Consider the following 113,341-nt stretch of genomic DNA (forward strand, 5'->3'; position numbering starts at 1 on the left):
GTCGCCGCGGTAGCTGGGCAGCTCGACACCATCCACCACCTCGGTCGGCGCGCTGCGCGGCTTGGCGAACTGCCCCGCCATGCGGCCGACCTTGATGACCGGCACTTTGGCGCCATAGGTCAGCACCATCGCCATCTGCAGCATTACCTTGAACGTGTCGCGGATCGCGTCGGCGCTGAACTGGTCGAAACTCTCGGCGCAGTCGCCACCCTGCAGCAGGAACGCTTCGCCGCGGCCCGCGGCCCCCAGATGCTGTTTCAGGCGCCGCGCCTCGCCGGCAAAGACCAGCGGCGGATACTTGGATAGCTGCGCCTCGACCTGGGCCAGTGCGGCCGGATCGGTATAATCGGGCATCTGAACCCGCGGCTTGCTGCGCCAGTTCGATTTTTGCCACTCGGTCATAGCTTGTATCTCCGCTGAAGTATTCAGGGGGCTTCTATACAAAAAGCTGTGGTCAGTGACCATATCCGATTTGCGCCTCTTGACGACGCAAACAAGCTCTGAGCATGTTGACTGCCATATTTGCAGACACGCCCTCTGCAGGAAACGCCGAACCAAGGACAATCCGCCATGCAAGAGCAACGCCAAGTTGTCGAAGTGGAAAACGCAACGGCGAAACCACGACGCTTCATATTTGTCCTTCTGGACAAGTTTTCGATGCTGTCCTTTGCGTCGGCTCTGGACAGTCTTCGCATCGCCAACCGAATGGCGGACAAGGAACTCTACACCTGGAAACTGGTCGGAGAGGGCGGCGAAACCGCCCAATGTTCGGCGGGAACCTCGTTCAACCTCGACGACGATCTGGGAGAGCTCTCGCGCGATGACGTCGTGCTGGTCTGCGGCGGGGTCGATGTGCAGAAGGCCGCGACCAAGAAAATGCTGAACTGGCTGCGCCGCGAGGCGCGCAAGGGCATCCGCATCGGAGGGCTGTGCACCGCCGCGCATGTTCTGGCCAAGGCCGGTCTGCTGGAGGGCAAGCGGGCAACGATCCACTGGGAGAATGCCGACAGTTTCACCGAGGAATTCGAGAACGTGGAACTGACCAAATCCGTGTTCCTGATCGACGGCAACCGGATGACCACGGCGGGCGGCACATCCTCGATCGACCTGATGCTCAAGATCGTCGCCGACGATTTCGGCGAGGAGTTGGCGAACGCGGTCGCCGACCAGATGATCTATTCCTCGATCCGCACCGATCAGGACACGCAGCGCCTCTCGACCCCGACCCGCATCGGCGTGCGCCATCCCAAGCTGAGCCAGGTCATCCAGATGATGGAGAAGAACATCGAAGAGCCGATCTCGCCCGCGATACTGGCCAAGGACGTGGGCATGTCGACCCGGCAACTCGAAAGGTTGTTCCGGCGCTACCTGAACCGCTCGCCGAAACGCTATTACATGGAGTTGCGGCTGCAAAAGGCGCGGAACCTGCTGATGCAGACGGACATGAGCGTCATCAACGTGGCCCTGGCCTGCGGTTTCGCCAGCCCGTCGCATTTCTCGAAATGCTACCGGGCGCACTACAACACCACACCGTACCGGGAACGCGGCGCTCAGGCGTCGCGGTTGTCAATCTGAGGCAACGAGGGGGCTGATGCGATACACGGCCCCCTGCCCTTCGGATACGAACCAGATCGTTCCATCGGGGGCTTCGACAACGTCACGCACCCGTTCGGTTTCCGGCCCCTCGATCCGCTCCACTTCGCGCAGCGGATTACCGGCAAGCCGTGAGATGTAGTCGAATTTCAGCGAGCCGACGAAAATGTTGCCCTTCCACTCGGGCCACAGCTTGCCCGAATAGACCATCAACCCGGACGGGGCGATGGACGGATCCCAATAATACTCGGGTTGCTCCATGCCGGGTTTCGAGGTGCCTTCGCCGATCTTCGCACCCGAATAGTGCCTGCCGTAGGCGATGACCGGCCAGCCATAGTTGGCGCCCTTGCGGATCAGGTTCACCTCGTCGCCCCCTCTGGCGCCATGTTCGGACACCCACAACCGCCCCTGCAGATCCAACGCGGCGCCTTGCGGGTTACGATGGCCGAAAGACCAGATTTCCGGGCGAACCCCGGGTTGACCGACAAAGGGGTTGTCGGATGGGACGGACCCGTCCCGGTTGATCCTGATGACAGAGCCATTGTGATTGGAGCGGTCCTGCGCCGCCGGCCTGTTTCCCCGCTCGCCAATTGTCACGAACAATGTGCCATCCCTGGCTTCGACCACGCGGCTGCCAAAGTGCCGCCCGCCAGAGCCCTCGGCCACGGATTCGAAAACGATGCGCAAGCCCGTCAGGCGCTTGCCGTCCTCGCTGAGCCTGCCGATCGCCAGGGCGGTTCCCGCGCCACCGTCCTGCCTTTTGGAAAAGGTCAGAAATACCTCGCGCGAGCGGGCAAAGTCGCGCGGGATCGCAACATCCAGCAACCCACCCTGCCCCGCCGCGTAGACCTTTGGCACTCCTTTTACCCGGTTTTTCTTGCCGTCTTTCACATGCAGGAGTCGGCCACCGCGCTCGGTCACCAGTATGGATCCATCCGGCAAATGACCGACGGCCCAGGGTGTATCCAGCCCATCCACGACTTTCGTCACCGCAACGCGCCCGGCTCTGGTTTCGAGCGTATCGGCGAAAGCGGCAGTCAGAAGACAACAGACCAGAAGAATCACAGGAACAAGTCGCATCAAGAACCGCATTGAATCACGCTCCAATCGCCGCATCTCGTGTTGAGACTGCACATAAACCCCAACAAAACAAATTGGTTGGTTAGCGCAAACGCACAATTGTGTTAGGCCTTTTCTTTTCCCAAGAGCTTGCCTAGGGTCTGAGGCGAACGTTTCGTTCCAACTAGGGAGTATCCATATGAAAAAGCTGCTTACAGCAACTGCAGCCACCGCTCTGATGGCCGGCGCGGCCATGGCCGAAGAGGTCAAGATCGGTGTGATTCTCGGCTTCACCGGCCCGATCGAATCGCTGACCCCGTCGATGGCGGATGGCGCCGAACTGGCGATGAAGGAAGTCAGCGACAGCGGCATGCTGCTGGACGGCGCGACCGTGACCCCGGTTCGCGCGGACTCGACCTGCGTTGACGCGGGTGCTGCAACCGCGGCCGCCGAACGTCTGGTGACCTCGGACAAGGTTGACGGCATCATGGGCGCCGACTGCTCGGGCGTGACCGGTGCGATCCTGTCGAACGTGGCCGTGCCGAACGGCATCGTGATGATTTCGCCCTCGGCCACCTCGCCGGGCCTGTCGACCGCAGAGGACAATGGCTTGTTCTTCCGCACCGCTCCGTCGGACGCACGTCAGGGTCAGGTCATGACCGACATCCTGATCGAAGAAGGCATCAAGAGCGTTGCTCTGACCTACACCAACAACGACTATGGCAAGGGTCTGGCCGACAGCTTCCAGCAGGCGTTCGAAGCTGCTGGTGGCGAAGTCACCATTTCGGCCGCACATGAAGACGGCAAGGCAGACTACTCGGCCGAAGTCGGCGCTTTGGCAGCGGCTGGCGGCGACCGTCTGGTTGTGGCCGGATATGTGGACCAGGGTGGCTCGGGCATCGTGCGTGCCGCGATCGACTCGGGCGCCTTCGACACGTTCCATTTCCCCGATGGCATGATCGGCACCAAGCTGGAAGAAAACTTCGGCTCGGAAATCGACGGCTCGACCGGCCAGCACCCGGGCACCGACAGCCCCGGCGTTGCCAAGTTCAACGAGCTGGTGGGCGATGCCTTTGATTCGACCTCGCCCTTCACTCCGGAATCCTATGACGCCGCAGCACTGATCATGCTGGCCATGCAGGCGGCCGGTTCCAAGAACTCGGCCGACTACAAGGAAAAGGTGATGGAAGTCGCCAACGCGCCGGGTGAAAAGATCTATCCGGGCGAACTGGGCAAGGCGCTCCAGATCCTGAAGGACGGCGGCGATATCGACTATGTCGGCGCCACCGCGGTCGAGCTGATCGGACCCGGTGAAAGTGCCGGCAACTACCGCCAGATCGTGGTCGAAGGCGGCAAGATCACCACTGCGAAATACCGTTGATCCGGTAATTCAAGCGAATCTGAACGGCCCGGGCCTTGTGTCCGGGCCGTTTCAATGACAAAAGGCCGCACCTTTTTTAAGGAAGAGGCAACAACCAACAGGACCGCGTGACCAATCAGCGGCTAGGGGAAAACATGATCGTCGTCGAGGACGTGCATAAGCACTTCGGCGGGTTCCGCGCGGTGGATGGTGCATCGCTGGAAATCGCCAAAGGCTCCATTACCGGGCTGATAGGCCCGAACGGAGCGGGAAAGACCACTCTTTTCAATGTCATCGCAGGTGTCCTGCCGCCAACCAGCGGCAAGGTCACCATGGATGGCGAAGACATCACCGGCCTGCCGCCGCATGAGCTGTTTCACAAGGGACTGTTGCGCACCTTCCAGATCGCGCACGAGTTCTCCTCCATGACCTGTCGCGAGAATCTGATGATGGTTCCGGGCGGCCAGTCAGGAGAATCGCTGTGGAACACATGGTTCGGCCGCAAGCGGATCGCGGACGAAGAACGCGCTTTGCGGGCCAAGGCGGACGAGGTCCTGGAGTTCCTGACCATCGAACACTTGGCCGATCACAAGGCGGGCCAGGTTTCGGGCGGTCAGAAAAAGCTGCTGGAACTGGGCCGCACCATGATGGTGGACGCCAAGATCGTCTTTCTCGACGAGGTCGGCGCCGGTGTGAACCGCACCCTGTTGATGACCATCGCCGACACGATCCTGCGCCTGAACAAAGAGCGCGGCTATACCTTCGTCGTGATCGAGCATGACATGGATTTCATCGGCAAGATCTGCGACCCGGTGATCTGCATGGCCGAGGGCAAGGTTCTGGCCGAGGGCACCTTGGACGAGATCAAGGCCAACGAGCAAGTGATCGAGGCCTATCTGGGCACCGGCCTGAAGAACAAGGACAAGCTGGAGGCCGGGGCATGAGCGACAATCCGTATCAGGACGATCACGGCAACAAGGATGCCACGATCACCAACACCAAAGGCATGGGAACGATGACACCCGCGCATCGCGAGAGCGGTGAGACCCATTATGTCGGCGGTGGCCCCTTCCTCATCGGCGATTCGATGACCGGCGGCTATGGCAAGGGTCCCGACATCCTGCATGACTGCACCATCGCCGTGGACAAGGGCGAAATCGCCGTCATCGTCGGCCCCAACGGCGCCGGCAAATCCACCGCGATGAAGGCCGTTTTCGGCATGCTGAACGTGCGCTCGGGATCCGTCCGGCTGGATGGCGAAGACATCACCAACCTCAGCCCGCAGGACCGGGTGATCAAGGGCATGGGCTTCGTGCCGCAGACCTCGAACATCTTCACCTCGATGACGGTTCAGGAAAATCTCGAGATGGGGGCGTTCATCCGAACCGACGATTTCTCGGACACGATGGAACAGGTTTTCGAACTCTTCCCCATTCTGCGTGAAAAGCGCAATCAGCCCGCCGGAGAACTTTCGGGCGGTCAACGTCAGCAGGTGGCCGTTGGCCGCGCGCTGATGACCAAACCCAAGGTTCTGATGCTGGACGAGCCGACCGCCGGTGTTTCGCCCATCGTGATGGATGAGCTGTTCGACCGCATCATCGAAGTGTCGCGGACCGGGCTGCCGATCCTCATGGTCGAGCAGAACGCCCGTCAGGCCCTTGAAATCGCGGACAAAGGCTATGTCCTCGTTCAGGGTCGAAACGCTTACACCGGCACCGGGAAAGAGCTTCTGGCCGATCCCGAAGTGCGCAAATCCTTCCTTGGGGGCTGAGACATGGACTTCCTCAACGCCCTCGTGGCGCTTTCGAATTTCGTTCTGGTTCCAGCGATCGCCTATGGCAGCCAGTTGGCCCTGGGTGCGCTGGGTGTGACACTGATCTACGGCATCCTGCGCTTTTCGAACTTTGCCCATGGCGACACCATGGCCTTTGGCGCGATGATCGCGGTGCTGGTCACCTGGTGGATGCAGAGCGTCGGCATCGGTCTGGGCCCCTTGCCCACCGCGCTGCTGGCCCTGCCCTTTGCCATTCTGGGCTGCATGATCCTGGTGCTGATCACCGACCGGCTGGTTTATCGCTTCTACCGCGAACAAAAGGCCAAGCCGGTCATTCTGGTGATCGTGTCCATGGGCGTCATGTTCATCATGAACGGTCTTGTCCGTTTCATCATCGGACCCGACGATCAAAGGTTCGCCGATGGCGAACGCTTCCTGATCTCGGCGCGTGAGTTCAAGCAACTGACCGGGCTCAAGGAAGGTCTGGCGATCAAGACCACGCAGGGCATCACCGTTGTCGTGGCCGTCATCGCCGTGGCGCTGCTGTTCTGGTTCCTGAACAAGACCCGCACTGGCAAATCGATGCGCGCCTATTCGGACAACGAGGATCTGGCGCTGTTGTCGGGCATCAACCCCGAGCGCGTGGTGATGTATACATGGCTGATCGTGGCCGCTCTGGCGACCACGGCCGGTGTACTCTACGGTTTGGACAAGAGCTTCAAGCCCTTCGTCTATTTCCAGTTGCTGCTGCCGATCTTTGCATCCGCAATCGTCGGCGGCCTCGGCAACCCGCTGGGCGCGATCGCGGGCGGTTTCATCATCGCCTTCTCCGAGGTGACGATCACCTATGCCTGGAAAAAGGTGCTGACCTATCTGATGCCTGAAAGCCTCGAGCCGTCCGGCCTCGTGCAGCTTCTGTCGACAGACTACAAATTCGCCGTCAGCTTCGTGATCCTGCTGATCGTTCTACTGTTCAAGCCCACCGGGCTCTTCAAGGGGAAAGCGGTATGAGCGAACCCGTGAAAAACACTCTTCTCTTCGTCCTTGTCGGTGCCCTGATCCTGCTGACCGGCTTCATGCAGAGCTGGAACTCGGCACTGATGATCCTGAACATGGGCCTGATCTCGGCGATCATGGCCATTGGCGTGAACCTCCAGTGGGGTTTTGCGGGGCTGTTCAACGTCGGTGTGATGGGCTTTGTCGCGCTTGGTGGTCTGGCCGTGGTGCTGGTTTCAACGCCCCCCACCCCCGGCGCGTGGACCGCTGGCGGGTTCGGTATCCTGCTGGCGCTTCTGCTCGGTGCGGCAACGATCTTTGCCGCAGTCATGATCGCGCAGAAGATGCCCAAGGGGCGTATGCGGACCCTCACGATGATCGTGGTGCTCGTCGCCGGGTTCTTCGTCTTTCGGGCGGTCTTTGACCCCAATGTTGCTGCGGTCGAGGCAATCAGTCCGGCAACTTCCGGTCACATTGGCGGTCTGAACCTTCCGGTTCTGCTGGCCTGGCCCGCAGGCGGCCTGTTCGCCGCCGGGGCGGCTTGGCTGATCGGCAAGACGGCTCTGGGCCTGCGGTCCGACTACCTCGCCATCGCGACGCTGGGCATTGCCGAGATCATCATCGCGGTGATGAAGAACGAGGACTGGCTGGCGCGCGGCGTGAAGAACGTGATCGGCCTGCCCCGTCCGGTGCCTTACGAGATCGACCTGCAGAACGATCCGGGCTTTATCGAGAGGGCAAGCAGCTTGGGGCTCGATCCGGTCACGGCGTCCACGCTTTACGTCAAACTCGGCTATTCGGTACTGTTCCTGATCGTCCTGCTGGTTCTGCTGTGGATGGCCCAGATGGCGCTCAAGAGCCCCTGGGGCCGCATGATGCGCGCCATTCGGGACAACGAAGTCGCGGCCGAAGCGATGGGCAAGGACGTCACCCGCCGCCACCTGCAGATCTTCGTTCTCGGTTCGGCCGTCTGCGGTATCGCCGGCGCGATGATGACCACGCTGGACGGTCAACTGACCCCAGGCACGTATCAGCCGCTGCGCTTTACCTTCCTTGTCTGGGTGATGGTGATCGTCGGCGGCTCGGGCAACAACTTTGGCGCAGTGCTGGGCGCAATGTTGATCTGGTTCCTATGGGTACAGGTCGAACCCATCGGCCTCTGGCTGATGCAGGTTCTCACCGCGGGTCTGCCCGACGGCAGCGCGTTGAAAACTCATCTGTTGGACAGCGCCGCGCATATGCGCCTGCTGACGATGGGTGTCGTTCTGTTGCTGGTTCTCCGGTTCAGCCCACGCGGTCTGATCCCCGAGAAGTAAGGAACTGGCACTCAACCTATTGAAACCGCGCCTGAATTCGGGCGCGGTTTTTTCTGACCTTGGCCAAATGCCACGAATGATCCAGGTGTCGGCCAGAGCACTTCCCCTCTGAGCGGTAGAGGCCATATGACCTTTGCGATGCCGGTCGAGGTCAACGGTCGCGCCTGTTTCCCGGTGTTTGCCAAACACGGCAGGCTGAGTTGCGCGACGTGGTGGAAGTCGGTTCTCCGCCCGAATTTCTTCAAACCATTCCACGGCTTGCTACGGCCTGTCTCGCTCCCTGCCGTCCAGATTCCGGGGCCGCATGTGGTGCACAATCACGTCAAGATGGTCGGCTTGCAGCGCGCCGACCAATAAAAGCTTGTAAACAATGACCTCCTGTCGGCTAGAATGCGACAGCGCATCGTTGGCGCCACGAGGCGAGGCCTAACGCCAGCTTGTCGGAATTTTTCGTTTCAAGAAACACTATTGGTCAGGAGGGTCAAATGAATTTCGGAATAAAAACAGCGTTTTGCCTCGGCCTCGCAATGGCAACCCCCGGCCTTGCCAATGCGCAGCAGAGCGACTGGTCCTATGAAGCCAGCATTTACCTGTTCACGCCGGAAACGAACACCACTATAGCTACGCCGAGCCGCACGTTGAATGCCACACTGTCGTTCAGTGACGCGCTCGAGAACCTCGACATTGCGTTTATGGGCGCTTTTGGCGCCTCGAACGGTCAATGGAGCTTTATCGCCGATTACATGCTGACGGATATTTCATTTGGCAACCCGACACCCGGACCTGCCTTCAGCAGCCTCGACACATCCGTGAAAACGCAGATTTTCAACGCATATGCGGCCTATCGTGTTTATGAGGCTCCGACGGTCGCCGTTGATCTTGGCGCAGGCTTGCGGTGGTACAAGACCGACACGGAAATGACCCTCCAGCCGGGCGCCCTGCCCGGCGGCACAACTGTCGCCAAGGGCGATTGGGTGGACCCCCTCATCGCGATTCGGGCACGCTTTCAATTCAATGAAAAGTGGGCGGGCACCGCTTTCGCCGACTATGGCGGGTTTGAAAGTGGCAGTGACACTTGGCAGGTTCTGTTGACGGCAGATTACGCGCTGAACGAGAGATGGCTTTTGCGCGGCGGATATCGTTACATCGAGGTCAATCACGCCATCGACGGCGCCGATTACAGCTTCGACCAGTCCGGCCCGATTTTCGGCGCAACCTATCGCTTTTGAGGGCTCGGTAAAAACGTCCTGGTGCCGGCAAAAAATGTTCTCCTCCCTCTGGACGACGGAATCCGAGGTTGCTATATGGCGCGAACCGTTCCGGCGTAGCTCAGCGGTAGAGCAGTTGACTGTTAATCAATTGGTCGTAGGTTCGATCCCTACCGCCGGAGCCATGAAAAGCCCTCAAGTCTTTGGACTTGAGGGCTTTTTTGGTTGGGTGCACGGAATTATCCGGCCGCGTAATGTGTGAACACTTCGGCCGAGCCATCCCGCCGCAGCAGAAAGACGTCATAAGCTTCGCGTTCGCTCTCTGGCCCCATTCCTGGAGAGCCGTAGGGCATTCCGGGCACTGACAGTCCGATTGCATCCGGGCGTTCGTCCAGCAGGCGCCTGATATCGGCGACGGGGACATGCCCCTCAATCAGATAGCCACCGATCTTACCCGTATGGCACGAGGTCATGTTTTCCGGCAGGCCGTTGGACAGCTTGAATCGGTTGAGCGCGTCCCACGAGGTGTTTTCAACCGTGACGTCAAATCCATCGGTGCGCAGAATTTCAATCCACGCCCCGCAGCACCCGCAGTTTGGATCCTTCAGAACGTGCATAGGAGGAACCGCTGCGGCCCAGGATGGTATTGCTGCAGCGGCTGCAACGGCCGTTGTTCCGATCAAAAACGCGCGGCGGCTTGCGGTCATCATGTCTGTTTCCCTTTGCAAAAACGGGTCGAGCCACACCGTTTACCAAAACGGGCAGCCGCGCCTTGATATTCCTCAACAACCGAACCGAACGCCAACCTACTCCATCAGCACATTCGCAAACTGGTCTCGCAGGTTGCGCTTGAGCACTTTGCCCGTTGCGTTCAGCGGCAGAGCGTCCACGAAGACAACCTTGTCGGGGATCTGCCAACTGGCGATCTTGCCTTCGAAAAACGCCAGAATCTCCTCTTCGGTCGGGTCCTGTCCTTCGGCCTTGACCGCGACCAGCAGCGGACGTTCATCCCATTTGGGGTGGCTCACGCCGACCACCGCGGCATTGGCCAGCTTCGGATGCGCCACGGCGATGTTTTCCAACTCGACCGAACTGATCCATTCACCACCCGACTTGATGATGTCCTTGGAGCGGTCACGGATCGTCATGTAGCCGTCAGGATCGAGCGTTGCCACATCGCCGGTGGCGAACCACCCATCCTTCAGCAACTCTTGATCTTCCATGCGGAAATAGTTGGTCAGCACCCAGTGCCCCCGCACCATCAGATCGCCCTGGGTGATTCCATCGTTCGGCAGGTCATTGCCGTCATCATCGACGATCTTGAGCTCCACGCCGTATGGCGGGCGCCCCTGGTTCTCGCGCAGACGGTGCTGCTCTTCGATCGGAAGGTCGCGGTGCTTGGCAAGCGGATGGTTGGCCGTGCCCAGCGGGCTCATTTCCGACATGCCCCAAGCGTGGACCGTTTCGACGTCATACTTCTCGCGGAAGGTGTCGATCATCGACGGCGGGCACGCTGCACCGCCGATCACGGTGCGTTCGAGGCTCGCCAGCTTGCTGCCGGACTTTTCGGCATGGGCCAGCAGCCCCTGCCAGATGGTCGGAACGCCCATTGCCAACGTCACCCCGTATTTGTCGATCAGGCTGACCAGCGCCTCGCCATGCAGATCCGGCCCCGGCAGCACCATCCGCGAGCCGGACATGGCGCAGCCATAGGGCGAGCCCCAGGCGTTGACGTGGAACATCGGCACCACCGGCATCACGGTGTCCATCGCCGAATACCCGATCACGTCACGCGTGTTCGAGGCAAAGCTGTGCAACACGGTAGAGCGGTGGGAATACAGAACGCCCTTGGGATTGCCCGTGGTGCCCGAGGTGTAACACAGACTCGAGGCGGTATTTTCGTCGAACTCGGGCCACTCGAAATTTTCGTCGCCCGTTTCGATCAGCTCGTCATAGAACTGAAGGCCGGGGATCTGCTCCAGCGCTGCTTCATCGCGCGGCCCCATCAGGACGAAATGGCGAACTTCGGTCAGATTGTCCTTGAGCGCCGCCACCAGCGGCACGAAGGTCGCATCAAAGAACACGACCCGGTCCTGGGCGTGGTTGATGATATAGGTCAGCTGTTCAGGGAACAGCCGCGGATTGATCGTGTGGCAGACGAAGCCGGCGCCGGAGACGCCATAGTAGATCTCCAGGTGGCGCCGGTTGTTCCAGGCGATTGTGCCGATCCGGTCTTGCGGCTCGAGGACCAGCTTGCTCAGCGCCGAGCCCAGCCGGCGGGCATTGCGCGCGGTCTCGCCCCAACTGCTCTGCGTAACCCCGCCCGAAGTTTCCACCGACCAGATCTCTGTCGCGCCATGATAACGTTCCGCGTGGTCGATTAGCGATGAAATCAGCAGCGGCTGCGTCATCATCTGTCCCAGCATTCGAAATCCTCCCCAAGATGGATCGAAAGGCCTTTCCTCCCGATCGGAAATAGTCCGCCAATTGCGTCAGCCCCCGCAGTTGCGCAAGCACATGAGACGCTCTGACGGCGACCCTGCCAAGCAAAACGCGGCTTGACAACAATCCTTGCGCGACATGCCGCAACGGCAAATCCAACACGGAAATGACGTTCAGCGCTGGTGACGCCGCACATACTCGATCAGAGCCGCCGTAGAACCGTCGCGGCTGGCCGGGTCTGCTTCGCCCTCCAGAACAGGGCCGAGCGAGGTCGCCAGTTCCTTGCCCAGTTGCACCCCCCATTGGTCGAACGAGTTTATGCCAAGGATCGTTCCCTCGACGAAAACCCTGTGCTCATAGAGGGCAACGATCTGTCCCAGCGTGAAAGGCGTCAGCTTGGGATAGATCAGTGTGGTCGAAGGGCGGTTGCCGGGAAACACCCGGTGGCGTGCCTGACGTTCCAGTTCCGCGCCGGTCATTCCTTGGCCTGCCAGCATCTGTCGCGCATCCTCGACAGACCGTCCTCGCATCAACGCCTCGGATTGCGCCAGACAGTTTGCCAGCAGCAGGCGATGGTGATGAGCCAGTTCCGGCTCGTGTCCTTCGGCGGCGACCATGAATTCGCACGGAACGACGTCGGTTCCCTGGTGGATCAGCTGGAAAAAGGCGTGTTGCCCGTTGGTTCCCGGCTCTCCCCAGACGATCGGGCCGGACGGCACCGTCAGTGTTGAACCATCCATCGCCACGGATTTGCCGTTCGATTCCATTTCCAGCTGTTGCAGATAGGCCGGCAGCCGGGCGAGACGCTGATCATAGGGCAGAACGGCGCGAGTGGCATAGCCCAGAACCTGCCGGTGCCAGATGCCGACCAAGGCCAGCATGACGGGCATGTTCCGGTTCCACGGGGCAGACCGGAAATGCAGGTCCATCGCCTGCCCACCCCGCAGGAAAGCGTCAAAGGCGTGCGAGCCGATGGCGATCAAAACTGGCAACCCGATCGGCCCCCAGACCGAAAACCGACCGCCCACCCAGTTTCCGAAACCAAAAACCCGTTCGCCGGGGATGCCGAATGCCTCGGTCCGTTCAAGCGCACAGGAAACCGCCGCGAATTGGCGGTCGGGATCGCCCCCACCTTCGATCATCCAGGCCCGGGCCGTGCGGGCGTTGGTCATGGATTCGACAGTCGTGAAGGTTTTCGAGGCCACGATGACAAGGGTCCGTGTCGGATCCAGCGGCCGCAATGTGTCAGCAATATGAGCACCGTCCACGTTCGAGACAAAGTGCACACGTGGGCCGTCGTGATAGGGCGAAAGCGCCAGCGTCGCCATGACTGGCCCGAGATCAGACCCCCCGATTCCTATGTTGACAACATCGGTTATGCTGCCGCCGCCCCCCTGCGCGGCGCCGCCCCTGATCTCTTCGGCAAAGACCTGCATCCTGCGCAGAGTGTCCAGAACCTCGGGCATGATGTCCTGCCCATCGACCTTGACCGGGCCGCCGTCGAGATTGCGCAGCGCGGTATGCAGCACCGCCCTGCCCTCGGTTTCGTTGATTTTGTGGCCGCTGAACATCGCTTCGCGACGTTCGGCTACCCCTGCCTTGTCGCACAGCGCGGTCAGCGCGTTCCGAATGTCATCGTCGATGAGCGTCTTGGAGTAGTCGAAATACAAGTTGCCCGTTTCCGCCGAAAATTGCCGGGCGCGGTCGGGATCTGCAGAGAACAGGTCGAGGATGCGACGGCCGCGCGCTGCCGCGGCCAATGCCTTTAAGTCATCGAACATGCTTTCGTGATCCTACTCGGCCCAATGTACGGTGATACCGCTCAGCACGGCAGCGATCGGCGCTTCTTCCGGCGGCAGTGACAATGCTCTTTCCAATGCGGCCCTCTTTCGTGAGCCATAGATCACCAGATGCTTGGACAAGGCCCCGTCCAGAACCGGCGCAGTAAAGGTAATGCGGGGCTCGGGCTGCACTTCGGTCCGAGCCACGGCCAATATCGGAGCGTCGCTGTCCAGTGCTTCGGCAAGCCCGGGCATACCGGGATAGAGCGAGGCCGTATGCATGTCTTCGCCCATTCCCAGAACAAGTACATGCAACGGCAGCACCGGAGCGATAAGCGCCTCGACCTCGGGAAGAGCGTCCTCGGGCCTGGCCGAAGGCACATACAGGGGAACGAACTCTGCCGAGGCGGCGCGGTTCACCAACAGACGTTCCTGGATCAGACGCGCATTTGACCGCTCGTGGTCCTGCGGCACGCAACGCTCATCCGTCGGCACGACGCGCACGCGTTCCCACTCGATGTCAGCGGCGCACAAACTGTCGAAGATCGGACCAGGGGTAGTTCCTCCGGGCACCGCGAACGCAACGGTTTCTTCGTGGAGCAAAGCCGTCTCAAGATCTCCGGCGAGCTTGTTGGCCACGTCCATGGCCAGCAGATCGCGATCGGCATATTCCTGAATATTCATGGCTTTATCCCCTGCCAGCGGCGACCGTCTCGTTTCATCAGCAGCTCGGCGTCGCCCGGTCCGGTGCTACCGCAGTCATAAGGTTTGGGCACGTCGCCGCGTGACTGCCATCCGGCGATGATCGGGTCGGTCCAGGCCCATGCGGCCTCGACCTCGTCGCCGCGCATGAAAAGCGTCTGATTGCCCCGCACAACGTCCATTATAAGCCTTTCATAAGCGTCTGGCGAAACCTGATTTTCAGGCCCCAGCGCCTCGGCAAAGCTCATGTCCAGCGGCACGTCCACCAGGCGCATGCCGCCCTGCCCCGGTTCCTTGATGGTGACCTTCAGCGTGATGCCCTCGTTCGGTTGCAGCCGGATCGACAGAACATTCGCATGTCGCCCGGCATCTTCCCCGAAGATCGAGTGCGGCGCATCCTTGAACATAACGTTGATGACCGAGGACCGCGCCACCAACCGTTTCCCGGTGCGCAGATAGAACGGCGTTCCGGCCCATCTCCAGTTGCTGATATGGGCCCGGAGGGCAACGTAGCTTTCGGTCGTCGAGCGCGGGTTGCCGACAACCTCGCGATAACCGGGCAGCCCCTCGGCGGCCACGAACTGGCCGCGCACGATGTGATGCGGCAAGACCGGGTCGAGCGCCCGGATCACCTTGAGCTTTTCGTCGCGAACCGCATCGGGGTCGAACTTGGCGGGCGGCTCCATCGCGATCAGGCACAAAAGCTGCATGAGGTGATTCTGCATCATGTCGCGCATTGCGCCGGCGCGGTCGTAGTAACTCTCGCGGCCATCCACTCCGACGGTTTCCGCGACCGTTATCTGGATGTGATCGACATATTGGCTGTTCCACAAGGGCTCGAACAGCATGTTGCCAAAGCGGACAGCCATGAGGTTCTGGACTGTTTCCTTCCCAAGATAGTGGTCGATCCGATAGATCTGGTTCTCGTCGAAATGCGCGGCCAGCGTTGCGTTCAGCGATCTTGCACTGTCCAGATCATGACCGAACGGCTTTTCGACCACGATGCGGGTCTTTTCAGTCGCCATTCCAAAGGCCTCGATCCGCTCCGCCAAGGGGCCGAACAGCCGCGGTGCGACCGAAAAGTAAAAAGCACGAACCCTGTTCTGCCCCAACAGCCCAGCCAGTTCTTCCCAACCCTGCGGTCCTTCGGCCTCGACAGGCACATAGCGCAGACGGCTCAAGAAGCCTTCGACGGCCACCCGGTCCCGGGCGTGTTTGGGGGCGTGTTCCTTCAGGGCATCTGAAACCAGCGATCGGAACCCCGTGTCATCCAGGGTTCTGCGCGCTGCACCCACGATCTGGACATCACTCGGCCATTGACCGGCGCAGAACCGGCGAAACAATGCAGGCAGGATCTTGCGCCGGGCCAGATCCCCGGTTCCGCCGAAAATGACCAGGTCGAAAGGATCAACCGGTATGACACGAGAAACCATGAGTTTTTCTTAACCCCGTCGCCTCGACATGTCCAATGTTAGCGCAATCATTTCTTGGCAATCCTGCAATCAAAACTCCGTCAGCTACCTGCTTGCGACTTTAACTTCGCAAGCGCAATAGGCTAAATCGTTCAGACAGTTTCAACATCCGGATGCAGGAATGAAAGACGACTCTCCCAGCAACGCGAACATCGGCAAGTTCCAGAACAGATTCGTGACAGCCGATGGCCAAAAACGCGCATCGGTCCGCCTGACGCACCCGGAAACGCTGTGGTTCAACACGGGAACCCTGTGCAACATTGAATGCACCCACTGCTACATAGACAGCAGCCCGACCAACGACGCGCTGGTCTATATCTCGGCAGACGAGGTGAGCTCCTATCTCGATCAGATCGAAGAACGCGGCTGGCCGATCCGTGAGATCGGCTTTACTGGCGGCGAACCGTTCATGAATCCCGAGATGATCGACATGGCCCGCGCCGCGCTGGAACGTGGGTACGAGGTGCTGATTTTGACCAATGCCATGAGGCCAATGATGCGCAAGGCCATGCGTGAAGGCCTGTTGGACCTGCAGCACAAATTCGGCGGCCGGCTGACCTTACGCATATCCGTCGATCATTACTGCGCTGATTTTCACGATGAAGAACGCGGAGAAGGCAGCTTTTCCAAAACCCTCGAAGGCATGAAATGGTTGAGTGACAACGGCTTTCGCATGGCAGCGGCAGGTCGCAGTCTGTGGGGCGGGACCGAGGAAGAGAACCGCGCGGGTTTTGCCGCATTCTATGCCGAATATAGCTTTGGCATCGACGCCTACGATCCCGGCCAGACAGTTCTGTTCCCGGAAATGGACGAATCCGAGGAAGTGCCCGAAATCACCACGGCCTGCTGGGGACTCCTCGGCAAGTCGCCGGACGAGGTCATGTGTGCCAGTTCGCGCATGGTGGTCAAACGCAAGGGCGCGGCGTCTCCGGCGGTGTTGGCCTGCACGCTTCTGCCTTATTCAGCGGAATTCGAGATGGGGCCGACCCTGCGCGATGCCGAAGCGGACGTTCACTTGAACCACCCCCATTGCGCCAAGTTCTGTGTTCTTGGCGGTGCAAGCTGTTCGGCCTGATCGTCAGTTCAACTCGGGTGATTTCCAGAAACGTGTTCCGGAGGCCCCGGCAGCGACGCGCCAGCCTTTCTTGTCGAGCACGAAAACCGAGCGGCCATCGACGAACCTGGCCGACTGCTCTGTTCTGTCGTCGCCGTACATGACGCTGGATTCGGCGCTCGCCTCGAAGCCCTGAATCACAAACACGTCGAAATCGGCCTGGGTCTCGAAGAAGATTACGAACTGGGTCTCGAACCCACCGATGCCCAAAGCCGCCCCCAAACCGCCGGACCCCATGTTCATGTAGGTTCGGCTGCCGTCTGCCGTGGAAATTGCGACTCCACGGCCATATCCACCCGAGAAGGGAAATACCGTGACTTTACGGGTGTCAAACGCTGCATATCCGGCGCTGGCCTCATATATGGCTTTAGCATCGGGGTTTTCCGTCAAGAGGCGAGCGAGAATTTCGTCAGCCATCGCATCGAGCCGGGCACGCGTCTCTTCAGGAGTTGCTTCGTTGCTGATCAACTCGGATGTGGAATCGATCGACTCTTCAACCTTGTCCACCCCCTTGCCAATCGCCTCTCCAGCCTTGTCGACCCCCCGCTCGACTGCGCCGACCGTGCTTTCCGCGCCTTCCTTGATCTTGTCGAGAAGTCCATCAGCCGAAACCGGTGCACAGATGACAAGACAAAGAAAGACTGCGGCCAGAAACCTGTTCATGAAATGCCTCCGAGACGGGGTTGGACTAGCGCAACCATAGCCTATGGAAAATATTTGCAAGAAAAAAACTGCTGGCAGCCGGTCGGAAACGGCCGGTGCCAGAACACATACTTGTCGTATGGTCAGTTGATCCGGAACTCTCCGACGACGTTTCGCCATTCGCCGGATTTCAACATCTTGCGGTGGGTAAACCGGACAGAGTGCAGCGGGCCTTCGATTTCGCGCTGCCAGAACTCAATGAAACTGAACAGTTTCGGATGGTCCGGGGCGATGTCGTAGTCCTGCCAGATGAAGGTGTTCAGCACATGGACATAGTCCGGCATTCGATAGAAGAACTCGGCCGTGGTCAGGCCATACCCTTTCAGCATCAGTTCGGTTTCGGTTTTTTTCATGCAGATCTCCGTATTTTCCTCTGTCTCACAAGGATACCACGGAAATTCGCAAATCCGTATAAAAACAATGTGTTATATTGGCGTGAACGCTGTTTTCCCACTGACGGCGTTGCTTGCTTGCACCTTATGTGCCGGGTCTGATAAGATGCACCCACAAGATATAGACCCTGCACAGAGAACGGGCAGTTTACGTGAGCGATACGCCAGAAACCCCTGAAAACGAAGACATAAACCAGCCGGAGCGCCCGACATATGACGGCCCGACCGTGTCCATTGAATCCGAGATGCGGACCTCGTATCTGGACTATGCGATGTCGGTCATCGTCAGCCGCGCGATTCCGGATCTGCGGGACGGTCTGAAGCCGGTTCACAGGCGCATCCTCTACGCGATGCACGAATCCGGCAACACGCACGACAAACCCTATCGCAAGTCGGCGCGACCGGTGGGGGATGTCATGGGTAAATACCACCCGCACGGCGACAGCGCGATCTATGATGCGCTGGTGCGGATGGCGCAGGATTTTTCCATGTCGCTGCCGTTGCTGGACGGTCAGGGCAACTTTGGCTCGATGGACGGGGACAACCCGGCGGCCATGCGCTACACCGAAGTGCGGATGGACAAGCCTGCCGCGGCCCTGCTGGCGGATATCGAAAAAGAAACGGTCGATTTTCAGGACAACTACGACGGCAAGGACAAGGAGCCCACCGTCCTGCCCGCCCGTTTCCCGAACATGCTGGTCAACGGCGCCGGCGGCATCGCCGTGGGCATGGCGACCAACATCCCGCCGCACAACCTTGGCGAGGTGGTCGACGCGACGCTGGCCCTGATCGAGGAACCGGACCTGACAAGCGAACAGCTGATCGAATACATCCCCGGCCCCGACTTTCCCACGGGCGGCGTCATGCTGGGGCGCTCGGGTGCGCGCAAGGCCTACCTGGAGGGGCGCGGCAGCGTCATCATCCGCGCCAAGACCAGTGTCGAGGAACTGCGCAAGGATCGCTACGCCATTATCGTGCACGAGATCCCCTATCAGGTGAACAAGGCCGCGATGATCGAAAAGATCGCCGAGGCGGCGCGCGAAAAGCGGATCGAAGGCATTGCCCACGTGCAGGACGAATCCGACCGCAACGGCGTTCGGGTCGTGGTCGAGTTGAAGCGTGATGCGACACCCGACGTCGTGTTGAACCAGCTCTACCGTTTCACGCCCATGCAGACCTCGTTTGGCTGCAACATGCTGGCGCTGAATGGCGGACGGCCCGAACAACTGACCCTGCGACGCTTCCTGACCTGCTTCATCGACTTCCGCGAGGAGGTCGTTGCCCGGCGCACCGCCTATGACCTGCGCAAGGCCCGCGAACGCAGCCATATCCTGTGCGGTCTGGCCGTAGCCGTTTCCAACGTGGATGAGGTGGTCGCCACCATCCGCGCCTCGGCCGACGCAGCGGAAGCGCGTGAAAAGCTGATGTCCCGCCGCTGGCCTGCTGCCGACATCGCGGACTATATCCGGTTGATCGACGACCCGACCCACACGGTGAACGAGGATGGAACCTATAATCTGTCCGAGACACAGGCCCGCGCCATCCTCGACCTGCGGCTCCAGCGCCTCACCCAGATCGGTGTCAAGGAAGTCACGGACGAGCTTGAGGAACTGGCAGGCAAGATCAAGGAATACCTTGAAATCCTCGGCTCTCGCGAACGCATCATGGGCATCATCGCCGACGAGCTGCGCGAGGTAAAAGAGAACTTCGCCGTTCCGCGCCGCACCGAGATCGTCGACTGGTCGGGCGACATGGAAGACGAGGACCTGATCGAGCGCGAGGACATGGTTGTGACCGTGACCTCGGGCGGGTACATCAAGCGCACCCCGCTGGCCGAATTCCGCGCGCAGAAGCGCGGCGGCAAAGGCCTGTCTGGCATGCAGACCAAGGAAGAGGACGTGGTCACCACCCTCTTCGTGGCCAACACGCATACCCAGCTGCTGTTCTTCACCACCGACGGCATGGTCTACAAGCTCAAGACCTGGCGCCTGCCGCGCGGTGGACGCACCTCCAAGGGCAAGGCGATCGTCAACATCCTGCCGATCCCGTCAGGCGTATCCGTTGCAGCGATCATGCCCGTCGACGTGCCGGACGACGAGTGGGAAAACCTGCAAATCGTGTTTGCCACCAGCGCCGGAGACGTGCGACGCAACGCCTTGAGCGATTTCACGAACGTCAGGAGCAACGGCAAGATCGCCATGGACCTGCCCGAGGGCGTGGAACTGGTGAATGCACGCATCTGCTCGGAAGATGACGACGTGATGCTGGTCACCAATTCCGGCCGGGCGATACGCTTCCCCACGACCGACGTGCGGGTCTTCAAGGGGCGGAAATCGACCGGCGTGCGCGGCATCCGGCTCAACGAGGGCGACCGTGTCGTTTCGATGTCGGTGATCCGCCATTTCGAGGCGACCCCGGACGAGCGCGCCGCCTATTTGAAGATGCGCCGTCTGATGGCCGGCGTGACCGACGACACCGAGGTCGAAGAGGATGAAGGCAACGCCGACAGCATCCTGCCGCAGGAGCGCTATGCCGAAATGTCGGCGGCCGAAAACCTGATCCTGACGATCACGGCCAAGGGCGCGGGCAAGCTCAGTTCGTCGCATGACTATCCGGTGCGCGGGCGTGGCGGCATGGGCGTTGCTGCGATGGACAAAGCCATGCGCGGGGGCCCGCTGGTTGCCTCGTTCCCGGTCGAGATCGACGATCAGATCATGCTGGCAACCAACAAGGGCCAGTCAATCCGCGTGCCGGTCGACGGCATCTCGTTCCGATCGCGCTCGGCCGGAGGGGTCAAGGTCTTTGACACGGCCAAGGGCGAAGAGGTCGTCAGCGTCGCCTGGATCGCGGATCAGGGCGAAGAAGACGACGAATAGGACCTTTATCGGTCGTTTCAAAACGTCAGGGCTCTGGAGTTTGACTATTCCAGAGCCTTCCGTCATTTGAAGATGCGCGTGCCACCCATGCCTCTCCCTGTCATCTTTGGCGCGCCCGCCGGTAGACTTCGAGCTCCTGTGGCATGATCGGGCGCTCTTCAATTTCAACGGACACCGAGAATGGCACTCCGTTTCTAAGTGCCTTCAGTTCAACGATTTCTCCGATCTCAATGCCCCGAACACTGTTCATTGCAATCTCCATCGATGTTATCCTGACGCCATTCACATGGGTGATGACGTCACCGCCCAGCAAGACTTCCGCACCGCCCCACATCATTGGCCAGACCCCTCCTGTCAGCCCGGCTCGATCAGCAGCGCTTCCTGGTTCAACCGTTTCGATCAGGAAACCGGATTGCTCCTCCCATGCACTTCGCGGCACGCCAAGAACCTGCAAAATCGGGAAGGCGGTCATCTGTCCGTAGAGACCATGCCAAGGCCGGGAAACATGTCCTTCCTCGACAAGAGCGGTGATTACAGGTCGCAACACCTCAGTCGGAATGGCAAAGGCAATATTTTCAGCACCAGAATTGCTGATGTTCGACGTAATCATCCCGATGACCAGTCCGCATGAATTCAACAGAGGCCCTCCGGAATTGCCCGGACTGATCGCTGCGTCTGTTTGAATATACGGAGAAAGCCAACTTGATGTTGTCTGCCTCAATACCCTCCCGACGCCGGAAACGATGCCGGACGACATGGATTTTCCGATGCCAAGCGGAAAACCGACAGCAAAGGCTTGCTGTCCAATCTCGGCTTGCGCATCATTCGAAAATTCCAGCGGGGCATCGCTGAAATACTGGCCGCCTGTCACTTTCAGAACCGCTACATCCAGAGTCGGGTCTATTCCAACCACGGCAGCTTCGATCATCGAGCCCCCGTTGAAGACGACGATGATCTTGGAATCCGCGATCACATGATAGTTCGTCGCGATATATCCCTGCTCGAGCACAAACCCTGTGCCAGTGTTCATTGCCACGCGGCCTTCGACAAGAAACAGGTCGATCGAGAGCGTGGCTACCTGCACGACAGACGGTGAAGCGCGCGCGTAGATCTCGTTTGCGGACAAGACACAATCCGGGTCTTCGGCCTGTGCACCAAGTGGCACAGTACAAAGCACAAGTACCGAACTCAGGCGGACCAATCCCCGCGTCAAGAAATTTTCAGACATTCCCCCCCCAAACAAAACAACAATGCATTGATGGGAAGAAACACTAGTGAAGATGCCACGCGTGCGCTTTGCGCAGGATCAAAAGTCGAAAAGCCTCCAACCATAGCGCTCGTGGGAGTCCCGTTGACGCCGTTCGAGCGCCAGAAAACGAGGCCATGTTTCTTGGTGTCGAGATCGCGTTGCTGTCACAAGCCGTAAAGACTTCCGAACTTCTTTTCGAGGTACCGCAACAGTGGCTCCGGTCCCGGCTCTTGTCCGCTGGCGCGCCGGATCACGTCGCGCGGGGCATAAAGCCCACCATGGCGTTGCAGATTTTCCCGCAGCCAACCGGTTGCCCGCGTGGTATCCCCGGCCTCGAGCTGCGCGTCGAGATCCGGCACAGCACCCCGCAGCGCCTCGTGGAGGCAACCCGCATAGACATTGCCAAGGCTGTAGGTCGGGAAATAGCCGAACAGGCCCACCGACCAATGCACATCCTGCAGGCACCCGTTCGAGGGCTTGTTCACGGGATATCCGAAATCGGCCTCGAAGCGATCGTTCCAGGCGGCCTCGAGGTCGGAAACCTGCAGGTCTCCGGTCATCAGGGCCCGCTCGAGGTCAAAGCGCAGCATGATGTGCAGGTTGTATTGAACCTCGTCGGCCTCGGTCCGGATGTATCCGTTGTGAACGCGGTTCACGGCGGCATAGAATTCGTCTGCATCCGCGATCCCGAAATCTCCGAAGGTCTCGGTCATTTCACCGAACAGCCAACGGGTGAAGGCGCGCGAGCGGCCAAGCTGGTTCTCGTAGATGCGGCTTTGACTTTCATGAACGCCCATCGAGACTCCGCGCCCCAGAGGGGTCAGCGCGAAGTCCGGGTGGATGCCCTGCTCGTAGGCGGCGTGCCCGACCTCGTGGATGGTCGAGTATATGCAGTTGAACGGATCGGACTCGCTGGTGCGCGTGGTGATGCGAACGTCAGCACCGCTGCCCGAGCTGAACGGATGCACGGCCTTGTCCACCCGGCCCCGGCTCAGGTCATATCCGAAGGCCACCGCAAGCTTGTGCGAAAGCTGCATCTGCTTGCGTTCGTCGAAACTGCCCTCGACCGCCTTGGGTGCAGGCCGGTCCAGCACGGCGGCGCGCAAGGCGACCAGGCGCGGCCGCATCGCGTCGAAGATTTCGGCGATCTGGGCGCCTGTCGTGTGAGGCTCGTAATCCTCGACCATCGCGTCGTAGATGTCACCGCCCTGCGCCAGCGCCGCGCCCTCCTCGCGCTTGAGCGACACGACCTCCTCCAGAACCGGAAGGAATGCTGCCACGTCCTCATCCGCTCTGGCCTGCGCCCATTTCCCCTGCGCCTCAGAGGTCACGCGCGCGATGGTCTTGGCCAGATCGGCGGGAACCTTGGTCGCCCGATCATAAGCCCTGCGGATTTCTCGCAGATGCGCCGCGCTGACCTCGCATTCGGGCTCGGCGCGTTCCAGCAATTCGGCCACGCGCGGGTCGGACCGGCGAGCGTGCAGAACGGCCTCGATCGCAGCCATCTCCTCGCCTCGTTGTTGGGCGGCGCCACGCGGCATCACGGTTTCCTGATCCCACCCAAGCCGCCCTGCGATCTGGGCCAGCGCCGAGGTTTCACGCTGAAACGCCATCAATTCTTCAAAAGCGGTCATCGATATCAGGCTCCACGAAGCGAGGTTGCGATTGGATAGAGGCTGAGGAAGCGGGCGCGCAGGATCAACACCCAGACCCCAACGGCCAGCAACTGATGCAGAATGGCGATCTGCCAAGGCGCGCCGTAGAGAACGGTGAAAACGCCCAGCACCACCTGCACCGACAGAGCTGCAAAGGCAGCGTTGAAGGCGAAACGGGTCTGGGGGTGCGCGCTGCCGCGTCCGCGCAGCCAGACGAAGACACCGAAAGCAAACAACAGGTAACCCACGCAGCGGTGGATGAACTGCACCAGCCCCGGGCTTTCAAAGAAGTTTCGCCACATCGGTTCCAGGACCGCTGCATCGGGTGGCAGCAACTGACCGCCGATCAGCGGCCAGTCGGTGTAGGACCGGCCTGCGTCAATGCCGGCGACGAGCGCACCAATGAGTATTTGCAAAAAGGCGAAATGCATCAATCCGGTGGACAACGAAGATAGCCGAGCCTCTTTCGCCCGGCGGGCCTGAATCAAGTCGCGTTCTTCGCGGCGCAGCATGAAGATGTACCAGGCCAGGAAGCCAAGGATCACAAAGGCCAGCCCCAGATGGACGGCCAGACGGTAGCTGGCGACCGAGGTCATGCCTTCGCCCTGGGTCACGCCCGAGGCGACCATCCACCATCCTACGGCCCCCTGCACCCCGCCAAGGATGCCGGGGAGCAGCAGTCGCCCGGTCCAGCCGGCCGGTATCTGCCGCGCGATGAGGAACCCGGCAAAGCCCACGGCCCAGACCAGACCGATGAAGCGGCCAAGCTGGCGGTGGCCCCATTCCCACCAGTAGATCTCCTTGAAGTCGTCCAGTTCCATCCACTGGTTCTGGATTCGCCACTGGTCGATCTGCTTGTACTTGTCGAACTCGGCCTGCCAGTCCGCCTCGCTCATTGGCGGAATGGCCCCGGTGACCGGGCGCCATTCGGTGATCGAGAGGCCGCTATCGGTCAAGCGGGTCAGGCCGCCCACGACGATCATCGCAACAACCAGTGCAAACAGCGCCATCAGCCACAGGCGAATTCCCCGCCGGGCGCCGCCACGTCCGCGGTCGATCAAGCCCGGTTGAACCGCCTCTTGCTTTTGCTCGTCCGAGACCTCTTCAAAGATGCTGCGCTTGCTGCTCATGCGATCCTCGTGTCCTTCTGTTTCCCGCAAGCTAGAGCCACCGTCCGCCGGCGTCCAGCGTCAGCCTTTTTCCTTCCAGCGAACCATCTGACGCATGATTCCATGCAGCATCTGCACGTCTGCACGGGTCATGCGCATCCGCGACCAGAGGTTGCGCAGGTTCACCTTCATGCCGTCCGCCTTTTCGGGTGGATAGAAGAACCCGGCTTGTTCGAGCCGCTCTTCGTAATGTTCGGCCAGTTTCTCGACTTCAAGCCCCGTGGCCCAGTCCCCTTTGCCCAGGTCGGTTGCCTCATGCACCACGTCCCCGGTCTGGCGCATCCACTCGTAAGCGGTCAGCAGAACGCACTGCCCGAGGTTCAAAGAGGCATATTCCGGGTTCACCGGCACCGAGATGATCGCGTTGGCCTTGGCGATATCCTCGTTTTCCAGCCCGGCGCGTTCAGGCCCGAACAAGACTGCCACCTTTTCGCCGGCCGCAACCTTTTCAGCGGCGATCTGCATGGCGCGTTCGGGGCTGTAGACCGGCTTGGTCAGACCACGTTGCCGCGCCGTGGTGGCAAAAACATAGGTCCGGTCCGCCAGCGCACCTTCCAGATCGTCGAACAGTTGCGCTTCGTCCAGCAGCCGCCCTGCCCCGCTGGACATCGCGACGGCCTTGGGATTCGGCCATCCGTCGCGCGGAGCCACGATCCGCATCCGGTCCAAACCGAAATTCCACATGGCGCGCGCGGCGGCGCCGATGTTCTCTCCCATCTGCGGGCGAACGAGCACGAAAGAAGGCTGAGGTCTGTCGCTGGGCATGGTGTTCTCCGAGAATCCTGCCTGCTCTAATCCCCATCCTTGGACAGGGCAAGGCACCCGTGTCGCTTCGGATTGCAATTCCGCCCGATGCGGGCATAAAAGTTTGCTTCATGCCCGCAATCCGCTAAACCGCGCCAAAGACAAAGCGAAGGACGCGCCGATGGACACCCCCGAGCAGCCGCAGATCTATCTGATCACGCCCCCGGCAATCACTCTGAGCACCTTTCCCGACCAGCTTGCCCGCGTTCTCGACGGTGCCGAGATCGCCTGCATCCGCCTGGCGTTGGCTGGAAAGGACGAAGACACCATCGCACGCGCGGCCGATGCCTGCCGCGAGGTGGCACACGCCCGCGACGTGGCGCTTGTCATCTCGAACCACGTTCTGCTGGCGCAGCGGCTTGGCCTGGACGGGGTGCACCTGGATGACGCAGCCCGATCGGTCCGCGCCGCCCGGAAAGAGCTGGGGCCCGATGCCATCGTGGGCAGTTTCTGCGGAACCTCACGCCATGACGGGATGACCGCCGGCGAAGCAGGTGCCGACTATGTCGCGTTCGGTCCGATCGGCCAATCCGCCCTGGGGGACGGTTCGGTTGCCGAGCAGGACCTTTTCCAGTGGTGGTCGGAGATGATCGAGGTACCCGTTGTGGCCGAAGGCGGATTGACCGAAGACCTCGTCCGCAATTTTGCGCCATACACGGATTTCTTCGGAATTGGCGAGGAAATCTGGTCGGATGAAGACCCTCTGGCGAAGCTAAACACGTTGATCGCAGCAATGGGTTAAGCAGCCGCAAAGGACTGCACCAGCCAGAATCCACCAATGAACGCGATGATCACCGAGGCCGGAATGGCTATCCGGCCCCGGTACCAGGGCTTTCTGCGGAACCAGACTCCAACGGCAGCGAAGGCGGCGGCCATCACCGTAAGCAGCGCCAGTTCCGCCCCGACATAGACCCCGCTCATCGCGGCCACGAGCTGCGCCGGAGGAAGTCCGACGCCATCCAAGTCACCGGCGAGCGCGATTCCGTGGAGCGCACCAAAGGCGAGGACCGCCAAAAGCCGCCACAGATGCAGCCGCCGAACGAAGACGTTTTCCAACGCGACAAGTGTGACGGATGCAGCGACAAGTGAGGCGAGGATGTCGGCCGGAACCGCAATCGACCCCAATAACCTTGCCGCCAGACCGCCTGCCAGAGCCAGCGAAAAGACCCCGAACTGCACGGTCAGAGGCCGCGTTCGGGGAGAAAGGAAAAACAGCCCGAGCATGAACAGGATCTGTTCCTTGCCGTCTGGGAATATCCGCCCGAACCCGACGGGAATGTGCGCCTGAAAACTGTCTTTGGGGGCCATCGAGGCTCCGCCGGCCAAAGGTATCGGCGGGCTGGTTTCGCCGCCGCGCAAGAAACCGGTGTATGGCGCCTTGACTCCTTGCTGCCGCAAAACCACTGGCCCTGCCCCTTGAGGCCAGGTCACACGAACGCTGCGGGCATTCGGCGGAAGTTCGGCTGTCATCAGCAGGACGGTGCTGCGCGGCTCTTCGGGGTTTCCGACTACCGGAATGCGCGCGCCCTCGTAGGACAACTCAAGCCGACCGCCTGCTTCGATCGCCAACGCATTCTTCCATTCCCGGAAGAAGTTCCGAACCAGCGGCTCCAGTTGAACCGACGGCATGGCGCGCAGGCTTTTGTAGCTGTCCGCGTTCGCCCTGTCCGCATTGCCGGTGACATTGCCCAATTCAATACCGCTAAGAAACGCTTCGGCATCTATCTGTAATTCCAGAAAAAACAGGCCGTTCTCTACACGGAAATCGGCCACCGTCGCGGACACCGCGTCTGCGGTTGAACGAACTGGCAAGAAGAAGATCAAACCGGTGAAACACAGTATCAGGAAGATGCCTTTCAGGTCAGCTACCGCGTGCCTTCCTCGCATGCCTGCCTCGAATCCAATTGGAAAAAACGAAAACGCGAACTTTAGGGAAGTTTTCGGTCGAACCTCAGATAGATCAAGAGAAAAACGGCAGGCGAATATGTTTGCCGTTCAGGAATTCCGAGGATCTCCGGCTACCTTGCGCCAAGCTTACATCCCTTCTCCCTTGCGCCTGACCGGGCACTGCGGCATGACGGCCCAATGACCAAGAACACGGAAATTCTCTGCATCGGCTCTGTCCTATGGGACGTGATCGGGCGTTCGGCCAGCCACATGCGGCAGGGCTCGGACGTGCCCGGCCGCATCACCCGCCTTCCCGGAGGTGTCGCGATGAACATAGCGATGACCCTCGTCCGGTTCGGGATGAAGCCGACACTGTTGACCGCCATAGGACGCGACCCCGAGGGGGACGAGCTGGTGCATTCCTGCGCCATGCTCGGCATGGTTACCGAGCATATCTATCGCTCAGACGATCTGCCGACCGACAGATACATGGCCGTCGAGGGTGCAAATGGCCTGATCGCTGCGATCGCGGATGCGCATTCACTCGAGGCGGCCGGCGCCAAGATCCTGCGACCGCTGGTCCAGGGTCCGCTGGGATCGGAAGGCGCGCCATATGATGGACCCATCGCTTTGGATGGGAACCTGACCATGGGGCTGTTGGAAGAGATTGCGCAAAGCCCAGCCTTTGCCCGTGCCGACCTGCGCGTCGCCCCGGCGTCGCCGGGCAAGGCAGAACGTCTCTTGCCTTTCCTGCAGCATGGCCGGGCCACGCTTTACGTCAATCTCGAAGAAGCGGGCCTTCTGTGTCAGCGCGAGTTCGGCGATTCCGAAAGCGCCGCGCAGGCCCTGATGGATCGCGGAGCATTGCGGGTACTGGTGACCGATGGCGGGAACTCCGCCACCGAGGCCAACGCCGAAGGCGTCCTGAACCGCATGCCACCCCCCGTCCTCGTGACGCGCGTAACCGGCGCGGGAGACACGTTCATGGCGGCGCATATCGCCGCTGAATCCAGGGGCGCCGAACGCGAAGAGGCCCTGACCCGCGCACTGCACGCCGCCGCAACCTATGTTTCCGGAGAAACTCCACTGTGATCGACATTCAGTTTTCCACCGAAGTCCGCGACGCCAAAGATGCAGGCCGCCCGATTGTCGCTCTTGAAAGCACGATCATCACGCACGGCATGCCGCATCCTCAGAATGTCGAGGTCGCAAAACAGGTCGAAAAGGATATTCGCGACGCTGGCGCAGTCCCGGCGACGATCGCCGTGATCGACGGCAGGCTGCATGTCGGCCTCGAGCCCGAGCAACTCGACGCATTGGGTCAGGCAAAGGGCGTGGCCAAGCTTTCCCGCGCCGACATGGCGGCCTGCATGGCGAGTGGCGGCACGGGCGCGACGACGGTGGCGGCCACCATGATCGCTGCCCGTTTCGCTGGCATCGAGGTCTTTGCCACCGGCGGCATCGGCGGTGTTCATCAGGGGGCAGAGACCACCTTCGACATCTCGGCCGACCTGCATGAACTGGCGCAGACGCCGGTTACCGTCGTGGCCGCCGGGGCCAAGGCCATCCTCGATATCGCGAAAACGCTCGAAGTGCTGGAAACGCTCGGCGTTCCCGTCATCGCGGTCGGGCAGAACGAGTTTCCGGCCTTCTGGTCGTCACAGACACAATTCACTGCACCGCTGCGCATGGATGACCCTGCCCAGATCGCCCGCGCCCACCGGATGCGCCGGGAATTGGGCCTGCCAGGCGGGCAGTTGGTGGCCAACCCGATACCTGAAAAGGAGCAGATCCCCGCCGAGGAACTGGCACCGATCATTGCAGGCGCCCAAGCGGACGCCGAGGCCCACCGGATCACCGGCAAGGATGTCACGCCCTACCTGCTGCAGCGGATATTCGAGCAGACCGAGGGACGATCGCTGACGGCAAATATCGCCTTGGTGCGCAACAATGCCCGGCTTGCTGCTAAAATTGCCGGCGAATTGTGCGTTTCCAATGGGTAACAGGAACGTCGGATCCGTTGGGCTATTGCGCCGGTGCGATGAACTCCTTACCTAATCCGGCAAATCAATCGGAACCGACATGAACACACCTTTCGATGAAGAACCCAACCGACGCCCTGGCCTTTTCTCAAGGCTGAGGGCGTCGTTTCTGACGGGTATCGTCGTCATCGCCCCACTCTGGCTGACGCTGTGGCTCATCCTGTCGGTCGTGAGTTGGATCGACAGCGCGGTTCTTCCTCTGATCCCGGCACGGTTCCAACCCGAACAATACATCGGCATCAACATCCACGGCGTCGGCGTCATCTTTTTTCTGATCTTCACGATCATTGTCGGATGGATCGCCAAGGGCATCATCGGACGCTCGCTGATCCATTTCGCCGAAAGCCTGGTGGCGCGGATGCCGGTGGTTCGTTCGGTCTATTCCGGCATCAAGCAGATTTCGGAAACGGTTTTTGCACAGACTGAACGTTCCTTCGAAAAAGCCTGCCTGATCCAATACCCGCGGCGGGGAATCTGGGCGATCGGTTTCGTTTCGACCACCGCCAAAGGCGAGATCAGTCAGAAAGCCGAGACAGGGGGCGAGTTGCTGAGTGTCTTCGTTCCGACCACGCCCAACCCGACTTCGGGGTTCCTGCTGTATTTCCCGGCAGAGGACGTCATCATTCTGGATATGACGGTCGAGGACGCCGCCAAACTCGTTATTTCGGCCGGGCTGGTCTATCCCAACGAAAAAGACCCGACCCGTCCGCCGGAAGAAGTGGACGAAAGCGAGTCTCGGAAAGAAAAGAAGGCGGGCTGACACTTTCGTGCCAGCCCTATCTGACGCCGAGACCGAATTCTGGTTCCCGGAACTCTTCGATCACAGAGCGGTCCACCCTCCGTCAACCGAGATCGTCGTCCCCGTGATCTGCGCGGCCGCATCCGAGCACAGGAACACGGCGGTTCCGCCGAGCTGCTCGACCGTTGCGAACTCCTTGGACGGCTGCCGCACCAGCATCACGTTCTTTATGACCTCATCGCGGCTCATCCCGTATTCCTTCATGGTGTCGGGAATCTGGGCCTCGACCAGAGGGGTCAGAACGTAGCCGGGGCAGATCGCATTGCAGGTGATCGGCTCTTGCGCGGTTTCAAGCGCCACCGTCTTGGTCATTCCGACAATCCCGTGTTTGGCCGCCACATAGGCCGCCTTGAAGGGCGAGGCCGTAAGGCCGTGTGCCGAGGCGATGTTGACGATCCGGCCCCAGCCCGCCTTGCGCATCATCGGCAAGGCTGCTGCCGTGGTGTGGAAGGCCGAATTCAGGTTGATCGCGATGATGGCCTCCCACTTGTCGACCGGAAAACTGTCGATCGGGGAAACATGTTGAATGCCTGCGTTGTTCACAAGGATATCGCAGGCACCGGCCTGTTCGATCAGCGCCCGGCACTCGCCCCCGTCTGACATGTCGGCCTTGATGTATCTCGCATTTGTTCCGGTTTCCTGCGAGATCTCGGCGGCCAGGGCGTGATCCGCGTCGCGATCCGTGAACGAGTTCAACACCACGTCGGCCCCCGCCTTGGCCAGTTCCCGCGCAATGCCGAGGCCGATGCCCGAATTCGATCCAGTGATGATTGCCGTTTTTCCCTGCAAGGACATGGTCAGCCTCCCTAATTTGTTCGGTTGCCCGGAAGATTGCCATGCTGCACCTGCAAAGGGAATGGCAAACCGGGCGGAAAACGGCTCATCGGCACCAAAGGCCAGTTGCCGGCCCTTTCCTTCGGGCGGAAATTCAGAGAGGTGCTAGACAAAAAAACGCCCGCACGAGGCGGGCGTTAAGTTATTGAGGCAGGTTTCATACAGGCAAGAAACCTATCGAGCAGTGGCACCTTTATACGCAATTCTTCGCTGTCATCCAAGCTAAAAGTTTGAAAATACGGAAATCCATCGCTACGGTGATTCCCAACAAAATAAGGCCTGAGCAGGATTGTTGCCAAAGTGCGACTGAAATTTTTTCGCCCCTTCCGCCCGTTGATCGCGGGCGTGGCCCTCTTTTTTTCCGCCCCAGACACCCACGCAGATTCGGTGCATGGCATAGCTATGTATGGTGACCCAGCCCTGCCACCGGATTTTGTGTCTCTGCCGTATGCCAACCCGGAAGCGCCCAAGGGTGGCCGTGTGGTCTTTGGCAATACCGGAGGGTTCGACAGCCTCAATCCCTTCATCCAGAAAGGCAGCGTTCCGTGGCAACTCCGGTTCTGGTCTTTCGAGGGTCTGATGGGCCGATCCTGGGACGAACCCTTCTCGCTTTACGGCCTGCTGGCCGAATCAGTCGAGACGGCCCCGGACCGTTCCTGGGTCGAATTCACCTTGCGGGACGAAGCCCGATTCTCGGATGGCACGCCGGTAACGGTCGAGGATGTGATCTGGTCATACGAAATCTTGGGCACCAAGGGGCACCTGCGATATCGTGGTCTGTGGTCCAAGATCGCCAGCATCAAGCAAACCGGGCCGCGGTCGGTCCGCATTGCTTTTTCCGAGGCCGACCGCGAACTGGCCCTGATTGCCGGCATGCGCCCGATCCTGAAAAAAGCCCAGTGGGAAGGCAGGGACTTTGCCAACTCCGCGTTGCAGGATATTCCCATCGGAACCGGCCCATATATCGTGACCGACTTCGAAGCCGGGCGCTTTGTCACCCTGCGTCGGAATCCAGACTATTGGGGCGCAGATATTCCTTTTCGCCGGGGGACGATGAATTTCGATGAATTGCGGATCGAGTTCTACGGCGACGAAACCGTCCTTTTCGAGGCGTTCAAGGCTGGCGAGCTGAGCGTCAAGCGTGAGTTCAACGCTGAGAAATGGGAAACCCAATACAACTTTCCCGCCGTGCGCCGCGGCGACATCGTCAAGACCGAAATCCCACACGGCAAGCCTTCAGGCATGACCGGTTTCGTGATGAACACCCGCAAGGCGCCCTTCGACGACTGGCGCGTTCGCGAGGCCCTGCTGCTGGCCTTCAACTTCGAATACATCAACGACACCGTCACCGGTGGCGCGCAATCACGCATAACCTCTTATTTCTCAGGCTCGGAACTGGCCATGCAACCCGGTCCGGCCAACGGCAAGGTTCGCGAACTTCTCGAACCTTACGCCGACGACCTGCTGCCCGGCGCTCTCGACGGTTACTCCCTGCCCGAGGGAGATGGCTCGGCAAGGAACCGAAGAAATCTACGGAAGGCAGCAGCGCTGCTTGAGGAGGCCGGATGGAGCGTCAAGGGCGGCGCATTGACGAATGCCGAGGGAGACCCATTCGCGTTCTCCATTCTCATCCGGCAGGGCGACACTGACATGCAGACCGTGATCGAGATCTACGCGCGAGCGCTTGAGCGTCTGGGCATCTCGGCTGTCGCGGAAAAGGTGGACAATGCCCAGTATGCGGGCCGTATCGCCGAACTGGATTTTGACATGACACCGTTCCGCCGCGCCCTGTCTCTGTCGCCGGGCAATGAACAGCGGCTCTATTGGGGCAGCCAAGGGGCCGATGTGCCGGGCACTCGAAACCTGATGGGCATGTCTTCGCCGGCCGCCGACGCGATGATCGACGCCATGCTGGCGGCTGAGACCCGCGAAGACTTCATTGCCGCCACCCGCGCCCTGGACCGGGTTTTGACTTCGGGCCGCTATGTGATCCCGATCTGGAATTTCGACGTCGGGCGCATCGCGCATGTGAAAGAGATGAAGTTCCCCGAGCACATACCGATCTATGGAGATGGCCCGCAATACATGCCCGATGTCTGGTGGTACGAGGACTGACCTGAGCGCATTTTTCGAGATTTCCAGCGACGGGAGATCAGGCTGAGCGCAGGGTTTCAGGAGCCGATTCTGCAGAACTGGCGGAGGATCCACGGCTGGAACAGCCTGATGCCACTGAAGGACAAGCTATTTGTGAACTGCTGGGCGGTTCTTCGGCGGAAATCGGCACAGGGAATACGATCACCGCATCTGGTGGCGTGCAGGCTACTTTGATCGATATTTAGAGGTCATTCGTTCATATTGGAGCCGAACAAGAACTCTACCCAGTTTATTGAAAAGACTCCGGCATCTGATTGTTTCTTTTTTGACGCAAGAACCTCGGGCTGATCAGAAATCCGCATAAAATTTCGACACATAACCAGATTGCAGTTTCGCCCAGGAAAATGGGGAAAGTCGTCTTGCACATGTCCTGCCCCGGCAAGCCCCAAGTGTGTCAGAACATCTAATGCGAGCATCGTGGCCAGTTCCACTCAGCCATCGCTACCGCGACATTTTGTCAAGTCTCGACAAAACTGACATCGAAAGTAACATTTTTTGATGGGAGGGGAGCGTTCCGAGAACAAACCGAGGAAAGCTCGCAGATGTTGAACTGGTCAGACCTTACGCAAGATTGGGCCTCGTCCTATGCCCGCGCCAAGGCGCGGTTTCCGAATCTGCGTGATCGGGACATGGCGTTCGTCAAGAAGGACCGCAAGCGGTTCGAGGCCTATTTGGCCGAACGTCACCACCTGACTGTGAACGAAGCACACGAAGAGGTTGAAGATTTCCTGTTCACCGAGTCGCTCAACCGAGAGCTGCTTCGACGCTGATCACGCCAGGGACGTCACCCAGAGGATCGTCGCGTCTTCGTCGCTGACGGAGATGACGTTGTGACCCATGCTGCCGTCGTAATAGGCGCTGTCGCCGCGGCGCATTTCGACCGGCTCGTAAAACTCGGTATACAGCCGGACCACCCCGGTCAGAACATAAAGAAACTCTTCGCCGTCATGGCGGACCCAGCCGTCGAATTCGTCCATCGATCGGGCCCGCACGCGGGCGCGATACGGCAGCATCTGTTTCTTGGTCAGCGTTTCGGCCAGCAACTCGTGCTCATAGGTGGCCGTGGCATGGGCCGCACCCGCGCCTGATTTCGTTATGGCCATCCGCCCGATCACCTGCTCGCGCTGCGGCGGTGTGAATAGTTGCGGAACCGAGATCTGCAAGCCGACCGCCAGTTTCTTGAGCGCGTCATAGGTCGGCGACATCTGGCCGTTCTCGATCTTGCTGAGCGTGGATCGCGCCAGCCCTGCCTGACTGGCCGCCTGTTCCAGCGTCCAGTTCCGCGCCTTGCGCAACTCGCGCACACGCGCGCCCAGGTCCAGCGGTTCGGCCTCGGTTTCGGTTCCGTTGTCACGGGCGATGCGGATGATGGATTTCGGATCTCGGCTGTTCATGCCTAGGTCTATAGGCCCGCCCGCCTGTGCTTGCAACGTGCGACATCTCGGGCTAGCCAACACGAATGTTGTCTGTTTTCGATCATGGCCCGCCACCGCCCTGCCCCGCGCCGTTCAATCTTGCCGCGCATGTCATGGGCCGCGCAGATGCCTTGGCGGACAAGGTGGCACTGTCTGTCCTGCGCACCGATGGAGCCGAAAGCTGGACCTATGGTCAACTGCAATCCGCCATTCGCGGCACCGCGACTGGCCTTCTGCAGGCCGGTTTGAAACCCGGCGACATCCTGTTGATGCGGCTGGGAAACACTGTCGAGTTTCCCATAACCTATCTGGGCGCGATCACGGCTGGTATCGTTCCCGTGCCGACCTCGTCGCAGCTGACCGAGCCGGAAACGGCAAGGATAATTGCCGAATTGAGCCCCGCTGCGATTTTGCGCGATCCCGACGTTGCCTGTGCCGCCCACCCCTTTCAGATCGGTCTGACCGATCTGATCTCCATGCGGGACTTGCCGCCCGCCGAATACCAGATGGGCGATCCCGAGCGCATGGCCTATGTCGTCTATACGTCGGGCACCTCGGGCAAGCCCCGCGCGGTGGCCCATGCGCATCGCGCGATCTGGGCGCGGCAGATGATGATGGACGGCTGGTATGGGCTGACAGAGAATGACCGGCTTTGCCATGCGGGTGCATTCAACTGGACCTACACCCTTGGGACCGGGTTGATGGACCCCTGGACCATGGGCGCCACGGCTCTGATCCCTGAACCCGGCACCGATATCGGGGCGCTGCCGACGCTGCTTTGTACCCATGAGGCCACGGTCTTTGCCGCGGCTCCGGGCGTTTACAGGAAGATGTTGCAGGAAAGTGAAAAGATCGAATCGCCCACGCTCAGGCATGGGCTGTGTGCGGGCGAAAAACTGTCGCGGCATCTGCATGAAAGATGGGTCAAGGCAACCGGCACCGAGCTTTACGAGGCCTATGGCATGTCGGAATGCTCGACCTTCATCTCCTCCAGCCCGGCCCACCCTGCGCGCGGCGATGCTCTTGGGCAGCCGCAACCGGGGCGCCGCGTGGCGATCCTTGGCCCGGACGGCCCCGTGCCACAGGGCGCGGAGGGAACCATCGCCGTCCATCGGTCAGATCCGGGCCTGATGCTGACCTATCTCAACGCGCCTGAAGAGGCCGAGGCGCGGATGCAGGGCGAGTGGTTTCTGACCGGAGATCAGGGCGCGATGGCGGTGGATGGCCAGATTACCTATCTGGGCCGCGACGACGACATGATGAATGCCGGCGGATACCGGGTGTCTCCGGTCGAAGTCGAAGCGGTTCTGTCCCGCTATCCCGGCATCACGCAGGTCGGGGCAGCGGCGGTCGAGGTCAAAAAGGACACATTCGTGATCGCGGCCTTCTATACCGGGCCCGAAGAACTGGACGTCGCGGCCTTGCGCACCTATGTGGAGGCCAACCTGGCGCGCTACAAGCAGCCGCGCGCTTTCATCCATCTGCCGGCCCTGCCCACCGGCGGCAACGGAAAGCTCCTGCGCCGCGCTTTGCCGGCCTATTTCAAGGCAACGACCGAATGACCCAAACCGTCAAGCTCGACATCCTGTCCGATCCAATCTGCCCGTGGTGCTATATCGGCAAGACCAATCTGGACAAGGCGCTGGCAGCGATCCCGGATCACCCGTTCATCATCGAATGGCATCCCTTTCAGCTGAACCCGGACATGCCTGACGAGGGCATGGACAGGCGCGAATATCTCGAACGCAAGTTCGGCGGCAAGGAAGGCGCGGTCAAAGCCTATGCACCGGTTGTCGAGCACGCAGAAAAGGCGGGGCTGAACATCAATTTCGAAGCGATGCAGCGCACCCCGAACACGCTTGACGCACATCGTCTGATCCATTGGGCCGGGATCGAGGGCAAGCAGACCGCTGCCGTTGACGCGCTGTTCAAGGCCTATTTCGTCGATGGCCGTGATATCGGCGACCACGAGGTTCTGGCCGATATCGCCGACAGTATCGGCATGGACGCGGCGGTGGTCCTGAAACTGCTGAAATCCGATGCCGATCGCGAGGATATCCGAAAGCGTGACGCGCATTCCCGCCAGATGGGCGTGAACTCGGTTCCGACTTTCATCGTCGCGAACCAACATGCCGTTCCCGGCGCGCAACCGGCGGAGTTGTGGGAAAAGGTGATCAACGAGATCAAGGAGCAGCTGGAAGCTGCTGAATAAAGGCGAATTTTCCTGTCAGGAAAATGGCTGGATGGCCAGCCGAACTCAGGTCGGCCCCTGGCTGAATTGAATTCAGAACGGCAGGAAACCGTCTCCGAGTTCATAGTGTTTCACGGCCAGCAAGGGCTGATCTCCGTTGTAGGAAAACACGAAGACGTGGGCCATGTCGCCGGCCAGGGTCAGCCGGCAGAACACGGCCTCGGGGTCGAATTGTGCCGGGCAGCCCTCAAGGTCCGCGTGGGCAACTGACGCTTCGAATACCTCGTAGGTGAAGACACCGTTGCCTAAAAACGCCGTTCCGCCCTTGTGGGTTTCTCCTGGCCCCGAGGCGATCGCCGTGGTCGCGAACAACAAGGCTGCGGAAGTTGTAAAAAGGTTCTTCATAAGCGGTCTCCTTTCTTGGATTTTCTTTCCCTACTATTTTTGTAGGTTTTTTTTCAAGTCTGTTTTTCGTCGAATGACAACGTATGGAAAGCCGCTCTGGACCGCAGTTGTCGGCCGTGATAGCGCCAGCCGGTAAGGAGTTTTCGATGGCCGAAAGAATGTCCAAGGCAGAGTTCATCGCGTTGATCGCGATGATGTTCGCCACGATCGCGTTTTCGATCGACTCGATGCTGCCAGCACTACCGGAAATCGGCCAGCAACTCAGCCCCGATGACGTGAACCGGGCGCAGCTGATCCTGACCTCTTTCGTTCTGGGCATGGGGATCGGAACCTTTTTCACCGGCCCGCTATCCGATGCCTTCGGGCGCAAACCGGTGATCTTTGCCGGGGCGGCGCTCTATATCCTAGCGTCGGCCGTGGCCTGGGCCAGCTCATCGTTGGAACTGGTTCTGGCCGCCCGGGTGGCTCAGGGGCTGGGCGCGGCCGGTCCGCGCGTGGTCGCCATGGCCATCATCCGCGATCTGTTCTCGGGTCGGGAAATGGCGCGGATCGTCTCGATCGCGATGATGATCTTCACCCTGGTGCCTGCCATCGCCCCCATGGCCGGTGCGGCCGTGATCGCCTACGCCGGCTGGCGCGGCGTGTTCATGTCGTTCATCCTGTTCGCGTTGGTCATCATCCTGTGGATGGGGTTCCGCCTGCCAGAATCCCTGGCGGTCGAGGACCGGCGCCCGTTTCGCCTGCCACTGATGGTCGGTGCGGTGAAAGAGATGTTCGCCCATCCCACCGTGCGCCTGTCGATCTTTGTTCAGACCCTGTGCATGGGCATGCTGTTCACCATGCTGACCATGGTACAGCCGGTCTATGACGTGATCCACGACCGCGCCGACAGTTTCCCCTTCTGGTTCGGGTTCGTGGCGCTGATGTCCGGCTCGGCCAGCCTGCTGAACGCGGCCGTCGTGGTGCGCGTGGGGATGCGCCGCATGGTCACGTGGGCGCTGGCCGGTCAGATCCTGATTACCTCGTTGGTGATCGGGCTGAACATGTCGAACCTGTCGCCGCAGGCCTCGTTTGCGCTGTTCGTGTTCTGGCAGACCATGGTCTTTTTCATGGCCGGCGTCACCATGGGCAACCTCAACGCCATCGCGATGGAGCCGATGGGCCACATCGCCGGCATGGCAGCTTCGGTCATCGGGTCGATCTCGACCGTGTTGGCGGCCGCGATCGCCGCGCCCGTAGGGCTCCTCTTTGATGGGACTCTGGCACCGCTGACCACGGGCATTCTAACCATGTGTGTTCTGGCTTTTGGCCTGATGCTGCACATGGGGCGGATCGAAGATCGCCTGCCCGCATGATTTGGGTGGACTTGATCCGCAAGCCTTTCCTTTCATTGAGAGCTTGATTCTCGACGCCCCCTCAGATTCGATGCAGTCACCAAATGCCTTGCAAATCCAAAGGGGCAAATTCGTCCATGAAACTGATGTTCACCATCCCCTTTCTTTTCGCAGCCCTTCCCGCCGTGGCAGAACGCCAATCGTTTCCCCCGGTCGACGAAGCCAGCCGCGACCCATCGCTGGTGGCGTTTCGCGACCAGCTTCTGGCTGTTGTAAAGACGCGAAACACCGAGGCCGTCCTGTCTGCGGCATGCCCGGAAATCTACCTGAGTCACGGCGGTGACGGTGGCCACGAAGAGTTTCGCCAATTCCTGACGGTTCCTCCAGAAATGCTGGGCGAAGACTATCGCGATCAGGCGGAAGAAATGCGCGAAGAGTATTGGTCGGCGCTGGAAAAAACACTTTCGTCAGCAGGTTACTTCGACGACGAGGGCGAGTTCTGGATGCCCCATCAATGGAGGATCAGGCTGCCCGCGGATATTGACCCATTTTCCACATATTTCGTGGACGGAACCCGCGTTTCGCTGCGCGCTGCTCCAGACCCGAACGCCAAGGTTCTGGACTTGATCAGCCACGAGGTCGTGTGGATCGACCAATTTGCAGAGGACACCGAATACCAGGGCGTCATCCTGACCGACGGAACGCGCGGCTACATGCATTCCGACTTCTTGTGGTCGATGGTCGGCTATCGCGCGGCCTTCGTGAAATCGGAGGCTGGCGACTGGCAGCTGTGCACCTTCGTGGCCGGGGATTAGGCCACGTCCTCAGGCGCTGGCCTTCTTCTTTTTCTCGGCGGCCACCTTCTCGGCCAGATCGCGGGCAATGGCAAAGGCGCCCTTGATCTTGTCGCTGTCCTTCTTCCAGTCGCGCCGCACCACGATCTTGTTGTCCTTGACCTTGGCCAGCCCGCGCTGGTTCTGGATGAACTCGACCAGCCCCTGCGGCGAGGCGAACTTGTCGTTGTGAAACTGGATCGTGGCCCCCTTGGGCCCGCCGTCCAGCTTGGCGATGCCCGCGCGTTTGCACATGGCCTTGATCCGCACGACCAAGAGCAGCGTGTTCACCTCTTTCGGCAGCGGGCCGAACCGGTCGATCAGCTCGGCGGCAAAGCCCTCCAGCTCGACCTTGGTCGACAGCGACGACAGGCGGCGGTAGAGGCCCAGCCGTACGTCCAGATCGGGCACATAGTCTTCGGGGATCAGCACCGGAACGCCCAGGTTGATCTGCGGCGCCCACTGGTCGTCGGCATCGCTCAGCCCTTCCATCTCGCCAGCCTTGATCTTGGCGATCGCCTCTTCCAGCATCGACTGGTAGAGTTCGTACCCCACGTCGCGCATCTGGCCCGACTGCTCCTCGCCCAGCAGGTTGCCCGCGCCGCGAATGTCCAGGTCCTGGCTGGCCAGCGTGAACCCCGCCCCCAGCGTATCGAGCGAGCCCAGTACCCGCAGCCGCTTTTCCGCCGCCGGGGTCAGGGGCGTGCGCGGCTTGGTGGTCAGATAGGCATAGGCGCGGGTCTTGGACCGCCCCACCCGGCCCCGGATCTGATAGAGCTGCGCCAGCCCGAACATGTCGGCCCGGTGCACGACCATCGTGTTCGCGGTGGGAATGTCCAGCCCGCTTTCAACGATCGTGGTGGCCAGCAGGATGTCATACTTGCCGTCATAGAAGGCGTTCATCCGGTCGTCCAACTCGCCCGCCGCCATCTGGCCGTGGGCCACCACATAGGTCAGTTCGGGCAGCTGTTCCTTTAGGAATTCCTCGATCTCGGGCAGGTCCGAGATGCGCGGCACCACATAGAAACTCTGCCCGCCGCGATAGTGCTCGCGCAGCAGCGCCTCGCGGATGGTCACGGCGTCGAACTCGCTGACATAGGTGCGGATCGCCAGGCGATCCACGGGCGGCGTGCCGATGATCGACAGGTCGCGCACCCCGGTCAGGCTGAGTTGCAGCGTGCGTGGGATCGGCGTCGCGGTCAGCGTCAGCACATGCACGTCGGAACGCAGCTGCTTGAGCCGTTCCTTGTGGGCCACGCCGAAATGCTGTTCCTCGTCGATGATCAACAGCCCGAGGTTCTGGAACCGGATGCCCTTGGCCAGCAGCGCATGGGTACCGATCACGATATCGACCGTCCCCTTTGCCAGCCCCTCGCGGGTCTGCTGTGCCTCTTTGGCCGAGACGAAGCGTGACAATTGCCGGACTTCCAGCGGGAAGCCCCGGAACCGTTCCTTGAAGCTGGCGGCGTGCTGACGCGCCAGCAACGTGGTGGGCGCGATCACCGCCACCTGCAGGCCGGACATGGCCGCAACAAAGGCCGCGCGCATGGCAACTTCGGTCTTGCCGAACCCCACGTCGCCGCAGATCAGCCGATCCATCGGCGTGCCCGAGTGCAGGTCCTCCATCAAGTCGGCGATGGCGCGCAGCTGGTCCTCGGTTTCCTGATAGGGGAAGCGGGCGCTGAACTCCTCCCACGCGTGGGGCGGCGGGTCCATGATCGGAGCCTTGCGCAGGGCGCGTTCGGCGGCGATGCGGATCAGCCGGTCGGCCATCTCGCGGATGCGTTCCTTGAGCTTAGCCTTCTTGGCCTGCCACGCACCACCGCCCAGCTTGTCGAGCAAGCCCTCCTCGTGCCCGTATTTCGACAGCAGCTCGATGTTTTCGACCGGCAGGTACAGCTTGGCGCCCTCGGCATATTCCAGCAACAGGCATTCATGCGCCGCGCCGGCGGCAGCAATGACCTCCAACCCCTTGTAGCGTCCGATCCCGTGATCGACGTGAACCACCAGGTCACCGGGGCTGAGCGACTGGGTTTCAGTCAGGAAATTCTCGGCCTTGCGGCGCTTTTTGGGCTGACGGATCAGGCGGTCTCCCAGCACGTCCTGTTCCGAGATCACCGTCATGTCGGGCGTCTCGAACCCATGCTCCAACGCCCAGACCGCCAGGTGCAGCCCGCGTTTGCCGATTCGCGAGCCGTCCGAAACGGGGATCGCCTCGGCCAGACCCTCATCCTCGATCAGGCCTGCCAGGCGTTCGCGCGCACCCTCGGAGTAGGAGGCGACCAGAACAGGACCTTTTTCAAGCCTTGCTTGAATATGCTCCGCCAACGCACCGAAAAGACTGATGCTTTCCTGTTGGCGCTCGGGTGAAAAATTGCGCCCGAGGCGCCCGCCCGCATCGATGACACCGGGACCGCTGGATTGCGGCAACGGGTGAAATTGCAGAACCCGGAAATCCCTGACGGCCGCCTCCCACGCAGCATCATCCAGATAAAGCAGGCCGGGTGGCAGCGGTTTGTAGACCGTCTCCATCCGCGAGCGGTTTTCAAGCGCAAGCCGGCGGGTCTCGTATTGATCCTGAATGCTCTCCCAGCGGGCCAACCGCGCCGGTGTCACCTGATCGTCAAGCGTGACCGTCGCTCCGGGCAGGTAGTCGAACAGTGTTTCCAGTTCTTCGTGGAAGAAGGGCAGCCAATGCTCCATGCCCTGATGCTTGCGGCCAGCGCTGACCGCCTCGTAAAGCGGGTCATCGGTTCCGGCGGCGCCGAATTCGATCCGATAGTTCTGGCGGAATCGCGTGATTGCTGCATCATCCAGTATCACCTCGGACACCGGGGCGAGTTCCACCACCTCGAGCTTTTCCGTCGTGCGCTGCGTGACTGGATCAAACCGCCGCGCACCGTCCAGCACATCCCCGAACAGATCCAGGCGCACCGGCCCGCTTTCCCCGGGGGGAAAGATATCGATGATCCCGCCCCGGATCGCATAGTCACCGGGCTCCATCACGGTGGGGCTCTGACTGAATCCCATCCGCACGAGAAAGGCGCGCAAGGCCTCTTCGTCTATCCGATGATCCACGCGGGCGGTAAAGGCGGCCTCTTTCAGGACCGCACGGGCGGGCACCCTCTGGGTTGCGGCATTCAACGTGGTCAACAGCACGAAACGTTCCGGCATCTGATGGACCAGAGCCGCGAGAGTTGCCACCCGCGCCGCAGCGATATCGGGATTGGGGGAAACCCGGTCATAAGGCAGGCAATCCCAGCCGGGAAAGGTGAACACCGGCATGTCCGGCGCGAAAAACGCCAAAGCAGCGCGCATCGCCTCCATGCGCTTGTCGTCGCGCGCCACATGCAGCACCGGCGCCCCCGAGTGGGCGATCTCGTCCAGGATCAGCCTGGCGTCATAGCCCTCGGGGGCGCCGCCGACCGTTACGTGGTTCGCAGCCTTCATTGCCTCGCCTTTCCGAATTAATCTATCCCAGAACGCCGATCGAAAGGTTCTGGTACATGCCCCACATGGACGTGACAAGGATCGAGACCATCCCGATCAGCTGGACATAGAACCTGCACCGCAGAAGCAATTTGGCCACGGTCTCGATCCTGGGTTCCAGGCTTTGGATACGGCGGGCAAAAGACAGGTTCAACAGCGCAACCAGCGACATCGGGAAGGCCATCAGGAAAACCGCCTGGGCGAATTCGATCCCGTAGTAGAAGCCCAGCATTGCCAATGCCGACAGCAGAAAGGACACGAGGGTCAGCAACCAAACCCCTGATACATCAAAGATATAAAGAGTACGGTTCACATGGATACGAACCATGTCCAGAAGATCCGCCTCGGCCTGTCCGCCGACGCGCCGGGCGCGCTGGATCATGTCGTAGGGAACTCCGATTACCCAATGGCTGGCCGAAGACCAGAGAACCGCGACCGCGATCCAGAACCACAGATTCGAAAAACTCCGCATATCTATGAGTTCGAAAATCGTGGAATACCAATCCAATCGCGCGCCCCTTACCCTCGACTATCCTTGTCCGTTTTATCGCACACACGCGGCCATTGAGACCCTTGAGGCTGAAAAGAATTCATGCCACCCAATGCGCAGATGTGCAAGGAGAGTGCGCCATGAAACCGACCATAGCCCCCTACCCCAGCGGCCGTTTTCGCCGTGCCCGCCAATCCGAAGCCATCAGGGGGCTTGTGCGCGAGAACACCCTGACGGTCAACGATCTCATCTGGCCGGTCTTCGTGCGGGATGGCGAGGGCGTCGAAGAGCCGGTGCCCTCGATGCCCGGCGTGGTGCGCCGGTCGGTGGATCTGATCGCGGAAGCCGCGGTAGAGGCACAGGCGCTGGGCATTCCGGCGATCTGCCTGTTTCCCTATACCGATCCCGGTCTCAAGACCGAGGATTGCGCCGAGGCCTGGAATCCCGACAACCTCAGCAACCGGGCCATCCGGGCGATCAAGGCAGCCGCGCCCGACATCGCGGTGATGACTGACGTGGCGCTGGACCCCTACAATATCAACGGGCATGACGGCTATGTCGTCGATGGCGAGATCGTCAACGACGCCACGATCGAGGCGCTGGTCAAGATGACGCTGGCCCAGGCCGAGGCCGGGGCCGACATCATCGGTCCGTCCGACATGATGGACGGCCGGATTGGCGCGATGCGGCAGGCGCTGGAGGCCGCAGGGCACCACAACGTGATGATCCTGAGCTATGCCGCCAAGTATGCCAGCGCCTTCTACGGTCCGTTCCGCGACGCCGTAGGCGCTTCGGGGGCCCTGACCGGCGACAAGAAAACCTATCAGATGGACCCTGCGAACTCGAACGAGGCGCTGCGCCTGATCGAGCGCGACCTGACCGAGGGCGCAGACATGGTGATGATCAAGCCGGGCATGCCCTATCTGGACATCTGCCGACGGGTCAAGGACACCTTCGGCGCGCCGACCTACGCCTATCAGGTCTCGGGCGAATACGCGATGCTTCAGGCGGCGGCGCAGAATGGATGGCTCGACGGCGAAAAGGTCATGCTCGAAAGCCTGCTGGCCTTCAAGCGCGCCGGGTGCGACGGCATCCTGACCTATTTCGCGCCCGCGGTCGCCAGGATCCTGAACGGCTAACACGCCAAAATCACGCGGGTTTTCGCCGCTTTCCGGGTTTGCCCGCCACCTTCCCCGTGACAGGCCGCGACAAACAGCGTAATCTTGCGGCCAAGACCGGGCGCACCCGGCCAATTCAGGCAACATCAACAGAGAACGAAAACAAATGAGCAGTTCCCCCACCCCTCGACTGTCACGTCGCGGCTTTGCCTTGGGCATGGCTGGGCTGACCCTGACTGCCGCTTGCGGCAACGGTGTCGGCAACTCGAACGCCGCCACCATCGATGCGCGCGTCGATGCGACGCTTAACCAGTTGTATTCCCAGTATCCGAACACGGTCGAAATCGGTCAAAAGGCAAACGGCATTCTGGTCATGCCCTTGGTGACCGAAGCCGGCTTCATGTTCGGTGCGGGCTATGGCCGCGGTGCGCTGCGCATCAATGACGTCACCGTGGACTATTATTCCGCTGTCAAGGGAAGCGCCGGCTTCCAGATAGGGGCGCAGCAATATGCCCATGTCCTGTTCTTCATGACACAGGATGCGCTGAACGATTTCCGAAGCTCCAGCGGTTGGACCGCGGGAGCGGATGTCGGATACGTCCTGAAAGATCAGGGCGACTCGATCGCCACCGACACGACTACTCTGCTTTCGCCAGTTTTGGCTGCGGTCTTTGGTCAGGCAGGACTTCAGGTTGGTGCTTCACTGGAAGGCACCAAATACACGCGCATCATTCCGTGATCGGCACCCGCGGGGCAGGGCCTTGCGCACCGGCAAATGCACGGCATGCCCGGGGGTGTGATCCCCGGGCACGGAGCGGACGAGCAGATTTTCAAAGCGGACAGGCGCGCACCTCTTTCGAACTCGGCGCGCTTCAACTAGTCTCCGTCAGAGTTTTCACCTTCATGGCCCTTGTGGGGAGCTTATGAGTCTTCTGTTTCGTTGGCTGTTGCGCATTGCCGCAGGGCTGGTGGCGATGGTCGTGGCGGCTGTGGCACTGGTGTATTTCCTTGCCAGTCAGTCGCTGCCTGACTACGACCAGACCCTCGAAGTCGACGGGCTTTCTGCGCCAGTCGAGATCGTTCGTGACAATGCCAACGTGCCGCATATCTTTGGGGCATCCGACCCGGACGTGTTCTTTGGCCTGGGCTACGCGCATGCGCAGGACCGGCTGTGGCAGATGACCATGCTGCGAAGGACGGTCCAAGGGCGGCTTTCCGAGGTCTTCGGCAAGCGCACGGTAACCGTGGACAAACTGTTGCGGCGGCTCGACCTTTATCGACTGGCCCTGCAATCGGTCGAGGCTCAGGACGACTACACCAAAGCCGCGCTCAAAGCCTATGCCGCCGGCGTCAATGCAAGGCTGGCCGAGGTCAACGAAGAAGCCCTCGGCCGGGGCGCCCCCGAGATGTTCCTCTTCAACGCCCCCGTCGCCCCCTGGCAGCCCGGAGACAGCATCGCCATCATCAAGCTGATGGGGCTGCAGCTGTCCGGCCATCTGGAAGAGGAGGTTCTGCGGGCGCGAACCTCGTTGATGTTGGAAGATCCCGCCCGGCTTTCCGACATTCTGCCGGACGATCCGGGCTCGGGGATCGCGGCCTTGCCGGAATACGCCTCCTTGTTCCCGGATCTGCCGCGCTATGCGGAAACGATCCCGATGCCGGAGGACCCTCTGTCGCCCTTCCCTCGGCGCGGTCTGGCCGGCGCGTCGAACGCCTGGACCGCGGCCCCGAGCCGTTCCGCCAGCGGCGGAACCCTGCTCGCCAATGATCCTCACATGGGGTTCTCTGCGCCGGCCGCCTGGTATCTGGCGCGGCTGGAACTGGCCAATGGCGGCGTGATCGGCGCCTCGATTCCCGGCGTTCCAACCATCCTGACCGGGCGCAGCGACCGTTTGGGCTGGGGCCTGACGTCCTCGTATCTGGACGATCAGGACCTCTTTGTCGAAAAGCTGAACCCGGACGACCCCGAGGAATACCTCACCCCTGATGGCTACAAACGGTTCCAGACCCGCCCCTCGATCATCGAGATCAAGGACGCCCCGCCGATCACACTGACTTTGCGGTGGACGGAGAACGGCCCGGTCCTGCCTGGCACCTTCTACAACCTCGGAACCATCACGCCACGCGGCCATGTCATGTCGCTGTCCTGGACTCTGCTCAGCCCGCGCGACACCTCGATGTCGGCATCCATGGCCTTGATGAATGCCTCGAACGTGCGCGAAGCGATCGCGGCCACCGAAGGGTTCATCGCCCCGTCGCAGAACCTGTCTCTTGCGGATCGCTCGACCATTGCGATGAAAACCATCGGGGCGATGCCCAAGCGCGACCCCCGCCATCACAGCAAGGGCCGTTTGCCAAGTCAGGGATGGCTGCCCGAGAACCGCTGGCAGGGCCGCCTGCCCTATTCCAGCAACCCCGAGTTCGTGTCTCCGGCGGGCGGTCTGCTTGGCAATACCAACAACAAGATCATCGACCGCGCCTTCCCTGAACATGTCTCCTTCGCGTGGGGAGACACGCAGCGGGTGCATCGATGGGAAAAGCTGATGCAGGATCGCGAGGTGCATACGCGCGACAGCTTCATCGAGGCTCAGCTGGATACCGTCAGCTTCACCGCGCGCTCGCTTCTGCCCTTGATTGGGGCCGATCTGTGGTACACTGGGGAATCCGCCCCCGAGGGCACGCCCGAACGTCAGCGCCAGATCGCGTTGGCCCTGCTGGCAGAGTGGAACGGCGAGATGAACGAATACATGCCCGAGCCCCTGATCTATGCCGCCTGGATCAGGGCCTTGCAGAAACGCCTGATCGAAGATGACCTTGGCCCGCTGGCCGATGAGTTCAAGCATGTCGAGCCGCTGTTCATCGAGCGGGTTTATCGCGACATCGACGGCGCATCGGCCTGGTGCGACGTGCGTCAGAGCGCGCCGGTGGAAACCTGCACCGACATGGCCCGGATGGCCCTGGACGATGCGCTGATCTGGATCGCCGAACGCTACGGCAGTCAGCTCGAGTCGCTGCGCTGGGGTGATGCGCATCAGGCGGCCCATGACCACCAGGTCCTGGGCGAGGTGCCGCTGCTGCGCTATTTCGTGAACATCCGGCAATCCACCAGCGGTGGCGACAACACCCTGCAACGCGGGCGCACCTCGGGCGAAGACCCCAATCCCTTCCTGAACATTCATGGCGCCGGGTATCGCGGCGTCTACGATTTCGCCGATCCGGACAGTTCGGTCTTCATCACCTCGACGGGGCAGTCCGGTCATTTCCTGTCGCGCTACTATGACGACCAGGCCCAACTCTGGCGGCGGGGAGAATACGTTCCGATGTCTCTTGACGCCGAACTGGCCCGCGCCGCGGCCGTCGGCGTGACGCATCTGATCCCGCGGTGAGCCATGGAGGTTAACGGCGTCTCACTTATCGTTTTGGGGCTTCTGTTCCTGACAGGGCTGGCGGTAGACGCGCTGGGGCACAGAACAAAGCTGCCCCGGGTGACGCTGTTGCTGCTGTGCGGCTTGTTCGTAGGCGGCGCGGGGTTGGACCTGATCCCGCGGTCCGTTCAGGATCTTTACCCAATGGTTTCCGTGGTGGCGCTGGGGATGGTGGCGTTCCTGCTGGGCGGAGAACTGTCGCTGAACACATTGCGCGAGCATGGCCGGGGAATATTGGTGATCTCGCTGTCCGTCGTCATCGTGACCATGGTGGTTGTGTCTGCGGGGTTATGGGCGATCGGAATCTCGGCCAGCGCTGCCTTGTTGATCGGAGCCCTCGCAACCGCCACGGACCCTGCGGCCATTTATGACGTGGTCCGCGAAAAAAAGGCGAAAGGGGGCTTCAGCCGCACACTCAAGGGCATCGTGGCCATTGACGATGCGTGGGGCGTGATGCTTTTCGCCCTTGTTCTTGTAGTTGCACAACGCCTGAACGGGACGCTGCCGGACGATCAGCATTTGCTCTCCGGAGTATTCGAGGTTCTCGGATCAATCCTTCTGGGAACAGTCATTGGAATACCTGCAGCGTTCCTGACCGGGCGCCTGTCCGATGGCGAACCTCTTCGCATCGAGGCTTTGGGGCTCGTATGCCTGACGACCGGCCTCGCCCTTTGGCTTGAACTGTCATACCTGATTGCGGGCATGACGGCCGGCGCGGTCATCGCAAATCTGGCGCGACACCATACCAAGGCCTTTCGCGAGATCGAGCATCTGGAATGGCCTTTCATGATCATCTTTTTCATTCTGGCCGGTGCCAGCCTTGATTCCGGCGCCTTGCTGGCCGTGGGGCCGCTGGGGCTGGCCTATGTTCTCTTGCGGATACTTTCCCGCGTGTTGGGGGGCTGGATCGGCGGGGCTGCTGCTCGATCGCCAGAAAAAGAACGCCGGTGGTATGGAGTTGCGCTGCTTCCACAGGCGGGGGTGGCAATTGGCATGGCACTGATCGCCGCAGATCTATTCCCGGAGCACGGTTCAAACATCATGGCACTGGCTGTCAGTGCTACTGTCGTGTTCGAAATCATCGGTCCGCTGAGCGCTGCGTGGGCAATCACCCGCGTGGAAAAACCCAAGACATAGACGAACTCCCCTCAACTGGCATACCCTTGCACAACAGGGTGACACGAGGAGAGAGACGTATGGCAAGCACTCAGGACATCCTTCAGAACCTCGCGCGCGACTATGCTATCGCATGGAGTTCGGGCGACCCAGAGGCTGTTGCCGACTTCTTCGCCCCCGACGGCCAGATCGTCATCAACCGAGGAGACCCCATGAAAGGCCGCGCGGCGATCGTGGAAATGGCGCGAGGATTTCACTCGGAATTTCCCGATCTCGAAGTCCGCTGCGACATGATGCGAAAGGCCGGCGACCACGCGATCTTTGTCTGGACCCTGGAAGGCCATCACGCCGAAACCGGCAATCACGTCGTTACCCGCGGTTGGGAGGAGTGGGATCTGGACGCCGACTTCAAGGTGGTGTCATCCAAAGGCTGGTTCGACGCCGAGGATTATCAGCGCCAGATCGACGGCAGCTGAACGTCAGAGCTTGGCAAATTTCGCCTGTTGCCGAGGTGTCCAGAGCACGGTGATTTCGAACCCGTCCTCGGTCTGGTTTTCGTCCTGCACAACATCCTGTTCGAACAGCCACGCACGTTTGCGGCCGTCGCCAAACCCCAAGTGCAGGGTTTCTTCGTGACGCACGCCCTGCAGCTTTTCTGCAATCGCCTCCAGCAAGGGCTGGACACCGACGCCGGTCACGGCCGATATCGCGAAGACCTTTGGATCGCGGTCCGCGCGCGCAATTGCCGCCGTGCGTTCCTCTTCCGGCAGCAGGTCGATCTTGTTCCAGACCTCAAGCCGCGCGCGGTCCTCACCGACACCGAGAGAGGCAAGTATCGTCTCGACATCCTTGGCCTGCGCCTCGGTCTCGGGGTGGCTGATGTCGCGAACATGCACGATCAGGTCAGCCCCCAGAACCTCTTCCAGCGTTGCCCTGAAGGCCGCTACAAGTTCGGTCGGCAGGTTCGACACGAAACCCACGGTGTCCGAAAGGATCACCTCGGGGCCGTCCGGCAGCTGGACCCGCCGCATGGTCGGGTCCAGTGTGGCAAACAGCATGTCCTTGGCCATCACCTCGGCCCCGGTCAGGCGGTTGAACAGGGTCGATTTCCCGGCGTTGGTATAGCCCACAAGCGCCACGATCGGATAAGGCACCTTGGCGCGGGCAGCACGGTGCAGGGTCCGCGTCTTGACCACTTTCTGCAACTGCCGCCGCAGACGAACCAGCTGTTCATCGATGGCGCGGCGGTCGGCCTCGATCTGGGTTTCCCCGGGGCCACCTACGAACCCAAGACCACCCCGCTGGCGTTCCAGGTGTGTCCATGCCCGAACCAGACGGGTGCGCTGATAACTGAGTGCCGCCATTTCCACCTGGAGGACGCCCTCTCGGGTGCGGGCGCGATCCGAAAAGATCTCGAGGATCAACCCGGTCCGGTCGAGGATCTTGACCTTCCACTCGCGCTCGAGATTGCGCTGCTGAACAGGGGTGACCGGCCCATCGATCAGAACCAGCTCGATTTCGTTTTCCTTGAAGCGCGCCCCCAGTTCCTCGATCTTGCCGCTTCCGAACAGCAAGCCGGGCTGCGCCCGCGAAAGGCGCACGATCTCTGCCCCGATCACGTCCAGATCGGGCAAAGCCGCGGCAAGAGCCACGGCTTCTTCCAGCGCCGGTTCGGGTAGCCGGCGGTCTTGGTCTGTCTTGATATCCGGATGCAGCACCCAGGCACGGGTGCGCACCCTGTCATGTTCCATCAAGAGGCGTCTTCGCCCTCGTAAAGGTTGATAGGCTGAGACGGCATGATCGTGGAAATTGCGTGTTTATATACCAACTGCGACTGTCCGTCGCGGCGCAAAAGCACGCAGAAATTGTCGAACCAGGTGATGACACCCTGCAATTTCACGCCGTTTATCAGGAAAATTGTAACCGGGACTTTCGATTTCCGTACATTGTTCAGGAATGCGTCCTGAAGATTCTGTCTGTCCGAAGCCATATTTTTATTAACTCGCCATTGTTCTTGCTACGCGCTGCGGACCAACGCGCTCCCTTCGACGGAGTATGAAGCGGAGCGATCAGATATTCCAGACGAAAAAAACAGTCGAAAGAAAATCTGCGCGACCACTCAATCAGCTACGCCACAGCGATGGCGTAAGCAAGGCGATGATCGCCAATGTATCAAGGCGGCCGATGACCATGCCGGCGCACAGCACCAGCTTGGCCCCGGCCCCGAGTTCCACGAGTCGAATGGGAATTTCCGACGCCGTTTCAATCAGGGGGCCGGTTGTCGACAGCATGGCCACGGTAACGACCATCGCCTGCTCGAACCCCAGCCCCATCGCAGCCAGGATCATGCTGTACGAAGCCAAGGTTATCGCGAACAGCATCAGGAACACCCAGGCGATAAAGGCACCGTCGCGCTGAATGCGCCGGTTTTTCGCACTGGCCCCGCTGACCGAGGACGGGTGGATCAGTCGATCGATTTCGCGCGCGCCGTTCAGATACAGCGAATAGACCCGCAACAGTTTCACCCCTCCGGCGGTGGTTGCCACACCTCCGCCGATCAGCGCGAGCCCCATGAGGATCAGGCCCGGAGTTCCCAAGCCGGACCATTGCTGAGACTCGGCCCAGAACGTGCTTTGAAACCCGGTGGTGCTGAGGAAAGACAAGACCGTGAACACCCCGCCCCAAAGCGCGCGCAGCCCCTGCAGCGCGTCCATCTCTTCCTGAACTTCGAGCGCTCCTACCCAGTGTCTGAAAAACAGCAACATACTCACGCCAAACACGATCATCAGACCGATCCTGAACTCGGGATCCTTGTCCAGCCGCGAGTATCCCCGCGTTGCGGTATCAGACGAGAAGGTAAGCCGGGACAGGGCGAAGAGCAGGAAGAGAAACATGATCGCCTCTCCCGTCACTCCTGACACAGATCCATCCAACCCGCCGACCGGCGAGATGCCCGACGTCGCCATCACCGACATTGCATGACTCACTGCGGTCAGACCATTTTCACCGGCAATCACCAGCAACAACCAAATCACGGCGGTCAGTCCCGCATAAACCGGCAACAATGCCTGCGCGACGCGCAAAAGGTGGCCTCGCGGATCAACTTTTTCACTTTGTGCAATTCCTGACACCGGGCGGCCCGGCTCGCCCATCGCGGTCACCTCAAACCCACCGAGCGACAGGGGCGCTAGAATTGCCGATGCTGCAACCCACATCAACAATCCACCCATCCAGCCGACCTGCGCGCGCCAGAGATGCAGGGGCGCCGACAATCGCGACGGGTCGGCAAAAATATCGGCCCCTGTCGTCGTGAGTGCACTCACCATGTCGAAATAGGCGTTCAGAAAACTCGTCGTTCCCAAGGCATCATGCAGCGGGATCGCGAGGAACAGAGGCAGGATCGTGAAGGTTGCGAGCAAGACGGCCAGTTGACCGAGAGTGCCGCGTTTCGGGCGACGGTTCATCATCGACAGGGCAACCATCGAGATGATCACCAGACCGATCAGGCCCGAGTAGAAGAATGACCGCGAGGTATCCTCGTCATCGAGCGCCAGCGCGTAGCCGGCCGGAACCCACATGGCCAGAGACGCGATACCCCAAATCAGCAGAAACAGCGGCAGACGCCGCAAGGTCCCGATCTGTTGTCTCGTCCGCGCCGTCATCAGAAATAGTCGATGGAGACCTGCATGAGCCGCTCGACCTCGGGAACGTCGTCGGACATCGCAAAGATGGTGACCACGTCCTTTTCCTCGATCCGCAGGCTGCCGGTCGGGCGCACGATCTCATCCCCCTTTTTGACGGCGCCCACCAGTACCCCTTCGGGGAAGTCGATGTCTCGCAGTTTCTGGCCCGCCATGGGCGATGTCGACAGCACTTCGGCTTCGATCACTTCTGCCTCGGCGTCGCCGATGGAGTAGACGTGACGCACGCGCCCGTGGCGAACGTGCCGCAGGATCGAACTGACCGTGGTAGCGCGGGGATTGATGTAGGCGTCAATTCCCAGCGGCCCCGTCAAGGCCACCATGCTGGGGTCGTTGACCAGAGCGATCGCCAGAGCGCATCCGTCCGCCTTGGCCCGGACTGCGGCAAGCATGTTGGTGCGGTCGTCATCCGTCACTGCCAGCATAGCGTCGGCGCGTTCGATCCCGGCCTCGCTCAGCAAAGCCGAATCCAGCCCGTCGCCGTTCAGAACGATCGTGCGCTCCAGCATCTCGGCGGCGCGTTCCGCGGTTTTCCGATCTCTTTCGATGACCTTCGCGCGAACCCGGCTTTTGCGCTCCTCCAGCGTCTTGGCCACTTCCAGGCCGACATTTCCGCCACCGACGATGACGACTCGGTCTTGTTGCTTCTGCTTCTTGCCAAAGACCTCCATCGTCCGGTCCACATCTTCGACCTTGGTGAAGACGTAGCACTCGTCGTCCACGAAAAGCTGGTCATCCGGTTCAGGCGCGAACAGGGTGCCCTCGCGCCTCACACCGACCACGTTGGCACTCAGGGTCGAGAACAGATCGGTGAGTTGGCGCAACGGCGTGTTCACGATCGGGCAGTCCTCCTCGACACGGATTCCCAAAAGCTGCACGCGGCCTTCCATGAACATCTCGGTGTCGAAAGCCGCCGGAGCCGACAGGCGCCGCATGGCAGCGGCGGCGACCTCGCGCTCGGGGCTGATCACCACGTCGATGGGCAGGTGATCGCGGCGATACAGATCCGAGTGGATCGCCTCTAGGTAGGATTTTGCCCGCAGCCGGGCGATCTTGCGCTGGATCGAAAACACCGAATGCGCCATCTGACAGGTGACCATGTTCACCTCGTCGGAATAGGTGGCGGCAATGATCATGTCCGCGTCCCGAGCCCCCGCGCGCTCCAGCACGTCAGGATAGCTGGCAAAGCCCGCGATCCCCTGCACGTCAAGCGTCTCCGTCGCCCGGCGCACGAGATCCGGGTTGTTGTCGACCACCGTGACGTCGTTCAGTTCGCCCGACAGGTGCCGCGCGATCTGCCACCCCACCTGGCCTGCGCCGCAAATGATGACCTTCATGCTTCTGGCCCTTCTGCCTGAAAGCCTTGAATGACAGAAGCCAACCAACCGGTCAATTCAATTGTAATTTTCTAAGCTCCAAGGCAAGGTAACTGTATGAAAACAGTACTTCGCTTTGGTTTGTTCGTATCCGTTCTGACGGGGTGCAGCAGCCCGCTTTCGCTGTATTACCGCGAAGGTGTGCCCGTATCGCGCCTGCAGGCCGAGACCACCGATTGTCAGGTCAAGGCCCTAAAGGATGCACCGGTCGCCAATCAGGTGCGCCAGACCGCCCCCATTTATTATCCGGGTCGCACCAGGTGCGACAGTGCTGGTCGCTGCTATACTACGCCGGGGTGGTGGGAACCTGGCCGGGTATACTCGGTCGACGTGAACCAGGGACTGCGCAACCAGGTAGAGGCACAATGCATGGCCGCCAAGGGCTATCGCCCCGTCAGCCTGCCGGCCTGCAAGCAGGATGTGAAGTCACAGGTTCCGCCACGGCGCACCACGACCCTCCCGCCGCTTTCGCCGAATTCGTGTTTCGTCAAATATGACGACGGCAGCTTTCAGATCGTCACGCCTTAGCGCACCGAGATCGGAAACCGGCGTTACTCCGCCGGTTCCGGTTCGTCTACGCGGGCAACCCGCGCGCCCGACTTGTTCGATGTCACGACGCCAAGGGATTTGAGCTTGCGGTGCAGCGCGCTGCGCTCCATGCCCACAAAGCTGGCCGTGCGGCTGATGTTTCCGCCAAAGCGGTTGATCTGCGTCAGCAGATATTCCCGCTCAAAGGCTTCGCGTGCTTCGCGCAGCGGCAGCGTCGCCAGAGCCCCCGAGAGAACCACCCGCCCTTCGTCCTCGGCCTTCACATCGTCATTGGGCAGTTCCCGCGCCTCGATGGGCCCGGAGCCATCACCGAGAATCAGCACCCGCTCGATCAGGTTCTTGAGCTGACGCACGTTGCCGGGCCAGACCATCGTCTGTATAAGCGCCACCGCCTCGTCAGTCAGTTCCCGGATGGGCAGCCCCTGGGTTTCGTTGCAGATCTCGATGAAGTGTTTCGCCAAAAGCGGGATATCCTCGCGGCGCTCTTCCAGAGAAGGAACCGCGATCGGGACAACGTTCAGTCGGTGATAAAGTTCTTCGCGAAAACGACCCTCCTGGATTTCGACCTCAAGATCCTTGTTGGTCGAAGAAATTACCCGCAGATCCACCCTGACCTTGTCGGTTCCCCCAACACGCTGAAACTGCTGATCCACCAGCACGCGCAGGATCTTGGACTGGGTGCCCGGAGGCATGTCGGCGACCTCGTCGAAATAGATCACGCCGCCATGCGCTTCTTCCAGAAGGCCGGATTCGACGCCGCGTTCAGAGGTTTCGCGGCCGAACAGCACTTCTTCCATCCGCTCGGGCTCGACGCCCGCGCAGTTCACCGTCACGAAAGGACCATTGGCGCGGTTCGAATGTGCATGAATATAGCGTGCGGCAATCTCCTTGCCCGACCCGGCTGGCCCGCGCAACATCACCCGGCTGTTCGACTTGGTTACCTTGTCCAACTGGCTTTGCATGGCGCGGAAAGCGGCCGATTTGCCGATCATGTCCGAGCTGCTGACCTCTCGCCGCTTGAGCGCGGCGTTCTCGCGGCGCAGGCGCGAGGTTTCCATCGCCCGCCGGATAACCACCATCAGCTGGTCGATGTTGAAAGGCTTTTCGATGAAGTCGTAGGCCCCCTGTTTGATTGCCGCTACGGCAATCTCGATATTGCCGTGCCCGGAAATGATCACCACGGGCACATCCGGATTGTCGCGCTTGACCGCCTTGAGGATGTCGATCCCGTCCATCCGGCTGTCCTTGAGCCAGATGTCGAGGATCAACAGCCCCGGTGGTTCCGAATTGATCGCGGCCATGCACTCATCCGAGTTGCCGGCCAGCCGGGTGGAATAACCTTCGTCCTCGAGAATATCGGACACCAGTTCGCGAATATCTCGCTCGTCATCTACGATCAGAATATCACTCATGATTGGCCTGCTTTCATTTTGTTCTTGATTGCCTGCGTTCGCGGCGCGCCTGACGGGCCGTTCTCGACCCTGGGAAGACGGATCACGGCCATCGCGCCAAAATGGTCCTGCCCGTCGAATATCGGGGCATCCTCGAGCACGAGGCTACCGCCATGTTCTTCGATGATTTTCTTCACGATCGGCAGCCCCAGTCCGGTTCCCTCGTCCCGGGTGGTCACATAGGGCTCGAAAAGCCGCGCCCGGTCTTCGGGCAAGCCGACCCCGTTGTCGGCAATGGTAATTACGGTGCCTTCAGAGGCCGTTGTCAAAGTCACCTTGATCCGTGGCTCGAGGTTCTCCGGCGCGCCCTTTTTCTTGAGAGTTTCAATTGCCTCTCCGGCATTCTTGATGAGATTCGTCAGCGCCTGGTTGAGCATCGTCGAATCCACGTCGGCCAGAACCGGCTCGTCCGGAAGCTCCGCCTCGATCTTCACGTCCGGCTGACCGGCCTGCTGCAGAAGAACCGCCTCACGCACCAATTCGACCAGATTTTCCTGGTGCCGCTCCGGCTCGGGCATGCGGGCGAATTTCGAGAATTCGTCGACTATGCGCCTCAGATCATTGGTCTGGCGCACGATGACATCTGTCATGCTCTCCAGGCTTTCGCGGTCTTGTTCATCCAGCTTGCGGGAAAACTTCCGCTTGATCCGCTCGGCGCTCAACTGGATCGGGGTCAGCGGGTTCTTGATCTCGTGAGCGATCCTGCGGGCGACGTCCCCCCAAGCCGCCATGCGCTGGGCGCTGACAAGATCGGTCACATCGTCAAAGGCCACCACATAGCCTTCCAGCCGGGCGTCCGCTCTCCTGCGTGTGGACATCCGAACCAGCAAATGCTCCAGCCGCCCCTTTCGGGTCACCTTGATCTCGCCCTGGACGGTTTCGACGGTGCCTTCCTTTAGACTTTCGAACAGGGGGAGGAATTCCGGCACCGCGATGCCAAGGGCAAGGTTCTGTTCACTGCCCGACCAATCCAGCAGACTTTCCGCTGAACGGTTGACGAAGGTCACCTTCCCGTCGGGATCAAGACCCACGACACCCGATGTCACGGAACTCAGCACCGAGTCGAACATCCGGCGCCGCAACTCGATTTGCCGGGTGTTTTCCAGCAAAGCATTGCGCTGGGCCTTCAATTGCCGTGTCATCTGGTTGAAGTAGCGCCCCAGCATGGCGATCTCGTCATCACCCTTGTCCTCGACGACCTGAACGCTCAGATCTCCTCCGCCGACACGCTGAGCCGCTGTTGTCAGTCGCCCGACCGGTCGGGACAGCCTTTCGGCAAACCACATGCCCAGAGAAACGGCCGCAAGGATCAGGATTACCGCAAAACCAAGGTACAGAAGGCCGAATTCGAACAGAACCCGGCCTCTTTCGCTTTCAAGCTGCTGATAAAACCGGACCGTTTCCTTGGTCTCGTCCAAAAGGTTGAAGATGTCGCCGTCCACCTCACGGCTGACGTAGAGATAGCGGTCGAGATAGGCCTTGAGGGGCACGATGGCTCGAAACTCGTTGTTGTCCCAGTCCTTGATGATCAACAGCCCCTCATCCCGGGCCTGCGCGATCTGTTCGGGTGTCGGAGGTTCGAAATTGAACAGGTATGAGCGATCGCCGCGCGAACGGATCTCGCCGGTGCCGTCGATCACATAAGCCTCTCGCAGACCGCGCTGGATCTGCCCCTGCCCCTGAGCCAGAATCTCGCGCAATTCGGCGTCGGACACGTAAAAGTTGACTGCGCGGGCGTTATCTAGGAACCGTGCCAGAACCGTCGCATCTTGCGCCAGACCTTGACGATGTTCTGCCTCATACGCTTCGGCAGCGGACAGCGACGACCCCACGACCTGACGCACCCGGTCCGAGAACCAGCCCTCGAGGCCGATGTTTACCGTCAGACCGGCAAAGATGGCCACGGTCACGGTGGGCACCAGCGCCAACAGGGTGAAGACGCCGATCAGACGCAGGTGCAGGCGGGAACCCGCCGACTTGGCGCGTCGTGCGGCGACAAGCCTGCCCAACTGACTGAGCACGAGCGCGGCCAGAACCAGCACATAGACGAGGTCTGCCAAAAGTATGAGTCGCAGGCTCGGCGCTGTTGCGCCAAGGTCAAATGGTCCAATGACGAGATAGGTCGCAAGCGCCAGAACGGGGCCAAGAACAACCAACCCCAAGGTGCCGAAATTTCGGAACTTTCGGGAATTGCGCCACCGGCTTACCGATAGGATTGGCCCGTGCTGTGCCCGGCTTGCCACCTGCTGCCCTCATTCTGATGTGCCGCTCTCGCGGCTTACCGCCATATCTCGTGGTCCTTGCCGGGATGGCACCCGAATGCCACGATTTGTGTGGCGATATTACATCAGTTTGCGGCGCCGTGTCACCTGAATATCGAGATCGGAAATTTTTTTGCGCAACGTGTTCCGGTTTATCCCGAGAAGATCGGCGCATTTCGCCTGGTTCCCGCCCGTTGCATCCAGTGCAATCTCGATCAACGGCGCCTCGACCTCGCGCAGGATGCGCTGATACAAGCCCGGCGGCGGCAGGATGTTTCCATGCAGGTCGAAATACCGCCGCAGGTGTCGCGCGACCGAGGCCGACAGCTTTTCCTTCTCGCCGCCGCCCAGAACAGGCTCGACTTCCGGTTGACTGCCCAGAACGGCCTCGACTTCGCCTCGCGTGATTTCGGGCGCGCGGCTGGTCAGGCCCAACCGGCGAACCGCGTTCTCAAGCTGTCGTACGTTGCCGGGCCAGGAATAGCGCCGGACGAGATCGAGCGCCTCGGGGCTCAGCCTGCGCCGCGTCGCGCCATCTCGTTCCTCGCGGGCAAGGAAGTGATCGACCAGCAAGGGGATGTCATCTACCCGCTCGCGCAGCGCCGGGACGTGGACCGTTGCACCGCCGAGCCGATAGTAGAGGTCTTGCCGAATTCGACCGCTGTCCATTGCCTCGGCCAGGTCGGTCTGGCTGGTGGCCATGAAACGCGGAACGTGATCTCCGGGTGCGTCCATCATCCGCACGATACGCGCCTGAATTTCCTCTTCGATATCAGCCACTTCGTCGATCAACAAAGTGCCGCCGCGCACCCGCGCCAAGACCCGCGCAGGCCCTTCCAGCTCGCGCAGATCAGCCCCCCTGACCGTGACGAAAGGCAGGGTTCGGCGGTCGGAAAAATCATGTATCGCACGCGCGATCAGCGACTTCCCCGTGCCACTTTCCCCGGAAATCAATACCGGCAGATCGGTGTTCATGACACGGGCCACCAAACGATAGAGCGCCTGCATGACCGGTGTGCGACCGACCAGCGGCAATTCCTCGGGCCGCTCTTCGCCCGCCTCCTGTGGCGCCGAAGGTGCGCGGCGTTTCTGCTCCAATGCGCGGGCGGTTCGTTTCATCAGGTCCGGCAGGTCGAAGGGTTTGGGCAAGTAATCGTAAGCCTCGGCCTCGGCGGCCTGAATGGCCGTCATGATCGTGTTTTGCGCCGAAATCACGATCACAGGCAGGCCGGGCCGATCCTGCGCGATCTTCGGCAGCATCTCGAGCCCATTGCCATCCGGCATGACCACGTCTGAAATCACCACATCCCCCTTGCCTTCGGCAACCCAGCGCATGAGCGTGGTCAATGACGATGTGGCGTGAACCTTGCACCCGGCGCGCGTCAGCGCCTGTGTCAGAACGGTGCGGATCGTGCGGTCGTCATCGGCGACCAGGACAGTGCCATCCATCAGAGGCTCTCCTCTTCCAAGGTTTCCCGCGGCGCACGCGGAAGCGACAGCCGGAACACGGTGCGACCCGGAACCGAGTCCACCGCAATCCAGCCGTCATGGTCGGAAATGATCTTGCTGACCAGGGCAAGGCCCAGGCCGGTTCCGTTTTCACGCCCCGAGACGAACGGGTCGAAAATGTCGTCCCGGATGTTCTCGGGCAATCCGGGGCCATCGTCGATGATCTCGATCTGCAAGGGCAGTGAGTGCCCCGAGCCATCGCTGCGGCGCAGGCGGAAGGAATGTTCGAAATACGTGCGCAGACGGATCGTGCCGCCCTTGCCCCCGGCCGCTTCGGCCGCGTTCCTGAGCAGGTTCAGGATCACCTGCAACAACTGATCCGGGTCGCCATAGGCCAAGGGCAGCGAGGGGTCGTAATCCTCGATGATCGTCATGTCGGCGCCAAAGCCCAGCAGGGCGGATCGTCGCGCGCGGTCCAAGACGTCGTGGATATTGACCGGCTTGAGGTCGGGGCGAGAGAGGTTTCCGAACTGCTCGACCTGCTCCAGAAGCTTCACGATCCGGCGACTTTCCTCGACGATCAAATCCGTCAATTCAAGGTCTTGCGGGCTGATGTTCATGCTCAGAAGTTGTGCCGCGCCAGTGATCCCCGCCAGAGGATTCTTGATCTCGTGCGCGAGCATTTCCGCCATGCCGATCGCCGATTGTGCGGCGGATTTGACGGTATGGCTCTGCGTCATCCGCCCCGCCAGCTCGCGCGGAGAGATCGTCATGATCATCGCCCCCGGCTGTCCGATCAAAGGCGCGATCTGCATCGCGCATTGCAGTGGCGGGCGGCTGCCCGATCCCACGTCCACATCATTGACGAACAGGGGAGTGCCCTGTTTGCGCGCCCTCTGGAACGCCTCCTCCAGCGGAGCATCCACGGCGATCTGGTCCCAGACCGGATGACCAAGAACCGACTTGCGCGAGGCGTTCAGAAATCCCTCTCCGGCCGAGTTCACATCCGCGATCCTGTCCTCGGGGTCGATGATGAAGGCGGGAACCGGCAGCGAGGCCCAGATATCCTGATCAGTGGTCACGCGGCCCTCTCCGTCTCAGACTCCAGAGCATCGCCCAAAAGCCGCAGAACCTGGTCCGGTTCCCGCGAGGTCAGCACCGCGCGGCGCAGTTCCGCCCCGGTCCCGGCCTCGTCCATGTACCAGCCCAGATGTTTTCGCGCGACGCGCAGACCCAGATCGCTTCCGTAGAAACTCAGCATCGATTGGTAATGAGTCCGCACCATCTCGACCAGCGCCGCACCTTCGGGAATGTCCGGCGCATCCGCGCCGTAAAGGTCATGGCAAACCTGCGCCAGCAGCCATGGCTTTCCCTGAGCCCCCCGCCCGATCATCACACCATCGCCACCGGATTGGGCCAGCGCCTCGCGGGCCTTGGCGCTGTCGGTGATATCGCCATTTGCGATGACTGGGATGGAAACCGCCTCTTTGACGGCGCGGATCGCCTTCCAGTCGGCGCGCCCCTTGTAGAACTGGCAGCGTGTGCGGCCATGGATCGTGACCATTCGGATGCCGGCGTCCTCAGCCCGCCGCGCGACCTGCGGCGCGTTCAGCAGGCTGTCGTCCCATCCCAGCCGGGTTTTCAATGTGACGGGCAGGTCAACCGCCGCAACCACGGCCTCGATCAGTTTCAGCGCGTGATCGGGTGTTTTCAGCAGGGCCGAGCCGGAATAGCCATTCGTCACCTTCTTGGCCGGGCAGCCCATGTTGATGTCGATCACCCGCGCACCTCTGTCGGCGACCTGTCGTGCCGCCTCGGCCATCCAATGCGCCTCGCGCCCGGCCAGTTGCACCGCCGTATTCTCGACATCTGCCGACAACTCGGCCCGTTCGCGCACGCCGGGCTTGGCCTGAACCATCTCCTGGCTGGCGACCATTTCACTGACGACCATGCCCGCGCCAAAGCTCATGACGAGATCGCGGAAGGGCCGGTCGGTGATTCCGGCCATCGGCGCCAGAAGCACGGGCGGGTTCAGTTCCTTGTCGGCGAGACGCAGGGTCAATTTGCCTAATCCTTGTGCAGTCAGGAGTTTGATAACGAAATTGCAGCATATGAACAACAAAACACGGGCATTCAAGCCCGCCAAAACGGCATTTGCCTATTTTTTATGCACAACTTCCGTTGCGATTGCCTCTGCTCGCGCCGCCCCATAAACAGGACCGAAAGCAACAGAGGCCGAAACCTTCATGACAACAGCCGCCATCATCGTCGCAGCAGGACGTGGCCAACGCGCAGGAGGCGACGTGCCAAAGCAATGGCGCCCCTTGGCGGGGCGCAGGGTGGCCGACTGGACGTTGGAACGGTTCCGGGCAGCAGGGCTTGACCACATCGTTCTGGTTCTCTCGGCAGAGGATAGCGACGCGTGGGCGGAATTTTCCGGTTCGGACCTGATTTTGGCGACCGGCGGCGCGGATCGCGCCGGATCGGTGCGCAACGGGTTGCAAGCGCTCGCCGGGCGCGGCGTCGACAAGGTTCTGATCCATGACGTGGCCCGGCCCTGCGTGTCACAGCAGGTCATTTCCGACGTTCTGGCCGCGTTGGAAGAGCACACCGCGGCGGCGCCGGGGCTCGCCGTGACCGACGCTTTGTGGACCGGCGACGGAGCAAAGGTGACCGGGACACAGGACCGGGCAGGCCTCTATGCCGCGCAGACGCCGCAAGGGTTTCACTACGACGCCATCATGGCTGCCCATGCGGCCCATCCGGGTGGCGCCGCTGATGACGTCGAGGTGGCGCGCGCGGCCGGCATCGATGTTGCCATCGTTCCCGGCGACGCGGACAACATCAAGATAACCCGACCCGAGGACTTCGCCCGGGCGGAACGGATTTTGGGAGCTTCAATGGATATCAGGCTTGGCAACGGCTATGACGTGCATCGTTTCGGACCTGGGGATCACGTGATCCTGTGCGGAGTGAAAGTTCCCCATGATCGGGGGCTGCAAGGCCATTCGGATGCAGACGTAGGGATGCACGCGGTAACGGATGCGATCTATGGAGCCTTGGCCCGGGGTGACATCGGCCAGCACTTCCCGCCATCGGACCCGCAGTGGAAGGGCGCGGCCAGCGAGATTTTCCTGCGCCACGCGGTCGAACTGGCGGCAAGCCTCGGCTATGCCATCTCGAATGTCGATTGCACGCTAGTCTGCGAGCAGCCCAAGGTCGGCCCTCATGCCGCTGAGATGCGCGCAGAGATGGCACGGATCATGGGCCTGCGACCGGATCAGGTGTCCGTCAAGGCCACGACGTCGGAACGTCTCGGCTTCACCGGGCGCGGCGAGGGCATTGCCTCGATCGCTACGGCCTGTCTGGTGCGGCAATGAAACTGGCACAGATCATAGGCACCGTCGGTGGGGTCGGCTATCTGCGCCCTGCCCCCGGCACTTGGGGATCGCTCTCGGCGCTGCCGATGGTATGGGTCTTGCACTCGCTGGGCGGTTTTCCACTTGTGGTGCTGGCAACGCTGGCGGCATTTCTGGGTGGGCTCTGGGCCACTGGTGTAATGACCGCAGGGCAAGCGGATCACGACCCCTCGGAGATCGTCATCGACGAGGTGGCTGGCCAGTTCATCGCGCTCTGGGCAATTTCATACCCGGCCTGGGCGCACGGGATCGAGATCACGAAACTCTGGCCGGGCTGGATCGCGGGCTTTGTGCTGTTCCGCCTGTTCGACATTGCCAAGCCGGGGCCCGTCGGCTGGGCCGACCGACGCGGCGGGCCGCTGGGTGTGATGCTGGACGACGTGATCGCCGGTGTCTTTGCCGCGATCGGCGTGGCGGCACTGGCGGCGCTCACACATGGGGTTCTGGGACTATGACAGTTGCCGAAATACTCGATAGGGCACGGTCGCTCGGGGTGAAATTCGCCACGGCCGAAAGTTGCACCGGCGGCATGGTGGCGGCTGCCCTGACGGACATTCCCGGCAGTTCCGACGTGGTCGAGCGGGGCTTTGTCACCTACAGCAACGAGGCCAAGCAGGAAATGCTGGGGGTGCATGCCGAAATCCTCGCCAAATATGGCGCAGTCTCCGAGAATGTAGCTCGGGAAATGGCCGATGGCGCTCTCAGGTTTTCGCATGCGCAGTTGGCCGTTTCGATCACCGGCATCGCCGGCCCCGGCGGATCCGAATTCAAGCCCGAAGGGCGAGTTTGTTTCGGCCTTGCAGGCAAAGGCCTGGAGACATTCACCGAAACCATCGACTTCGGTGCACTGGGCCGTGACCGGGTGCGCCTTGCCGCGCGCGATCATGCCCTGACCCTGTTTGAACGCGGCCTTTCCCAAATTGCTGAAAAATAGGGCGGCCGCACAGAATTACCGCGCAAAAACGCGCCAATCCCAGGAAAGACAGCAAAACGGGCAGTTCCGAACCCCCTCGCCCCTTTTTTCCTCGTCTCCACTTGGGTTCAAGGCTCTCCACACCACTCACTCGATGCCGAATTGACCAATCTGGTCAAAATTCCGGCACAAGCGTAGCGAAAGGAGAGCGGCCCATGAACGGAGCCGATACAGCCTGGATCATCGTCGCAACGGCGCTGGTCCTGTTCATGACACTGCCGGGTCTTGCCCTGTTCTATGGCGGGCTTGTCCGCGCGCGAAACGTGCTGAGCGTGTTCATGCACTGCTTTGCCATCGCCTGTCTGATGAGCATTCTCTGGCTCGTCGCCGGCTATTCCATCGCTTTTGGCAGCGGCACCACGGGGCTCTGGGGTGGATTGGACAAGGCATTCCTGATCGGGATTACGCCCGACAGCCTGTCCGGCACCCTGCCCGAGGTTCTTTTCTTCGCCTTCCAGATGACTTTTGCCATCATCACTCCGGCTCTGATCGTGGGCGCTTATGTCGAACGTGTGGGCTTTGGTTTCGTGCTGACCTTTTCCGGCCTCTGGATGCTGCTGTGCTATGCGCCGGTGGTACACTGGATCTGGGGCGGAGGCATGCTGACCGATGGCGGCGTACTGGGAGAAACCGGCGTCAAGGACTTTGCCGGCGGGATCGTGGTTCACGAAACCGCCGGTCTTGCGGCGCTGATCGTCGCCGTCTTTCTGGGCCCCCGCCGCAACCGCACGACGCCGCCACACAACCCCGGCTTCGTCATGATCGGCGCCGCGATGCTGTGGGTCGGCTGGTTCGGCTTCAACGGTGGCTCGCAACTGGCTGCGGACGGCGGTGCCGCGATGGCGCTGACGGTCACCCATATCTCGGCCGCCACCGCTTCGCTGACCTGGGCCCTGTGGGAAAAGATCAAGTATGGCACGGCATCGCTGGTCGGTCTGGTCACCGGCACCATCGCCGGCCTGGCCTCGATCACCCCGGCGTCAGGTTTCGTCGATCCGGTGCAGGCGCTCATCATCGGCGCGGTGGCCGGCATCCTGTGCCAGGAAGCGGTCAACGTGGTGCGCAACATGCTCAAGATCGACGACACACTGGACGTGTTCGCGGTGCATGGCGTGGGCGGCATTTTTGGCACCCTGATGATCGCCGTATTCGGCCTTGGCAGTTGGACCGCACAGCTTGGCGGCCTGGTAATCGTGGGTGTCTTTACGTCAGTTGTCACGATTGTGCTGGTCAAGGTGGTTGCACTTGTCACCCCGCTTCGCGTAGATGCCGAAACCGAGACAAACGGGCTCGACCTTTCGGTTCACGGAGAGCGGGCCTATGACATGAGCAGCTGAGCCCACCTCTTCTGCTCTGCGCCCGCAAGGGCAAAAAGCGGGTCTATTTCGGCCCGCTTTTTCTTTTGGAAAACGGTTCAAGCAGCCGCAAGCCGCTCGGACAGGTCGGTCGCACGCCCTCCGGTGCGCAGCAGAGACCAGACCTCACCCGCCAAATCCGCACCGACCAGCTTCGCGGCCTTCTCGCGAACACGCTCCTCGCGCTCGCTCAGGGAAAGCGGAGCTTGCAGATCATGTGTCGCCTCGCGCCGTATTCCGTCCCGTCGAAGCAATGAAAGATGCGCCTGCGTTTCCGACAGGTTTTCATCTGCCTCGACCGTGATCCGCTCCCGCAAAGACATCAGCCGCGGGTCGGCGCAGACGGCATCGGAATAGCTCTCCAGCCTTGCGGTGTCGTGACCCAGGGCCTGCATGGCGATGACAGTGCGATAGGAAAACTTGGCGCCCAGCCCCGTCGTCGGCGCGGGCTGATTGCACACGCTCATCCAACGAGGATGCGTCCTGACCTTGATTTCAGCGACCTCCGGTTCGGCAATATCCAGCTTCAACGCCGCCTCGAGCGCCGCATGCAGACCGTGGCAGCAGGCGTGGAACTTGTGGCTGACGGATTCGAACAGCCATTCCTCGCCCAGACCTTCAAGCGCCGAATCCCTGTTGTTTTCCCCGTGATGGGTCGCACCAAAGCCGAAGGGGCCTTCCAGGGCCTCAACGTTCGGTTCAAACCCGCGTTGCACCAACAACACCGCCTCGGTCCCGGTCGCCGCAGCCTGCCCGGCATTGTAGGGTTTGCCCATCGTGCCGAACTGCACCTTCAGCCCGGCCGCGCGAGTAGCGGTGAGGCCAAGCGCCCTCTGCAACTGGGGTACGCTCAGGCCAGCCAGTCGCCCCGCCGCGGCGGCCGCGCCGAAGGCCCCGGCCGTTGCCGTCTGATGGAACCCCGCCTGGTAGTGACCGCGGCCCAACCAGAGCCCGACACGAATCGAAACCTCCATCCCCACAAGCGCCGCCTCAAGCAGCTCGACCAGCATTCGGTCATTCCATTCAGCCACCGCCAGAGCCGCCGGAATGACGGCGACCGATGGGTGTCCGATATGCGCGAAATGCGTGTCGTCATAGTCCAGCGCATGCGAGATGGTACCGTTGACCAGCGCCGCCGCCCGCATCGGCGCCGCGCCCTGCCCGAACAACCGGGCCTGTGGGGTTCCGCCCTCGTCCAGAACCATGCCGCGCACGATCCGCGACACCGGCTCGTCCGCGCCCGCCCGGCCGACCGCCAGCCAGTCCAATAGCGACAGCGATGCCACCATCCGGGCCTGAGCCGTGGTCGAAACCGGCCCGACTGCAAACTCGGCCAATATTTGGGAAAGATCAGTCATGCGCGCAGTCTAGCGCCGACCGCGGGCGGGTAAAGCCTCAGCCATAGAGTTCGGCGGCCCGTTGTTCAAAAGCTCGCACGATTCGGTGCATCGCTTCGTTGAACACGACGCCGATGATCCCCTGAAGAACAGCGTTCTTGAACTCAAAATCCACGTGGAACGAGACATTGCACCCACCGTCGGGCGCGTCCTCGAAGGACCAGTCGGATTTCATGTACTTGAACGGGCCATCCAGATAGACGGTGTCGATCCGCCTGTCCTTGGGAAACAGGGTCACCCGGCTGCCGAAACGCTCGCGGAACACCTTGAAGGAAATGACGAGATCGGCCTCCATCACCTGCGCCTCGCCCTGCGCATAGGTGCGTCGGATCCGGGCCGCGGCGCACCAAGGCAGGAATTGCGGATACTTGGCCACGTCCGCGACCAGATCGTACATCTGCTGGGCAGAGTAAGGCAGGTGGCGGGTTTCCGAATGGGTAGGCATCAGGACCGGTGATTTTGCATGACAACGGCGCGTCATGTCGTATGTTGCGCGCAAAAGATCAAGGGGGCACCGATGAGCCAACGCGCATATGTGATAGATGAGATGATCTCGGCCAAGGCCATCGCGGCCCGGATCGAGGAGCTGTGCCGCGAAATCACCGATGAATTCGGCGATACCGACAAACTGGTCGTCGTAGGCCTGCTGCGCGGCAGCTTCGTGTTCATCGCCGATCTGGTGCGCGAACTCGACCTTCCGATCGAGGTGGATTTCCTCGAGGCATCCTCGTACGGAGACGCCATGGAAAGCAGCCGCGAGGTGCGCATTCTCAAGGATTTGCGCGGTGCGATCGAAGGGCGCGACGTGCTGGTCGTCGAAGACATCGTGGATACCGGACACACGTTGAACCACGTCACCCGCCTGTTGCTCAGCCGCAAGCCCAGTCGGTTGAAGTCCATCGCACTGCTCGACAAGCCCAGCCGGCGCGAGGTCGATTTCCGCTCGGACTGGATCGGGTTCGAGATCCCCGACGAATTCGTCGTCGGATACGGCATCGACTATGCGCAGCGGAACAGGAACCTGCCCTATATCGGCAAGGTGCGTTTCCCAAGCGAATAGGCTGGACGCACCGGGCATGAATATCCGTCACCTCCTGCGAATGTCGAAATGGGCCCGCAATCCGCCCTCCGAGCGGCGGGTGAAGTTCGTTTTCGGCGTGCTTCTCGCCTGCCTGCTGATCGCGGGCATCGAGTATCTTGGCTGGTGGCCGGAATGGGCGCGGGTGCAATCCCTGCGCCCCTAGGCCCGAGCATCACGTTTCCTCAAAGGCTAGACGCAGGCCCATCACGCCGATACCGTCGCGCTATTGGTATTGGAGAATTGTGAAATGTTCAGGTTCATAGTTTCGTTTCTGGCTGTGCTGTCGGTTGTCTTGGCTACGGGAGTTGCCGAGGCCAAGGACAAGGGCAACAACAAGGGCAAAGGTCCCGACAAGGTCAAAGTGGACAAGGGGCAAGGCCCTAAGGCCGTTCCACCCGGTCAGGTCAAACGATACACCCGAGGCGCCAAACTTCCGAACGATCTGAACTTCGACTACATCGATGACCTCGACGACTGGAAGCTCAAGCCACTTCCGCCGGGGCAACGTTACATCAAGATCGACAACGAGATCGTATCCATTGCGGAGGACACCAAGACCGTCATCGATGCGGTTGGCATCGTCGGAGACCTGATGAAGTAGAAGCCTAACCTGTGAGTTGGCGGGCGGCTGTCAGGAAGATATCTGCACCGACAGCAATCAGGTCATCGGGGAAGTCATAATCCGGGTTGTGAAGCTGCGGATGTTCTTCCCCTGCCCCCAGCCAGAACATGGCCGCCTTTGCGCCTTTTGCAAACTGGCCGAAATCCTCCGAAAACTTCTGCGGCTTTTCCGACAGGCGCAACGGCACGCCCTGAACTCTACACGCCGCCGCCAGAATCTCGACCGCGTCGGGATCATTGGTGCAGGCGTCAAACACGTCATCATACGTGATTTCGACGCCCAGGCCATCCGCTTCGGCATGCTGCCGAACCAAAGCCTCGGCATCGGCCACAAGGCGCGCCATCCTGCCGTCGGAAACCGTTCGAAGCGTCACCCAAAGCTCTCCAAAACCCGGCGCCACGCCAAAAGTGCGTTCCCCCAATTCGGCATGTGTCAGAGTTGTCAGCGCGTATTCCGAATCCAGCTCTCCGCCCGGCCCCAATCCCGCCAAGGCCGGCATCAGCCGCGCCATGGCCTTTGCCGGCGAAAGCCCGTCCTGCGGCGCGGCCGCGTGGGACGTCTTTCCCTTTAGAACAACCCGCATCCCGCGCGAAGCGCAGTTTGCCGGCCCGGTGCAAAGCTCAACTCCTCCAAGAGCCAACCCTGGCAGATTGTGCAAGGAAAACACGTAGTCGGTCGCGACATTCCGAAATTTGGGGTCGGCCCGATAGGCCAAGGCCCCTTTCCCGGTTTCCTCGGCGGGTTGAAAAATCAGTACGATTCTACCCCGCGTCGGCCTCTGCCGCGCCAGTTCTTCGGCCACGCCCAAGACAATCGTCATGTGCCCGTCATGGCCGCAAAGATGCCCTTTGCCGGGAACACGCGAAACGTAGGGCGCGTCGGAAACCTCCTGAATGGGCAAGGCATCGAGTTCACAGCGGATGCCCACGCTCGGCCCTTCCTCGCCGCTATCAAAAACGGCCGCCACCCCGTGCCCACCAATACCGGTAACGATTTCTTCGGGCCGGTATTGACTGAGCAATTCGGCGATGCGGGCCGCGGTTTTTTCTTCCTGCCCGGAAACTTCCGGATACTGATGCAACTCGTGGCGCAGTGCTGTCAGACGCGCCAACGTCTCAGGCGTCATACCTTGCCCAGTTTCTTGTTCCGCGCCTCACGCAGGCGGGCGAAATCATTGCCCGCGTGGTATGACGACCGGGTCAACGGCGTGGCCGACACCATCAGGAAACCTTTGCCATAAGCGGCTTTTTCGTAGGCGGCGAACTCCTCCGGGGTGACAAACCGATCGACAGCGTGGTGCTTCGGCGTCGGCTGCAGGTACTGACCGATGGTCAGAAAATCGATATCGGCCGCCCGCATGTCGTCCATCACCTGGCGGACCTGCTGCTCGTTCTCGCCCAGGCCGACCATGATGCCCGACTTGGTGAACATCGAAGGATCCAGTTCCTTGACGCGCTGCAACAGGCGCAACGAATGGAAATAGCGCGCGCCGGGACGTACCTCGGGATACAGGCCCGGCACGGTTTCAAGATTGTGGTTGAACACGTCCGGCTTGGCCTCGACCACAATCTCCAGAACCGACGGATCGCATTTCAGGAAATCAGGCGTCAGAACCTCGATCGTCGTCTTGGGAGAGCGGTGGCGCACCGCCCGGATCGTCTGGGCAAAGTGCTCCGCGCCGCCGTCTTCCAGATCGTCGCGATCGACCGAAGTGATCACGACGTGGTTCAGCCCCAGTTTCTCGACCGCATGGGCGACCCGGCCCGGCTCGAAGGCGTCCAGCGCATCGGGGCGACCTGTGGCAATGTTGCAGAAAGTGCAGCCACGGGTGCAGATCTCGCCCATGATCATCATGGTGGCGTGACCCGCGCTCCAGCATTCGCCGACATTGGGGCAGCCCGCCTCTTCGCAGACCGTAACCAACTTGTTGTCGCGCATGATCTTGTGCGTGTCGGCATAGCCCTTGCCGCCGGGCGCCCTGACCCGGATCCAACTGGGTTTCTTGGGTTGCGCATTGTCCGGGCGATGCGCCTTTTCCGGGTGCCGTTGTTCGGGAATCTTAAGGTCACGCACAGGAGTTTTCCGTCGATTTTGGTAAATTTGCGATCCCGATAACATAACGCCGGGTCAAAAGTAACACCAGTGACGCATGGCCGCTATGCATCCGGTTTCTGCGAACGCAGAAAATAGCTGCAAATCAACTCCTACCCGGCTGTTAATCCGACGATTCCTGTAGTTAGCGCGCGCAGAATTTCAACTGTTGAAGCTCAGTTAGAATCATTTTAATTCGGCCGAAGGACAACAGTGATTCATCAGGAGCCAGAACATGAAAGCCGGCGCAAAACTGCCCAACGTGACCTTCCACACCCGCGTGCGCGACGAGTCCGTCGAGGGACCGAACCCCTATCGCTGGGAAGACAAGACGACCGCCGATTATTTCGCAGGCAAGCGCGTGATCCTGTTCTCGCTGCCGGGCGCGTTCACCCCCACCTGCTCGACCTATCAATTGCCCGGTTTCGAAAAGGGCTATGAAGAGTTCAAGGCACACGGCATCGATGAAATCTACTGCATGTCGGTGAATGACAGCTTCGTCATGAACAAGTGGGCACAGGACCAGAAGCTTGAAAACGTCAAGGTGATCCCGGACGGATCGGGCGAGTTCACCCGCAAGATGGGCATGCTGGTCGAAAAGGACAACCTGGGCTTTGGCATGCGGTCTTGGCGCTATGCTGCCATCGTCAACGACGGCGTGATCGAGGCCTGGTTCGAAGAGCCCGGCCTGATGGACAACTGCCCCGAGGACCCCTATGGCGTTTCCTCGCCCGAGAACCTGCTGAAATACCTGGCCGAAGCGAAACAGCCCGAACTGGCCTGAGCTTCGCAAAGTTACCTGTCAAGGGCCCGCATCAGCCGGGCCCTTTTTCTTGCCTGCCTCGAGCACCGCTTGAAAGAGGCACTCCGGCCCGTGTTTGTTCAACAATCTCCTCCCCGACCTGTCGGATGACCCGGGTCAGGTCATCGAACCACCCGTCCCCGGACGTCGAAGCTCGCCGGACCAGACCAACCGTTCTGGCCGGTTGTGGCTCGGTAAAGCGCAGCAACCGGAGGCCCGGAACCATCTCGGACTCGGAATAGGCTGCGAGTTCAGGCATCAAGGTCAGCCCGAACCCTGCCGCAACCAGCCTGGACAATGTGGCCAGCGAAGACGCGCCCATGTCGATGCCCGCGCTCGTCCGATCTTGGCCACAAACTTCCAGCGCCTGATCCGTCAGACAGTGACCGTCTTCCAGCAGCATCAACTGGGTGGTCTTTAGATCCGTTGGCCGCAATGCCTCGGGACTGTTTGTCAGGCTTTTGAGGCGGGATGCGCTTCCGGCCAATAGAAACCGGTCCTCGAACAGGGGTTCTTCGTGCAGCCCTTCTACCCCGGAGGGCAAGGCGAGAACCGCGGCATCAATTTCGCCCCTCCGCAACAATTCCAAAAGCCGCTCGGTTCTGGCTTCGCGGATCTGAACGCGCAGGGAAACATCCCCCGCCCTCAATGCGGCCAGAACACCTGGCAGAAGATAGGGCGCCATCGTCGGGATCAGCCCGAGCGACAGAGACCTGTGCCCGCCCGATGCATCCCTTGCAAACCGGTCTAGCCGCTCGGCCGTTTGAAGGACCTGCTGCGCAAGCCCCAACACATCACGGCCGAGCGGCGTCAACAGGATATCGCGGGCCCGGCGTTCGAACAGCGGGCCGCCCAACATCTCCTCCAGCGCCCTGATCTGAACAGACAAGGCCGGTTGTGAAACATGGCATACCTGCGCTGCCCGGCCGAAATTCCTCTGTTCCGCGACCGCTTTGAAATATTGAAGTTGCCTAAGGGTAAAATTCATAGGTGTTTACTATCACTTCACACCTTGCGGGCAACTTGTCTTTATGGAAATTGCAGTCAACGCGGGAAATCTAGCCGATCATTCGATCCCACTCTGCCTGCCTGTCGTAGTGTCGTTTCAACCTCTGCAAAGCGATCCGCAGCACGATCTTGCCAGAGCGCGCTGACCAGCCCATCCGTTTTTCCGTCAGTTCCAGCCCTTCCAGATAGCAGCAGCAGCGCAAGGCGACGTCACTCAGCCCCGGCCCGAGATCGGCAAGGGCATTCGCGACACGCTCGCGCGCTTCCGAGGAGCCGCCCCCACCGCTGGGCAAGCCCGCTTGCACTCCGCCTCTCAGGAAATTGTCCCAGTTTTGGGTTACCTGCGAACCGATCTGGGCCAGTTCAAAATCCTCCCGCAGCCGTTCACCGGCCTTGACCAGCGTTTCATCCAGGAATGGCTTTCCGTCCCGATCTTTTCGCCGCGACAGGGCGATCAGCGGGCTGTCGGCCATACCATACCTCACCCGACGCGGTCTCTGTCCGGCTCCGGCATTCTCGTGCCTCTGGGGTAGGAACGGTGTCTGCGCTTCGGCGCACCCGAATTCGTTTCGGTTGCGCGCGCGGTTTTCCGCTTCAGCCAGCAATTGGCCGAAGGCGCTGCGCCCCAGTGGCGTGATGTGATATCGCGCGATACGTCCGGGCTTGTCGCAGGCAATCCAGTCATTCAGGGCCAACGCCTGTGCGACCTGGCGGTCCACGACTGCGGTCCTGGTCGCTCCGGCCTCGCCTCCGTCACGAACGACAACCGCCTTTTCCATATCTTCGGCCACCGCCAGAACAGCACCAGCCTCGCTCAAGTGCTCCAAAACCCGCAAGGCTTCACGATTGAAAGCCTCAGTTTGCAGGGCCTTGTCTTCCGGCAGCGATACCGGAGTCCTCTGTCCATTCCCCGTGTCTTCACACCGTCCGGAATTTTTGCCCTCGGCGGGGAAATGAACAGCGGCAAGGGATTCCAGCGCGGCGTCAACCAAAGGATCGTCGCGCCGCATCTCGATCCGCCGAATTTGCCGCAAGACAGTCGAAGCATGACATCCCGCCGCGCGAGCCAGATCACGGATCGACCGCCCAGTCTCAGTATGGGCCAGATAACGCTGCGCGCCCTCGGGGACCCAAGCCGGAACGGTAATTGCTGTGCTATTTTCCATGGTTGCTTGCCCTCGTCGACACTGACATCACCTCAGTTCGCCAGCGTAACTATAGTTAACAAAACTCTACCTATGGTCGGTTTCGTTACCCGATCGTTAAAAGCCAGCGGCATCCAGCAGGATTGATTTAAAAAGATAAACAGTTCTGAAACCACCGTGCGTTGTCTTCTGCCGGTAGTAACACCCGCTTTGGTTGTGTCTAATTCTCTCTCATCAATTCACGAAAGGACCGCCGATGCAGGATGTCATGACACAGCTTTCGACGCTTCGCCGCCCCCGCCTTTTGATCCGGGCAGCACGGATTGGGGCACGGGAATACAACCGGGATCGCCACCTTCAGCGACTTCTCGGTTACGGAACCCTGCCGATCCCAGGTAGCGCGTTGATGAAACTGATGGATATGGAGCGACAGGTGGACGACCTGCGCCGTGAGGAGGATGCCGCCTACTCATTGGTCCGGCATCTAGATCTTCTCATCGCGTTGATGGGAGAGGCCCAGCTGTATCAAGCCAGCCGCGCCTCTCTGTATCGGTGATTACATGAAGGCGTCCGGCATCGACGCCTTTTTCTCTTCGACATAGGCCGACAGCGCAGCAGCGATACCGGGATCAAGCTCGGGTTGCCGGTAGTTGGCCAGCAAATGCTCAACCCGCTGCGCCGCCAAGGTCCGCGTATCGCGCGAGCCTTCGTCCTCCCAGGTCTCGAACGGCTTGTAGTCGAGCAGTTCGGTCTTCCAGAAGGCATCCTTGAAGTTGGCCTGAGTGTGTGCGCACCCCAGATAGTGCCCACCCGGGCCGACCTCGCGAATGGCATCCATGGCCTGTGCGTTCTCGTCATAGGCCACGCCCTTGGCCAGCCCGTGAAGAACGCCCAGTTGGTCGGCATCCATGACGAATTTCTCGAAATCCGCCACCAGACCGCCTTCGAGCCAGCCACAGGAATGCAGCATGAAGTTCACGCCCGACAGCAGCCCCATGTTGAGCGAGTTCGCCGTTTCATAAGCGGCCTGCGCATCCGGCAGTTTCGAGCCGCAGAACGACCCGGCCGAGCGGTAAGGCACGCCCAGACGGCGGGCCAACTGACCGGCACCATAGGTGATATGCGCGGCCTCAGGGGTTCCAAACGTGGGCGCGCCCGAGTTCATGTCGATCGAGGTCACGAAAGCCCCAAAGATTGCCGGGGCGCCGGGGCGGATCAGCTGCGAATAGGCGATCCCTGCCAGAACCTCGGCCAGAACCTGGGTCAGCGTGCCGGCCACCGAAACCGGCGCCATCGCGCCGCCGACGATGAAGGGCGAGATGATGCACGCCTGATTGTTCTTGGCATAGACCTCGAGCGCGCCCATCATCACGTCGTCGAAGGTCATCGGCGAGTTGATGTTGGTGAGCGAGGTCATCACTGTGTTTTCCTGCACGAACTCCTTGCCGAACAGGATCTCGCACATCTCGACGCTGTCCTGTGCGCGGCTGGGATCGGTCACCGAGCCCATGAAGGGCTTGTCGCTCAGCGTCATGTGCGCCATCAGCATGTCGAGGTGACGTTTGTTCACCGGAATGTCGGTCGGTTCGCACACCGTTCCGCCCGAGTGGTGCAGCCACTTGGACATGTAGGCCAGCTTCACGAATTTATTGAAGTCTTCCATCGTGGCGTAACGCCGACCGCCATGAATATCACGCACGAAGGGCGGGCCATAGACCGGAGCCAGAACCAGGTTGCGGCCACCGATCACCACCGATTTTTCCGGGTTCCGGGCGTGCTGGGTGAATTGGCTGGGCGCCGTTTCGCACAGCTTGCGCGCCAGACCGCGGGGGATACGGACCCGCTCGCCGACCACATCGGCCCCGGCTTCGCGCCAGCGTTCCAGCGCCTTGGGGTTGTCGATGAAGTTGACGCCCACCTCTTCCAGAACCGTCTCGGCGTTGTTTTCGATGATCTCTAGCGCCTCTTCGTTCAGGATCTCGAAGTTGGGAATGTTGCGTTCGATATATTTCGCGGTCTCGATGCGGACCGCGGTGCGCTCGGCGCGCCGTGCGGCACCGCCACCACCACGTCCTCTGCGCCGGCTTGTTGTCTCTGCCATGAGATGATCCCCTGGATAAGATGGTTCTGCTTTGGCGATCTAATTACAGGACGCCAACGTCCGTCCGAATATGAATTACGGCAATTGAGGGGGGAAAGCGACATGGACGAGGCGTCGCTAATGCTTTGACCCGTCTTCTAGCCAAGGGCATGATTGCAATATGGAACAGCAAAGCCAACCCGGCGATCGGCCCGACACCGAACGCAAGACCCTCAGCGCCGCGGAAATCGGTGCCGTGGCCCATCTCTATCGAGGCGAGGTGTATCGCAGCACGATCTGGCGAACGCGGCTGGACACCTCATCGAACTGGGCTGTGGTGACGCTGGGCGTGGCGCTTTCCATATCCTTCGCGTCGCCCGATGCCTCACCCCTGCCCTTGGTGCTGGTGGGGGTCCTCATCATCCTGTTTCTCATGCTCGAGGCGCGGCGCTATCGCTATTTCAACGTCTGGCGCGCGCGGGCACGATGGCTGGAAACTCATTTCTACGCACCGCTTCTCTACGACGGCGACCTGCACATGGAAGAGAACTGGCAAAAGGTGCTGGCCGAGGATTACCTGCGACCGCGCTACCACGTCGGATTCATGATCGCGATAGGCAGACGCATCCGGCGCAATTATCTCTGGATCCTGCTTATTCAATCCCTGGCCTTTGCCGGTAAGCTGGCGGTTCATCCGACTCCGGTCGAAAGCCTGGACCAGGCCTTTGAGCGCGCCGATGTCGGCCCCCTGCCCGGTGAAGTCATTGTCTTGATCGGTGTCGTGTATGTCGTGACATGGTCCTCGATCGCCATTTGGAGTTACCGCGTCGACGGGGAACGCGCGGCACGGCGCGGCGCAGCCAGCTCCCACTCGATGGGGTGAACTTGCGTTCTCTTTCTCGCCTCGGGGTCCTTGACCGCCTCATAGCTCTTGCACAACGCGACAGCCCGACCTAAGAGCCGGTCATGACCCAGACATCTCATGACCGCCTTCTTATCATCGACTTCGGCAGCCAGGTGACGCAGCTGATCGCCCGCCGCCTGCGCGAGCTGAACGTCTATTGTGAAATCCACCCCTACCAGAACGTCACCGCCGAGTTCATCCGCGAGATGGCCCCCAAGGCCGTGATCCTGTCCGGTGGCCCCGACAGCGTGACCCGCGAGGGTTCGCCGCGTGCGCCGCAGGAGCTGTTCGAGATGGGCATCCCGATCCTCGGGATCTGCTATGGCCAGCAGGTCATGATGACCCAACTGGGTGGCAAGGTGGAATCGGGGCATGGCACCGCCGAGTTCGGCCGCGCCTATGTCACGCCGAAAGGTCCCCATATCGACCTGTTGCGCGGCTGGTTCCTGGAAGGCGACGAGCAGGTCTGGATGTCTCATGGCGACCATGTCAGCCAGATTGCTCCGGGTTTCGAGGTCTACGGCACCTCGCCAAACGCGCCTTATGCGATCACTGCAGACCTCAAGCGTCACTTCTATGCGGTGCAGTTCCACCCCGAGGTGCACCACACGCCGAACGGCAAGACGCTGTATGAGAACTTCATCAAGATCGCGGGCTTTACCGGCGACTGGACGATGGGCGCCTATCGCGAGGAAATGATCCGCAAGATCCGCGAGCAGGTTGGCGACAAAAAGGTGATCTGCGCGCTGTCGGGCGGCGTTGACAGTTCGGTTGCAGCGATCCTCATCCACGAAGCGATCGGCGATCAATTGACCTGCGTCTTTGTCGACCACGGCCTGCTGCGCAAGAACGAAGCCGCCGAAGTGGTCGGCATGTTCCGCGAACATTACAACCTGCCCCTGATCCACGCCGACGAATCCGAACTGTTCCTTGGCGAACTGGAAGGTGTCAGCGACCCCGAGACCAAGCGCAAGATCATCGGCAAGCTGTTCATCGACGTGTTCCAGAAACATGCCGACACGATCGAAGGGGCAGAGTTCCTGGCCCAGGGCACACTCTACCCGGACGTGATCGAATCCGTGTCCTTCTCGGGCGGCCCTTCGGTGACCATCAAGTCGCACCACAACGTTGGCGGCCTGCCGGAAAAGATGGGCCTGAAACTGGTCGAGCCGCTGCGCGAGCTGTTCAAGGACGAGGTTCGCGCGCTGGGCCACGAGCTGGGCCTGCCCGCATCCTTCATCGGCCGCCACCCCTTCCCCGGCCCCGGTCTGGCCATCCGCTGCCCCGGCGAGATCACCCGCGAAAAGCTGGAGATCCTGCGCGAGGCCGACGCGATCTATATCGACCAGATCCGCAAACACGGGCTTTATGACGAGATCTGGCAGGCCTTCGTCGCGATCCTGCCGGTGCGCACCGTGGGCGTGATGGGCGACGGGCGCACCTATGACTATGCCTGTGCCCTGCGGGCGGTCACCTCGGTCGATGGGATGACCGCCGACTACTACCCGTTCAGCCACGAGTTCCTCGGTGAAACCGCCACGCGGATCATCAACGAGGTCAAGGGCATCAACCGCTGCACCTATGACATCACCTCGAAACCCCCGGGAACGATCGAGTGGGAGTGATCCGGCCGGGTCTCAAGTTTCCGAGCGCCGCCCCTAATGGGCGGCGTTTTCATTTGAAACTCGCCTTTTGCCGGCGCAGTTGTTAGCCCTTTCAACATGAGAGATCGAATGCAGATAGTCCTGACAGGTCACATGGACGTGCCCCCGGACCGGATCGATGCGGTTATGGCAGCCCTTCCCGACCACATCGCGCTGACCCGGGCAGAGCCAGGTTGTCTGTCTTTTGAAGTGAAACCCGCCCCGGGCCTGCCCGGCCGGCTTGTCGTTTCGGAACGCTTTCAAAGCAGGGCTGATTTCGAAGCACATCAGGCGCGCATCAAAGGCAGCCACTGGGCCGCGGTCACGCGGGGCATTGCTCGCCACTACAAGGTGTCCGAGGTTCCGGCATGAGCCCGACGAAGCGGGCCGCGATCTGGATGATCGGCGCGATTGTCTCCTTCTCGTCCATGGCCATCGCCGGTCGCGAGTTGAGCGCGGTTCACGACACCTTCGAAATCATGATGTATCGAAGTTTCGTCGGGATCCTCGTCGTCTCACTGGTATTGACCGCCACCGGCACCTGGCCGCATGTATCCACCCGCCGAATGGGCCTGCATGTCGCGCGAAACGTGGTGCATTTCATCGGGCAGAACCTCTGGTTCTTTGCCGTCACAGTGATCCCCCTGGCACAGGTGTTTGCACTGGAATTCACCCAACCGCTCTGGGTCATTGTTCTGTCGCCGCTGCTGTTGGGCGAACGACTGACGCCCGTGCGCGTAGCCGCAGCCCTGATCGGTTTCATCGGCATCCTGATCGTGACACGCCCCGGCGCGACTTCTCTGAACATCGGAATCCTCACGGCGGCCCTGTCAGCGGTTTTCTTTGCCCTGACAACCATTTCCACGAAGAAACTGACGCATTACGCTAGCATCGGCTGCATCATGTTGTGGCTCACCGTCATCCAGGCGGTGCTTGGCCTCGCGGCATCCGGCATCGACGGGGACATTGCGCTGCCAACGATGCAAACGGCCCCGTTCCTCGTCCTCGTCGGGCTTGCCGGTTTGCTGGCGCATTTCTGCATTACCAACGCCTTGGCCATCGCCCCGGCAACCGTGGTGGTGCCCATCGACTTTGCGCGCCTGCCGACGATTGCCGTGCTGGGCATGCTGCTTTACGGAGAGCCTTTGGACCTCTGGGTTCTGATCGGAGCGGTGGTGATCTTTGCCGGCAACTACATCAACATTCTCGATGCCTCCGGCCGGCTGCGCAGACGACGTGCATGAACCGTGTCTAGACCGCAATGCCATATGCGCAGGAAACGGGTCGCGCGGACCTGTCCTTGCCGGTAATCCACCCCCATGAGCGAACAAAAAGCCCTATCCCCCCGCGCCTGGTCCGAGTTGATCCTTCTCGGAGTGATCTGGGGCGCATCCTTCGTGTCCATCCGGATCGCATTGGATGAGGTTCCGGTGGCAACCTCTGTCCTGCACCGAACTTTCTGGGCGATGCTGGTCCTTTGGGCCGCCGTCCTGTTCCTGCGGCTACCCCTGCCCCGTGACCCGCGCATCTGGGGTGCCTTTCTGGTCATGGGGCTGCTCAACAACGTGATCCCCTTCGGCCTGATGGCCTGGGGGCAGCTTTACGTCGAAAGCGGGCTGACCTCGATCCTGAACGCCACGACGGCGATCTTCGGCGTGATCGTTGCCGCGATGGTCTTCCCTGACGAAAGGCTGACCCTGCACCGAATGGCCGGTGTGTGCCTCGGGTTTTTCGGGGTTGCCGCCGCCATCGGCCTGCAAAACTTCACCAGCTTCGACCTGCGCAGTGCCGCGCAACTGGCCATTCTTGCCGGCACCCTCTCTTACGCCTTCGCCGGAGCATGGGCGCGGTTGAAACTCGCCCATCTTCCCCCACAGGTCGCGGCCGCCGGCATGTTGACCGGATCGACACTTGCCGTTCTGCCGCTGGCCCTGCTGATCGACGGCCCGCCATCCTTTGACCTGCAGCCCGTGACATGGGCGGCCATCGCCTATTACTCGCTGATCGCGACCGCCGGGGCCTATCTGCTGTATTACCGCGTGCTTGCAATGGCGGGCAGCGGGAACCTGTTGCTGGTCACCCTCGTCATCCCGCCCGTCGCGATCCTGCTCGGAGCTCATATCCGGCACGAGGAACTGACGGCCCAGGCCTATGGGGGCTTTGCCCTGCTGGCGCTTGGCCTGATGATCCTGAACCGCTCGGGACGACGGCGCGATTGACGCCGCCTGTCCCCCGTTTTAGCAAGGGCGGAAAAGGAAGGTGGGTATGATCTACGGCTCGGCAAGAGAGTGGCGCGAGGCAGAGCGCAAAAAGGTGCTGTTCTTTGGCATGTCCGGGCTGGGCAAGACCCATGTCTCGAACCTTCTGCGCGATCAGGGAGACTGGTTCCACTACTCGATCGACTACCGCATCGGCACCCGCTACATGGGCGAATACATCGCCGACAACGCCAAGGCCCACGCGATGAAGGTGCCGTTCCTGCGCGATCTTCTTCTGTCGGATTCGATCTTCATCGGCTCGAACATCTCGTTCTCGAACCTGACCCCGGTCGCCGCCTATCTGGGAAAGCCCGGCAACCCCGAACTCGGGGGGCTGGAAATCAGCGAATACCGCCGCCGTCAGGAGCAATTCCGCCAGGCCGAGATCCATGCGCTGCTTGACACCGAGTATTTCATAGACCGGGCGCAGCGCCTCTATGGCTACCCGCATTTCATCTGTGACACCGGCGGGTCCATCTGCGAATGGGTGGAGCCGGACGATCCCAACGATCACGTCCTCACAGAACTGTCCCGTCACACGCTGATGATCTGGATCAAGGGCGACGAGGCGCACACCGAAAAGCTCGTCCGCCGTTTTGACAAGGCCCCCAAGCCGATGTCCTATCAGCCGGAATTCCTGACCCGCGTGTGGGACGAGTTCCTTGCCAGGGAAGGCTGCGCCGAGGATGAGGTGGACCCGGATGCCTTCATCCGCTGGACCTATGCGCAGGCCCTGGCCCACCGACAGCCGCGCTACGAGGCGATGGCGCGCAACTGGGGTATCACGGTCACCGCCGACGAGATTGGTGCGGTGCGCGATGCCGGCGATTTCGACGAGTTGATCGAACGCACCCTTGAGGCACGCGCCAAAGGCACCTAAATACCTGAATTCCTTCAAAACGAAGAACCAAGCCGATGCCGATCAAGATCCCTTCCGACCTGCCTGCCTACAACGTCCTCACCCGCGAGGGCGTCATGGTCATGTCCGAGGATCAGGCGGCGCGACAGGATATCCGGCCTCTGCATATCGGTCTGCTGAATCTCATGCCCAAGAAGATCCAGACCGAAAACCAGTTCGCGCGGCTGATCGGGGCCACGCCGCTGCAGATCGAGCTGTCGCTGATCCGCATGACCGAGCACAAGACCCGGAATACAGCCGCCGAGCACATGGCCGAGTTCTACCGCCCCTTTCAGGAGGTGAAGAACGAGAAGTTCGACGGGCTCATCATCACCGGTGCCCCTATCGAACATCTGGAGTTCCCGGAGGTCACCTATTGGGACGAGATCTGCGAGGTCTTTGACTGGACCCAGACCAGCGTGCATTCCACCTTCGGGGTCTGCTGGGGCGGCATGGCGATGATCAACCATTTCCACGGGGTCAAGAAACACATGCTGGACCACAAGGCGTTCGGCTGTTTCCGGCACAAGAACCTTGCCCCTGCCTCTCCGTACCTGCGCGGGTTTTCCGATGATCTTCTGATCCCGGTCAGCCGCTGGACCGAGATGAAGCAGGAAGAAATCGATGCCGTTCCCGGCCTTCGTACCCTGTTGGGCAGCGACGAGGTCGGCCCCTGCCTGGTCGAAGACCCAGAACACCGCGCGCTCTATATCTTCAACCACTTCGAATACGACAGTGACACGCTGAAGCAGGAATACGACCGTGACGTGGAAAACGGCACGCCGATCAACGTGCCGATCAACTATTACCCCGACGACGACCCCAGCAAGACTCCGCAGAACCGCTGGCGCAGCCACGCGCACCTGCTTTATGGCAACTGGATCAACGAGATCTACCAGACCACACCCTATGATCTGGACGCGATTGGCAACTAGATTTGAAACGAGTTCGCCAAGGACAAGACCCGGCCAACCGACAAGCGCCAGTTTGCGTTAATCCGATTCACATTCCATAGTAAGATGCGGATTTTACTGGGAGGCATCGGATGGCACGGCCAATGAAAGGCGCGATCACCGCCTATTTCAATGACGAATCCCCAAAGGAGATCCGCGAGGCCATTACCGCGGCCGACAAGGATGACATCCTGAACCCATCCTATCCCTACCGCGAGAGGATGAAGGGAAAGGTCTACGACAAAGAGATGCAGGCCCTGCAAATCGAACTGGTAAAATTGCAGTCTTGGGTCAAGGAAACCGGGCAACGCATCGCCATCATTTTCGAAGGCCGGGATGCTTCCGGAAAAGGAGGCACTATCAGAAGGTTCCGGGAAAACCTTAATCCAAGGGGCGCGCGGGTCGTTGCCCTAAGCAAACCCTCGGATGCAGAGCGCAGCCAATGGTATTTCCAGCGTTACATTTCTCACCTGCCATCTGCGGGCGAGATCGTTTTCTTTGACCGCAGCTGGTATAATCGGGGAGTTGTCGAGCATGTCTTCGGCTTCTGCGAGCCGGCCGAGCGCGAGAGGTTCTTTCGCCAGGTGAAGCCGCTGGAAGACGGACTGGTGAATGATGGTATCCGTCTGTTCAAGTTCTGGCTCAACGTCGGCCGCGCCGAGCAACTGAAACGATTCCTGGCCCGCGAAAACGACCCGTTGAAGCACTGGAAGCTCAGCCCGATCGACGTGGCGGGCCTGAGTAAATGGGATGATTACACCGCTGCCATCAGCGAAACGCTGACCAGATCGCATTCCGATGTATGCCCCTGGACCATCGTGCGCTCGGACGACAAGAAGAGGGCCCGTCTTGCCGCCATCCGTTCCGTGCTGACAGAACTTGACTATGACGACAAAACCAAGAAAGCCGTCGGAAAGCCGGACGGGAAAATCTGCGGAGGCCCCGAGATCTGGGATGGCTAAACGAGGGTATCATCACGGAAATCTACGGCAGGCCCTGATCGACGCAGCCCTTGTCCTGATCGAGGAAAAGGGCCCCACGGGCTTTACCCTGTCCGAGGCCGCCAAGAAGGCAGGAGTCACCCCTGCAGCCGTCTACCGCCATTTCGAAGGGCGTGAAGACCTGATCGCCGAAGCTGCGCGACAGGGCTTCGAGATGTTCGCGGACCTGATGCAATACGCCTATGACCAAGGCCAGCCATCAGCCCTAGCCGCGTTCGAAGCCACCGGGCGCGCCTATCTGGCTTTTGCGCGGAAACACCCCGGCCACTACATTTCGATGTTCGAAAGCGGCATCTCGATCAACCGCACACCGGAACTGGCCGCGGCCGCCAACCGGGCCAAATCCGTGCTGGAAAAGGCCGCGTCGGACCTGTCACAGCACATACCACCAGAAAAGCGCCCGCCGGCCTCCATGTTCAGTGCCCATATCTGGGCGTTGAGTCACGGAGTGGTTGAGCTTTACGCCAGAAACACCGGAACAGCCTCGCCTTTTTCGCCCGAAGACCTGCTTGAAACCGGCATCGGCATCTATCTGAGGGGTCTCGGATTGATCGCGCCCGACGATCAGTAGAGCGCCTGCACCGCCTCGGCGTGGAGTTGGGTCATGTCCAGCTTTTGGATTTCGACGCGCGCAAGGCCGATGAAACATTGACCAAGCTGACTTCACCCAGCCCCTTGATGTCTTCGGGTCCAAGATCCGAGACCTGAAACTCGTCGATCAGCGCATATTTCATCTCTTCCGGAGCCACGATTTTCATCGGGTTTGCAAAAACTTGCAGGCGAGACGCCATGTTCACCGCAGGCCCGAACACGTCATAGACATATTTCTGGATACCGACGACCGATCCCACGGCGGCGCCGGTCCCCAGCCCGATCCGCGCCTGCCATTTGTGCGGATGGCTTTCGTTGCGCCTTTCCAGGTAACGCAGAAAGCGGGTGGCGCAATGGGCAACGGCGGTCGCATGATCCGGTGTCGGGTCGGGCATACCAGCAACGGCCAGATATGCGTCCCCGATGGTCTTGATCCGCTCGCAGCCGAACTGTTCGACGATGCGGTCGAACGCCGTGAAGATGTCATTCAATTCGCTCAGTGTAATGGTCGGATCGGTGCGCGCCGCGAAATCGGTGAAATCCACGAAATCAAGCATCACCACCGAGACGTTTTCGTAAAGCTGCGGCGTTACCACGCCAAAGGTCTTGAACTCTTCGTAGACCGACCGCGGCATCAGGTTCAGCAACAGCCGCTCTACCCTCTCCTTTTCCCGCTCCAGCTCACGCGTGTTGCGCTCGACCATGGTCGAGTAGCTGTCGATCATGCTTTCCAGTTCACGGATTCGAGTGATGTTCTGGCATTCGATCACCATGATCTTTTCGTCCAGAGAGTTGGCAGCCGAGATATTCAGGGCGAAAACCAGCGTGCGTCGCTTGGGCTTGATCTGCAACTCGACAGAGTATTTCACTCCCTCATTGCGCACCCTATCCAGCTCTGTTTCGTCCAACCCCTCAAGAACCGATGTCAGCGATGCTCCGTCTTGTGGCGTTCCGAACCATTCGGCGAATGGTTCATTGTGGAATATGAAACTCAGGTCCGACGCCCGCACCACGGCCACGCCGACCCCGATCGCCCGCAGCAGGTTTTCATTGATCGCTGAAATGCTCATGCCGCGTCACGGACCACGATGATGGACCGTTTTTCCTCGATGGCCGCGAGGCAGGTTCGAATGTCCGGCTCGGACATGCCATGCTGGGACAGTGCTTCCGCGAACAGTTCGGCCATCTCGTCGAAATCAGCATGGCTGATGTTCAGGTGGCGATGCACCGCTTCGATCCGCTCGTCACTGAAGGACGCAGGCCCTCCGACCAGTGACGAGATGAATTTCGTCTGGTGGTCAATAAGGCGCGGCATGTCGATGTCTTCGAAGTAGCCACCGATCTGATCGGAATCCAGCGCCATTTCGTAGAAGGTCATCACGATCCGGCTGATGGTTTTGAAGCCGCCATATTTCTCGTAGATTGTCTGGCTCATCGCGCTCTCCCGAGAAAAAAGCCGGAACATTACGCGATCAGGATAGAGCAATAGGCCCGATTTGTTAACCGGCTCGACTTCTGGCGGAAAGTGAGCGCCATCAAAGTCAAACGTCCAGATCGTCCGCGCAGGGAATGTGGCCGACGAACCCGCCTTGCTCCAACAGCTTTTTCTCGCCCCCCAATCTCCACTCCAGTTTGCGCCGGGCCGCAAGTAGTTCTCTGCGCAAACGGAACCACAGCGGCCCCTTGTCCAAACCGCTGTTGATGGCCGAGGCCTGGGTTCGCTCGCTGGTTTTCAGAACTTCCGGAATGTCTTCCGCATCCCGCTGCAGAACAAACTGAATGGCGACCGCCGGAAAACATTGAAACATCCGCCACTCTGAACCGGGCGTGAATATGAAATCGTCCAGATGATCCGAAAATTGGGCGGACCGTGCCAGAAGCCTTTCGGCGCCATTTTTGGACAGGATGTAGCCGCCCGCACTCGAGGCCATCGTCAACAAAGGCCGGACCACTACGCCATTGATGTCCACTTCGGGCCCGAACCTGTTGATTTTGGGACAATAATCAATCTTCACCAGATCGTAGTCTTCGGCACCGGCCAACAGGTTGTCGATGACATCCGCAGCATGTCTGGACAAACGGAGGTCGTCCTCGAATATCGCAACAGCCTTCAGGTCTCGATCCACTGCGATTTCCCAGATGCGCCGGTGGCTTTCGAAACAGGCGATTTCACTCAGTTTCAGCCCCCAACGCCCGCCGGTACCGGGAACATAGCCCGTGTGATCCAGCGCACCGGGCTCGGCGGCGTCGGTGGCGCTCAGACGAGTTGGCAAGCCCAGGCCCCGCTCAACGAAATGGCTTTCGATAAACTCCCGGCGCTCGGGCACCCGATCGAGGTTGATATAGAAGATGTCCGCCCTTGGTTCGAGCTGGTCTTCCCGCACGTTGCTGCCTTCCTCTGTTGCGACATGGCCTTGCTGGCGTTGTGTCATACCCTCAATGGTCGGCAGGTGTCGATAGCCGGCCCAACCGCCCGCACGAAATCCAAAAGCCCGCCTATTCCGCCCCCCCTTTGTTGCCAGCCCGTCAGGGTGCTATGTTAAGCAAATCCCGGCATGAACATCGTCAACGGTTGCGTGGAAAAGCAATATGGCGCCAGTCACGCAGCCAAACCATACCGTTTCGACTTGCGGAGCATCATGGCGACACCTTAATCTCCGCCAAATCTGCTTACCTGCTGATTTCGAGTAACTACCAAATGAACATTCTCAAAATAAATCTGTCGCTCTTGGCATTTTCTTCCTTTGTTTCAGGCTGTTCGATTTCGCCTGAGAGCATGGAAACCGACCCGGTTCTGGTCGAAACGTCACAGGGCATCGTAACCTGCCAGCTCTACACGCAGTCGCGAGTTCTCTGGGACCGCGCGATTGACCGCCCCGAAAGCATGTCGGTTCAAGAAGCCGATGAGGTTTGCCGGAACGAAGGCTACCGGCGAATGAACGGTTGAGAACGGATTTCCGAGCTTCTCAACGGGCCCGGAACAGCCCGCCGAGTATGCCCCGAACGATCCGGCGTCCGGTTGTTCCCTTCATTTCCTTGATGACGGCCTCGGTCAGCGCGGATGCGAATGTGTCCTTTTTCCGGATGCTTTTTGCCGACGACCGCCCTACCCTCGTGCCGCTGTAACGCCGCGCAGATGCATATTCCCTTTCGGCAGGTGTCTGCGCCTCGACCACCTCCTCGGCTTCAGCCCGCTCGGCCTCGCGTGCCGCTTGATCCGCACGGGCGGCCAGAATCTCGTAGGCGGATTTCCGGTCGATCGGCTTGTCGTATTTCCCGGCCATTTCCGAAGAGGCCAGTATTTCGGCACGTTCCGCGTCCGAAATCGGACCAAGCTGCGAACTGGGGGGGCGGATCAGGGTGCGTTCGACCATTCCAGGAACACCCTTTTTCTGAAGCATCGAGGTTACGGCCTCGCCTACCCCGACTTCGCGAATTGCGGTTTCGGTGTCGAATGCGGGATTCTCCCGGTAGGTCTCGGCCGCCAGACGCAGGTTCTTTCGGTCCTTGGCCGTAAAGGCCCGCAACGCGTGCTGGATGCGGTTGCCGAGCTGGCCAAGGATATCTTCGGGGATATCCGCCGGATTCTGCGTGATGAAATACACGCCAACGCCCTTGGACCGGATCAGGCGTGCCACCTGCTCGACCTTGTCGACCAGAACCTTCGGCGCATCGTCGAACAGCAGATGGGCTTCGTCGAAGAAAAAGACCAGCTTCGGCTTGTCGGGGTCGCCGACCTCGGGCAGTTCCTCGAAAAGCTCGCTGAGCAGCCACAGCAAGAACGTGGCATAGAGGCGTGGGGCGGCCATCAGCTTGTCTGCCGCCAGTATGTTGACCACGCCGCGTCCGTCGTCATCGGTTCGCATCAGGTCGGAGAGTTCCAGAGCGGGCTCGCCAAACAGGCGGCTTCCTCCCTGATTGTCCAGCACCAGCAGCCGGCGCTGGATGGCCCCGACCGACGCCGTAGAAATGTTGCCGTATCTCAGGGACAGCTCTGCGCGGTGCTCTCCGATCCAGACCAGCAGCGCCTGAAGATCCTTGAGATCCAGAAGAGGCATTCCTTCTTCGTCCGCAACGCGGAAGGCAATGTTCACGATCCCTTCCTGGGCCTCGGTCAGCTCCAACAAGCGCGACAATAGAAGCGGACCCATTTCCGTAACCGTGGTCCGCACCGGGTGACCCTGTTCGCCGAACAGGTCCCAAAAGGCCACAGGGCTGGCGCGGTAGGCATAATCCGTGAAGCCGATGCGCGCCGCGCGCTCGGTGAAGGCCTTGTGCAGCTTTTGGTCCATCGATCCGGCCTTGGCGAGGCCGGAAAGATCGCCTTTCACGTCGGCCAGAAACACCGGAACGCCGGCTTGGGAAAACCCTTCGGCCAGGATTTGCAGGGTCACCGTCTTGCCGGTGCCCGTCGCGCCCGCGATCAGACCGTGGCGGTTGGCATATTTCAGCGACAAACCCTGGTGGACACCATACCCCTCGCCGGCACCGCCCAGAAAAACCTTTTCCTTCATATTACTTATGCCTCGAATTCTACCGGTCCCACCAAAGCATACAAAGTTAACCTTTACCTGCGATAGTCTTTTTGTCCCCTTCGAGAAATGTGACGAGGGGGCAGGCTTCCTCCCTGTCGACTGGCCGTGCCTGAGGGCACGGCGCCTTTTCAGAAACTGGATAGCCCAGCTGACTCATCCCGTTCGGCACGGGCCGCTTCAAAAAATCTGTCGATAACTGTTGACCCGTGGCCGCCCCTCTCGTAACGTCTCACCAATAACTAAGTCGGCCAGTCCGACGGGGAGACATCTTTCATAAAGGGAGCCGGTCTGTCGGCTCCCTTTTCTCTTTTCTCCCAATTGCTTCGGGTCGGCATTGGCGGAAATCCGACCATGCCCCCAGTTACCGAAACAATAGTTCCTGACACCCCAATCCAACCATGTTAGACGGGACCAAAAGCTGACCCGCACAATATGAGGCACATTCATGTTCAAGAAACTTGTTCCGCTCGGCGCAGCGGTGTTTGCCATGTGGCCCGGCCTGGCCGCAGCCCAGGAAACCACCCCCACGGCAGAGGAAAACCAGGCTGGCCAGACAGCAAACGAAACCCTTGATCTGGGACAACCGGTAAATTCCGAACCGACGGTCGGTCAGCGCTATTCCAAGGAAAAGTTCGGTGACTGGGATCTGGCCTGTATCAAAACAAACACCGAAACCGATCCCTGTTCTTTGTTGCAGATCCTGAACGGCAGCGAGGGGAACCCGATTGCCGAGATCTCGATGTTCCGCCTTCCCGAAGGCCAGCGGGCCGTCGCGGCCGCGACCATCATCGTGCCGCTGGAAACCCTGCTGCCCGCTCAGTTGACGATTTCCGTCGATGGCGCGCCGGGCAAGCGATACAACTACACCTTCTGCGCACCGATCGGCTGTGTCGCCCAGATCGGGCTGACACAGGCGGATATCGACGCCATGAAAAAGGGAAACAAGGCGACCCTGTCACTGGTTCCGGCCACAGCCCCGGATCAGGTCATCAATCTTGACCTGTCTCTCTCGGGTTTCACTGCCGGATATGACGTGGTGGACGTTGCCACCAACGGCTGACGCCTTGGGCAACAATCTTATCCGGGCCGCCAGTACCAACTGACGGCCCGGCTATTTTTCAGACCCGCTTCAAGGCCAGCACCGCATTCAGGCCGCCAAAGGCAAAGGCGTTGCTCAGGGCGATATCCACTTTGGCTTCCCGCGCTTCGTTCGGAACCACGTCCAGCGCGCATTCCGGGTCCGGCTCCTCATAGCCGATGGTTGGTGCGATGATACCGTCGCGCAGAGCCATTATGCAGGCCAGAAGCTCAACGGCGCCTGTTCCCCCAATCAGGTGGCCATGCATCGACTTGGTCGAGGAAATCATCAGGTCATCGGCATGCGGGCCGAACACGTCAGCCACAGCGGCACACTCCGTCTTGTCGTTGGCCGCTGTGCCCGTGCCATGCGCATTGATGTAGCCCACTTCACCCGCGTTGATCCTCGCATCAGCAAGTGCTCCCGCCATCGCGCGGGCTGCGCCCTGCTTGCTGGGCATCACGATATCGGCCGCATCTGATGACATCGCGAACCCGATGACCTCACACAGGATATCTGCGCCCCGGGCCTTGGCGTGCTCGTATTCTTCAAAAACGAAGACGCCTGCACCTTCGCCCTGCACCATGCCGTTTCTGTTCGCGCTGAACGGACGGCAGGCATCCTTGGACATGACCCGCAGACCCTCCCACGCTTTGACGCCCCCGAAACACAGCATGGACTCCGACCCACCCGTCACCATCGCTGGCGAAGCCCCACTGCGCACCATCTGAAAGGCCAGCGCCATAGCGTGGTTCGACGAGGCACAGGCGGTCGAGACGGTAAAGCTCGGCCCCTTGAGGTTGTATCCCATCGAGACGTGGCTTGCCGCGGCATTGTTCATGAGTTTCGGCACGACGAAAGGATGCACCCGGTTCTTGCCGTCTTCGTAAACCGAGCGGTAATTGTCATCCCAGGTGGAAACGCCGCCACCAGCCGTTCCGAGAACCACCCCGGATCGGGCGGCCAGTTCTCCGTGAAACTCGATACCGGACTGCTCGATCGCTTCCTTTGCGGCGGTCAGGGTAAATTGGGTGAACCGGTCATAGAGGCTCATTTGCTGGCGATTGAATCGCCCTTCGGCCTCGAAACCGCGAACCTGCCCTCCGATTTTGATGGCAAGGCGTTCGACATCGCGGAAATCCAGTTCCCCGATCCCGCAGCGGCCCTCGCGCATGGCTTCCAGCGTTGCGGGAACCGAATGCCCCAGCGCATTGATGGTGCCAGCCCCGGTAATGACGACGCGTTTCATGGCCGCCCGTCAGACCTTTTCCGCGACCAGTTTTTCAATGCCGGCGATGATCGCAGCGACGGACGATATGTCGAAATCGCTGGCCGTCGGCTCGTTCGCATTGAAGGGAATTGAAATGTCGAACTCTTCCTCGATCGCAAAAATGCTTTCGACCAGACCCAGGCTGTCGATGCCAAGATCCTCAAGCGTGCTCTCGGGTGTCACGTCCGATGGCTCCAGCATGGCCTGCTCAGCAATGATTGCAATGACGCGGTCGCTGATGCTCATATCAATCCCCTGATTTTCGCTTTGGGGCTGATTTAATCGCTCGAACCCTGTTTGGAAACCGCCTTTTTGAGTGCCTCGACGTCGCGCGCCAATCGCGGCAGGCGGCGCTGCGCCTTGTAGATCTCGGTATGCGTTTCCATTTTCACCCCCGGATAACCCATGATGACCCGGCCGGCGGGCACGTTCGAAAGGATTTTCGTGCCCCCGCCAGAGATCACCCGATCGCCGATGAAAATGTTGTCGACAACACCGGTTTGTCCTCCGAGAACCACATTGTTGCCGATCTCGACCGACCCTGACACGCCGGTTTGCCCGCACAGCAGGCAGTCGTTGCCGACCCGCGTGTTGTGGCCGACGTGGACCAGGTTGTCCAGTTTGGTGCCATTGCCGATGCGAGTGTTCCGGATGGTCCCGTTGTCGATGGTGCAGTTTGCCCCCACCTCGACGTCATCGCCGATCTCGACGGCACCCAGCGAGTGAATCCGCAGCCAGCTTTGCGCCTTGGCGTCCCCCTGATCGCCCATCGTCTTGCGCACATTTTCGACGCCGGAAACCTCTGGCGTGACAAAGCTGAACCCGTCCCCCCCGATCCGCGCGCCGGGTTGCGCGATGAAGCGGTCACCGATCACCGCCCGCGCGCCGATGCTGACCATCTCGCGCAGCACGGCGTTCTCACCCAGCGAAGCATCCATGCCGATCACGCAATGAGGACCGATCACCGAGCCATCACCAATCCTTGCTCGCGCTCCGACCACGGTCAGAGGTCCGATCGAAACGCCTGAACCGATCTCGGCCGTGGGGTCGATGACGGCAGAGGGATGGATTCCTTCGGCCACGCCCTGCCCCCGGTCCAGCATCGCGGTGATTCCGGCCATCGCCATACGTGGCCGCGGAACGAAGATCGCGGCCTCCAGGCCCATCGCACGCCAATCCGCGCCCGGCCACAACACCGCGGCCCGTGCAGATCCGGCAGCCAATGCCTCGGCATATTTCGGAGACATGGCCATCGCCAGATCCGTTTGACCGGCATCGCCCGGCTCGGCCACGCGCAGAATGGTCAGTTCTGTATTGCCGTCGGCTTCGGCGCCAAGCGCATCAGCGATTTGTTGGATGGTGAACTGCATGTCTCGGGGTTCCCTGTCAGAGGAAGTATTACCCCGTGCTTACCCCTGAACCAACGGCAGGACCACCCCTGCCTTCGACAGTTCTTCCCAGATCTTTTGATCCCGGCCGTAAACGTCCCGGCGATACTCGACCTCACCCTTGGAGCCAATATAGGCGGTGCGATAGATCAGGTGCACCGGAACGGGCTCTTTCAGCCGAACCGTCGTTTCCCGCCCCGTGCCAAGAACACGATGGAAATAGGCTTTGGGGTCGTCTTCCTGTCTTGCCAGCAAGGCATAGGCGAAACCAAAAGGATCCGCCAATCTGATACACCCATGCGAAAAGTCGCGCACCTCGCGAGAAAACAGGTGTTTTTGCGGGGTGTCGTGCATGTAGACGTTGTGCTTGTTGGGGAACATGAACTTGACCAGACCCAGGGCATTCTTCTGCCCCGGTGGCTGACGCATCGAAAACGGAAAGCTACGGGCGGAAAACTGGCTGAAATCCACCGCCCCGCGATTGATTTTGCGCCCGCGGCTGTCAGTGATTTCCAGATGGCTTACCGCATTGGGGTTGGCTCTCAACTTGGGCAGGTATTCCTTGGTGGCAATCGAGCGCGGAACATACCAGCTCGGGTTGACCACCATATGCTCCAGTTGGTCCGAAAATTCCGGGCTGCGGCGGTCGTGAGTATTTTTGCCGATCACCGCTCGGGTTTCGAAGGTTATGCGCCCCTGATCCACGATTTTGGCCGAAAAGTCGGTCTGGTTGACCAGAACGTGCCGCTCGCCCCGCTCCCGCGGCAGCCAGCGTTCGCGCTCCAGCGCTACGATGACCGACTGCAGCCGGTAGGCGACTGTGCGGTTCAACTCGGTGATCGTACCCTGCCCAGCGACTCCATCGGGCTCCAACCCGTGCGCAGTCTGGAATTTTTGCACAGCCTCCCGCAGAGTTTCATCATATGTCGGGCTGGCGGTGGGCTTGAGATATCCCATGCGAACCAAGCGATTGCGCAATGCCACAACTTCCGGCCCGGTGTCGCCCAGTTCCATCTTGCTCACCGGAACGGCTTCTCCCCAGCCGCCTTGGGTCAATTGACGCTCGAGCGCCATTTTCTGTTTCAGCAAGGCTCGGTACTGGCGGGTTTCAGGCGCCAGCGACTTGAAGTAGGCCCTGGGATCACCCCCCGAAACGCCCTGGAGCAGATCCGCCGGAGACACCTGCGGCCTTTTCCGCGCCACTCCCCCGTCGATGCGCGAAGGTTCCAGCAGACCCGAATGCAGGTCGCGGGCAAACGCGACAAAGACCCGGCTCATTTCCGCCTCGAGCAACCCGAGATCGCGAACCGATTTTGCCGACTCCATCCGGTTCAGAAGTTCCTGCAATCGGTACTTGCCCGCCGGAAGACCATGCATGCCGGCGGTCGACAATGCTTCTATCAGCCCGGCCCGCCGGGCCGCGGATTTCGCCGTTTGGCCCGTCCAGACGGGTTGATACGCATTGTTCCGGTAAAACTCGGCGAGCCCAGCATCAGCGCCAATCGACTCGGCAACGGCCTGCTTGAAGGCGGTGGTTTGAGCAAGCTCACCCGAAGCAGAAACGCTGGATGCCGCAGCTGAAAGAAAAGCAACGAGAAGATAGGCGGAACCTTGCCGAAATAGCTTCCTCATGAGACGGGCCTTGGTCATTCAAATCTACACAGATCACTCAAGCTTTCTTGGAGTCTCGGTCAATCGCCCGCTAAATGTCCATTCACAAATACACTATTGGAATTGATCCTGACACGCGTGGTGCGCTTTTGCATCGCCGTCCAAAACCGCCGCGGATGGACTTCAATTGTGGCGAAAATGAGGCACCCACGCCCGGATTGCGCAAAATCCCGCCGAAATGGACGCAAAGACGATATGACGCCCAAAGTTTTGTTGGCTCGGGAATCCTCGTATGCCATAAATCCCGCATCTGGGGATGGTAAGAGAAAAAATCGATATGGCGCACGTAACATCGCGCGCAGGCAGTAGAAGTACGGGACGAGCAGCAATGGCAGAGATCAGCTCTTCGGGTTTGACCCGGCGCGCACTGCTGGGTGTATTTGCAGCAACGGCAGTCGCAGCAGCGCCCACCTATTCCAACGCAGCAGGCTTTCTTCGCGGGGGTGGCGACATCCGGCGCATCAGGATGTATTCCGGGCGCACTGGCGAGCGTCTCGACATGATCTATTGGGTCGATGGTGACTACATCAAAGACGCGGTAAACGAAATCAACCACTTCATGCGGGATTGGCGCACCGATCAGGTCAAGACGATCGACCTGCGCACCGTCGACATCATGGCCGCAGCTCACAACCTGCTGGATGTCAACGAACCTTACATGCTGCTTTCGGGCTATCGCAGCCCGCAGACCAACGCAATGCTGCGCCGGCGCTCTCGCGGGGTCGCCAAGAACTCATTGCACATGAAAGGCCAAGCCGCTGACCTGCGACTTGCGTCCCGCTCGGTGAACCAGATGGCGAAGGCCGCCATGGCGTGTCGCGCAGGCGGTGTCGGCCGGTATTCCCGCTCGAATTTCGTCCACATGGATTGTGGTGAAGTACGAAGCTGGGGCGGCTGACATACAAAAAACCGCCCTGCTTCCCTCTACGCCCCCGCGCCGCAGGCGACGGGGGTTTTCCTTGTCTTCGGATCCGTCGGAGACTCAGCGCACCGGGCGACTTGCAGCAGCCCGGGGTCAAGCCCGATTGGATCCCGCATTCTGTTCCGAAACTGGCGCACCTGAGAGGATTCGAACCTCTGGCCTCTGCCTTCGGAGGGCAGCGCTCTATCCAGCTGAGCTACAGGTGCCTTGGCCGTTAACTAACCTTGTTCCGCCCCGGGTGCAACCGGATTTTGCAGGGCGCTCATAGCTTTTGCCGGCAATGATCATCCGAAAAGATCGTGAGCCAACTCCAGTGCTTCGATGAGTGTATCGACCTCTTCCATCGTGTTGTAGAGGCCAAAGCTGGCCCGGCAGGTCGCCGTGACACCGAGGTGATCCATCAGCGGCCCGGCACAGTGCTGCCCGGCCCTGACCGCCACGCCCTTTTTGTCGAGAATCGTCGATACGTCATGGGCATGTCCCGCGCCATCGATGGTAAAGCTGAAGATCGCCGCCTTGTCCGGTCGCGTGCCCTGAACCTGTATCCAGTTCAGCCCCGTCAGGCGCTCCAGCGCATAATCGCGCAGGCCTGCCTCGTGCGCGGCGATGTTCTCCATGCCGAGGCCCATCATGTATTCCAGCGCAACCCCAAGGCCGATGGTCTGAACGATGCCAGGAGTTCCCGCCTCGAACTTCATCGGCGGATCATTGTAGATCACATGGTCCTTGGTGACCTCCTTGATCATGTCGCCGCCGCCGATAAAGGGCCGCATCTCGGCCATGCGTTCGGATTTGATGTAAATGGCGCCCGACCCCGAGGGGCCATAGAGCTTGTGACCGGTGATCGCGTAAAAGTCACAGCCGATATCCTGCACATCGACCGGCATGTGCACCGCGCCCTGGCTGCCATCGACCAGAACCGGAACACCCTTGGCATGAGCGCCCTCGGTAACCGCCTTGACGTCCACCACGGTGCCCAGAACGTTCGAGCATTGCGTGATCGCGACCAGCTTCGTTTTCGGTCCGATCGCATCGATCACGGCCTGCGGATCGAGGCCCCCATCCGCATCCGTGTCGACCCATTTCAACACCACCCCCTGCCGCTCGCGCAAGAAGTGCCAGGGCACGATGTTGGCATGATGCTCCATCACGCTCAGAACGATCTCGTTTCCGGCCTCCATGCGCGGCATGGCCCAGCCATAGGCGACAAGGTTGATACCCTCGGTCGTGCCCGAGTTCATCACGATCTCGTCTTCGCTGCCTGCATTCAGGAACCGCGCGATCGTGCCGCGCACTGCCTCGTATTTCTCGGTTGCGAGGTTGGACAGGTAGTGCAGGCCACGATGAACGTTGGAATACTCCTGCGCATAGGCGTTGGTCACCGCGTCGATCACCACCTGCGGCTTCTGCGCCGAGGCGCCGTTGTCGAGATAGGTCAAAGGCTTGCCGTTCACCTGGCGCGACAGGATAGGAAAATCGGCGCGAATTTTCTGGACATCATACATAGGCAGCGGATCCCGGAATCGGCCCTCCGACGAGGGACAGAAGAATGAAGGAGACAATGGCGACAGCCAGCACCGACGCGATCAGCACGCCGACAGCGCGGGCCGGCGAGTTCAGGCGATGTGCCTGGTCTATGAAGTGAACGGTTATGTAGAGCCCCACCAGGAATGCGGCAAAGGCCAGCACGGCAGAAAGAATCGGTATCGTCAGCACGAGGATCAGTCCGGCGGCCTGAACCACAACCTTCAGAAACTGCATCCAGACCATCAATACCATGACATCGTAGAATGTACCGCGCCCTCCCAGCAGGCGCCCAACATGGCAAAACGCGAACGTCGTCACGACCAGCCCTCCGCCGACGATCGCCGCGTAAACAACAAGCGAGGGAGTAATCCCCTGCAGTTCAAAGCCGATAACAGGCAAAAGCAAGTTGGAGGCCGCTTGAAGCATCGTATTGAGAACGACCGCCAGCAACAAACCGAGCCACAGCACCTCACGCCCCAACCCGAGCGCCAATAGATACCTGGCAGCCTGGGCCGGGTCCTTGATCGTCATGACGGTCAGGTCGCGCAGGTTGATCTGGGTCATGTGGGGGCCCTTTCCGCTTGTTTCAGGCCGGAAAACCAGAACCAGCCAAAAACGATCACCCAGAGGATCCCAACTCCTTGGAGGGCCGGTCCCGGCCCGACGAAACCGGCCACCATCCCATGAAGAAGCATCAATGGACTGGAGGCCAACAGCGACCAGAACAGCGCCACACGGGCGCCGTACCAGTCTCCCCTGCCACCGAGGACCCGGGCGCAGACATGGCTTATTGCCGCAAGCACATAGAAGATCAGCGGCGCGATGATAACCCAAGCCAACAAGGCACCTCCGAGCAGCATGTTCAACTCTTGCCCGGTCAGATGCGCCTCGCGCGCCAAACGCGGCGTCTGGGCGACGAACACCAGCGCGCATCCCGCCATGAGAATTGCCAAGGCGCGATCTTCACGCTGCCCCATGTCGAGCAACCGCCGCACCACGCGCCCCGGCCCCCGATAGGTGGCGACAATATCCTTGGCGACCGGCATCAGCTGCGCCGTGCCAGCCAGCCTTGCAGGCGCGCAACGATATCTTCAACCAGCGCCGGATCTTCTATTTCGTCAACGGCCTCGGCCAGGAACGCCAAAGTCAGCATGTTGGTCGCGTCCTTTTCAGGCACTCCGCGCGAGCGCAGGTAGAACAGCGCCGTCTCATCGATCGCGCCCGAGGTGGACCCGTGCGAGCAGGCCACGTCATCGGCATAGATCTCGAGCTCGGGCTTGGCCAGAAACTGGCTGTCATCATCCAGCAGCAGCGACTGGCTGATCTGATAGCCGTCAGTCTTCTGGGCACCTTCCTTGACCAGGATCTTGCCCTGGAACACTCCGGTGGCGCCATTGCGAAGAACCTTCTTGAACACCTGGCGGCTTTCGCAGTTCACCGCGTCATGGGTGATGAACACGGTGTCGTCGTGGAGGAAGTCACCGTCGCCGACACAGGCGCCCGAAACATGTGCCACCCCCTCGTCGCCAGTCAGCTCGACCACTTGCTCATTTCGGGTAAGCACGCCGTTCACGGTCAGGGTGAAGGACTTGTAAACCGACTTCTCTCCCAGCCTCGTGAACATGTGGGTGGCGGCGCGGCGTTCGTGATCGCGCCCCTGTGCCCGCACATGGTGCAGCGTCCCGCCATCTGCAACGTCGATCTCCATGCACTTGTTGAAACGAGACGCGGCCGGGCCGTTTTCCAGGATGGTCACCTCGGCGCCGCTCTCGACACGGATCACATGATGCAGGATCGCGTCCGAAGTTTCGGATTCGTGCTTGTAGATCAGGCAAATCGGCTTCGAAGGCTTGCCTGTGACATGGATCGCCACGCCATCCGCAGCAAAAGCCGTGTTCAACGCCGCCAAGGGACGCGGTACAGGATTCTGCCCGCGAGCTTCAAGAACGCCATACAACTCCTTGGCCCAGTGAAAATCCTTGCAGCAGATGTCTTCGAGTCGCTCGATCTGCACACCTTCCAGGCTCAGGTCATCCGAGGCCTCGGGGCTGAATACGCCATCGACAAAGACGATCTTCAACCGGTCGATCTGGTCGAACATCAGGGGCTCGTCTGCCGTGAAGACAGCCGCCTTTGGCGCCTCGGGCTGAATCAGCGTATCCGGCCGCGTGTACTTCCAATATTCGTCACGCCGCCCCGGAAGCCCCATTTCGCGCACACGGGCCAGCGCCGCCTCGCGCGCATCCCGGGTGCAGCCTGCTGTCGGCAGGCTGAGCGACGCGAGCCGGGCTTCGGTCGGGCTTTGCTTTGCTTCGGGCAGGGCCATCAGTTCACCTCGGCAAGAATGTCGGCATAGCCGTTGTGTTCAACCTCAAGCGCCAGTTCCGGCCCGCCAGTCTTGACGATACGGCCATTGGCCATGATGTGAACGACATCCGGCTTGATGTGATCCAGCAGCCGCTGATAGTGCGTGATGACAAGGAAACCGCGCCCTTCGTCACGCAGTGCATTCACGCCGTCGGCCACCAGTTTCATCGCATCGACATCCAGCCCCGAGTCGGTTTCGTCGAGGATGCACATCTTGGGTTCCAGCATGGCCATCTGCAGGATCTCGTTCCGCTTCTTCTCGCCGCCTGAAAAGCCCACATTGACCGGACGCTTGAGCATGTCTGCGTCGATCTTCAGCGTCTTGGCCTTGGCGCGGACCAGCTTGAGGAAATCGGCAGCCGACAGCTCCTCTTCCCCGCGCACCTTGCGCTGGGCATTCACCGCCGTGCGCAGGAAGGTCATGTTGCCCACGCCCGGAATCTCGACCGGATACTGGAATGCCAGAAACAGGCCGAGGGCCGCGCGCTCTTCGGGCTCCAGTTCCAGCAGGTCTTCGCCATCGAGCGTCGCCGAGCCTTCGGTCACTTCGTAACCGTCCCGCCCCGACAACACGTAGCTGAGCGTCGACTTGCCCGACCCGTTCGGGCCCATGATCGCATGCACCTTGCCGGCTTCGACCGTCAGGTCGACGCCCTTGAGAATCTGCTTGTCCTCTTCTTCAAGTTTGACGTGCAGGTTTTTGATTTCAAGCATGATTTCCTCGTGTTCGTGTATCGTCCCCGCCGCACTGCGGGAGAAGTGTCAATTGTGGCGGCAAGCAGCGCCGCGGCGATCCAGCCCTGCCAAGCTCGGCGCTGATGGCGCGTCCGTCCTCTGTCCGAAGCCGGAACTGGCCGTGGCAAACGTCTGAAAAGGATTGATATGTCACGCGGCAACTCCTCGGCACCACCGTCGCCTGCCGGGCCTGAGCCGGGCAGCGACCCGGCTTATCCTACCGAACCCTCCAGAGAGATCGCGACAAGCTGTTGCGCTTCCATGGCAAATTCCATTGGCAGGGCCTGAAGCACATCCTTGCAGAAGCCGTTGACCACCAGCGCCACGGCCTCTTCCTCGTCCATGCCACGTTGGCGGCAGTAGAAGAGTTGATCGTCATCCACCTTTGATGTGGTCGCTTCGTGTTCGCAGCGGGACGAGTTGTTGCGCACCTCGATATAGGGCACGGTATGCGCCCCGCATTTGTCGCCGATCAGAAGGCTGTCGCACTGCGTGTAGTTGCGCGAGTTCTTCGCTTTGGGATGCATCGACACCAGCCCGCGATAGGTGTTCTGGGCCTTGCCCGCGCTGATGCCCTTGGACACGATGCGCGACTTGGTGTTCTTGCCCAGATGGATCATCTTGGTGCCGGTATCGGCCTGCTGCATGTTGTTGGTGATGGCGATCGAGTAGAACTCGCCCTGGCTGTCATCGCCGCGCAGGATGCAGGAGGGGTATTTCCAGGTCACGGCACTGCCGGTCTCGACTTGGGTCCACATCACCTTGGACCGGTCGCCCCGGCAATCGGCGCGCTTGGTGACGAAGTTGTAGATGCCACCCTTGCCGTTCTCGTCGCCGGGGAACCAGTTCTGCACGGTCGAGTATTTCACCTCGGCATCTTCCTCGACGATGATCTCGACCACCGCGGCGTGCAGCTGCGCGGTATCACGCTGCGGCGCGGTGCAGCCTTCCAGATAGGACACGTACGAGCCCTTGTCGGCGATGATCAGCGTGCGTTCGAACTGGCCGGTGTTTTCCGCGTTGATGCGGAAATAGGTGCTCAGTTCCATCGGGCAGCGCACGCCGGGCGGCACATAGACGAACGAGCCGTCCGAGAACACGGCCGAGTTCAGCGTGGCATAGAAGTTGTCCGACACCGGAACCACCGAGCCGAGGTATTTCTTGACCAGTTCGGGATGCTCTCTGATCGCCTCGGAGATCGAGCAAAAGATCACGCCATGTTTTTTCAACTCTTCCTGGAAGGTCGTGCCGACAGAAACCGAGTCGAACACCGCATCCACGGCCACCTTGCGGCCCTCGGCCGGGGCATCCTCGGCGCCTTCGACACCGGCCAGAATCATCTGTTCTTTCAGCGGGATACCCAGCTTTTCGTAAGTGGCCAGCAGTTTTGGATCAACCTCGTCCAGCGACTTGGGCTTGGTCTCCATCGACTTGGGTCGAGCATAATAATACTGATCCTGGAAATCGATTTCGGGATAATGGACCATGGCCCATTTCGGCTCTTTCATCTGGGTCCAGCGTTCGAACGCGGCCAGGCGCCATTCGGTCATCCACTCGGGCTCTTCGTTCTTTTCCGAGATCAGCCGGACGATATCCGGGTTCACGCCCTTGGGCGCATATTCCATCTCGATATCGGTATCCCAGCCATACTTGTAGGCTCCGACCTCGCGCACCGCGTCCACGGTTTCCTGATCGACACCTTCCTTGACCTGGGTCTGGTCCAAAGCCGCCATGGCTCTCTCCTTACTTTCTCACGCCGTTCTGGCGCGATGTCTTTCACGCTGTTTCAGCCAGGTATCGGCAAAGCGCATTATCTCTTCTTCGCTCGTCTGCGGTCCCAGCGACACGCGAATGGCGCTGGCCGCCTCGACCTCGTCAAATCCCATCGCCGTCAGCACACGGCTGGCGCGGACCTTGCCGCTGGAACAGGCCGAACCGGCCGAAATCGCAAACCCGGCCAAGTCCATCGCCATGACCTGCGTTTCGCCTTTCCATCCCGGCGTGATGAAGCAGGACGTGTTGGGAAGCCGACGCTCCTTTTTCCCGACAAAAATAGTCTCTTTTGCCGATTCCACAAGGCGCTCTTCTAGAATGTTTCTAAGTTTTTCGACCCGCTCCCAAGTGCCGTCCGACAACTCGCGCGAGGCTGCTTGAATTGCGGCCGCGAAGCCCGCAATTCCAATGACATTTTCCGTCCCGGACCGGCGCCCCATCTCTTGGCCGCCGCCAGGGGCCAGCGGTTCGATATCCACCCCCTGCCGCAAAATCAATGCGCCAACCCCTTTCGGCCCGCCAATCTTGTGGGCTGACATGATGGCCATGTCCGCCTCGCTCCAGGCGAAGGAAAACGGCAGCCGCCCCACGGCCTGCGTGATATCGAGCAGCAACCAGTCCGCCCGGCGCGCGCCATAGGGCCACTGGTTTTCCACCTTTTCCGGCGGCAGCGTAACAACGCCGGTTTCCGAGTTTGCCAGCCCCATCGCCAGCGTATGACCCGGACCATGAGGTCGATCAGATGCATTGGAGAGATCCAGATGCGACCACAAGGCATCATGCGCCGTATCCTGAACGAACACGTCACAGCCCTTGGGTCGATTGGCCAAAACCCTCGCCGCCTCGGTTGCACCCGAGGTAAAGATGACCTCCTGCGGCTTGCATCCGACGGCTTCGGCAACCACAGCCCTCGATCGCTCGATCAACGCCTTGGCCGCGCGTCCCTCGGCATGCACCGAAGACGGATTGCCGCATATGTCCATAGCGGCAATCATCGCCTCTCGCGCTTCGGGGCGAAGCGGCGCGGTGGCGTTGTAGTCGAGATAAACACGTTTCATGGATGCATCTTTTCACCCGAGGGAATCACCGTCATTGCGGATATCGCTCGCCTACCTCATTCGTCGACTACGGAAAACAGGCTTGGGACAGCGGGACAAGGCGCCAGATCGTTTCGGATCACATCCGAAAGACGGGTCTGGTGCAGGAAGACATATACATGTGCGCTGAGGCTTTCCCAAAGGCGATTGGTCAACGACTGTGCCCGGCTGCCTGAAGACGCCCCCGAGGCACCGGCCCCCTTGCGCAACGCATCCACGTTTTCGTCAACGGCAGACAACACCTCGACCACGCGGATTTCCGAAGCCGGGCGCGCCAGCCGATATCCGCCACCGGGACCTCGGACCGAAGTCACCAGTTCGGCACGGCGCAGCTTGACGAACAACTGTTCCAGGTACGGCAACGAGATATCCTGACGCTCGGAAATCTCACTCAAGGTAACCAGAGAATCGGTCGGCTGAAGCGCGATATCGGCCAAGGCCACCATCGCATAACGACCCTTGGTCGACAGCTTCATTTTCGTGTCCCCTAAGCCTCATACACGCGAAAACATTGACGTTCCGCCTGTCAGTGCGTATCTCCGACTGACAGCGTCGACAAGCAACGCAACCAACAATTAGAACCGCTCTAAAGTGGCCGACGGATATCGTCAAGAATATCCCGGCGCCGCGCAAAAACAGACAGGACAAAAGCACACATGCCCGAGGTGATTTTTCCAGGACCCGAAGGCCGCCTGGAAGGCCGTTACCACCCGCAAAAGGAAAAAGACGCACCGATCGCCATCGTGCTGCACCCCCACCCCCAGTTTGGCGGGACCATGAACAACAAGGTGGTCTACAACCTGCACTACGCCTTCTACAACATGGGGTTCACCGTTCTGCGGTTCAATTTCCGTGGCGTGGGGCGCAGCCAGGGCGAGTATGATCAGGGCGTGGGCGAGTTGAGCGATGCTGCCGCCGCGCTGGACTACCTGCAGTCGATGAACAACAACTCCAAGCATTGCTGGGTCGCCGGGTTCTCGTTCGGCGCGTGGATCGGCATGCAGTTGCTGATGCGCCGGCCCGAGATCACCGGCTTCATCAGTGTCTCGCCCCCGGCCAACATGTATGACTTCTCGTTCCTGGCGCCCTGCCCGTCGTCCGGGCTGATCATCAACGGCACCGCCGACCGCGTCGCGCCGCCTGCGGATACAAGGGCCCTGGTCAGCAAGTTGCACGAGCAGAAGGGGATCACCATTACCCATACCGAAGTCGAAGGAGCCGACCACTTCTTTCAAGAGCCGCATATGGATACGCTGATCACCAACGTCACCGACTATGTAAAGCGCCGCCTGACAGAGAATACCCGCTAATGTCCAACACACTCGACACCCTGGCTGCAAAACTGGCCGAGGATACGTTGAAGGTCATGGACGAAACCGGCCAGGATCGTTTGTTTGTCGAAGTCGGAGATGTTCTGGCGGCAGCCTCTCAGTCTCTGGAAGAAGCCTTTCTGACCGAGGTGCGCGTTCGCTTGGCGGAACGCAAGGCGCGCCAGTTCCTGGTCGGAAAGCTCACAGAGCATCGCAAGAAAGCCAAAGCCACGGAAAGTCAATGATGGGCCCGGACAAGGCTCTCTTGTTTCATACCGGCCAGGCCGATCGTTCTTGAAACGTCCAAATCAGGGTAAATGTGACCGAGCAGCACGGTTAAAAAAAAGGGGCCCGAAGGCCCCTTTTCCGCTGGTCTCGACCGGCAAGAAAACCGAAATACTTAGTACCCCCTCATCATGGACGGCCGCGCCATGTTCGACGGACCCCCCGTCAGCAAGCCACCCACGCGTAACAACCTTCATCGAAACCAGATTCAGCGTTCACAGTAGCCACCTCAATGCGGCAAACTGAAAAACCATTGATTTCTAACGTAATGTAGCAGTTTGGTTCTGCGGCGAAAGTCGGGTTTCCCTGACCTCTGTCAAACTCTCCGCAGTGGACGTGGCAGCGGTGCGAAAGAGCCTGCATATTCGATTTTTCTTGCCGATTGGCAGAATTCCATGTTCAAGCTCGGCGTGACACACCGATTGTCACCCCGTAAAGTCAGGACTCTGCCCGTGCCCAACGCCTATCTCATCCTTCTGCTCGCCGTTTTCGCTGAAACCGTTGGCACCACTGCATTGCAGGCAAGCCAACAGTTCACCCGGCTGTGGCCCTCGGTTCTTGTGGTGGTTGGCTACGGCCTGGCGTTCTATCTGATGGCCCTGACGCTCAAGGTGATGCCCGTCGGCATCGTCTATGCCATCTGGTCGGGCATGGGAATCGTTCTTATCGCTCTGATCGGACTGGTTGTCTTTGGTCAAAAGCTTGATTTCCCTGCCATTGCCGGACTCGGGTTGATCATCGGCGGAATTCTGATCATTCACCTGTTTTCCAAGACCGCCGCGCACTGAAAACGCGTTGGGGCTGGCATCTTTTGCCGCGCCGCGTTATGCGCGCGGCAACTTCCCGTTCAAAGGCTGACTTCATGGACCTGCGCAACATCGCAATCATCGCTCACGTGGACCACGGCAAGACGACCCTGGTGGATGAGCTTCTGAAACAATCCGGCGCGTTCCGCGAAAATCAGGCAGTGGCCGAACGCGCCATGGACAGCAACGATCTCGAGCGCGAGCGCGGCATCACCATTCTGGCCAAGGCCACCAGCGTCGAATGGAAAGGCACGCGCATCAACATCGTCGACACCCCCGGCCACGCCGATTTCGGCGGCGAGGTCGAGCGCATCCTCAGCATGGTCGATGGCGTCGTGCTGCTTGTCGATGCCGCCGAAGGCCCGATGCCCCAGACCAAGTTCGTGACCTCCAAGGCACTGGCCCTGGGGCTGCGCCCGATCGTGGTGCTGAACAAGGTCGACAAGCCCGACGCCGAGCCCGACCGCGCGCTGGACGAGTGTTTCGACCTGTTCGCCAACCTGGGCGCCGATGACGACCAACTGGATTTCCCGGCCATGTACGCCTCGGGGCGTTCGGGTTGGGCCGACATGGAACTGGACGGGCCGCGCAAGGATCTGTCGGCGCTGTTCGACCTGATCGTCGATCACGTTCCCGCCCCCCAGCAGATCGCGCGCAAGGACGAACCCTTCCGCATGCTGGCCACCACCCTTGGCAGCGACCCGTTCATCGGCCGCATCCTGACCGGCCGCGTGGAAAGCGGTACGCTCAAGGCCGGCGATGCGCTCAAGGCGCTCAGCCGTGATGGCGACCTGATCGAAAACTTCCGTGCCACCAAGATCCTCGCCTTCCGCGGCCTCAGCCAGCAGCCGATCGACGTGGCAGAGGCCGGCGACATCGTGACCATCGCGGGCATGAGCAAGGCCACCGTGGCGGATTCGCTGGTGGCACCCCAAGTGGACGAGGCCCTGCCCGCCCAGCCGATCGACCCGCCCACGATCACCGTCACCTTCGGCATCAACGACTCGCCACTGGCGGGGCGTGACGGCAAGAAGGTCCAGTCGCGCGTGATCCGCGACCGCCTGATGAAAGAGGCCGAATCAAACGTGGCCATCCAGATCACCGACACCCCGGGCGGCGAGGCCTTCGAGGTGGCCGGCCGCGGCGAATTGCAGATGGGTGTTCTGATCGAGAACATGCGCCGCGAAGGGTTCGAACTCAGCATCTCGCGCCCGCAGGTTCTGTTCCGCGAGGAAAACGGCCAGCGGCTGGAGCCGATCGAGGAAGTCACCATCGACGTGGATGATGAATATTCGGGCGCCGTCATCGAAAAGATCACCGGCGCGCGCAAGGGCGAACTGGTCGAGATGCGCCCCGCCGGAGCCGGCAAGACCCGCATCATCGCGCATGTGCCGTCGCGCGGGCTGATCGGCTATCACGGCGAGTTTCTGACCGACACCCGCGGCACCGGCGTTCTGAACCGCGTGTTCCATGGCTGGGCACCGCACAAGGGCCCGATTCCCGGACGGCGCGCCGGCGTTCTGATCTCGATGGAGAACGGCCAGGCCGTGGCCTATGCGCTGTGGAACCTGGAGGAGCGTGGTCGGATGTTCGTCGGCCCGCAAGCCGACGTGTACCAGGGCATGATCATCGGTGAGCATTCGCGCGACAACGACTTGGAAGTCAACCCGCTGAAGGGCAAGAAGCTGACCAACGTGCGCGCCAGCGGTTCTGACGACGCGGTTCGGCTGACTCCGCATGTCCAGTTCTCGCTGGAGGAGGCCATCGCCTATATCGATGACGACGAACTGGTCGAAGTGACTCCGAAAGCCATCCGTTTGCGCAAACGTTTCCTGGATCCGCACGAGCGCAAACGCATGGCCAAAGCCGGCTAAATGGTCAAACTTGGACATCGACCGGCGAAACATCAACAATATTGAAAAATGCAGCGTATTATTTCTCGTCATGCGAGTTGCGCGCTGACAGAGGTCGCCCCCAAAGGGCGGCCTTAAAACATTGATATCGATACTTTTTAACGAAATTTTCGTTGGCCCTCTTGACGCGGACACTTGGAAAACTGCCACACTTTTGACAATTTTCAGCGGGGAAATTGACGAAATTGTGGCGCGCAGATAACTTTAAAATCAACCAGTTTACGGTTTCATGGTTTGGAGATTTGTTATGAGTGCGAAGACGCGTTTTCTTTCGCTGGTGCTGGCTTCCACGTCACTTACTTTCCTATCGACGGCAAGTTTCGCCGCAGCGGAAAGATGCACGGTGCAGACTGCCCGGCAGTCCGTTTCGACCGAAACGCTGTGCTCCTGCCGCGTGGTCGAAGACCGGATGCTGCGCTACATTCAACGCCGGCCCGACTTCGAGGACATCCTGGCACGGACATTGGAATCCTGTCCCGCCTTCGCGGCGGTTTTGACAGACTTCCCAACGGCATCCTTCGGAGGACAAGGCGAAGCGGCAGGTGAAGCCGATCCGGGTTTGGAAACCGCTGAGGCTGGCCGCGATGGAAACGCCGGAGGCGGAAGTGGCTCCAGTTCTGGCAGTAGCGGCAGTTCCGGTGGCAGCGGCAGCTCCGGTGGGAATGGTGGCTCTCCTGGTAGCGATGGCCCCAGCGGCGCTCCCGGCGGTGACAACGGCGGCAATGGCGGCGGCGATACCGGTGGCGGTGATGGCGGCGGCGACAATGGCGGCAATGGCGGCGGCGACACCGGTGGCGGTGACGGCGGCGGCGACAATGGCGGCAATGGCGGCGGCGATACCGGTGGCGGTGATGGCGGCGGCGACAATGGCGGCAATGGCGGCGGCGATACCGGTGGCGGTGATGGCGGCGGCGACAATGGCGGCAATGGCGGCGGCAACGGCGGCGGCAATGGCGGCGGCAATGGCGGCGGTAACGGCGGCGGTAACGGCGGCGGCAACGGCGGCGGCGTTAATGGCAACAACGGCGACGGCAATGGTGGCGAGGGGGGTGCCAGCCCGGGCCAAGGCAGTGGCGCCAATAATGACGAAGACGACACCGGTGGCGGCAACGGCGGTGGCCAGGGCGGCGGCAACGGCGGTGGCCAGGGCGGCGGCAACGGCGGTGGCCAGGGCGGCGGCAATGGCGGTGGCCAGGGTGGCGGCAATGGCGGTGGCCAGGGTGGCAGCCCCAACAACTAAAGACGGTAGCACCGCCCCCAAAAAAAAGCGCGCCTCGCAGGCGCGCTTTTCATTTCCTGACCTCTTCGGATCCTAGCCTCTTCGGAAAACGCCGACCCAGTTTTCCGGGCGACTTGGATCCTGCATTCTCAGAAACAGATAGCGCGTTGCCTTCCAAGGCTTGATCCTGTCTGTCAGATTGTCCAGAACCAGATCCCCATAACTGGATCGATAGACCAAAACCGCATGGGAATTACGCCGGGTGTCCAGCACTGTGGCAAGCAACAACTTGCTCGGATCCAGGCCCATTTTCACCAGGTCCCTCTTTTTCAGCAGCGCGAAATCCTCGCAGTCCCCACCCCGCCGTGTAGGAAGGCTCCATTTTTCCTTTAGCCGGTATTGCGCTTGGTCTGAAACGGCGCGCGTTGATCTGTTGACCCGACGATTGACGGCTTTCACGATGCGAAGTTCCTGCTCTCGCGTAAGACTTTTAGCGCCGGAAGCCGCGCAGGCCCACGAATATTGCCTGCAAAGCGATCGAGCTCCGGTCGGTGGCGGAGCATTTACGACCGGCTGCAGGAACGGCGACGCAGATGCCTGCATCGGAGTTATTGTCGCAAAAAGCCCACTTGCGATAACGGCAACTCCCACTAGTGCTCTAGTTGCAGCAATCGCTTTGGAAACCTTCATATTTCCAAAATGTTTCATGCCGGTCCTCATTCCGCGTCAATCCTGACGATTGCTGCCTTTATGAACCGCGATTGTTTCCAAATATGGTTCAACAAACGCGAAGGCGAAGCAATCACGGCTCAAGCTGAGGGCGAAAAGCGGCGAAAATCCGTCAAACTTTGTGACGCTTTCGGGGTTTGAATCTGACCGGATTGATTGAATTTCGGGCCCATCTTTGTTTGATGGCTCTTAAAAACCGGCCTTAACCCACTAGAAACCCGACACAATATGGGGTGCACCGGCGCGAAGCCTGCGACTGATCATGAAATTTGGTTAACGTGAAAAGAAAAGGCCCGCCAAAGGGCGGGTCTTTCGACAAACAGCCAGTGATTCGACGACGCCTCTGATAAGGCTCGATCATTCCGTGGTTTCAACCACCAGCAACTCTCGCTCGGACGCGCCACGCGCGTGGCTCAGCGCCTCCTGATACTCGGGCGAATTGTAGCAGGCCACGGCAGCCTCGACCGACGGGAAGCGTGCCACAACGTTTCTGGGGCGCTCCTTGCCTTCCAGTTGCACATACCGGCCTCCTCGAGCAATGAATTCGCCGCCATGTTTGGCAATTGCCGGCCCGGCAAGCTCTGCGTACTTGCCGTAGGATTCTGCGTCATTGACGGTTACATGTGCGATCCAGAGTGCACCCATCTCATCCTCCCAAAATCTGTTCAGCAGCCTTGATCGCCGCGTCTGCGTTGGCAGCATCCTTGCCACCGCCCTGCGCCAGGTCTGGACGGCCCCCGCCCCCTTTTCCGCCCAGTTCCGCAACAGCGGCCCTGACCAGATCGACGGCCGAAACCCGGTCTGTCAAATCCTTTGTCACGCCTGCCGCCACAGCAGCTTTTCCGCCGGTATCCGCGATTAACAGCACGGCGCCCGATCCCAGCCGTTCCTTGTGCTCGTCGATCAGCGCGGGCAAGTCCTTGCCGGACACACCGCTTAGACTCTGGGCCAGAAAGCGGATTCCGTTCACATCACGGGCTTCGCCGCCACCCTGCCCTGCCCCTCCGGCCATGGCCAGTTCTCGGCGCAGCTGCGCGACCTCATTCTGCAACGCCTTGCGTTCGTCCAGCAGGGCGCGAACGCGATCGACCACCTCGGCGGGCTGCGCCTTGAGCATGGCCGTCACCTCGGACAGGCGCGCGGTTTCCTTGGCCAGGAATTCGAAAGCCGCCTCTCCGGTCAGGGCCTCGATACGGCGCACACCTGCAGCCGACGCACTGTCGCCCAGCAGGACGAAGGTTCCGATGTCTCCGGTCTGCTTCACATGGGTGCCGCCACACAGTTCGATGGAATAGGTCATCCCGTCCTGACCCTTGCCGGTTTCGGCGCGCCCCATCGAAACGACACGCACCTCATCCCCGTATTTCTCGCCGAACAGGGCCTGAGCACCAATCGCGCGGGCGTCGTCCGGCGTCATGATCCGGGTTTCGACAGTCGAATTCTGCCGGATGAAGCGGTTCACGTCAGAGGCGACCTTCTCCAGCTCTTCCTCGGTCAGCGCCTTGGAATGGCTGAAGTCAAAGCGCAGGCGGTCCTCGGCGTTCAGCGATCCGCGCTGCGCCACATGCGCCCCCAGAGTTTCGCGAAGGGCCTCGTGCAGCAGGTGGGTCGCCGAGTGGTTCGCCCGAATGGCCGAGCGGCGCGCGTGATCCACCTCGAGTTCGACCGGCTCTCCCTTGGTGAATGTTCCACGCTCGACCGTTACCTTGTGGGCATACACCTTGCCGTCGGCGAATTTCTTCGTGTCTTCGACCAAGGCAACCTCGTCGCGGTTCTCGAGCCGGCGAATGACGCCCGTATCCCCGACCTGACCGCCTGCCTCGGCATAGAACGGGGTCTGGTTCACGACGATCCAGCCGCTTCCCCCCTCGGGGATCTCGTCGACGATCGCGCCATCAACGACCAGCGCACTGATCTGCCCTTCGGCCTTTTCCGTGTCATAGCCAAGGAAATCGGTCGCGCCGGCGACATCGAGAACATCGAACCACACCGCCAGGTCTGCGGCTTCTCCCGACCCGGCCCAGGCGGCGCGCGCCTTTGCCTTCTGCTCGGCCATGGCAGCGTCAAACCCTTCGGTATCAACGACCCGGCCCTTTTCCCGCAGGGCGTCCTGCGTCAGGTCAAGAGGGAAACCGTAAGTGTCATAAAGCTTGAACGCGGCCTCGCCAGGCAAAGGCGCATCTTCGGGCAACGCCGCCAGTTCGTCGTCCAGAAGTTTCAGACCGCGGTCGAGCGTCTGCTTGAAGCGGGTTTCCTCCAACAGCAGCGTTTCCTCGATCAGCGCCTGGGCCTGACCGAGTTCGGGATACTGCGCCCCCATCTGCTGCACCAAAGCCGGAACCAGGCGGTGCATGACCGGATCCTTTGCCCCCAGCAGATGCGCGTGACGCATGGCACGACGCATGATCCGACGCAGAACATAGCCGCGCCCGTCATTCGAGGGCATGACGCCATCGGCGATCAGGAACGAAGTCGATCGCAGATGGTCGGCAATCACACGGTGATGCACGTTCTGGTCCCCGTAGGGATCGACATTGGTCACATGTGCGGATGCCTCGATCAGCGCCTTGAACAGATCGGTGTCATAGTTGTCATGGCTTTCTTGCAGCAGCGCGCCGATACGTTCGAGTCCCATCCCGGTGTCGATCGACTGCATGTCGAGTTCGCGCATCGAGCCATCCTCGAACTGCTCGTTCTGCATGAACACGATGTTCCAGATCTCGATGAACCGGTCGCCGTCCTCGTCCGGCGAGCCCGGAGGGCCGCCCCAGATATGTTCGCCGTGGTCATAGAAGATCTCGGTGCAGGGGCCGCAAGGGCCGGTCGGGCCCATTTGCCAGAAATTGTCACTGGTGGCGATGCGGATGATGCGGTCTTCGGGAACGCCGACCTTTTTCCAGATTTCAAAGGCCTCGTCATCGGTGTGATAAACCGTCGTCAACAGACGGCTCTTGTCGATGCCGAAATCCTTGGTGATCAGCTCCCAGGCAAAGGGGATTGCCTCTTTCTTGAAGTAATCTCCGAAAGAGAAGTTGCCGAGCATCTCGAAAAACGTGTGGTGCCGCGCCGTATAGCCGACATTGTCGAGGTCATTGTGCTTGCCACCAGCGCGGACACATTTCTGCGCGGTGGTGGCGCGTTTGTAGTCGCGGGTCTCGACGCCAGTGAACAGGTTCTTGAACTGAACCATACCGGAGTTGGTGAACATCAGCGTCGGATCGTTGCGTGGAACCAGCGGGCTGGATGGCACGACCTCGTGGCCGTTCTTGGCAAAGTAATTCAGAAAGGTGGAGCGAATTTCATTCAGCGTGGGCATGTGGCTCTCTCGGCGCGCATTCGACTTGATCTGCGATGGTTTAGCCCTGTCCTCGGGGATAGTCCACAGCGCAGAGGGTCACAGAAGAAAACAAGGCAGCTCTTGCGAGATGCCCTGATTCACGAGTTGCCTGTTTGGCGTCGAGGTCATGCGCATCAACGCCCCCATCAGGCCGCGCTTCAGGCTTCGAGGATATCATCCTCTTCCGCATTTGGCGGCATATCGAAGTCGAGCCCGTGCGCCGCGCGGATCTTGTCCTCGATCTCCAACGCGATACGGGTATTCTCACGCAGATACTGCTTGGCATTTTCCCGGCCCTGCCCGATGCGTTCGTCGCCGTAGCTGAACCACGACCCGGATTTCTCGACCACGCCGGCCTTGACGCCCAGGTCCAGCAACTCGCCCATCTTCGAGATGCCCTCGCCATACATGATGTCGAATTCCACCTGCTTGAAGGGCGGCGCCACCTTGTTCTTGACGACCTTCACGCGGGTCTGGTTTCCCACGACCTCATCCCGATCCTTGATCGCGCCGATCCGGCGGATATCAAGGCGAACCGAGCTATAGAATTTCAGCGCATTGCCGCCCGTGGTGGTTTCGGGGCTGCCGAACATCACGCCGATCTTCATGCGGATCTGGTTGATGAAGATCACCATGCAGTTCGAACGGCTGATCGAGGCAGTCAGCTTGCGCATGGCCTGGCTCATCAGGCGGGCCTGCACGCCGACGCTGCTGTCTCCCATGTCGCCTTCCAGTTCCGATTTCGGCGTCAGAGCCGCGACCGAGTCGACCACGACCATGTTCACCGCCCCCGACCGCACAAGAGTGTCGGTAATCTCGAGCGCCTGTTCCCCAGTATCGGGCTGCGAGATCAGCAGTTCGTCCAGGTCCACGCCCAGCTTGCGGGCATATTGCGGATCAAGCGCGTGTTCGGCGTCGACAAAGGCGCAGACACCGCCGCGTTTTTGCTGTTCGGCAATGCAGTGCAGCGTCAACGTGGTCTTGCCCGAGCTTTCCGGCCCGTAAATCTCAACGATGCGGCCCATAGGCAGACCACCGATGCCCAAGGCAATGTCCAGCCCGAGCGAGCCGGTCGAACTGGCCTCGATCTCCTGAATGGCATTCTCGCCGCCCAGCTTCATGATTGACCCCTTGCCGAACTGACGTTCGATCTGGGCCAGCGCGCTGTCCAGCGC

The 113,341-nt window shown here is 60.6% G+C and carries 108 protein-coding genes and 2 tRNA genes (2 of these 110 running past the window's edge); 53 read left to right on the plus strand and 57 right to left on the minus strand.

From position 1 onward, the window contains the following. A protein-coding gene (locus tag AVO45_RS03500) for a class II 3-deoxy-7-phosphoheptulonate synthase (RefSeq protein WP_068344461.1) crosses the window boundary here: on the minus strand, nt 1-402 show its start. Its footprint begins 969 nt before the window's first position; only the first 402 of its 1,371 coding nucleotides appear in the window; the start codon lies at nt 400-402; its stop codon lies off the left edge, out of view. Between the two features lie 168 nt (nt 403-570). On the opposite strand from AVO45_RS03500, the gene AVO45_RS03505 reads away from it, so the two are divergent. Then, nucleotides 571-1,575, plus strand: coding sequence for a GlxA family transcriptional regulator (locus AVO45_RS03505; RefSeq protein ID WP_068344463.1), 1,005 nt, complete (start codon nt 571-573; stop codon nt 1,573-1,575). On the opposite strand, the gene AVO45_RS03510 is transcribed toward AVO45_RS03505, so the two are convergent. After that, nucleotides 1,567-2,673 carry a PQQ-dependent sugar dehydrogenase gene (locus AVO45_RS03510; RefSeq protein ID WP_068344704.1) on the minus strand — a complete coding sequence of 369 codons (1,107 nt, stop codon included), beginning with the start codon at nt 2,671-2,673 and terminating at the stop codon, nt 1,567-1,569. The two genes, AVO45_RS03505 and AVO45_RS03510, sit on opposite strands and share 9 nt — an antisense overlap. 178 nt (nt 2,674-2,851) lie before the next feature. On the opposite strand from AVO45_RS03510, the gene AVO45_RS03515 reads away from it, so the two are divergent. The 8 genes from AVO45_RS03515 (at nt 2,852) to AVO45_RS03550 (ending at nt 9,491) form a co-directional block, all read left to right on the plus strand. Continuing rightward, nucleotides 2,852-4,033: an ABC transporter substrate-binding protein gene (locus tag AVO45_RS03515; RefSeq protein WP_068344465.1), complete on the plus strand. Its 1,182-nt coding sequence runs from the start codon at nt 2,852-2,854 to the stop codon at nt 4,031-4,033. 134 nt (nt 4,034-4,167) lie between these two features. Continuing rightward, the gene (locus AVO45_RS03520) at nt 4,168-4,956 is read left to right on the plus strand and encodes an ABC transporter ATP-binding protein (protein ID WP_068344467.1); all 789 of its coding nucleotides are present in this window, start codon (nt 4,168-4,170) and stop codon (nt 4,954-4,956) included. Beyond that, complete coding sequence (locus AVO45_RS03525; RefSeq protein WP_082688640.1) at nt 4,953-5,783, plus strand: ABC transporter ATP-binding protein; 831 nt, start codon at nt 4,953-4,955, stop codon at nt 5,781-5,783. The genes AVO45_RS03520 and AVO45_RS03525 overlap by 4 nt, the downstream gene beginning before the upstream one ends. Before the next feature lie 3 nt (nt 5,784-5,786). Beyond that, entirely contained in the window at nt 5,787-6,797 is a 1,011-nt protein-coding gene (locus AVO45_RS03530; protein WP_068344469.1) for a branched-chain amino acid ABC transporter permease, read from the plus strand. Next, nucleotides 6,794-8,098 (plus strand): branched-chain amino acid ABC transporter permease, encoded by a 1,305-nt coding sequence (locus AVO45_RS03535; RefSeq protein WP_068344471.1) that lies wholly within the window; start codon nt 6,794-6,796, stop codon nt 8,096-8,098. The genes AVO45_RS03530 and AVO45_RS03535 overlap by 4 nt, the downstream gene beginning before the upstream one ends. A gap of 126 nt (nt 8,099-8,224) precedes the next feature. After that, nucleotides 8,225-8,455 (plus strand): hypothetical protein, encoded by a 231-nt coding sequence (locus AVO45_RS03540; RefSeq protein WP_068344473.1) that lies wholly within the window; start codon nt 8,225-8,227, stop codon nt 8,453-8,455. A gap of 128 nt (nt 8,456-8,583) precedes the next feature. Beyond that, nucleotides 8,584-9,327 (plus strand): outer membrane protein, encoded by a 744-nt coding sequence (locus AVO45_RS03545; RefSeq protein ID WP_240482053.1) that lies wholly within the window; start codon nt 8,584-8,586, stop codon nt 9,325-9,327. 89 nt (nt 9,328-9,416) lie between these two features. Next, a tRNA-Asn gene (locus AVO45_RS03550) sits at nt 9,417-9,491 on the plus strand. Between the two features lie 54 nt (nt 9,492-9,545). On the opposite strand, the gene AVO45_RS03555 is transcribed toward AVO45_RS03550, so the two are convergent. From AVO45_RS03555 to zwf, 5 genes are all read right to left on the minus strand, one after another. Continuing rightward, on the minus strand, nt 9,546-10,013 hold the full coding sequence (locus AVO45_RS03555; RefSeq protein ID WP_068344706.1) for a DUF411 domain-containing protein: 468 nt from the start codon (nt 10,011-10,013) through the stop codon (nt 9,546-9,548). Between the two features lie 99 nt (nt 10,014-10,112). Further along, nucleotides 10,113-11,732, minus strand: coding sequence for a long-chain-fatty-acid--CoA ligase (locus AVO45_RS03560; protein WP_068344476.1), 1,620 nt, complete (start codon nt 11,730-11,732; stop codon nt 10,113-10,115). Nucleotides 11,733-11,921: 189 nt separating this feature from the next. Next, nucleotides 11,922-13,529, minus strand: a complete 1,608-nt coding sequence (gene pgi, locus AVO45_RS03565; protein ID WP_068344477.1) for a glucose-6-phosphate isomerase — start codon at nt 13,527-13,529, stop codon at nt 11,922-11,924. Between the two features lie 12 nt (nt 13,530-13,541). Further along, nucleotides 13,542-14,213: a 6-phosphogluconolactonase gene (gene pgl, locus AVO45_RS03570; RefSeq protein ID WP_068344479.1), complete on the minus strand. Its 672-nt coding sequence runs from the start codon at nt 14,211-14,213 to the stop codon at nt 13,542-13,544. Further along, nucleotides 14,210-15,664, minus strand: coding sequence for a glucose-6-phosphate dehydrogenase (zwf, locus tag AVO45_RS03575; protein ID WP_068344481.1), 1,455 nt, complete (start codon nt 15,662-15,664; stop codon nt 14,210-14,212). The genes pgl and zwf overlap by 4 nt, the downstream gene beginning before the upstream one ends. A gap of 160 nt (nt 15,665-15,824) precedes the next feature. Here zwf and AVO45_RS03580 point away from each other — a divergent pair, with 160 nt between their 5' ends. Next, complete coding sequence (locus AVO45_RS03580; protein ID WP_068344482.1) at nt 15,825-16,778, plus strand: radical SAM protein; 954 nt, start codon at nt 15,825-15,827, stop codon at nt 16,776-16,778. Between the two features lie 3 nt (nt 16,779-16,781). Here the strand turns inward: AVO45_RS03580 and AVO45_RS03585 are convergent, their stop codons facing one another. Further along, entirely contained in the window at nt 16,782-17,480 is a 699-nt protein-coding gene (locus AVO45_RS03585) for a lipid-binding SYLF domain-containing protein (protein WP_068344485.1), read from the minus strand. Between the two features lie 122 nt (nt 17,481-17,602). Further along, a complete protein-coding gene (locus AVO45_RS03590; protein WP_068344487.1) occupies nt 17,603-17,872 on the minus strand; it encodes an usg protein in 270 nt (89 codons plus the stop codon). A 191-nt stretch (nt 17,873-18,063) separates the two neighbouring features. Here AVO45_RS03590 and gyrA point away from each other — a divergent pair, with 191 nt between their 5' ends. Next, nucleotides 18,064-20,787: a DNA gyrase subunit A gene (gene gyrA, locus AVO45_RS03595; RefSeq protein ID WP_068344490.1), complete on the plus strand. Its 2,724-nt coding sequence runs from the start codon at nt 18,064-18,066 to the stop codon at nt 20,785-20,787. A 100-nt stretch (nt 20,788-20,887) separates the two neighbouring features. Here the strand turns inward: gyrA and AVO45_RS03600 are convergent, their stop codons facing one another. The 4 genes from AVO45_RS03600 to AVO45_RS03615 form a co-directional block, all read right to left on the minus strand. Continuing rightward, nucleotides 20,888-22,015, minus strand: a complete 1,128-nt coding sequence (locus tag AVO45_RS03600; protein WP_082688641.1) for a S1C family serine protease — start codon at nt 22,013-22,015, stop codon at nt 20,888-20,890. Nucleotides 22,016-22,200: 185 nt separating this feature from the next. Further along, nucleotides 22,201-23,670 carry a carboxypeptidase M32 gene (locus AVO45_RS03605; RefSeq protein WP_068344493.1) on the minus strand — a complete coding sequence of 490 codons (1,470 nt, stop codon included), beginning with the start codon at nt 23,668-23,670 and terminating at the stop codon, nt 22,201-22,203. A gap of 5 nt (nt 23,671-23,675) precedes the next feature. Further along, on the minus strand, nt 23,676-24,821 hold the full coding sequence (gene ctaA, locus AVO45_RS03610) for a heme A synthase (protein ID WP_068344494.1): 1,146 nt from the start codon (nt 24,819-24,821) through the stop codon (nt 23,676-23,678). 60 nt (nt 24,822-24,881) lie between these two features. Then, complete coding sequence (locus AVO45_RS03615) at nt 24,882-25,625, minus strand: RNA methyltransferase (protein WP_068344496.1); 744 nt, start codon at nt 25,623-25,625, stop codon at nt 24,882-24,884. Between the two features lie 160 nt (nt 25,626-25,785). On the opposite strand from AVO45_RS03615, the gene AVO45_RS03620 reads away from it, so the two are divergent. Next, complete coding sequence (locus tag AVO45_RS03620) at nt 25,786-26,406, plus strand: thiamine phosphate synthase (protein ID WP_068344707.1); 621 nt, start codon at nt 25,786-25,788, stop codon at nt 26,404-26,406. Here AVO45_RS03620 and AVO45_RS03625 read toward each other — a convergent pair. Beyond that, nucleotides 26,403-27,449 carry a HupE/UreJ family protein gene (locus tag AVO45_RS03625; RefSeq protein ID WP_205627838.1) on the minus strand — a complete coding sequence of 349 codons (1,047 nt, stop codon included), beginning with the start codon at nt 27,447-27,449 and terminating at the stop codon, nt 26,403-26,405. The genes AVO45_RS03620 and AVO45_RS03625 overlap by 4 nt on opposite strands. 300 nt (nt 27,450-27,749) lie before the next feature. Between AVO45_RS03625 and AVO45_RS03630 the strand changes: the two genes are divergently transcribed. The 3 genes from AVO45_RS03630 (at nt 27,750) to AVO45_RS03640 (ending at nt 30,353) form a co-directional block, all read left to right on the plus strand. Next, nucleotides 27,750-28,643 (plus strand): PfkB family carbohydrate kinase, encoded by an 894-nt coding sequence (locus tag AVO45_RS03630; RefSeq protein ID WP_068344500.1) that lies wholly within the window; start codon nt 27,750-27,752, stop codon nt 28,641-28,643. Then, nucleotides 28,640-29,554: a pseudouridine-5'-phosphate glycosidase gene (locus tag AVO45_RS03635; RefSeq protein ID WP_068344502.1), complete on the plus strand. Its 915-nt coding sequence runs from the start codon at nt 28,640-28,642 to the stop codon at nt 29,552-29,554. Before AVO45_RS03630 ends, AVO45_RS03635 begins: the two co-directional genes overlap by 4 nt. 79 nt (nt 29,555-29,633) lie before the next feature. After that, entirely contained in the window at nt 29,634-30,353 is a 720-nt protein-coding gene (locus AVO45_RS03640; RefSeq protein WP_068344505.1) for a DUF502 domain-containing protein, read from the plus strand. Between the two features lie 60 nt (nt 30,354-30,413). Here the strand turns inward: AVO45_RS03640 and AVO45_RS03645 are convergent, their stop codons facing one another. Further along, nucleotides 30,414-31,187 carry a 3-hydroxybutyrate dehydrogenase gene (locus tag AVO45_RS03645; RefSeq protein WP_068344507.1) on the minus strand — a complete coding sequence of 258 codons (774 nt, stop codon included), beginning with the start codon at nt 31,185-31,187 and terminating at the stop codon, nt 30,414-30,416. A 339-nt stretch (nt 31,188-31,526) separates the two neighbouring features. Here AVO45_RS03645 and AVO45_RS03650 point away from each other — a divergent pair, with 339 nt between their 5' ends. Beyond that, nucleotides 31,527-33,341: an extracellular solute-binding protein gene (locus AVO45_RS03650; protein WP_082688643.1), complete on the plus strand. Its 1,815-nt coding sequence runs from the start codon at nt 31,527-31,529 to the stop codon at nt 33,339-33,341. A 227-nt stretch (nt 33,342-33,568) separates the two neighbouring features. On the opposite strand, the gene AVO45_RS19630 is transcribed toward AVO45_RS03650, so the two are convergent. Continuing rightward, a complete protein-coding gene (locus AVO45_RS19630) occupies nt 33,569-33,811 on the minus strand; it encodes a hypothetical protein (RefSeq protein WP_157770089.1) in 243 nt (80 codons plus the stop codon). 111 nt (nt 33,812-33,922) lie between these two features. Here AVO45_RS19630 and AVO45_RS03655 point away from each other — a divergent pair, with 111 nt between their 5' ends. Next, nucleotides 33,923-34,150 (plus strand): hypothetical protein, encoded by a 228-nt coding sequence (locus AVO45_RS03655; protein WP_068344511.1) that lies wholly within the window; start codon nt 33,923-33,925, stop codon nt 34,148-34,150. On the opposite strand, the gene AVO45_RS03660 is transcribed toward AVO45_RS03655, so the two are convergent. After that, complete coding sequence (locus AVO45_RS03660; RefSeq protein WP_068344512.1) at nt 34,151-34,774, minus strand: helix-turn-helix domain-containing protein; 624 nt, start codon at nt 34,772-34,774, stop codon at nt 34,151-34,153. Between the two features lie 65 nt (nt 34,775-34,839). Between AVO45_RS03660 and AVO45_RS03665 the strand changes: the two genes are divergently transcribed. Next, the gene (locus tag AVO45_RS03665) at nt 34,840-36,357 is read left to right on the plus strand and encodes a class I adenylate-forming enzyme family protein (RefSeq protein ID WP_068344514.1); all 1,518 of its coding nucleotides are present in this window, start codon (nt 34,840-34,842) and stop codon (nt 36,355-36,357) included. Continuing rightward, nucleotides 36,354-37,007 carry a DsbA family oxidoreductase gene (locus AVO45_RS03670; RefSeq protein ID WP_068344516.1) on the plus strand — a complete coding sequence of 218 codons (654 nt, stop codon included), beginning with the start codon at nt 36,354-36,356 and terminating at the stop codon, nt 37,005-37,007. The genes AVO45_RS03665 and AVO45_RS03670 overlap by 4 nt, the downstream gene beginning before the upstream one ends. A 72-nt stretch (nt 37,008-37,079) precedes the next feature. On the opposite strand, the gene AVO45_RS03675 is transcribed toward AVO45_RS03670, so the two are convergent. Beyond that, on the minus strand, nt 37,080-37,391 hold the full coding sequence (locus AVO45_RS03675) for a hypothetical protein (protein WP_068344518.1): 312 nt from the start codon (nt 37,389-37,391) through the stop codon (nt 37,080-37,082). Between the two features lie 146 nt (nt 37,392-37,537). Between AVO45_RS03675 and AVO45_RS03680 the strand changes: the two genes are divergently transcribed. Continuing rightward, nucleotides 37,538-38,746, plus strand: coding sequence for a multidrug effflux MFS transporter (locus tag AVO45_RS03680; protein ID WP_068344708.1), 1,209 nt, complete (start codon nt 37,538-37,540; stop codon nt 38,744-38,746). A gap of 116 nt (nt 38,747-38,862) precedes the next feature. Further along, nucleotides 38,863-39,540, plus strand: a complete 678-nt coding sequence (locus AVO45_RS03685) for an SH3 domain-containing protein (protein ID WP_068344520.1) — start codon at nt 38,863-38,865, stop codon at nt 39,538-39,540. A gap of 9 nt (nt 39,541-39,549) precedes the next feature. Here the strand turns inward: AVO45_RS03685 and mfd are convergent, their stop codons facing one another. Together mfd and AVO45_RS03695 are read right to left on the minus strand one after the other, a co-directional pair. Next, a complete protein-coding gene (gene mfd / locus AVO45_RS03690; protein ID WP_068344522.1) occupies nt 39,550-43,008 on the minus strand; it encodes a transcription-repair coupling factor in 3,459 nt (1,152 codons plus the stop codon). Nucleotides 43,009-43,030: 22 nt separating this feature from the next. Further along, the gene (locus tag AVO45_RS03695) at nt 43,031-43,555 is read right to left on the minus strand and encodes a component of SufBCD complex (RefSeq protein WP_068344524.1); all 525 of its coding nucleotides are present in this window, start codon (nt 43,553-43,555) and stop codon (nt 43,031-43,033) included. Between the two features lie 122 nt (nt 43,556-43,677). On the opposite strand from AVO45_RS03695, the gene hemB reads away from it, so the two are divergent. The 5 genes from hemB (at nt 43,678) to AVO45_RS03720 (ending at nt 49,672) form a co-directional block, all read left to right on the plus strand. Beyond that, nucleotides 43,678-44,676 carry a porphobilinogen synthase gene (hemB, locus tag AVO45_RS03700; RefSeq protein WP_068344526.1) on the plus strand — a complete coding sequence of 333 codons (999 nt, stop codon included), beginning with the start codon at nt 43,678-43,680 and terminating at the stop codon, nt 44,674-44,676. Nucleotides 44,677-44,821: 145 nt separating this feature from the next. Then, complete coding sequence (locus AVO45_RS03705; RefSeq protein ID WP_068344528.1) at nt 44,822-45,394, plus strand: lipid-binding SYLF domain-containing protein; 573 nt, start codon at nt 44,822-44,824, stop codon at nt 45,392-45,394. A gap of 184 nt (nt 45,395-45,578) precedes the next feature. Continuing rightward, nucleotides 45,579-48,041 (plus strand): penicillin acylase family protein, encoded by a 2,463-nt coding sequence (locus AVO45_RS03710; RefSeq protein ID WP_068344530.1) that lies wholly within the window; start codon nt 45,579-45,581, stop codon nt 48,039-48,041. A 3-nt stretch (nt 48,042-48,044) separates the two neighbouring features. After that, complete coding sequence (locus AVO45_RS03715; protein WP_068344532.1) at nt 48,045-49,217, plus strand: cation:proton antiporter; 1,173 nt, start codon at nt 48,045-48,047, stop codon at nt 49,215-49,217. 59 nt (nt 49,218-49,276) lie between these two features. Continuing rightward, nucleotides 49,277-49,672, plus strand: coding sequence for a nuclear transport factor 2 family protein (locus AVO45_RS03720; protein WP_068344533.1), 396 nt, complete (start codon nt 49,277-49,279; stop codon nt 49,670-49,672). A 3-nt stretch (nt 49,673-49,675) separates the two neighbouring features. On the opposite strand, the gene hflX is transcribed toward AVO45_RS03720, so the two are convergent. The 4 genes from hflX to trkA all read right to left on the minus strand — a co-directional run bounded on the left by hflX (nt 49,676) and on the right by trkA (nt 54,234). Further along, nucleotides 49,676-50,947 carry a GTPase HflX gene (gene hflX / locus AVO45_RS03725; protein ID WP_068344534.1) on the minus strand — a complete coding sequence of 424 codons (1,272 nt, stop codon included), beginning with the start codon at nt 50,945-50,947 and terminating at the stop codon, nt 49,676-49,678. Further along, nucleotides 50,947-51,186: an RNA chaperone Hfq gene (hfq, locus tag AVO45_RS03730; RefSeq protein WP_068344535.1), complete on the minus strand. Its 240-nt coding sequence runs from the start codon at nt 51,184-51,186 to the stop codon at nt 50,947-50,949. The genes hflX and hfq overlap by 1 nt, the downstream gene beginning before the upstream one ends. Before the next feature lie 133 nt (nt 51,187-51,319). Further along, entirely contained in the window at nt 51,320-52,858 is a 1,539-nt protein-coding gene (locus AVO45_RS03735) for a TrkH family potassium uptake protein (RefSeq protein WP_068344536.1), read from the minus strand. Next, nucleotides 52,858-54,234 (minus strand): Trk system potassium transporter TrkA, encoded by a 1,377-nt coding sequence (gene trkA / locus AVO45_RS03740; RefSeq protein WP_068344537.1) that lies wholly within the window; start codon nt 54,232-54,234, stop codon nt 52,858-52,860. The genes AVO45_RS03735 and trkA overlap by 1 nt, the downstream gene beginning before the upstream one ends. Nucleotides 54,235-54,330: 96 nt before the next feature. Between trkA and AVO45_RS03745 the strand changes: the two genes are divergently transcribed. After that, complete coding sequence (locus AVO45_RS03745) at nt 54,331-54,801, plus strand: hypothetical protein (protein ID WP_068344538.1); 471 nt, start codon at nt 54,331-54,333, stop codon at nt 54,799-54,801. A gap of 23 nt (nt 54,802-54,824) precedes the next feature. Here AVO45_RS03745 and ntrX read toward each other — a convergent pair whose 3' ends face one another. The 5 genes from ntrX to dusB all read right to left on the minus strand — a co-directional run bounded on the left by ntrX (nt 54,825) and on the right by dusB (nt 62,045). Continuing rightward, nucleotides 54,825-56,234: a nitrogen assimilation response regulator NtrX gene (gene ntrX, locus AVO45_RS03750; RefSeq protein ID WP_068344539.1), complete on the minus strand. Its 1,410-nt coding sequence runs from the start codon at nt 56,232-56,234 to the stop codon at nt 54,825-54,827. Next, nucleotides 56,231-58,516 carry a sensor histidine kinase NtrY-like gene (locus AVO45_RS03755; RefSeq protein WP_068344540.1) on the minus strand — a complete coding sequence of 762 codons (2,286 nt, stop codon included), beginning with the start codon at nt 58,514-58,516 and terminating at the stop codon, nt 56,231-56,233. The genes ntrX and AVO45_RS03755 overlap by 4 nt, the downstream gene beginning before the upstream one ends. Nucleotides 58,517-58,615: 99 nt before the next feature. Continuing rightward, complete coding sequence (locus AVO45_RS03760; protein ID WP_068344541.1) at nt 58,616-59,983, minus strand: response regulator; 1,368 nt, start codon at nt 59,981-59,983, stop codon at nt 58,616-58,618. Then, nucleotides 59,983-61,065 (minus strand): two-component system sensor histidine kinase NtrB, encoded by a 1,083-nt coding sequence (locus AVO45_RS03765; RefSeq protein WP_068344542.1) that lies wholly within the window; start codon nt 61,063-61,065, stop codon nt 59,983-59,985. The genes AVO45_RS03760 and AVO45_RS03765 overlap by 1 nt, the downstream gene beginning before the upstream one ends. Continuing rightward, complete coding sequence (gene dusB / locus AVO45_RS03770; RefSeq protein ID WP_276202387.1) at nt 61,062-62,045, minus strand: tRNA dihydrouridine synthase DusB; 984 nt, start codon at nt 62,043-62,045, stop codon at nt 61,062-61,064. The genes AVO45_RS03765 and dusB overlap by 4 nt, the downstream gene beginning before the upstream one ends. Before the next feature lie 184 nt (nt 62,046-62,229). On the opposite strand from dusB, the gene AVO45_RS03775 reads away from it, so the two are divergent. The 4 genes from AVO45_RS03775 (at nt 62,230) to AVO45_RS03790 (ending at nt 65,712) form a co-directional block, all read left to right on the plus strand. Then, complete coding sequence (locus AVO45_RS03775) at nt 62,230-63,363, plus strand: bifunctional 2-C-methyl-D-erythritol 4-phosphate cytidylyltransferase/2-C-methyl-D-erythritol 2,4-cyclodiphosphate synthase (RefSeq protein WP_068344543.1); 1,134 nt, start codon at nt 62,230-62,232, stop codon at nt 63,361-63,363. Next, nucleotides 63,360-63,857, plus strand: coding sequence for a phosphatidylglycerophosphatase A family protein (locus AVO45_RS03780; protein WP_068344544.1), 498 nt, complete (start codon nt 63,360-63,362; stop codon nt 63,855-63,857). The genes AVO45_RS03775 and AVO45_RS03780 overlap by 4 nt, the downstream gene beginning before the upstream one ends. Further along, entirely contained in the window at nt 63,854-64,336 is a 483-nt protein-coding gene (locus AVO45_RS03785) for a CinA family protein (RefSeq protein ID WP_068344545.1), read from the plus strand. Before AVO45_RS03780 ends, AVO45_RS03785 begins: the two co-directional genes overlap by 4 nt. Nucleotides 64,337-64,530: 194 nt before the next feature. After that, on the plus strand, nt 64,531-65,712 hold the full coding sequence (locus AVO45_RS03790) for an ammonium transporter (protein ID WP_068344546.1): 1,182 nt from the start codon (nt 64,531-64,533) through the stop codon (nt 65,710-65,712). A gap of 77 nt (nt 65,713-65,789) precedes the next feature. Here the strand turns inward: AVO45_RS03790 and AVO45_RS03795 are convergent, their stop codons facing one another. Both AVO45_RS03795 and AVO45_RS03800 read right to left on the minus strand, forming a co-directional pair. Next, on the minus strand, nt 65,790-67,088 hold the full coding sequence (locus AVO45_RS03795; RefSeq protein ID WP_068344547.1) for an MmgE/PrpD family protein: 1,299 nt from the start codon (nt 67,086-67,088) through the stop codon (nt 65,790-65,792). Between the two features lie 37 nt (nt 67,089-67,125). Then, nucleotides 67,126-67,572, minus strand: a complete 447-nt coding sequence (locus tag AVO45_RS03800; RefSeq protein WP_068344548.1) for a type II toxin-antitoxin system RatA family toxin — start codon at nt 67,570-67,572, stop codon at nt 67,126-67,128. A gap of 72 nt (nt 67,573-67,644) precedes the next feature. Between AVO45_RS03800 and hpt the strand changes: the two genes are divergently transcribed. The 3 genes from hpt (at nt 67,645) to AVO45_RS03815 (ending at nt 68,809) form a co-directional block, all read left to right on the plus strand. Continuing rightward, complete coding sequence (hpt, locus tag AVO45_RS03805) at nt 67,645-68,187, plus strand: hypoxanthine phosphoribosyltransferase (RefSeq protein ID WP_068344549.1); 543 nt, start codon at nt 67,645-67,647, stop codon at nt 68,185-68,187. A gap of 16 nt (nt 68,188-68,203) precedes the next feature. Then, nucleotides 68,204-68,371 (plus strand): lipoyl synthase, encoded by a 168-nt coding sequence (locus AVO45_RS19860; protein WP_068344550.1) that lies wholly within the window; start codon nt 68,204-68,206, stop codon nt 68,369-68,371. Nucleotides 68,372-68,455: 84 nt separating this feature from the next. Further along, on the plus strand, nt 68,456-68,809 hold the full coding sequence (locus tag AVO45_RS03815; protein WP_068344551.1) for a hypothetical protein: 354 nt from the start codon (nt 68,456-68,458) through the stop codon (nt 68,807-68,809). Nucleotides 68,810-68,813: 4 nt separating this feature from the next. Here AVO45_RS03815 and AVO45_RS03820 read toward each other — a convergent pair whose 3' ends face one another. Beyond that, on the minus strand, nt 68,814-69,956 hold the full coding sequence (locus tag AVO45_RS03820; protein ID WP_068344552.1) for an amidohydrolase: 1,143 nt from the start codon (nt 69,954-69,956) through the stop codon (nt 68,814-68,816). Beyond that, nucleotides 69,953-70,903, minus strand: coding sequence for a lipoyl synthase (lipA, locus tag AVO45_RS03825; RefSeq protein ID WP_068344553.1), 951 nt, complete (start codon nt 70,901-70,903; stop codon nt 69,953-69,955). The genes AVO45_RS03820 and lipA overlap by 4 nt, the downstream gene beginning before the upstream one ends. Before the next feature lie 253 nt (nt 70,904-71,156). On the opposite strand from lipA, the gene AVO45_RS03830 reads away from it, so the two are divergent. Continuing rightward, the gene (locus AVO45_RS03830; RefSeq protein ID WP_068344554.1) at nt 71,157-71,705 is read left to right on the plus strand and encodes a peroxiredoxin; all 549 of its coding nucleotides are present in this window, start codon (nt 71,157-71,159) and stop codon (nt 71,703-71,705) included. A gap of 31 nt (nt 71,706-71,736) precedes the next feature. On the opposite strand, the gene AVO45_RS03835 is transcribed toward AVO45_RS03830, so the two are convergent. After that, nucleotides 71,737-72,711, minus strand: a complete 975-nt coding sequence (locus AVO45_RS03835; protein ID WP_068344555.1) for a hydrogen peroxide-inducible genes activator — start codon at nt 72,709-72,711, stop codon at nt 71,737-71,739. Nucleotides 72,712-72,781: 70 nt separating this feature from the next. Then, nucleotides 72,782-73,897, minus strand: coding sequence for a DUF6456 domain-containing protein (locus AVO45_RS03840; RefSeq protein ID WP_068344556.1), 1,116 nt, complete (start codon nt 73,895-73,897; stop codon nt 72,782-72,784). Nucleotides 73,898-74,144: 247 nt separating this feature from the next. On the opposite strand from AVO45_RS03840, the gene AVO45_RS03845 reads away from it, so the two are divergent. Continuing rightward, nucleotides 74,145-74,432, plus strand: a complete 288-nt coding sequence (locus AVO45_RS03845; protein ID WP_338055953.1) for a DUF6477 family protein — start codon at nt 74,145-74,147, stop codon at nt 74,430-74,432. Here the strand turns inward: AVO45_RS03845 and AVO45_RS03850 are convergent, their stop codons facing one another. Continuing rightward, nucleotides 74,433-75,977, minus strand: a complete 1,545-nt coding sequence (locus AVO45_RS03850; RefSeq protein WP_068344558.1) for a trimethylamine methyltransferase family protein — start codon at nt 75,975-75,977, stop codon at nt 74,433-74,435. Nucleotides 75,978-76,137: 160 nt separating this feature from the next. Between AVO45_RS03850 and AVO45_RS03855 the strand changes: the two genes are divergently transcribed. From AVO45_RS03855 to AVO45_RS03895, 9 genes are all read left to right on the plus strand, one after another. Then, nucleotides 76,138-76,839, plus strand: a complete 702-nt coding sequence (locus tag AVO45_RS03855) for a DUF2270 domain-containing protein (protein WP_068344559.1) — start codon at nt 76,138-76,140, stop codon at nt 76,837-76,839. A gap of 83 nt (nt 76,840-76,922) precedes the next feature. After that, on the plus strand, nt 76,923-78,485 hold the full coding sequence (gene guaA / locus AVO45_RS03860; protein ID WP_068344560.1) for a glutamine-hydrolyzing GMP synthase: 1,563 nt from the start codon (nt 76,923-76,925) through the stop codon (nt 78,483-78,485). A gap of 108 nt (nt 78,486-78,593) precedes the next feature. Beyond that, the gene (locus AVO45_RS03865) at nt 78,594-78,875 is read left to right on the plus strand and encodes a putative quinol monooxygenase (protein ID WP_240482054.1); all 282 of its coding nucleotides are present in this window, start codon (nt 78,594-78,596) and stop codon (nt 78,873-78,875) included. Next, a complete protein-coding gene (locus AVO45_RS03870) occupies nt 78,872-79,747 on the plus strand; it encodes a DMT family transporter (protein WP_068344562.1) in 876 nt (291 codons plus the stop codon). The genes AVO45_RS03865 and AVO45_RS03870 overlap by 4 nt, the downstream gene beginning before the upstream one ends. A 75-nt stretch (nt 79,748-79,822) precedes the next feature. Then, on the plus strand, nt 79,823-80,722 hold the full coding sequence (locus AVO45_RS03875) for a DMT family transporter (RefSeq protein ID WP_068344563.1): 900 nt from the start codon (nt 79,823-79,825) through the stop codon (nt 80,720-80,722). Between the two features lie 46 nt (nt 80,723-80,768). Continuing rightward, nucleotides 80,769-81,641 (plus strand): ATPase, encoded by an 873-nt coding sequence (locus AVO45_RS03880; protein ID WP_068344564.1) that lies wholly within the window; start codon nt 80,769-80,771, stop codon nt 81,639-81,641. A gap of 35 nt (nt 81,642-81,676) precedes the next feature. After that, nucleotides 81,677-82,594: a homoserine O-acetyltransferase MetA gene (gene metA / locus AVO45_RS03885; RefSeq protein ID WP_068344565.1), complete on the plus strand. Its 918-nt coding sequence runs from the start codon at nt 81,677-81,679 to the stop codon at nt 82,592-82,594. A gap of 110 nt (nt 82,595-82,704) precedes the next feature. After that, a complete protein-coding gene (ppk2, locus tag AVO45_RS03890; protein ID WP_068344566.1) occupies nt 82,705-83,574 on the plus strand; it encodes a polyphosphate kinase 2 in 870 nt (289 codons plus the stop codon). Further along, nucleotides 83,567-84,184: a TetR/AcrR family transcriptional regulator gene (locus AVO45_RS03895; RefSeq protein ID WP_068344567.1), complete on the plus strand. Its 618-nt coding sequence runs from the start codon at nt 83,567-83,569 to the stop codon at nt 84,182-84,184. Before ppk2 ends, AVO45_RS03895 begins: the two co-directional genes overlap by 8 nt. A gap of 31 nt (nt 84,185-84,215) precedes the next feature. Here the strand turns inward: AVO45_RS03895 and AVO45_RS03900 are convergent, their stop codons facing one another. The 3 genes from AVO45_RS03900 to AVO45_RS03910 form a co-directional block, all read right to left on the minus strand. Next, entirely contained in the window at nt 84,216-85,274 is a 1,059-nt protein-coding gene (locus AVO45_RS03900) for an adenylate/guanylate cyclase domain-containing protein (protein WP_068344568.1), read from the minus strand. Then, complete coding sequence (locus AVO45_RS03905) at nt 85,271-85,639, minus strand: group I truncated hemoglobin (RefSeq protein ID WP_068344569.1); 369 nt, start codon at nt 85,637-85,639, stop codon at nt 85,271-85,273. The genes AVO45_RS03900 and AVO45_RS03905 overlap by 4 nt, the downstream gene beginning before the upstream one ends. A 106-nt stretch (nt 85,640-85,745) precedes the next feature. Then, complete coding sequence (locus AVO45_RS03910; RefSeq protein WP_068344570.1) at nt 85,746-86,636, minus strand: glycosyltransferase family 25 protein; 891 nt, start codon at nt 86,634-86,636, stop codon at nt 85,746-85,748. 140 nt (nt 86,637-86,776) lie between these two features. Between AVO45_RS03910 and AVO45_RS03915 the strand changes: the two genes are divergently transcribed. Continuing rightward, entirely contained in the window at nt 86,777-87,151 is a 375-nt protein-coding gene (locus AVO45_RS03915; RefSeq protein ID WP_240482056.1) for a hypothetical protein, read from the plus strand. A gap of 19 nt (nt 87,152-87,170) precedes the next feature. Here the strand turns inward: AVO45_RS03915 and AVO45_RS03920 are convergent, their stop codons facing one another. Beyond that, the gene (locus AVO45_RS03920) at nt 87,171-88,718 is read right to left on the minus strand and encodes a helicase HerA-like domain-containing protein (RefSeq protein ID WP_068344572.1); all 1,548 of its coding nucleotides are present in this window, start codon (nt 88,716-88,718) and stop codon (nt 87,171-87,173) included. A gap of 466 nt (nt 88,719-89,184) precedes the next feature. On the opposite strand from AVO45_RS03920, the gene AVO45_RS03925 reads away from it, so the two are divergent. Further along, entirely contained in the window at nt 89,185-89,799 is a 615-nt protein-coding gene (locus AVO45_RS03925) for an invasion associated locus B family protein (RefSeq protein WP_068344573.1), read from the plus strand. A 58-nt stretch (nt 89,800-89,857) separates the two neighbouring features. Here AVO45_RS03925 and AVO45_RS03930 read toward each other — a convergent pair whose 3' ends face one another. The 4 genes from AVO45_RS03930 to AVO45_RS03945 are packed head-to-tail and all read right to left on the minus strand — an operon-like array spanning nt 89,858 to nt 94,125. Beyond that, entirely contained in the window at nt 89,858-91,066 is a 1,209-nt protein-coding gene (locus tag AVO45_RS03930; protein WP_068344574.1) for a beta-ketoacyl-[acyl-carrier-protein] synthase family protein, read from the minus strand. A gap of 9 nt (nt 91,067-91,075) precedes the next feature. Continuing rightward, nucleotides 91,076-91,333, minus strand: coding sequence for an acyl carrier protein (locus tag AVO45_RS03935; protein WP_068344575.1), 258 nt, complete (start codon nt 91,331-91,333; stop codon nt 91,076-91,078). 32 nt (nt 91,334-91,365) lie between these two features. After that, nucleotides 91,366-92,457: a UDP-3-O-(3-hydroxymyristoyl)glucosamine N-acyltransferase gene (lpxD, locus tag AVO45_RS03940; protein ID WP_068344576.1), complete on the minus strand. Its 1,092-nt coding sequence runs from the start codon at nt 92,455-92,457 to the stop codon at nt 91,366-91,368. A gap of 39 nt (nt 92,458-92,496) precedes the next feature. Next, a complete protein-coding gene (locus tag AVO45_RS03945; protein WP_068344577.1) occupies nt 92,497-94,125 on the minus strand; it encodes a L,D-transpeptidase family protein in 1,629 nt (542 codons plus the stop codon). 349 nt (nt 94,126-94,474) lie between these two features. On the opposite strand from AVO45_RS03945, the gene mepK reads away from it, so the two are divergent. After that, nucleotides 94,475-95,044: a peptidoglycan L,D-endopeptidase MepK gene (mepK, locus tag AVO45_RS03950; protein ID WP_068344578.1), complete on the plus strand. Its 570-nt coding sequence runs from the start codon at nt 94,475-94,477 to the stop codon at nt 95,042-95,044. Nucleotides 95,045-95,197: 153 nt separating this feature from the next. Here the strand turns inward: mepK and AVO45_RS03955 are convergent. The 9 genes from AVO45_RS03955 to iscR form a co-directional block, all read right to left on the minus strand. After that, nucleotides 95,198-95,274 (minus strand) — tRNA-Arg (locus AVO45_RS03955). A gap of 78 nt (nt 95,275-95,352) precedes the next feature. After that, nucleotides 95,353-96,573: a cysteine desulfurase gene (locus AVO45_RS03960; protein WP_068344579.1), complete on the minus strand. Its 1,221-nt coding sequence runs from the start codon at nt 96,571-96,573 to the stop codon at nt 95,353-95,355. Beyond that, entirely contained in the window at nt 96,566-97,159 is a 594-nt protein-coding gene (locus AVO45_RS03965) for a YIP1 family protein (RefSeq protein WP_068344580.1), read from the minus strand. Before AVO45_RS03965 ends, AVO45_RS03960 begins: the two co-directional genes overlap by 8 nt. Continuing rightward, the gene (locus tag AVO45_RS03970; protein WP_068344581.1) at nt 97,156-97,641 is read right to left on the minus strand and encodes a YIP1 family protein; all 486 of its coding nucleotides are present in this window, start codon (nt 97,639-97,641) and stop codon (nt 97,156-97,158) included. Before AVO45_RS03970 ends, AVO45_RS03965 begins: the two co-directional genes overlap by 4 nt. Then, the gene (sufD, locus tag AVO45_RS03975) at nt 97,641-98,921 is read right to left on the minus strand and encodes a Fe-S cluster assembly protein SufD (RefSeq protein ID WP_068344582.1); all 1,281 of its coding nucleotides are present in this window, start codon (nt 98,919-98,921) and stop codon (nt 97,641-97,643) included. The genes AVO45_RS03970 and sufD overlap by 1 nt, the downstream gene beginning before the upstream one ends. Then, a complete protein-coding gene (sufC, locus tag AVO45_RS03980) occupies nt 98,921-99,676 on the minus strand; it encodes a Fe-S cluster assembly ATPase SufC (RefSeq protein ID WP_068344583.1) in 756 nt (251 codons plus the stop codon). The genes sufD and sufC overlap by 1 nt, the downstream gene beginning before the upstream one ends. Before the next feature lie 233 nt (nt 99,677-99,909). After that, on the minus strand, nt 99,910-101,430 hold the full coding sequence (sufB, locus tag AVO45_RS03985; protein WP_068344584.1) for a Fe-S cluster assembly protein SufB: 1,521 nt from the start codon (nt 101,428-101,430) through the stop codon (nt 99,910-99,912). Nucleotides 101,431-101,448: 18 nt separating this feature from the next. Then, entirely contained in the window at nt 101,449-102,528 is a 1,080-nt protein-coding gene (locus tag AVO45_RS03990) for a cysteine desulfurase family protein (protein WP_068344585.1), read from the minus strand. Between the two features lie 56 nt (nt 102,529-102,584). Beyond that, nucleotides 102,585-103,043, minus strand: a complete 459-nt coding sequence (iscR, locus tag AVO45_RS03995) for a Fe-S cluster assembly transcriptional regulator IscR (RefSeq protein ID WP_068344586.1) — start codon at nt 103,041-103,043, stop codon at nt 102,585-102,587. Between the two features lie 180 nt (nt 103,044-103,223). Between iscR and AVO45_RS04000 the strand changes: the two genes are divergently transcribed. From AVO45_RS04000 to AVO45_RS19945, 5 genes are all read left to right on the plus strand, one after another. Continuing rightward, nucleotides 103,224-103,877, plus strand: coding sequence for an alpha/beta hydrolase (locus AVO45_RS04000; protein ID WP_068344587.1), 654 nt, complete (start codon nt 103,224-103,226; stop codon nt 103,875-103,877). After that, on the plus strand, nt 103,877-104,122 hold the full coding sequence (locus tag AVO45_RS04005; protein ID WP_068344588.1) for a hypothetical protein: 246 nt from the start codon (nt 103,877-103,879) through the stop codon (nt 104,120-104,122). Before AVO45_RS04000 ends, AVO45_RS04005 begins: the two co-directional genes overlap by 1 nt. A 492-nt stretch (nt 104,123-104,614) precedes the next feature. Continuing rightward, nucleotides 104,615-104,950, plus strand: a complete 336-nt coding sequence (locus AVO45_RS04010; protein WP_068344589.1) for a DMT family transporter — start codon at nt 104,615-104,617, stop codon at nt 104,948-104,950. 74 nt (nt 104,951-105,024) lie between these two features. Beyond that, nucleotides 105,025-106,842 (plus strand): translational GTPase TypA, encoded by a 1,818-nt coding sequence (gene typA, locus AVO45_RS04015; protein ID WP_068344590.1) that lies wholly within the window; start codon nt 105,025-105,027, stop codon nt 106,840-106,842. 286 nt (nt 106,843-107,128) lie between these two features. Continuing rightward, nucleotides 107,129-108,121, plus strand: a complete 993-nt coding sequence (locus AVO45_RS19945) for a hypothetical protein (RefSeq protein ID WP_205627839.1) — start codon at nt 107,129-107,131, stop codon at nt 108,119-108,121. Between the two features lie 72 nt (nt 108,122-108,193). Here the strand turns inward: AVO45_RS19945 and AVO45_RS04025 are convergent, their stop codons facing one another. The 4 genes from AVO45_RS04025 to recA all read right to left on the minus strand — a co-directional run. After that, nucleotides 108,194-108,808, minus strand: coding sequence for a transglutaminase-like cysteine peptidase (locus AVO45_RS04025; protein ID WP_068344592.1), 615 nt, complete (start codon nt 108,806-108,808; stop codon nt 108,194-108,196). Nucleotides 108,809-109,186: 378 nt separating this feature from the next. Next, entirely contained in the window at nt 109,187-109,474 is a 288-nt protein-coding gene (locus tag AVO45_RS04030) for a DUF1330 domain-containing protein (RefSeq protein ID WP_068344593.1), read from the minus strand. Nucleotide 109,475: 1 nt separating this feature from the next. Beyond that, nucleotides 109,476-112,145 carry an alanine--tRNA ligase gene (gene alaS, locus AVO45_RS04035; protein ID WP_068344594.1) on the minus strand — a complete coding sequence of 890 codons (2,670 nt, stop codon included), beginning with the start codon at nt 112,143-112,145 and terminating at the stop codon, nt 109,476-109,478. Nucleotides 112,146-112,324: 179 nt separating this feature from the next. After that, on the minus strand, nt 112,325-113,341 hold the 3' portion of the coding sequence (recA, locus tag AVO45_RS04040; protein WP_068344595.1) for a recombinase RecA. Its footprint extends 51 nt past the window's final position; the window shows 1,017 of its 1,068 coding nt (coding positions 52-1,068); its start codon lies off the right edge, out of view; its stop codon occupies nt 112,325-112,327.

Origin of the sequence: Ruegeria marisrubri, from assembly GCF_001507595.1 — a bacterium.
Lineage (GTDB): Bacteria > Pseudomonadota > Alphaproteobacteria > Rhodobacterales > Rhodobacteraceae > Ruegeria > Ruegeria marisrubri.

What these genes read in the sequence shown, in the direction of transcription:
- AVO45_RS03505 (WP_068344463.1), top strand. Translation starts at nt 571, where the DNA reads ATGCAAGAGCAACGCCAAGTTGTCGAAGTGGAAAACGCAACGGCGAAA.
- AVO45_RS03510 (WP_068344704.1), bottom strand. Translation starts at nt 2,673, where the DNA reads ATGCGACTTGTTCCTGTGATTCTTCTGGTCTGTTGTCTTCTGACTGCC.
- AVO45_RS03515 (WP_068344465.1), top strand. Translation starts at nt 2,852, where the DNA reads ATGAAAAAGCTGCTTACAGCAACTGCAGCCACCGCTCTGATGGCCGGC.
- AVO45_RS03520 (WP_068344467.1), top strand. Translation starts at nt 4,168, where the DNA reads ATGATCGTCGTCGAGGACGTGCATAAGCACTTCGGCGGGTTCCGCGCG.
- AVO45_RS03525 (WP_082688640.1), top strand. Translation starts at nt 4,953, where the DNA reads ATGAGCGACAATCCGTATCAGGACGATCACGGCAACAAGGATGCCACG.
- AVO45_RS03530 (WP_068344469.1), top strand. Translation starts at nt 5,787, where the DNA reads ATGGACTTCCTCAACGCCCTCGTGGCGCTTTCGAATTTCGTTCTGGTT.
- AVO45_RS03535 (WP_068344471.1), top strand. Translation starts at nt 6,794, where the DNA reads ATGAGCGAACCCGTGAAAAACACTCTTCTCTTCGTCCTTGTCGGTGCC.
- AVO45_RS03540 (WP_068344473.1), top strand. Translation starts at nt 8,225, where the DNA reads ATGACCTTTGCGATGCCGGTCGAGGTCAACGGTCGCGCCTGTTTCCCG.
- AVO45_RS03545 (WP_240482053.1), top strand. Translation starts at nt 8,584, where the DNA reads ATGAATTTCGGAATAAAAACAGCGTTTTGCCTCGGCCTCGCAATGGCA.
- AVO45_RS03555 (WP_068344706.1), bottom strand. Translation starts at nt 10,013, where the DNA reads ATGACCGCAAGCCGCCGCGCGTTTTTGATCGGAACAACGGCCGTTGCA.
- AVO45_RS03560 (WP_068344476.1), bottom strand. Translation starts at nt 11,732, where the DNA reads ATGCTGGGACAGATGATGACGCAGCCGCTGCTGATTTCATCGCTAATC.
- pgi (WP_068344477.1), bottom strand. Translation starts at nt 13,529, where the DNA reads ATGTTCGATGACTTAAAGGCATTGGCCGCGGCAGCGCGCGGCCGTCGC.
- pgl (WP_068344479.1), bottom strand. Translation starts at nt 14,213, where the DNA reads ATGAATATTCAGGAATATGCCGATCGCGATCTGCTGGCCATGGACGTG.
- zwf (WP_068344481.1), bottom strand. Translation starts at nt 15,664, where the DNA reads ATGGTTTCTCGTGTCATACCGGTTGATCCTTTCGACCTGGTCATTTTC.
- AVO45_RS03580 (WP_068344482.1), top strand. Translation starts at nt 15,825, where the DNA reads ATGAAAGACGACTCTCCCAGCAACGCGAACATCGGCAAGTTCCAGAAC.
- AVO45_RS03585 (WP_068344485.1), bottom strand. Translation starts at nt 17,480, where the DNA reads ATGAACAGGTTTCTGGCCGCAGTCTTTCTTTGTCTTGTCATCTGTGCA.
- AVO45_RS03590 (WP_068344487.1), bottom strand. Translation starts at nt 17,872, where the DNA reads ATGAAAAAAACCGAAACCGAACTGATGCTGAAAGGGTATGGCCTGACC.
- AVO45_RS03600 (WP_082688641.1), bottom strand. Translation starts at nt 22,015, where the DNA reads ATGTCTGAAAATTTCTTGACGCGGGGATTGGTCCGCCTGAGTTCGGTA.
- AVO45_RS03605 (WP_068344493.1), bottom strand. Translation starts at nt 23,670, where the DNA reads ATGACCGCTTTTGAAGAATTGATGGCGTTTCAGCGTGAAACCTCGGCG.
- ctaA (WP_068344494.1), bottom strand. Translation starts at nt 24,821, where the DNA reads ATGAGCAGCAAGCGCAGCATCTTTGAAGAGGTCTCGGACGAGCAAAAG.
- AVO45_RS03615 (WP_068344496.1), bottom strand. Translation starts at nt 25,625, where the DNA reads ATGCCCAGCGACAGACCTCAGCCTTCTTTCGTGCTCGTTCGCCCGCAG.
- AVO45_RS03620 (WP_068344707.1), top strand. Translation starts at nt 25,786, where the DNA reads ATGGACACCCCCGAGCAGCCGCAGATCTATCTGATCACGCCCCCGGCA.
- AVO45_RS03630 (WP_068344500.1), top strand. Translation starts at nt 27,750, where the DNA reads ATGACCAAGAACACGGAAATTCTCTGCATCGGCTCTGTCCTATGGGAC.
- AVO45_RS03640 (WP_068344505.1), top strand. Translation starts at nt 29,634, where the DNA reads ATGAACACACCTTTCGATGAAGAACCCAACCGACGCCCTGGCCTTTTC.
- AVO45_RS03645 (WP_068344507.1), bottom strand. Translation starts at nt 31,187, where the DNA reads ATGTCCTTGCAGGGAAAAACGGCAATCATCACTGGATCGAATTCGGGC.
- AVO45_RS03655 (WP_068344511.1), top strand. Translation starts at nt 33,923, where the DNA reads ATGTTGAACTGGTCAGACCTTACGCAAGATTGGGCCTCGTCCTATGCC.
- AVO45_RS03660 (WP_068344512.1), bottom strand. Translation starts at nt 34,774, where the DNA reads ATGAACAGCCGAGATCCGAAATCCATCATCCGCATCGCCCGTGACAAC.
- AVO45_RS03665 (WP_068344514.1), top strand. Translation starts at nt 34,840, where the DNA reads ATGTTGTCTGTTTTCGATCATGGCCCGCCACCGCCCTGCCCCGCGCCG.
- AVO45_RS03670 (WP_068344516.1), top strand. Translation starts at nt 36,354, where the DNA reads ATGACCCAAACCGTCAAGCTCGACATCCTGTCCGATCCAATCTGCCCG.
- AVO45_RS03675 (WP_068344518.1), bottom strand. Translation starts at nt 37,391, where the DNA reads ATGAAGAACCTTTTTACAACTTCCGCAGCCTTGTTGTTCGCGACCACG.
- AVO45_RS03680 (WP_068344708.1), top strand. Translation starts at nt 37,538, where the DNA reads ATGGCCGAAAGAATGTCCAAGGCAGAGTTCATCGCGTTGATCGCGATG.
- AVO45_RS03685 (WP_068344520.1), top strand. Translation starts at nt 38,863, where the DNA reads ATGAAACTGATGTTCACCATCCCCTTTCTTTTCGCAGCCCTTCCCGCC.
- mfd (WP_068344522.1), bottom strand. Translation starts at nt 43,008, where the DNA reads ATGAAGGCTGCGAACCACGTAACGGTCGGCGGCGCCCCCGAGGGCTAT.
- hemB (WP_068344526.1), top strand. Translation starts at nt 43,678, where the DNA reads ATGAAACCGACCATAGCCCCCTACCCCAGCGGCCGTTTTCGCCGTGCC.
- AVO45_RS03705 (WP_068344528.1), top strand. Translation starts at nt 44,822, where the DNA reads ATGAGCAGTTCCCCCACCCCTCGACTGTCACGTCGCGGCTTTGCCTTG.
- AVO45_RS03710 (WP_068344530.1), top strand. Translation starts at nt 45,579, where the DNA reads ATGAGTCTTCTGTTTCGTTGGCTGTTGCGCATTGCCGCAGGGCTGGTG.
- AVO45_RS03715 (WP_068344532.1), top strand. Translation starts at nt 48,045, where the DNA reads ATGGAGGTTAACGGCGTCTCACTTATCGTTTTGGGGCTTCTGTTCCTG.
- AVO45_RS03720 (WP_068344533.1), top strand. Translation starts at nt 49,277, where the DNA reads ATGGCAAGCACTCAGGACATCCTTCAGAACCTCGCGCGCGACTATGCT.
- hflX (WP_068344534.1), bottom strand. Translation starts at nt 50,947, where the DNA reads ATGGAACATGACAGGGTGCGCACCCGTGCCTGGGTGCTGCATCCGGAT.
- hfq (WP_068344535.1), bottom strand. Translation starts at nt 51,186, where the DNA reads ATGGCTTCGGACAGACAGAATCTTCAGGACGCATTCCTGAACAATGTA.
- AVO45_RS03735 (WP_068344536.1), bottom strand. Translation starts at nt 52,858, where the DNA reads ATGACGGCGCGGACGAGACAACAGATCGGGACCTTGCGGCGTCTGCCG.
- trkA (WP_068344537.1), bottom strand. Translation starts at nt 54,234, where the DNA reads ATGAAGGTCATCATTTGCGGCGCAGGCCAGGTGGGGTGGCAGATCGCG.
- AVO45_RS03745 (WP_068344538.1), top strand. Translation starts at nt 54,331, where the DNA reads ATGAAAACAGTACTTCGCTTTGGTTTGTTCGTATCCGTTCTGACGGGG.
- ntrX (WP_068344539.1), bottom strand. Translation starts at nt 56,234, where the DNA reads ATGAGTGATATTCTGATCGTAGATGACGAGCGAGATATTCGCGAACTG.
- AVO45_RS03760 (WP_068344541.1), bottom strand. Translation starts at nt 59,983, where the DNA reads ATGGATGGCACTGTCCTGGTCGCCGATGACGACCGCACGATCCGCACC.
- AVO45_RS03775 (WP_068344543.1), top strand. Translation starts at nt 62,230, where the DNA reads ATGACAACAGCCGCCATCATCGTCGCAGCAGGACGTGGCCAACGCGCA.
- AVO45_RS03780 (WP_068344544.1), top strand. Translation starts at nt 63,360, where the DNA reads ATGAAACTGGCACAGATCATAGGCACCGTCGGTGGGGTCGGCTATCTG.
- AVO45_RS03785 (WP_068344545.1), top strand. Translation starts at nt 63,854, where the DNA reads ATGACAGTTGCCGAAATACTCGATAGGGCACGGTCGCTCGGGGTGAAA.
- AVO45_RS03790 (WP_068344546.1), top strand. Translation starts at nt 64,531, where the DNA reads ATGAACGGAGCCGATACAGCCTGGATCATCGTCGCAACGGCGCTGGTC.
- AVO45_RS03795 (WP_068344547.1), bottom strand. Translation starts at nt 67,088, where the DNA reads ATGACTGATCTTTCCCAAATATTGGCCGAGTTTGCAGTCGGGCCGGTT.
- AVO45_RS03800 (WP_068344548.1), bottom strand. Translation starts at nt 67,572, where the DNA reads ATGCCTACCCATTCGGAAACCCGCCACCTGCCTTACTCTGCCCAGCAG.
- hpt (WP_068344549.1), top strand. Translation starts at nt 67,645, where the DNA reads ATGAGCCAACGCGCATATGTGATAGATGAGATGATCTCGGCCAAGGCC.
- AVO45_RS19860 (WP_068344550.1), top strand. Translation starts at nt 68,204, where the DNA reads ATGAATATCCGTCACCTCCTGCGAATGTCGAAATGGGCCCGCAATCCG.
- AVO45_RS03815 (WP_068344551.1), top strand. Translation starts at nt 68,456, where the DNA reads ATGTTCAGGTTCATAGTTTCGTTTCTGGCTGTGCTGTCGGTTGTCTTG.
- AVO45_RS03820 (WP_068344552.1), bottom strand. Translation starts at nt 69,956, where the DNA reads ATGACGCCTGAGACGTTGGCGCGTCTGACAGCACTGCGCCACGAGTTG.
- AVO45_RS03830 (WP_068344554.1), top strand. Translation starts at nt 71,157, where the DNA reads ATGAAAGCCGGCGCAAAACTGCCCAACGTGACCTTCCACACCCGCGTG.
- AVO45_RS03835 (WP_068344555.1), bottom strand. Translation starts at nt 72,711, where the DNA reads ATGAATTTTACCCTTAGGCAACTTCAATATTTCAAAGCGGTCGCGGAA.
- AVO45_RS03840 (WP_068344556.1), bottom strand. Translation starts at nt 73,897, where the DNA reads ATGGAAAATAGCACAGCAATTACCGTTCCGGCTTGGGTCCCCGAGGGC.
- AVO45_RS03845 (WP_338055953.1), top strand. Translation starts at nt 74,145, where the DNA reads ATGACACAGCTTTCGACGCTTCGCCGCCCCCGCCTTTTGATCCGGGCA.
- AVO45_RS03850 (WP_068344558.1), bottom strand. Translation starts at nt 75,977, where the DNA reads ATGGCAGAGACAACAAGCCGGCGCAGAGGACGTGGTGGTGGCGGTGCC.
- AVO45_RS03855 (WP_068344559.1), top strand. Translation starts at nt 76,138, where the DNA reads ATGGAACAGCAAAGCCAACCCGGCGATCGGCCCGACACCGAACGCAAG.
- guaA (WP_068344560.1), top strand. Translation starts at nt 76,923, where the DNA reads ATGACCCAGACATCTCATGACCGCCTTCTTATCATCGACTTCGGCAGC.
- AVO45_RS03865 (WP_240482054.1), top strand. Translation starts at nt 78,594, where the DNA reads ATGCAGATAGTCCTGACAGGTCACATGGACGTGCCCCCGGACCGGATC.
- AVO45_RS03870 (WP_068344562.1), top strand. Translation starts at nt 78,872, where the DNA reads ATGAGCCCGACGAAGCGGGCCGCGATCTGGATGATCGGCGCGATTGTC.
- AVO45_RS03875 (WP_068344563.1), top strand. Translation starts at nt 79,823, where the DNA reads ATGAGCGAACAAAAAGCCCTATCCCCCCGCGCCTGGTCCGAGTTGATC.
- AVO45_RS03880 (WP_068344564.1), top strand. Translation starts at nt 80,769, where the DNA reads ATGATCTACGGCTCGGCAAGAGAGTGGCGCGAGGCAGAGCGCAAAAAG.
- metA (WP_068344565.1), top strand. Translation starts at nt 81,677, where the DNA reads ATGCCGATCAAGATCCCTTCCGACCTGCCTGCCTACAACGTCCTCACC.
- ppk2 (WP_068344566.1), top strand. Translation starts at nt 82,705, where the DNA reads ATGGCACGGCCAATGAAAGGCGCGATCACCGCCTATTTCAATGACGAA.
- AVO45_RS03895 (WP_068344567.1), top strand. Translation starts at nt 83,567, where the DNA reads ATGGCTAAACGAGGGTATCATCACGGAAATCTACGGCAGGCCCTGATC.
- AVO45_RS03900 (WP_068344568.1), bottom strand. Translation starts at nt 85,274, where the DNA reads ATGAGCATTTCAGCGATCAATGAAAACCTGCTGCGGGCGATCGGGGTC.
- AVO45_RS03905 (WP_068344569.1), bottom strand. Translation starts at nt 85,639, where the DNA reads ATGAGCCAGACAATCTACGAGAAATATGGCGGCTTCAAAACCATCAGC.
- AVO45_RS03910 (WP_068344570.1), bottom strand. Translation starts at nt 86,636, where the DNA reads ATGACACAACGCCAGCAAGGCCATGTCGCAACAGAGGAAGGCAGCAAC.
- AVO45_RS03920 (WP_068344572.1), bottom strand. Translation starts at nt 88,718, where the DNA reads ATGAAGGAAAAGGTTTTTCTGGGCGGTGCCGGCGAGGGGTATGGTGTC.
- AVO45_RS03925 (WP_068344573.1), top strand. Translation starts at nt 89,185, where the DNA reads ATGTTCAAGAAACTTGTTCCGCTCGGCGCAGCGGTGTTTGCCATGTGG.
- AVO45_RS03930 (WP_068344574.1), bottom strand. Translation starts at nt 91,066, where the DNA reads ATGAAACGCGTCGTCATTACCGGGGCTGGCACCATCAATGCGCTGGGG.
- AVO45_RS03935 (WP_068344575.1), bottom strand. Translation starts at nt 91,333, where the DNA reads ATGAGCATCAGCGACCGCGTCATTGCAATCATTGCTGAGCAGGCCATG.
- lpxD (WP_068344576.1), bottom strand. Translation starts at nt 92,457, where the DNA reads ATGCAGTTCACCATCCAACAAATCGCTGATGCGCTTGGCGCCGAAGCC.
- AVO45_RS03945 (WP_068344577.1), bottom strand. Translation starts at nt 94,125, where the DNA reads ATGACCAAGGCCCGTCTCATGAGGAAGCTATTTCGGCAAGGTTCCGCC.
- mepK (WP_068344578.1), top strand. Translation starts at nt 94,475, where the DNA reads ATGGCAGAGATCAGCTCTTCGGGTTTGACCCGGCGCGCACTGCTGGGT.
- AVO45_RS03960 (WP_068344579.1), bottom strand. Translation starts at nt 96,573, where the DNA reads ATGTATGATGTCCAGAAAATTCGCGCCGATTTTCCTATCCTGTCGCGC.
- AVO45_RS03965 (WP_068344580.1), bottom strand. Translation starts at nt 97,159, where the DNA reads ATGACCCAGATCAACCTGCGCGACCTGACCGTCATGACGATCAAGGAC.
- AVO45_RS03970 (WP_068344581.1), bottom strand. Translation starts at nt 97,641, where the DNA reads ATGCCGGTCGCCAAGGATATTGTCGCCACCTATCGGGGGCCGGGGCGC.
- sufD (WP_068344582.1), bottom strand. Translation starts at nt 98,921, where the DNA reads ATGGCCCTGCCCGAAGCAAAGCAAAGCCCGACCGAAGCCCGGCTCGCG.
- sufC (WP_068344583.1), bottom strand. Translation starts at nt 99,676, where the DNA reads ATGCTTGAAATCAAAAACCTGCACGTCAAACTTGAAGAAGAGGACAAG.
- sufB (WP_068344584.1), bottom strand. Translation starts at nt 101,430, where the DNA reads ATGGCGGCTTTGGACCAGACCCAGGTCAAGGAAGGTGTCGATCAGGAA.
- AVO45_RS03990 (WP_068344585.1), bottom strand. Translation starts at nt 102,528, where the DNA reads ATGAAACGTGTTTATCTCGACTACAACGCCACCGCGCCGCTTCGCCCC.
- iscR (WP_068344586.1), bottom strand. Translation starts at nt 103,043, where the DNA reads ATGAAGCTGTCGACCAAGGGTCGTTATGCGATGGTGGCCTTGGCCGAT.
- AVO45_RS04000 (WP_068344587.1), top strand. Translation starts at nt 103,224, where the DNA reads ATGCCCGAGGTGATTTTTCCAGGACCCGAAGGCCGCCTGGAAGGCCGT.
- AVO45_RS04005 (WP_068344588.1), top strand. Translation starts at nt 103,877, where the DNA reads ATGTCCAACACACTCGACACCCTGGCTGCAAAACTGGCCGAGGATACG.
- typA (WP_068344590.1), top strand. Translation starts at nt 105,025, where the DNA reads ATGGACCTGCGCAACATCGCAATCATCGCTCACGTGGACCACGGCAAG.
- AVO45_RS19945 (WP_205627839.1), top strand. Translation starts at nt 107,129, where the DNA reads ATGAGTGCGAAGACGCGTTTTCTTTCGCTGGTGCTGGCTTCCACGTCA.
- AVO45_RS04025 (WP_068344592.1), bottom strand. Translation starts at nt 108,808, where the DNA reads ATGAAACATTTTGGAAATATGAAGGTTTCCAAAGCGATTGCTGCAACT.
- AVO45_RS04030 (WP_068344593.1), bottom strand. Translation starts at nt 109,474, where the DNA reads ATGGGTGCACTCTGGATCGCACATGTAACCGTCAATGACGCAGAATCC.
- alaS (WP_068344594.1), bottom strand. Translation starts at nt 112,145, where the DNA reads ATGCCCACGCTGAATGAAATTCGCTCCACCTTTCTGAATTACTTTGCC.